This window comes from Streptomyces sp. NPDC037288 (assembly GCF_055603265.1).
The window spans coordinates 1-113,748 of sequence record NZ_JBVJVY010000025.1 but is presented as its reverse complement, the minus strand read 5'-3'; the positions used below and the strand labels follow the sequence as shown (position 1 = coordinate 113,748).

The window sequence follows — 113,748 nt, the reverse complement described above, 5'->3', positions numbered from 1 at the left end:
CCAGCTCGCCCGTCACCCGGCCGCCGAGCCCGGTGCGCCGTACGTCGGCCCGTACGGCGACGGCTTCGACGTACCCCGTGCGCAGCCAGCGTCCCCGATGCCGGATGCGCCGCATCACGACGGATCCGTGCGCGGCGAGCCCGGTGTCGTCGTGGACCAGGACATGCAGGCCGCCGCACCCGTGATCCCAGTCGTCGTCGGAGAAGTCCCCGTCGAACGCCTCGTCCAACAGGGTGCGGGCGGCGGCGAGTTCGGCGGGTTCGAGGTCGGCGGTGTGGGCGAGACGCAGTCGGACGGTCATGGGTCCTACTATCGCCCGCCCCACCCCGCGATCGCCTCCCGGAAGCCGTCCGGGCCCTCCGCCCACGGCAGGTGCCCGGCGGCCGGCAGGCTCACCCGGCAAACGCGGGGCAGGGCCTCGGCGAGGGAGTCGACGGCGGTGCGGGGGCGGATGTCGCGAGCACCGTCGATGATCAGGACGGGTGTGTCGAGGGAACTCGACGGACCACTGCAGGACGGCCCGCTCCCGCTCCTCGTCCCCCGTGTGTGCCGTCCGCCCGGTCAGCTCCCGCCAGCGGGTGAGGCGTTCGGGTGATCGCCGAGCCGGTCGAGAAGGTTCGCCTCGTAGGCGGGGTGCCGGTCGGTGTCCGGGCCGATGCCGGTACCGGAGACGTAGATCAGTCCGCTCACCCGCTCCGGATCCGCCAGCGCATGGCTCAACGCGAGCTGGGCGCCCCAGGAATGGCCGAGCAGGGACATCCGCTCCAGCCCGAAGTGCCGCCGCACGGCGTCCGGACCGGCCACGAACCGCTCACTCGTCCAGGGCCCGTCGCAGGGCTCCGAGCGCCCGCATCCCCGCTGACCACACCGGACGACCGGGGTCCGGTGTGGCCGACGGGAGGGGAGGAATGGAGACGGGCCGGGAGGCCTGCTCGGTGGCAGGCCTCCCGGCCCGTGTTCAGGGGGCTGGGGGTCAGCCCATGTGCGGGTAGGTGTAGTCGGTCGGCGCGACCAGGGTCTCCTTGATGGCGCGGGTCAGGGTCCAGCGCAGGAGGTTCTGCGGGGCACCGGCCTTGTCGTTGGTGCCGGAGGCACGGCCACCGCCGAAGGGCTGCTGGCCGACGACGGCGCCGGTCGACTTGTCGTTGATGTAGAAGTTGCCCGCGGCGAAGCGGAGCTTCTCCATCGTGTAGGCAGCGGCGGCGCGGTCGTTGGAGATCACGGAGCCGGTCAGGGCGTAGTCCGACACCGACTCCATCTGCTCCAGCATCTCGTCGTACTTGTCGTCCTCGTAGACATGGACGCCGAGGACCGGGCCGAAGTACTCCGTGCGGAAGACCTCGTTCTCCGGGTCGGTGGAGACGATCACCGTCGGGCGGACGAAGTAGCCGACCGAGTCGTCGTAGCTGCCGCCCGCGATGATCTCGCAGGTCGGGTCGGACTTCGCGCGGTCGATCGCGGCCTTGTTCTTGGCGAAGGCGCGGTCGTCGATCACGGCACCGATGAAGTTCGACAGGTCGGTGACGTCACCCATGGTCAGGTAGTCGACCTCGGCCGCGAACTCCTCCTTGAAGCCCGAGTTCCAGATGGAGGCCGGAATGTAGGCGCGGGAGGTGGCGCTGCACTTCTGGCCCTGGTACTCGAAGGCACCGCGGGTCAGGGCGGTCTTCAGCACCGCGCGGTCGGCCGACGGGTGGGCGACCAGGAAGTCCTTGCCGCCGGTCTCGCCGACCAGACGCGGGTACGAGCGGTACTTCTCGATGTTGGCACCGACCGTCTTCCACAGGTACTGGAAGGTCCTGGTCGAGCCGGTGAAGTGGATGCCGGCGAGGTCGCGGTGGGCCAGAGCGACCTCGGAGACCTCGATGCCGTCACCGGTGACGAGGTTGATGACGCCCTTGGGCAGACCGGCCTCCTCCAGCAGCTGCATCAGGAGGACGGCGGCGTGGGTCTGGGTCGGGGACGGCTTCCAGACCACCACGTTGCCCATCAGCGCGGGGGCGGTCGGCAGGTTGCCCGCGATGGCGCTGAAGTTGAACGGCGTGATCGCGTAGACGAAGCCCTCCAGCGGGCGGTGGTCCAGGCGGTTCCACACGCCCGGGGAGTTCGCCGGGGGCTGCTCGGCGAGGATCTGGCGGGCGTAGTGGACGTTGAACCGCCAGAAGTCGACCAGCTCACAGGGCGTGTCGATCTCCGCCTGCTGGGCCGTCTTCGACTGGCCCAGCATGGTGGAGGCGGCGATCGTCTCGCGCCACGGGCCGGCCAGCAGCTCGGCGGCGCGCAGGATGATCGCGGCGCGGTCGTCGAAGGACATCGCGCGCCAGGCCGGCGCGGCGGCGAGGGCCGCGTCGATGGCGTCCTGCGCGTCCTGCCGGGTGGCGTGGCGCAGGGTCCCGATGACGGCCTTGTGGTTGTGCGGCTGCACCACCTGGAACGGCTCGCCGCCGCCCATCCGCTTCTCGCCGCCGATGGTCATCGGCAGATCGATCGGGTTCTCGGCCAGCTCCTTGAGGTTGGCCTCCAGACGGGCGCGCTCGGGCGAGCCGGGGGCGTAGCCGTGCACCGGCTCGTTGACGGGGGTGGGGACCTGGGTCACAGCGTCCATGAGATCCGAACTCCTTGTACGTGAGCGGGTGTTGGGGCGTTGGCGGGCTCAGCCCTTGCTGACCATCGAGCGGAGGAAGAACCGCAGGTTGGCGGGCTTCTCCGCGAGACGGCGCATGAAGTAGCCGTACCAGTCGGTGCCGTAGGCGGTGTAGACGCGCATGCGGTGGCCCTCGGCGGCCAGCCGCAGGTGCTCGTCGCTGCGGATGCCGTACAGCATCTGGAACTCGTACTCGTCGAGCTTGCGGCCGGCCTTGTGGGCCAGCTCCTGGGCGATGGCGATCAGACGCGGGTCGTGCGACCCGATCATCGGGTACCCCTCGCCCTCCATCAGCGTCTTCAGGATACGGACGTACGCCTTGTCGATCTCGTGCTTCTGCTGGTAGGCGACCTCGGCGGGCTCCTTGTAGGCGCCCTTGACCAGGCGGACGCGGCTGCCGGCGGCGGCGAGGCGGCGGGCGTCGGCCTCGGTGCGGAAGAGGTAGGCCTGGATGACGCATCCGGTCTGCGGGAAGTCCTTCCGCAGCTCCTCGTGGATGGCGAACATCGAGTCGAGGGTGGTGTGGTCCTCGGCGTCCAGCGTCACGGTCGTACCGATGGCGGCGGCGGCCACGACGACCGGGCGGACGTTGGCGAGGGCCAGCTCATGGCCGTTTTCGAGCGCCTGGCCGAACATGGACAGCTTGACGGACATCTCGACCTTCTCGCCGAGCTCCAGCTCCTTGAGGTGGTCGATCAGCGCCAGGTAGGCGTCCCGGGCGGCGGTGGCCTGCTCGGGGGTGGTGATGTCCTCGCCGACGACGTCCATCGTCAGCTCCAGGCCCTTGGCCGTCAGGTCCTTGATGATCGGCACGATGTCGGCCACGGTCTCGCCGGGGATGAAGCGGTCGACGACCTGCTTGGTCACCGGGGCCGCAGAGACCAGGCGTCGCATCCGGTCGCTGCGCGACGCGGCGAGAATCACGGGACCCAGCACGGGGCACCTCCACAGACAAGCACCGAATACGGCCGTCACCCGACGATTCGGGTACGGCGCGGAGAACCACCGTGAAACCTAAGGATCTCTCCGATCGTGAGCCATCGACAGCTGTCACGCATCCGTCCACCGGATCTCAGACAGATGTATGAAGGCAGCCGGAGAATGAGGGAGAATGCCCGAGTGGCGGCGGATTTCAAGGCTTTCAAGGGTGACTACCAGGAGCTGGTGGACGAGATCTCGGAGCTGCTGGGCGTCCCGGCGACCCTGGAGAACCGCGACTTCGAGCTGATCGTCTTCGGCGCGTACGACAGCGAGGGCGACCTGGATCCCTCCGCGCTGGACCCCGTGCGGACCCGCTCGATCCTGACCCGGCGCTCCACGGCCACGGTCCGGACGTGGTTCGAGGGCTTCGGCATCACCCGCGCGACCGGCCCGGTGCGGATCCCGGCGAGCCCGGAGGCCGGGGTGTACCGCGGCCGGATCTGCCTCCCCGTTCGCCATCGGGGTGTCGTCCTCGGTTATGTGTGGCTGCTGGAGAGCGACCCGGGACCGACGGACGCGCAGCTGGCCGCCGCGATGCAGGTGGCCGGCCGGATCGGCGCGCTGCTCGCGGACGAGGCGGAGGCCGGGGCCGGGCTGAGCCGGGAGCTGCGGGCGGTGCTCACCGCGGAAGGCGGGTGGCAACGGGACATGGCGGTGGCGGAGCTGCGCACGGCGCTCGGCGCCCGCGCGGACGGCCCCGTCACCCTGGTGTGCGTGGCGCCCTGGCCGTCGGCCGACCCGGACGACGCCCCGGCCGCCCGTACGATCCCGCACGCGACGGCGCTGTGCACGCTGCCGTGGGGGGCGTCCGGGCAGAGTCTCGCGTTGCTGATCCGGCTGCGGACCCCGGAGACGAGCACGCCCGCGCTGGCGGCTGCCGCGAGGGTGCTGAAGGAGGCCGAAGGGGCTCGGCGGGCGCCGGGAGGCACGGGGCGCGGGGCCGGGGCTTGGACTGGGACTGGGACTGGGGCCGGAACGGCCGGAGCCGGAACCAGGGCGGCCGGAGCTGCCGCCGAGGGGTTGTCCGGGCCCGCCCGGGCCGTCGCGGGGTCGACCGGCCCGGCCCGGGCCGTCGCGGGCGCCGGGTGCGCCGCCGGGGTCGGCGAACCCCGCGTCGGTCTCGGTGATCTGGGGACGGTGTGGCAGGAGGCCGCCGCGGCGGCGCGCGCCGCGCTGGCCGAGCCACGGTTCGGGCCGGTCGCCCAGTGGGCGCACATCGGGCCGTACCGGCTGCTGACATCCCTGCCGCCGCAGGCCGCGCACGATCCCGTGGTCGGCCCGCTCCTCGTCCCCGCCCACCGGGAACTGGCCCGCACCGCCGAGGTCTACCTCGACTGCGCGGGCCAGGCGGGCCGCACCGCCGCGGAGCTGGGCATCCACCGCCAGACCCTGTACTACCGCCTCTCCCGGGTGGAACAGCTGACCGGCCTCGACCTGGACGACGGCGAGGACCGGCTGCTGCTGCACATGGCGCTGAAACGGGCCCGGCTGTAGCCGGCCGGGGTGTCACGGGCGGCTGTTGAGGGCGGCGAGGGCCTCGGAGAGGGTGGTCGCGGTGGGCGGGCCGTCGGACCAGCGGGCGGCGATGTGACCGTCCGGGCGGACGAGCAGGGCGCCGCGCGGGCCCAGGCCGCAGACCCTGGCCGGCTCCTGGGACAGGTGGGAAGGGCGGCAGCCCCCCGTGTTTCTCGACCAGCAGGGCCCGCACACCCCACCTTTCCAGCAGCGCCCGGGCGGTGAGGCCGACGGGACCCCCGCCGACGATCAGCACGGTCTCCTCGGCCTCGGCTACGGCCGTGCCGAGCCGGGTTCCGCGAGCGGGATCCGGCACATGGGGCCAATCTCCGGTACCCGTCGAGCGACCGCAATCCGGGCACTCCGGGACCGCCGGCACACGACCGGCGGGTGCGGGACGGGCGGATCAGCCCTCGTCGAGTCCGTTGATCACCCGCCGCAGCCCCTGCGTCAACTGCTCGGCGGTGGTCGCCGAGTCCGGGTCGAAGAGCCACTGGACCATGAGGCCGTTGAGCAGCGTCTGGTAGAGGCGGCCCTCGGTCTCGACCACCTCCGGGTCGAGGTCCGCCTCCGGGACACCGTTGAACATGGCGGCGAGCCCCGCGCGGCCCTCCTTCTGCGCCTCGGCCAGGAGCTTGCGCACCTCCTCCAGCCGCTCGTCCTGGAACATCAACTCAAAGCTGAGCAGCCAGATCGCCCGCGATTCGGGCACGGTGCGGATGATGCTCGTCCACACCTCCTGGAAGCGCTCCAGTGACCCCGCAGGCTGCGTCACCGTCCCGCCGAGCCCCGGGTCGAACCGCTCCCCCACTCCTTCGATCAGCGAGATGTAGGCCTGCACCAGCAGCGCGTCCTTCGAGCCGTAGTGGTAGCCGATCGACGCCAGGTTGGTGCCCGACTCCCTGACGACGTCCCGCGCGGTCGTGCGCAGGAACCCCTTCTCCAGCAGGCAGCGCTTGGCGCCTTCGAGCAGATCCTCACGGTGTCCCATGCGCACCACACTACCCCGATCCATACAGCCGTCCTAGACACATGACTTATACATTCGTTCTAGACAAGCGTTTAAGACGCCCGTACAGTCACTGCCATGACGACGAACCCGACGAGCACCACCCCCTCCGGCCGCGCCGACAGCGCCGCCCCCGCCCGCGCCGGACGACGCGAGTGGACCGCTCTCTCCGTGCTGATGCTGCCGCTCCTGCTGGTCTCGATGGACGTCTCGGTCCTGTACTTCGCGACCCCCGCCATCAGTGCCGACCTGCACCCGAGCGGCACCCAGCAGCTGTGGATCTTCGACGTCTACGGCTTCGTCCTGGCCGGCCTGCTGATGACGATGGGCTCCCTCGGCGACCGCATCGGCCGCCGCAAGCTCCTCCTCATGGGCGCCGCCGCCTTCGGCACCGCCTCGCTCCTGGCGGCCTACGCGAACAGCGCCGAGACGCTGATCGCGGCCCGCGCGATCCTCGGCATCGGCGGCGCGACCCTGATGCCGTCCACGATGGCGCTGGTGCGCACGATGTTCACCGACCCCGGCCAGCGGGCGAAGGCGGTCGGCCTGTGGTCCGGCGTGATGACCGGCGGTATCGCGCTCGGCTCGGTGATGAGCGGCATCCTGGTCGAGCACTTCTGGTGGGGCTCGGTCTTCCTGGTCAACCTGCCCGCGATGCTCCTGCTCCTGCTCCTCGGCCCGGTGCTGCTGCCGGAGTCGAAGGACCCGAACCCGGGCCGTTTCGACTGGCCGAGCGTCCCGCTGTCGATGGCCGCCGTGCTCCCGGTGATCTACGGCCTGAAGGAGATCCCCTCCGAGGGCTGGCACCCGCTGTACGTCGTCTCCCTCACCGTCGGCCTGCTCTTCGCGGCCCTGTTCGTCCACCGGCAGCGCACGGCCGCCTCGCCGCTGATCCCGCCGGCCCTGCTGAAGGGCCGCGGCTTCGCCCCGGCGCTGGTCCTGAACCTCGTCGCCGCCCTCGCCATGATGGGCTCGGCCATCTTCACCACGCAGTACCTGCAGGCGGTCCTCGGCAAGAGCCCCCTGGCGGCGGCCCTGTGGAGCCTGCTGCCCTCGGTGTTCATCGGCTTCGCCGGCCCGGTCACCGCACAGCTCGTCCAGCGCGGCGTCAACCGGGGGTACGTGGTCGCCGGCGGCTTCGCGGCCATGGCGGCCGGATACTCGATGCTGGCCCTCATCGGCATCGACTCACTGTGGCTGGTGCTGGCCGGGGCCGGCGTCCTCGCCTGCGGGATGGTCGCGATCACGTCCCAGCTGGTCGACCTGGCCATGAGCAGCGCGCCGGTGGAGCGGGCGGGCACGGCCTCCTCCCTGCTGGAGACCGGCACCGAGTTCGGCGGCGCGCTCGGCATGGCGGTCCTCGGCTCCATCGGTACGGCGATCTACCGCCGCGAGATGCCGTCCACCGCTCCGGCCGGGGCCCGGGAGACCCTGGGCGACGCCCTCGCCACGGCCGCCCACCTGCCCGGCCCGGCCGCCGAGTCCCTCCTCACCACGGCTCGGGAGGCGTTCACCAGCGGATTCCAGGGCGCGGCGATCGCCGGCGCGGTCGTGGTGGCACTGGCGGCGGTGGGAGCGGCGGTGAGCCTGCGGACGATCGAGACCAGGGACGAGGAGTAGGGCACGGAAAAACGCCGGGCGGGCTGACGAAAGTCAGCCCGCCCGGCGTTTCGATGATGCGTCAGACGAGGTTCACCGAGCGGGCGGACGTCGCACCGATCTCGGAAGCCACCTCGGCCAGCACGCCGGCGGTCACCGTGTCGTCGACGGTGAGCACCGCCAGTGCCTCGCCGCCCACCGCCGCACGAGCGACCTGCATGCCGGCGATGTTGATGCCCGCCTCGCCGAGGATGCGGCCGACGGTGCCGACGACACCAGGACGGTCCTCGTAGCGCAGGACGACCATGTGGTCGGCGAGCGCGAGGTCGACGTCGTAGTCGCCGACCGCGACGATCTTCTGGATGTGCTTCGGGCCGGCCAGCGTGCCGGAGACCGACACCTCCTCGCCGTCCGCGAGCGTACCGCGCACGGTGACCACGTTGCGGTGCTCGGCCGACTCGGAGCTGGTGGTCAGCCGGACCTCGACGCCACGCTCCTGCGCGAACAGCGGCGCGTTGACGTACGACACCGTCTCGTCGACGACGTCCTCGAAGACACCCTTGAGCGCGGACAGCTCCAGCACCTTCACGTCGTGCTGGGTGATCTCGCCGTAGACCTCGACGTCGAGGCGGTGCGCGACCTCGCCGGCGAGCGCGGTGAAGATACGGCCGAGGCGCTCGGCGAGCGGCAGGCCGGGCTTGACGTCCTCGGCGATGACACCGCCCTGGACGTTCACCGCGTCGGGCACCAGCTCACCGGCGAGGGCGAGACGGACGGACTTGGCGACCGCGATACCCGCCTTCTCCTGGGCCTCGTCGGTGGAGGCGCCGAGGTGCGGGGTGCACACGACCTGGTCCAGCTCGAACAGCGGCGAGTCGGTGCACGGCTCCTTGGCGTACACGTCGAGGCCGGCGCCGGCGACCCGGCCCTCCTTCAGCGCCGCGTACAGCGCCGCCTCGTCGACGATGCCGCCGCGCGCGGCGTTGACGATGCGCACGCTCGGCTTGACCTTGCGCAGCGCCTCGTCGCCGATGAGGCCGAGGGTCTCGGGGGTCTTGGGCAGGTGGACGGTGATGAAGTCGGAGACCTCCAGCAGCTCGTCCAGGGACAGCACCTTCACGCCCATCTGCGCGGCCCGGGCGGGCTGCACGTAGGGGTCGTAGGCGACGACCTTCATGCCGAAGGCGGACATGCGCTGGGCGACCAGGGCGCCGATGCGGCCGAGGCCGACGACGCCGAGGGTCTTCTCGGCCAGCTCGACACCGGTGTACTTGCTGCGCTTCCACTCGCCGTTCTTCAGCGCGGCGTTGGCCTGCGGGATGTTGCGGGCGCTGGCGAGGATCAGACCGCAGGCCAGCTCGGCGGCGGTCACGATGTTGGAGGTCGGGGCGTTGACGACCATCACGCCGGCCTTGGTGGCGGCGGAGACGTCGACGTTGTCCAGGCCGACGCCGGCGCGGGCGACGACCTTGAGCTTCTTCGCCGCGGCGATGGCCTCGGCGTCGACCTTGGTGGCGGAACGGATCAGGATCGCGTCGACATCGGCGATGGCGGGGAGCAGTTCGGCTCGGTCGGCTCCGTTGGTGTGCCGGATCTCGAAGTCCGGGCCGAGTGCGTCCACGGTCGCGGGCGACAGCTCTTCAGCGATGAGTACGACAGGTTTCGAGCTCACGTGAGGTCCTCACAAGTCCAGAGCATGCGGACGGCCGTCCCGACGGCCGCAGGCGGAGGAGGGGCTAGCCGCGGAAGACGCACGACGCTGTGGGCCTGACGCGTATGTTGTTCAGCAGTCTAGTGGCGCCGAGGTCGTCGTTTTGCGCCACCGCGGAAGTATCACCCGGACGAGAAACTACATTTTGTAGCGCTGCCGGCGGTTGTGGAGCAGGGGGCCGGAGCAGTGTGCCCCGACCCCCTGACATGAGGCTTACGCCTCCTCGTTCACCCAGCTCATCAGCTTGCGCAGCTGCTTGCCGGTGGTCTCCAGCAGGTGCTCGGAGTCCTGCTGCTTGTACTCGTTGTACTTCTTCAGGCCGCCGTGGTACTCGTCCATCCAGTTGGTGGCGAAGGTGCCGTCCTGGATCTCGGCGAGGACCTTCTTCATCTCGGCCTTGGTGGCGTCGGTGATGATGCGCGGGCCGGTGACGTAGTCGCCCCACTCGGCGGTCTCGGAGATGGACCAGCGCATCTTCTCCAGGCCGCCCTCGTACATGAGGTCCACGATCAGCTTCAGCTCGTGCAGGCACTCGAAGTAGGCGATCTCCGGCTGGTAGCCGGCCTCGGTCAGGGTCTCGAAGCCCGCCTTGACCAGCGCGGCCGTACCACCGCAGAGGACGGCCTGCTCGCCGAACAGGTCGGTCTCGGTCTCCTCGGTGAAGGTCGTCTTGATGACGCCGGCGCGGGTGCCGCCGATGCCCTTCGCGTACGACAGGGCCAGCGCGAAGGCGGCTCCGGAGGCGTCCTGCTCGACGGCGGCGATGCACGGAACGCCGCGGCCCTCCTCGTACTGACGGCGGACCAGGTGGCCCGGGCCCTTCGGGGCGACCATGCAGACGTCCACGCCGGCCGGGGGCTTGATGAAGCCGAAGCGGATGTTGAAGCCGTGGCCGAAGAACAGCGCGTCGCCGTCCTTCAGGTTCGGGGCGATGGACTCCTCGTAGACCTGGGCCTGGATCGGGTCCGGGACCAGGATCATGATGACGTCGGCCTCCGCGGCGGCCTCCGCGGGGGTCACCACGCGCAGCCCCTGCTCCTCGGCCTTGGCCTTGGACTTCGAGCCCTCGTGCAGACCGACACGCACGTCGACACCGGAGTCACGCAGCGACAGCGCGTGGGCGTGACCCTGGCTGCCGTAGCCGATGACCGCGACCTTGCGGCCCTGGATGATGGACAGGTCGGCGTCAGCGTCGTAGAACAGCTCGGCCACTTTGGGTTCTCTCCTTGGTGTGCAGGTTGTGCGTCCCACCGTATGCCGGTGAGGGGAGGGGAAGTTTCTCAATCTCGGCATCCGGGCGGACGGGTCGTCGCCGACCGCCCGGTTTCAGCCTCGCGCGGTGCGCTCGGGTTCAGCTTTACGCGGTTCGGTCGAGCGCGCGAAGCGAGCGGTCGGTGATCGAACGGGCGCCTCGGCCGATCGCGATGGTGCCGGACTGCACCAGCTCCTTGATGCCGAACGGCTCGAGCATCTTGAGCATGGCGGACAGCTTGTCACCCGACCCGGTGGCCTCGATCGTGACGGCCTCCGGGGAGACGTCGACGGTCTTGGCGCGGAACAGCTGGACGATCTCCACGATCTGCGAGCGGGTCTCGTTGTCGGCGCGCACCTTCACGAGGACGAGTTCCCGCTGGACGGCCTGTCCGGGCTCCAGCTCCACGATCTTCAGCACGTTGACGAGCTTGTTGAGCTGCTTGGTCACCTGCTCCAGCGGCAGGTCCTCGACGTTCACCACGATGGTGATGCGGGAGATGTCGGGGTGCTCGGTGACGCCGACCGCGAGCGAGTCGATGTTGAAGCCGCGCCGCGAGAACAGGGCGGCGATGCGGGCCAGGATGCCCGGAGTGTTCTCCACCAGGACGGAGAGCGTGTGCTTGGACATGGTCTTTTACGTCTCTCTCGCTCAGTCGTCTTCGTTGTCGCCGAAGTCGGGGCGGACGTCCCGGGCGGCCATGATCTCGTCGTTGGAGGTGCCGGCGGCGACCATCGGCCACACCATCGCGTCCTCGTGGACGATGAAGTCGACGACGACCGGGCGGTCGTTGATGGAGTTCGCCTCTTCGATGACCTTGTCCAGGTCCTCCGGGCGCTCGCAGCGCAGGCCGACGCAGCCCATCGCCTCGGACAGCTTCACGAAGTCCGGCACGCGCGTGCCCTTGGCCTCCGGGTTGACGTCGTCGGGACCGCTGTGCAGCACCGTGTTGGAGTAGCGCTGGTTGTAGAAGAGGGTCTGCCACTGGCGGACCATGCCCAGGGCGCCGTTGTTGATGATGGCGACCTTGATCGGGATGTTGTTCAGCGCGCAGGTGGTCAGTTCCTGGTTGGTCATCTGGAAGCAGCCGTCACCGTCGATCGCCCAGACGGTCTGCTGCGGCTGTCCGGCCTTGGCGCCCATGGCCGCCGGGACCGCGTAGCCCATCGTTCCGGCGCCGCCGGAGTTGAGCCAGGTGGCCGGCTTCTCGTACTGGATGAAGTGCGCGGACCACATCTGGTGCTGGCCGACGCCCGCCGCGAAGATCGTGCCCTCCGGGGCGAGCTGCCCGATCCGCTCGATGACCTGCTGCGGGGACAGCGAGCCGTCCTCGGGCTGGTCGTAACCGAGCGGGTAGGTCTCACGCCAGCGGTTCAGGTCGCTCCACCAGGCGGTGTAGTCGCCCTTGTGGCCCTCGCTGTGCTCCTTCTGCACCGCCTGGACCAGGTCGGCGATGACCTCGCGGGCATCCCCGACGATCGGCACGTCCGCGGCGCGGTTCTTGCCGATCTCCGCCGGGTCGATGTCGGCGTGGACGATCTTGGCGTAGGGAGCGAAGCTGTCCAGCTTGCCGGTGACGCGGTCGTCGAAGCGGGCGCCGAGGGCGACGATCAGGTCGGCCTTCTGCAGCGCGGTGACGGCGGCGACCGCACCGTGCATGCCCGGCATTCCCACGTGCAGCGGGTGGCTGTCGGGGAACGCGCCGAGCGCCATCAGGGTGGTGGTGACGGGCGCTCCGGTGAGTTCGGCGAGGACCTTCAGCTCGGCCGTGGCCTGCGCCTTGAGGACACCGCCGCCGACGTAGAGGACGGGCCGCTTGGCGGAGGTGATCAGCTTGGCGGCCTCGCGGATCTGCTTGGCGTGCGGCTTGGTCACCGGGCGGTAGCCGGGCAGGTCCATGGTGGGCGGCCACGAGAAGGTCGTCTTCGCCTGCAGGGCGTCCTTGGCGATGTCGACCAGGACGGGGCCCGGGCGGCCGGTGGAGGCGATGTGGAAGGCCTGCGCGATGATCCGCGGGATGTCCTCGGCCTTGGTGACGAGGAAGTTGTGCTTGGTGATCGGCATGGTGATGCCGACGATGTCCGCCTCCTGGAAGGCGTCCGTGCCGATCGACTTCGAGGCGACCTGGCCGGTGATCGCGACCAGCGGGACGGAGTCCATGTGCGCGTCGGCGATCGGCGTGACCAGGTTGGTGGCACCGGGGCCGCTCGTCGCCATGCAGACGCCGACCTTGCCGGTGGCCTGCGCGTAGCCGGTGGCCGCGTGGCCGGCGCCCTGCTCGTGGCGGACCAGCACGTGACGGACCCGGGTGGAGTCCATCAGGGGGTCGTACGCCGGGAGGATCGCACCGCCGGGAATGCCGAATACCGTGTCCGCGCCGACCTCCTCGAGGGAGCGGATGAGGGACTGCGCACCCGTGACGTGCTCGACGGGGGCGGACTGCTGTCCTCCGGATCGGGGCCGCGGCTGCGGATGGGCCCCGGTGGCCTGCTCGGTCATCGGCATTCTCTTCTCGATGCTGAGGGTTTTTGCGAGGTTTGTACGGAGTTCACGCGGTGCACGAGCGGCACTCGTGCAACAAAAAACCCCTCGTGCCGCAAGGCAAGCGAGGGGAGCGCGCCGGTGAGGTCGCTGGGCATTCCGGATCGTCCTCCGGTGGGTCCCAGCTCAGCCGACGCGCTGTCCAAGTACGAGAATTCGGGTGCGCATGGCACTGACCCTCCCCCCGGCACGCACCACGTGTCAAGTGGGTGGGATGGGCGTCTCATTATGTGAGCGACAGGCACGGCCACCTCCCAGGACGGCGGGCACACTCCCTGTGTACACCCCCGCGCCCTTCTCCGTGGCCCGTTCACCCACGGGGGGCACCGGTCGGCGTCGAGGCCACGACCGCGCTCAGCCCATCGGGCCTGCGCGCGACCGCTGCCCCGTCACCGACACGCCCCTGCGGCTCTCGCAGGCCGCCCGCGAACGCCGGCTCGGCCGGTGCGTGGGGCACCGGATAGTGGCCGGATCCGAGCGCCCGGCGCAGCCGGTACTCGTCCAGCGGCCCCGCGAACGCCATACCCTGCCCGTGCGTACAGCCCATCGCGCGGAGCGCCACGACCTGCTCCGGCAGGTCCACACCCTCGGCCACGGACTGCAGCCCGAGATCGCCGGCGATCCGCAGCAGACCGCTGGTGATCTTGTGCAGCCGCGCGGACTCCACGACGCCCTCGACCAGACTGCGGTCGAGTTTCAGCACGTCCACGGGGAGCCTTCTGAGCGCCGTGATGGCCGCGTGGCCGCTGCCGAAGCCGTCCAGCGCGATCCGCACCCCGAGACGGCTGAGGGCGGTCAGCCGGCGCTCCAGCTCGTCCAGGCAGATACGCGGATCGGTGTCGGACAACTCCAGCACCAGCGCGCCGGGCGGCAGTCCGTGCCGGGTCAGCAGCGCCTCCACGGAGCCGAGCGGCATCGAGCGGTCCAGCAGCCGCAGCGCGCTCATCCGGACGGCCACCGGTACGACGAGCCCGGTCGCGGCCCGCTCGGCGGCCTGCTCGACGGCCTCCTGCAGGATCCAGCGGTCCAGCTCGGCGGTCTTGTCGCCGTCCTCGGCCACCCGCAGGAACTCGGCCGGGGTGAACAGCACCCCCTGCGAGGAGCGCCAGCGCGCCTGCGCGGAGACCGCCGTGATCCGGCCGCCCTCCAGGCACACCACCGGCTGGTGCAGCAGTGCGAACTCGCCGTCGTGCAGGGCGGCCCGCAGCCGGGTGGCCAGCTCCGCCTTGCGTACGACGTCCTGCTGCATCTGCGGCTTGTACAGCTCGACCCGGCCCTTTCCGGCCGCTTTCGCGCGGTACATCGCGAGGTCGGCGTTGCGCAGCAGTTCGCCCGCACCGAGGCCCGGTTCGGCGAAGGCGACGCCGATGGAGGCGTTGACCCGCACGTCCTGGCCGTCGATCGCGTACGGCTGGGAGAGGGTCACCCTGAGGCGGTCGGCGAGCTCCAGGATGTTCCGCTCCCGGGCGGCGCGGTCACGGGTGCCGTCCCCGACGATCAGGGCCGCGAACTCGTCGCCGCCCAGCCGGGACGCGGTGTCCCCCTGCCGGACCGCGTCCTGGAGCCGGCGGGCGGCCTGGACGAGCAGTTCGTCCCCGGCCTGGTGCCCGATGGTGTCGTTGACGGCCTTGAAGCCGTCGAGGTCGATGAAGAGCACGGCCGTGTTGCGCAGGGCGGCACCCCGGTCGGTGGCACGGCGGCCGGACAGGGCCTGCTGCACGCGCCGGGTGAACAGTGCGCGGTTGGGCAGGTCGGTCAGCGGGTCGTGCTCGGCGTTGTGCTGCAACTGGGCCTGCAGGCGCACTCTTTCGGTCACGTCCCGGCTGTTGAAGATCAGCCCGCCGTGGTGCCGGTTGACCGTCGACTCCACGTTGAGCCAGCCGCCGTCGCCGGACCTGAAGCGGCACTCGATGCGGGTGGTGGGTTCCTCCAGCGGGCTCGCGGCGAGGAAGCGGCGCACCTCGTGCACCACGCAGCCCAGGTCCTCCGGGTGGATGAGACCGGCCAGCTCGCTGCCCACCAGTTCCTCGGCGGGCCGGCCGTAGACCCCGGCGGCGGCCGGGGAGACGTACCGCAGGACGCCGCTGGGCGCGGCGATCATGATGACGTCGCTGGAGCCCTGCACCAGGGAGCGGAAGTGGTTCTCCTTCTGGGCCAGCTCCTGGGTGAGGGTGATGTTGTCCAGCAGCATGATGCCCTGCCGGATGACCAGCGCGAGCACGACGGCACCCGCGGTGATCAGCACCACGTGGTCGGGTCGGCGCCCGTTGAGGACGTTGTACAGGATGCCCAGGGTGCACACGGCGGCGGCGAGGTACGGGGTGAGGGCGGCGAGGGAACCGGTCAGCGGCCGGCCTGCCGGATACCGGCTGTGCTCACCTCCCGGGGTGGGCGCGGGCAGGGGGTGGGGGACCGTGCCGCGCTGTCCGGGCAGGTGCTCGTGGACCACGCGCGTGTGCCCGTCCGGTACCTGCGTCTCCTGAGCGCCCTTGCGGCGGGGCGCGGCCCAGGGGGCGTAGGCGAGCAGCAGCGAACCGGCGAACCAGCCGGCGTCCAGCAGCTGCCCGGAGCGGTAGCTGCTGTGCAGCAGCGGTGAGGTGAACAGCGCGTCGCACATCACGGTCACCGCGAGCGCGCCGATCGCCGTGTTCACGGCGGTGCGGTTGCCCGGGGTGCGGCGGAAGTGCAGCGCGAGCACCATGCTGACGAGCGCGATGTCGAGCAGCGGGTACGCCAGCGACAGCGCGGTGTGCGCCACGCTCGGTCCGTCGAACCGGGCCGCCTGGGCGAGCGCGAGGCTCCATGACAGCGTGAGCAGCGAGCCACCGATCAACCAGGCGTCCAGCGCCAGACAGATCCAGCCGGCCTTGGTCACCGGCCGTTTGGCGAGCACCAGCAGGCCCACGATGGCGGGCGGCGCGAAGCACAGGAAGAACAGGTCGGCGTAGCTGGGGCTGGGCACAGGCTGTCCGAGGACGACCTCGTACCACCCCCAGACCGCGTTGCCGAGGGCCGCCATCGTCGAGGAGAGCGAGAACAGCAGCCAGGCCGAACGGAAGCGGACACGCGGACTGCGGGCGTACAGGAAGCACGAGACGGCGGCGGCGCCCGCCGCCGCGCTCAGCCCGAAGTCGCCCATGACCAGCGCGACTTCGTCCGTGCCCCAGTCGAACGCGGCCCCGAGGGCGTAGGCCGCGCACACCAGGGCCAGGACGAGCTGCTCCATCGCGCGCGTGCCCTCGCCGACGGCCGGCCGGCGGCCCGGCGGCGCCTGCCGCGGTTGGGGGGCGCGCACCGCTGCGTCCAGGGCGGTCGTCACGGAGGGCGGCGCACTCACCGGGGCCTCCCGGTCCGCGCAGCTCCCGCGTCCCGACGGTTCCGGTGCGGGTGCGCATGCCTCCGGCGCCCGGTGTGCCTGCGCTGATGGCTGTGGTGGCTGGTGTGGTGGCCGCGTCTGCGCGTGGCCGTGCGCCAGGCTCGCCGTCGGCGGCTCCGCCGCGTCGGATCGTTCGTCCATAGGCCGTGCATCGCCCGTCGCCCCCCTCACGAATCTGAACTGTCCATCCCCGGCGCCGAACGGTCGGCGGCGCAGCCCCTGTCGGGACGATACACCAGGATCGTCACTCAGGGACATAGCTTCTCTACGCTCCGTGACGACCAGCGGGGATGCCGGTACGGGCCGCGTCCGAAGGGTTGCGGAGGGTGCCGGAAGCGGTGCTACGACCCCGTCGTAAGGATCACGTTGCGCAGCGGCTCGTGGTTCACGAACCGGGTCAGCTGGTCGCTGAGCAGCCGCTTCGCGCGTGGCAGGAAGGCCGAGGAGGGGCCGCCCACGTGCGGGCTGATGAGCACGCCGGGGGCCTGCCAGAGCGGGTGCCCGGGCGGCAGCGGCTCGGGATCGGTGACATCCAGGGCGGCGGTGATACGGCCGCTCTCCAGCTCCGCGAGCAGCGCCTTGGTGTCGACGACGGGACCCCGGGCGACGTTCACGAGCAGCGCCCCGTCCTTCATCCCCGCCAGGAACTGGGCGTTGACCAGCCCCCGTGTCTCCTCCGTCAAGGGCGTGGAGAGGATCACGACATCGGCGTGTGGGAGCAGTTGCGGCAATTCGGTGAGCGGGTGCACCGGACCGCGCGCCGTGGTGCGCGGGGAGCGCGCCACGCGCGCCACCCGCGCGAGCTCGAAGGGCGCGAGCCGGTCCTCGATGGCGGCGCCGATGGCGCCGTAGCCGACGATCAGGACGGACTTGTCGGCGAGCGCCGGGTGGAACGCGCTCTGCCAGCGCTCCTGCTGCTGGGCGCGGACGAAGCCGGGGATGCCGCGCAGGGAGGCGAGGGTCAGGGTGAGCGCGAGCTCGGCGGTGCTCGCCTCGTGCACGCCGCGCGCGTTGCACAGCCGCACGCCCGGCCGGATGACCGGCAGCCGCGCGGTGACGTCGTCGACGCCGGCCGTCAGTGTCTGGATGACCTGCACGTTGGTCAGAAGCTCCAGCGGACGCACCTTGACCGGCCACGGCTTCATGTAGGGCACCACGTACAGGACACAGTCCGCCGGGTCGCCGGGAAAGGGCTGGTCACCGTCCTCGCCCCCGTCCCAGAACAGGTACCGGAGCCCCTCGGGAAGCCCCTCGATCTCCTCCGGCGCCAGGGGAAGCCACACGTCAGCAGTCATGCCAAGGAGGCTATGTCAGGCACGCGCGCGTGCAGAGGTTAGGTTGGGGGCCGGGCAGAGGGAGGTTCGCGAGCAGGTGGAGCGCAGGACGATCGGCGCGGGGGCGCTCGGGGTGGGGGCCGTCGGACTCGGGTGCATGCCGATGAGCTGGGCGTACAGCGGGTCGCGGCAGCGGGGCGACGCGTCGCTCCGAACCGTGCACCGGGCACTGGACCTGGGCTCGAACCTCCTCGACACAGCTGACATGTACGGCCCGTTCACCAATGAGCTGCTGCTGGGCCGGGTACTCAAGGAGAGGCGCGCGGACGCCTTCGTGTCCACGAAGGCGGGGCTGCTGGTGGGCGAGCAGCACATCGTGGCCAACGGCCGCCCCGGGTACGTGAAGCGGGCCTGCGACGCCTCGCTGCGGCGCCTGCAGACGGACGTGATCGACCTCTACCAGTTGCACCGCGCCGACCCAGAGGTCCCCGTCGAGGAGACCTGGGGTGCGATGGCGGACCTCGTCCGGGCGGGCAAGGTGCGGGCACTGGGTCTGTGCGCGGTGGGCGCGCGCGGTGGCCGCCGCTCGGGGGCCGGGCTGTACGACGTCACGCTGCGCCAGCTGCAGCGGGTGCAGCAGGTCTTCCCGGTGACCGCGGTGGAGGCGGAGCTGTCGGTGTGGTCGCCGGAGGCGCTGCGGGCGCTGCTGCCGTGGTGCGAGGCGCGGGGTGTGGGTTTCCTCGCGGCGATGCCGCTGGGCAACGGCTTCCTGACCGGCACGCTGAGGCCGGGCGAGGGCTTCGAACCGGACGACCTGCGCGCTCGCCACCCCCGTTTCACGGCGGAGATGATGGCGGCCAACCAGCCGATCGTCGCGGGCCTGCGCCGCATCGCCCACCGCCACGGTGAGCACGTCACCCCGGCCCAGGTCGCCCTGGCCTGGGTCCTGGCCCAGGGCCGCCACGTGATCGCCCTGCCGGGCACGAAGCAGGAACGCTGGGCCACGCAGAACGCGGCGGCGTCCGACCTGCACCTGACCGAGCAGGACCTGACGGAGGTGTCCCGCCTGCCGGCGGCCCGGGGGTCGTGGGACTGAGGGGGACGGTGGCGGCGGGGAGGCGGGGCGGCGGCTGCTCGGACCCGGGTGGCAGCTGATCGGATCCGGGGATGCCGGTCGCGTTCGGTGCCGGGATGGGGAACCCTGGCGGGGTGGGCGGTGTGTGAGAGGTAGCACCTGCTGCCGGGTCACCGCGTCGAAGGGACCATGATCGTGCAACGTAGAGCTGTTCCGGCCGTGTTGGCCGTAGCCGCCCTCCTGCTGACGGCCGGCTGCTCCTCCGACGGAGGGGGATCACCGAGCGGCGCCGGACGGACGTCCACGGGTACGGCCTCGGGCACACTCCCCTCCGGCCGGGCCACCGAGCCGGCCCCGCCGGCCAAGGGCTCGGTGAAGGTACTGCGCACCGTGGCCGAGGGACTGAAGTCGCCATGGGGGCTGGCCCCGTTGCCCGACGGCGGTCTGCTGGTCTCCTCCCGCGACGACGGGACGCTCATCCGGATCGACGAGAAGACGGGCCGCAAGACCGAACTGGGCAAGGTCTCCGGTGTCTCCCCGGCCGGCGAGGGCGGTCTGCTCGGCATCGCCCTCTCCCCGGGCTACTCCTCGGACCACATGATCTACGCCTACTTCACCTCCGCCTCGGACAACCGCATCGTCCGCATGCTGTACGACGAGCGAAAGCCGGCCGGTGAGCAACTGGGCGCTCCGGACACGGTGTTCAAGGGCATCCCCAAGGGCTACATCCACAACGGCGGCCGGATCGCCTTCGGCCCGGACGGCATGCTGTACGCGGGCACCGGTGAGAGCGGCGAGCGGGGTCTGGCCCAGGACAAGAAGTCCCTGGGCGGCAAGATCCTGCGCCTGACCCCGGAGGGCGAACCGGCTCCGGGCAACCCGTTCCCCGGCTCCCCGGTGTACTCGTACGGCCACCGCAACGTCCAGGGCCTGGCCTGGGACGCCAAACAGCGCCTGTTCGCCTCGGAGTTCGGCCAGGACACCTGGGACGAGCTGAACGCGATCAAGCCGGGCGGGAACTACGGCTGGCCGAAGGCCGAGGGCAGATCCTCCGATGCCGCGCTCCAGAACCCGACAGCCCAGTGGCACACCGACGACGCCTCCCCCAGCGGCATCGCCCATGTGCGGGGCGTGATCTGGATGGCCGGTCTGAAGGGGCAGCGCCTGTGGCGCATCCCGCTGCGGGGTACGGAGGCCTCGGCGGCACCGCAGGCCTTCCTCACCGGGACGTACGGCCGGCTGCGGACGGTGGTCGCGGCGGGCGGCGACAAGGTGTGGCTGGTGACGAGCAACACGGACGGCCGCGGACGGCCGAAGAAGGGGGACGACCGGGTGCTGGAGGCTCAGGTGAGATAGCGCTCGGCGCCCGCCGGACCGCTCACGCCTCTTCGCGCCCCTGTTCCGGTCCGTCTTCGGGCTCGGCTTCGGGTCCCGCTTCCGGTCGGCATCCCGCCTCCGGCCTCCCCTCCGGTCCCGCCGCGGCCGGCGGCGGGTCCGGCAGTCGTATGACGGCCTTCCCCGACGCCAGGTCGATGGGGCCTCGGCCGGGATCGTTGTCGCCGACGTCCTCGCGGGTCAGCTCGAGCCGGTTCTGTTCGTCCCGGGTGTGTTTGCGGCCCGGCGCGAACAGTTCCTCGAAGGCGTTGAACACGGCTTCTCCCCCGCTTTCTCCCCATCACGGCTTTTCTCCAGCCTAGGTCTCAGCCCGGCGGTCCGGCAGTGAGCGTCTCCGCCGGGAACAAGCGCAGCCGATGTGCCACCGCGGCAGCCTCTCCCCGGCCGGAGACGCCGAGCTTGCTCAGGATGTTGGAGACGTGGACGCTCGCGGTCTTCGGGGAGATGAACAGCTCCTCGGCGATCTGGCGGTTGGTACGGCCGGCCGAGACCAGCCGGAGGACGTCCCGCTCCCGGCTGGTGAGTCCGAGGGCCGCGGCCGGGTCGGCGGGGCCGAGGGCCTGCCGCGGGGTGCGGGTCAGGGTGAGGCGGGCGCGCTGGGCGAGCCGGGTGACGGCGTCGGCGAGCGACCGGGCGTCGAGGTGGGCGGCGACCGCCCCGGCCAGCCGGAGCAGTTCGCCCGCGCGGTCGCGTTCGTCGTCGCCGCCGTCGGCGAGAAGGGCTCCGGCGAGGCGGAGGCGGACCCGGGCGAGTTCGTAGGGGCGGTCCAGGCACTCGAAGGCGGTGACCACTGGCGACCAGTCGTCGGCGGTGTCGGCGCCCTGGGCCCGGCGCAGTTCGGCGCGGGTCCACTGTTCGTAGGCCTGCCAGAGCGGGGCACCGGCGGTGAGTGTGCGTACGGCTTCGTGGAGGCGGTCGAGGATCTCGGCGCGGCCGGGCTGGGCGGCGGGCAGGGTGCGGGCTTCGGCCTCCGCGGTGGCGGCGGCCCGCAGCAGCATCCAGCCGTAATGGTGGCAGCCGGGCGGGAACCCGGCGTCGACGGCCTGGAGCAGTTCGGCGCGGGCGTCGGCGAGGCGGCCCTCCTCGGCGGCGACGACGAGGGAGACCCGGGCCAGGGGCAGGAGGTGCTGGGGCATGGGGTCGTGGGTGCCGTAGTGGGCGCGGGCGGCGGCGAGTTGCCGGCCCGCCTCGGAGAGGTCGCCACGGGCCAGGGCGAGGTCCGCCAGGCGCAGGGCGCCGGCGCCGCGGGGTTTGGCGCCGTGAGCGCCGCGGGGTTTGCCGCCGGGGACGCCGCGGGTCGCGTGTGCGGCGGCCTCGGCGGCCTCCGCCCACTGGCCGAGCGAGTACAGCGCCTCGGACAGGTTGCCCCATATCCAGGCCTCGGAGTCCAGCAGGCCGTAACGACGGGCGAAGTCGATGCCTTCGCGCTGGAGTGCGGCGGCCTCCCGCTCGCGGCCGAGGCTCTGCAGCTCGCACGGCAGGTTCACATAGGCGCGGCCGGTGACATAGTGCACTCCCTCCGCGAGGGTGTCCCGCAGCACCTGCCGCATCTCCGCCAGGCCGGTCTCGGGATCGCCCGCGTCCACCTTGAGGCCGCCGAGGGTGAGACGGGCGTGCAGTTCGATGTCGCGGGCGCCGACCATGCGCGCGTACTCCACGGCGCGCTCGGCGGCGGCGAAGGCCTCGGGCCCGGGCCGGTGCGCCATGGACCAGCTGGCGACGAGGGCCAGCACCTCGGCGTGCACCTCGGACGGGGGCAGGCCGCGCACCAGGTCCTGGGCGGTGGCCAGTTCCTGCCAGCCGTCGCCGCGGGCCTGGGACTGGACGAGCCGGGAGCGCTGTACCCAGAACCAGGCGGCGCGCAGGGGGTCCGGCTCGTCCTCCAGGAGGCGCAGCGCCCGCTTGATGATCTTCAGGGCGCGTTCGCGTTCGCCGCCGAAGTGGCCCGCGACGGCGGCCTCGGCCATCAGGTCGAGGTAGCGCAGTGGAGTGGTGGCGGGGTCGCAGCCGCACGGAGGGTAGACCTCGGTGTAGTCGACCGGGCGCAGGGCGGAGCGCACTTCCTCGGGGGCGCTGTCCCACAGCTCCATCGCCCGTTCCAGGAGCCCGAGTTGTTCGGTGTAGGCGTGCCGGCGGCGGGCCACGACGGACGCGTCCAGGACGGCGGGCAGGGCCTTGGCGGCGTCGTGGGCGTGGTACCAGTAGCTGGCCAGGCGCATCACGCGCGCGTCGGCCGGGACGAGCGTGGGGTCGGCCTCCAGGGCCTCGGCGTAGCGGCGGTTGAGCCGGGAGCGTTCGCCGGGCAGCAGATCGTCGGCGACGGCCTCGCGGACCAGGGAGTGCCGGAAGCGGTAGCCGTCGCCGGTCCGCGTGGCGGTGAGGATGTTGGCGCCGACGGCGGCTCGCAACGCCTCGATGAGGTCGTCCTCGCCGAGCTGGGCGACGGCGGCGATCAGCCGGTACTCCACGGTGGAGCCGCCCTCGGCGACGACCCGGATGACCCGCTGGGCGCTGTCGGGCAGTGTCTCGACCCGGACCAGGAGCAGGTCGCGCAGGGAGTCGGTGAGGCCGGTGCCGCAGCCGTCGCAGCCGGCGACGGCGAGTTCCTCGACGAAGAAGGCGTTGCCGTCGGAGCGTTCGAAGATCTCGTCCACCTGGGCGGCGTCGGGTTCGGCGGCGAGGATGCCGGCGATCTGGCGGCCGACCTCCTCGCGGGTGAAGCGGGCGAGTTCGATGCGGCGGACGGTGCGCAGCCGGTCGAGTTCGGCGAGCAGGGGGCGGAGCGGGTGGCGGCGGTGGATGTCGTCGGAGCGGTAGCTGGCGAGGACCAGGAGCCGGCCGGCGCGCAGGGTGCGGAACAGGTAGGCGAGGAGGTGGCGGGTGGAGGCGTCGGCCCAGTGCAGGTCCTCCAGGACGAGCACGACCGGCTGGGCGGCGGCGATCCGTTCGAGCAGCCGGGCGGTGAGTTCGAACAGGCGGGACGTGCCCTGCTCGTCGTGGCGGCCGGCGCCGGCCTCGCCCAGGTCGGGCAGGAGGCGGGCCAGTTCCTCCTCCTGGCCGCGCGCGGCGGCGGTGAACTCCTCGGGCAGGGCGTCGCACAGGGCGCGCAGCGCGGTGGAGAAGGGGGCGAACGGCAGCCCGTCGGCGCCCATCTCCACACAGCCGCCGACGGCGACGACCGCGTGCCGGCCGGCGGCCGTGCCGAACTCCTCGACGAGGCGGGTCTTGCCGACCCCCGCCTCGCCGCCGAGCAGCAGCGCCTGCGGCTCGCCGGCGCGGGCGCGGGCGAGCGCGTCGTTCAGGGTGTCCAGCTCTTCGGTGCGGCCGACGAACACGGGACTGACGGACCTGGTCTCCACGGGCCCGAGCATCGCACGAGGCGTGGACGGCCGGGCACCGGTTTTCCACAGTTCCGGTGCGATCGTCGTACCGGTGGTCGAGAGGGTCGTAGCAACGGACGGAAGGGTCGTACGACTGGGATGGGCAGTCGTACGACCCTGGTCCGGAAGGTCCGGAGGGCAGCCGACCCCCGTACGGCCACCCTCCGTCCCGGCCCGGTCCGTCGGTCCGGTGTTCACGCGGTGCGCGGGATCCGGGGCCGGCGGAGGCGGTCGCTATGGGACTCGGTGGCGGCGCCGGCGTGGCCGGCCGAGTCCTCGTGGCGGGCGGCGCGGTGCATCCGGACGACCTTGCGGGCCAGGCGCTCCTGCTCGGCCTCGCGGATCAGCTGGGCGGAGCGCATCTTGTGGTACTCGAACTCGATCACGGCGGGTCCTTCGAGGAGATTCGGTGTCGTGCGTCGCGTTCTGCGATGCCTCCACCTTCGTCTGCCAGGGGGGTGCGCCACATCGGGAGAGTTCCGCATCTTCGGGCAGCGTACGGACCGGCACGCGCGCGTAAGGGGCCTTAGGGAGTCCATAAGGTGCGCATGGACTTCCTAAGGCCCCTGGGAGCTGCGCTTTTGTCAGCCGGTCGAGGGCAGGGCGAGCAGGGCGTCGGTGTACTTCAGAACCGCCAGCAGCAGGCCGACGACGCCGAGCGAGACACCCGCCCAGGCCACCGACCTGATCCACGGGGCCTGCGGCCGGCCGGGGGCGCCGAAGGCGGGCCGGGCGAGCACGGCCACGCCGGTGAGCAGCGCGGCCAGCGCGAACAGGCCGGCCCACAGGGCGGTGCTGTGCCAGGCGTTGCCGTAGACCGCCTTGATCTGGGTGGCGACGCTCGCGGTGGAGGACGTCCGCAGCTGGCCGATGAGCTGCTCGCGGGCGCCGGCGACGGTCCCGATCCAGCCGCCGCTGAGCGAGACGAGGCCCAGCGCGGCGGAGACGACGGCCCCGGCGCCCTGGCCGACCCCCGAGGGCGCCTTGTCCGGTGCGGGTTCCCGCCCCTCGACGGTCTCCTCCTCGACGGTCTCCTCCTCGACGGCGTCCGCCTGAGCGGACCCCTCCTCGAGAGCCTCCGCCTGAGCGGCTTCCTCCTCGGTGGTGGCGGCCTCCACCGCCGTGTCGTCGCCCTGCGCCTCGGTGCCGGCCTCGGCGCCTTCCTCTGTCTTCGTAGCCATGCCCGGCACCGTACGGACCCTGTCTGAGAGGTCCCTTAATGATCGTCGTGTGCGGTACACGCGCGTGCCGCACGCCATTCGGGGGCCAGCACCGACCAGATCTCGGTGCTGGCGCGCACGCCCCGGTGCGGGTAGTTCTCGCGGAGCACGCCCTCGCGGGTCATGCCGAGCCGCCGGGCGACGTTGATGCTGGGCTCGTTGGCGGAGGACACATGCCACTCCACGCGGTGCATGCCGCGTTCCTCGACGGCCCAGTCCAGCAGCACCCGCATGCTCCGCGTGACCAGTCCGCGCCCGGCCGCCGCCGGCTCCAGCCAGCAGCCGGCCTCGCACACCCCGCTCGGGGTGTCCCACACGCGGAACAGCACGCCGCCGACCAGCTTGCCGTCCAGCCAGATGCCGTGCAGGCTGCCGGCGTCGACGGCGCGCTTGTCGGCGTACGACTTCAGCCAGCCGCGGGCGCCGTCCAGGTCGGACACGGCGTCCGGCAGCCCGATGTGCCGGCCGATGAACTCCCGTCCCCGGTCGATGTTGGCGAGGACCTCGTCGGCGTGCCAGACCTCCAGGGGCCGCAGCGAGGCTCCGTCGTCACCCAGGGATATCGCGTACATCGCGCCGCTCGTCCTTCCGCAGTTCTTCGACCGGGACCTTGCCGAGCCTCTCATGTGCGGCACGGCACTCGGGCGGTTCGATGCTGATGCGGGGCAGCAGGCGCTCCAGCCGGGCGGGCAGCCACCAGTTGGCGGCGCCGAGCAGATGCATCAGCGCGGGGACGAGCAGGGTGCGCAGCACGAAGGCGTCCAGGGCGACGGCGGAGGCCAGCGCGATGCCGAACATGGCGATCACGCGGTCGCCGCTGAGCACGAAGGCGAGGAAGACCGAGATCATGATGATGGCGGCCGAGTTGATGACCCGGCTGGTCTCGGCGAGGCCGACGCGGACGGCGCGCCGGTTGTCGCCGGTCTCCAGCCACTCCTCGTACATCCGGCTGACCAGGAAGACCTGGTAGTCCATGGAGAGCCCGAAGAGGACGGACACCATGATCACGGGGAGGAACGGCTCGATGGGCCCGGCGCGGCCGAGGCCGAGCAGTTCGCTGCCCCAGCCCCACTGGAACACGGCCACGACGATGCCGAACGCGGCGGCCACGGCGGCGATGTTCATCACGGCGGCCTTCAGCGGGATGCCGAGCGAACGGAACACGACGAGCAGCAGCAGACAGCCGAGCCCGATGACCGCGCCGACGAACAGCGGAAGTCTGCCGACGATCACATCCGCGAAGTCGTCGTAGCCTGCGGTGACCCCGCCGACCTGGATGTCGAGGGAGGTGCCGGTCTCCGCGCGGGGCAGCACCTCGGTGCGCAGCCGGTCCACGAGGTCGCTGGTGTCCTGCGACTGCGGGGCGGAGCCGGGGACCACGGTGAGGTAGGCGGTGGTGCCGCCGGTGGCGTAGGTGACCGGGGTGACGGAGGCGACGCCCCGGGTGGCGCGCAGGGACTCGTCGAGGTTGTCCAGGGCGAGCTTGTCGGCGCCGCCGTCCACCCGGGTCACCAGGGTGAGCGGTCCGTTCACGCCGGGTCCGAATCCGTCGGCGAGCAGGTCGTAGGCCTTGCGGGTGGTGGAGGTGCGGGGGTCGTTGCCCTGGTCGGAGGTGCCGAGGTGGAGGGAGAGGGTCGGCAGGGCGAGCAGCGCGACGACGGCGACGGCCAGCGAGCCGAGCAGCTTGGGCCGGCGCTCGACGAGTGCGGACCAGCGGGCGGCGAGACCGGTGGGCAGCTCCGGGCGGGGCCCGCGCTCGGCGAGCCGGCTCCGCTCGCGGCGGCTGAGGGCCCGGGGGCCGATGTACGACAGCAGGGCGGGCAGCAGGGTGACCGAGGCCGCGACGGTGAGCACCACCGTCAACGAGGCGGCCACGGCGACCCCGTCGAGGAAGCCCAGCCGCAGGGTCAGCATCCCCAGCAGGGCTATGCACACCGTCGCACCCGCGAAGACGACGGCGCGTCCGGTGGTGGCCACGGCGTTCACGGCGGCCTCGGTGACGCTCAGACCGCGTTTCAGTCCGCGCCGCTGCCGGGTCACGATGAACAGCGCGTAGTCGATGCCGACGCCGAGGCCGATCAGCATGCCGAGCATGGGCGCGAAGTCGGCGACCGTCATGGCGTGTCCGAGCAGCCCGATGCCGGCGTAGGCGGTGCCGACACCGACCAGCGCGGTGGCGATGGGCAGTGCCGAGGCGGCGAGCGAACCGAAGGCGAGGAACAGCACGACGGCCGCGACGAGCACGCCGACCACCTCGGCGGTGTGCTCGCGCGGGGACGCGGTGAGCCCGATCGCGCTGCCGCCCAGCTCCACCTGGAGTCCGTCGCCCTGGGCGGCCTTGGCGGTGCGCACCACGGCCCGCGCCTCGGACGCGCCGACGTGGTCGGCCGGCTCGGTGAAGGTGACGGTGGCGTAGGCCGTGTGGCCGTCGGCGCTGATCCGGTGCGCGCCCTGGCCGCCGTACGGGCCGGTCACCGAGGCGATGCCGGGCAGCGAGGCGATCCGGTCCAGGGTCTGGGTCATGGTCTGCTCGACGCCGGCGGCACGGACGGTACCGGTGACGGTGTGCCAGACAACGGTGTCGCTGTCCCCGCCCAGCCCTGGGAAACCGTCCTCGATCAGCTGCGCCGCGCGGCCGGACTCGGTACCGGGGACCTCGTAGTCGTTCGAGTACGCCGAACCGGTCACGGCCGCGGCCGCGGTGACCCCGCCGAAGGCGAGGAGCCACAGCAGCACGGCGGCCAGCCGATGCCGGACACACCAACGGGCGAGGTCTGCCACGGACGTGCTCCCAGATGACGATGTGTGGATCTTTGGCCGGGAACGATCGTCCATGTGGTGAACAGCCCGCAAAGAACGCGTGAGCAATCGCAGGACACTCTTGCAGGCGAAAGTGATCGTTTGCCGTGATCGTGGGCTTGTTCACGAGAGTGCGAGGGACGTCACACGACACTTCGGCGAACTCTGTCGCCCCGGGCAACACTTCGGGAAATCGGATGCAGTGGTGCGCGGAGAAGCTCCGCGCGGACGAGGGGCGCGCGCTGGGATTCGTACGGGTCGTGGGGCGCCCACCCAGGGGTACGGCCCCGGAGGGCATGCCTTCCGGGGCCGTACCGAGCGACGGGGCTCAGCCCTCGCTCACGCCCAGCTTCTGAAGGATCAGTTCCTTGACGCGGGCCGCGTCGGCCTGACCCCGGGTCGCCTTCATGACCGCGCCGACCAGGGCACCGGCCGCGGCCACCTTGCCACCGCGGATCTTGTCCGCGATGCCCGGGTTGCCGGCGATGGCCTCGTCCACGGCGGCGGTCAGCGCCCCCTCGTCGGAGACGACCTTCAGACCGCGCTTGTCGACGACCTCGTCCGGGGTGCCCTCTCCGGCGAGGACGCCCTCGATGACCTGGCGGGCCAGCTTGTCGTTCAGGTCACCCTTCGCGACGAGCTCGGTGACCCGGGCCACCTGCTGCGGAGTGATCGCCAGCTCGTCCAGCGCCTTGCCGGACTCGTTGGCGCTGCGCGCCAGTTCGCCCATCCACCACTTGCGGGCGGAGGCCGCGTCGGCACCGGCGTCGATCGTGGCAACGATCGGGTCCAGCGCACCGGCGTTGAGGATCGCCTGCATGTCGGTGGCGGAGATGCCCCACTCGGCGAGCAGCCGGGTGCGGCGGGCCAGCGGCATCTCCGGCAGGGCCGCGCGGATCTCCTCGACCCACGCGCGCGAGGGCGCGACGGGCACCAGGTCGGGCTCCGGGAAGTACCGGTAGTCCTCGGCCTCCTCCTTCACGCGGCCCGAGGTCGTGGACCCGGTGTCCTCGTGGAAGTGGCGGGTCTCCTGGACGATCGTGCCGCCGCCGGAGAGCACGGCCGCGTGGCGCATGATCTCGTAGCGGGCCGCACGCTCCACCGACCGCAGCGAGTTGACGTTCTTGGTCTCGCTCCGCGTGCCGAACTTGTCGGCGCCCTTGGGCATCAGCGACAGGTTCACGTCGCAGCGCATCTGGCCCATCTCCATGCGGGCCTCGGACACGCCGAGGGCACGGATGAGCTCGCGCAGCTCGCGGACGTACGCCTTCGCCACCTCGGGGGCGCGCTCGCCGGCGCCGACGATCGGCTTGGTGACGATCTCGATGAGCGGGATGCCCGCGCGGTTGTAGTCCAGCAGGGAGTGGGACGCGCCGTGGATACGGCCGGTGGCGCCGCCGACGTGGGTCGACTTGCCGGTGTCCTCCTCCATGTGGGCGCGCTCGATCTCCACGCGGAAGGTCTCGCCGTCCTCCAGCTGCACATCGAGGTAGCCGTTGAAGGCGATCGGCTCGTCGTACTGGGAGGTCTGGAAGTTCTTCGGCATGTCCGGATAGAAGTAGTTCTTCCGGGCGAACCGGCACCATTCGGCGATCTCGCAGTTCAGCGCGAGGCCGATCTTGATGGCTGACTCGACGCCGGTCGCGTTGACGACCGGGAGCGCGCCGGGCAGACCGAGGCAGACCGGGCAGGTCTGGCTGTTCGGGTCGGCGCCGAGCGAGGTCGAGCAGCCGCAGAACATCTTGGTCTTGGTGCCGAGTTCGACATGGACCTCGAGGCCCATGACGGGGTCGTACGACGCGAGTGCGTCCTCGTACGACACCAGGTCGGTCGTGGTGGTCACGGTGAAACTTCCCTCTCAGCCCAGCAGGACGTCGTCGTCGCCCAGCCGCTTCAGCTCGCGGTACAGGATGGCGAGGCCGGTGACGATCGCGACCGCGGAGACGGTGGCGTCGATCAGCCGCAGCGTGTCCTGCTCGGCGCGGGCCTTCTTGATCTGCTTGGCGACACCGAGCGCGCCGAACGCGGTGGTGGCCATCGACAGGTACGTACCGGACTTGGACTTCTTGAAGTCCTTGGCCTTGGACAGCTTGCTCACAGCGACGGAGCCTCCTCCAGGAGCGGGTGCCCCCACTTTTCCACGAAGGCGGCCTCGACGGCGGCGCCCACCTTGTACAGGCGCTCGTCCTTCATCACCGGGGCGATGATCTGCAGGCCGACCGGGAGGTTGTCCTCCGGGGCGAGACCGCAGGGCAGGGACATGGCCGCGTTGCCCGCCAGGTTGGTCGGGATGGTGCACAGGTCCGCGAGGTACATCGCCATCGGGTCGTCGGCGCGCTCGCCGATCGCGAAGGCGGTGGTCGGGGTGGTCGGGGAGACGATCACGTCGACCTGCTCGAAGGCCTTGTCGAAGTCCTGCTTGATCAGCGTGCGGACCTTCTGCGCGGAGCCGTAGTACGCGTCGTAGTAGCCGGAGCTCAGCGCGTAGGTGCCCAGCATGATGCGGCGCTTGACCTCGGGGCCGAAGCCGGCCTCGCGGGTCAGGGAGGTGACCTCCTCCGCCGAGTGGCCGCCGTCGTCGCCGGTGCGCAGGCCGTAGCGCAGGCCGTCGAAGCGGGCGAGGTTGGAGGAGCACTCGGACGGCGCGATCAGGTAGTACGCCGACAGCGCGAGGTCGAAGGACGGGCAGTCCAGCTCGACGATCTCGGCGCCCAGTTCCTTCAGCAGCTCGACCGACTCGTCGAAGCGCTGGATGACACCGGCCTGATAGCCCTCGCCGCGGAACTGCTTGACCACGCCGACGCGCATGCCCGCCACGCTGCCGTTGCGGGCGGCCTCGACGACCGGCGGGACCGGGGCGTCGATGGAGGTGGAGTCGAGCGGGTCGTGTCCGGCGATGACCTCGTGCAGCAGGGCCGCGTCCAGGACCGTACGGGCGCAGGGGCCGCCCTGGTCCAGGGAGGACGAGAACGCCACCATGCCGAAGCGGGAGACCGCGCCGTACGTCGGCTTCACGCCGACCGTGCCGGTGACGGCGGCCGGCTGGCGGATGGAGCCGCCGGTGTCGGTGCCGATGGCGAGCGGGGCCTGGAAGGAGGCGAGCGCGGCGGAGGAACCGCCGCCGGAGCCGCCGGGGATCTTGGTGAGGTCCCAGGGGTTGCCGGTCGGGCCGTAGGCGCTGTTCTCGGTCGACGACCCCATGGCGAACTCGTCCATGTTGGTCTTGCCGAGGATGACGACGTCGGCGGCCTTGAGCTTCTTGGTCAGGGTCGCGTCGTACGGCGGGATCCAGCCCTCGAGGATCTTCGAACCGACGGTCGTGGGCACGCCCTCGGTGGTGAAGATGTCCTTGAGTGCGAGCGGGACGCCGGCCAGCGGGCCGAGCTTCTCGCCGCGGGCCCGCTTCTCGTCCACGGCACGGGCCTGGGCGAGGGCGCCCTCGCGGTCGACGTGCAGGAAGGCGTGCACCTTCTCGTCGACCGCCTCGATGCGGGCGAGGTGGGCCTCGGTGACCTCGACGGCCGTGAGCTCGCCGGAGGCGATCTTCGCGGCGATCTGCGCGGCCGTGAGCTTGATGATGTTGCTGTCCGTCATGGTGGTCACTCCTCCCCCAGGATCTGCGGCACCTTGAAACGCTGCTGCTCCTGGGCGGGGGCGCCGGAGAGCGCCTGCTCGGGGGTGAGCGAGGGACGGACCTCGTCCGGCCGCATGACGTTCGTCAGCGGGAGCGGGTGCGAGGTCGGCGGTACGTCTTGGTCGGCGACCTCGCTGACGCGGGCGACCGCGCCGATGATGTCGTCCAGCTGTCCCGCGAAGTGGTCGAGTTCTTCGGGCTTCAGCTCCAGACGCGCCAGCCGGGCGAGGTGGGCGACCTCCTCGCGCGTGATGCCAGGCATGCAGCGATCCTCTGGGGTGAGTGTGTGTGGTTTGGGGCCAATCCTATGGGGCGGCGCCCCGTGGCCGTGAAACGGTTTCCCGTGGGCCCGCCGTCAGCGGTGCCGCCCGTCCCAGGCGTCGCTCTTGAGGAAGTGGTTGTCGTACAGCTCCTGGACCTCCAGGAGGCTCTCCGGGGAGACCTCGCCGAGGCGGATCCGCTGCAGGTGGCGGAAGTACTCGAAGCGCTCGACGCCCGGGGCGATGACGATCAGGATGTCGGCCGGGCTGCCGGGTGCGGCGGCGAAGGCATGCGGCCGGTCCGGCGGGACGACGACCAGGTCACCACGCTGGGCCGTGACCACGTCGTCACCGGACAGCAGCTCGGCCTCGCCGTCGAGCAGGAAGAACATCTCGGCGGAGTTGTGGTGCACGTGCGGGCGGGCGCCGTCCGCGCCCTCGGCGAGGGTGACCCGGACGGTGGACAGCGCGCCCCCGCTGGCGCTGCTGTCGGCGAGCAGCCTGACGGTGGTGGGCGCCTGACCGACCACCTCGGCCTCCGCGTCCCGGACGAGGACGGTGTCGTCGAACTTCGGCACGAACAGCGACATGGCGGAACTCCCCCTGTGAGTGTCGTCAGACCGCGAAGAGCAGTCCGGCACTGATCAGTACAACGATCGCGGTGGCGAAGTGGATCCCGAACGCGACGGCCTTCGTGCCGCCGTCGCGCTCCGGCGAATGCCAGCAGGGCCAGGCCCAGCAGCCCGAAGGTGCCGTCGGCGCTTGGCCCTGCTGATCGGACACTTCGCGGCGGCTGAGCGCAACGGGTGAAGCCGAGGGCGGGATCAGCGCCCCGTCAGGCGGGAAGACTACTCGGCCGCGGGCAACGCGGCGCGGGGCCGTTGCCACCCGCGGGACCCCCGCGCCCGCAACCACGCCGTCGTCTCCTCGGGCGGCATCGCCGCAGCGACCAGCCACCCCTGCACCGCGTCACACCCCAGATCCCGCAGCCGCTCCCACGTCTCGTCGTCCTCGACCCCCTCGGCGACGACGAGCAACCCCAGGGAGTGCGCCAGATCCACCGTGCACCGCACGATCTCCGCGTCCTCCGTGTCGACCGCCAACCGCGCCACGAACGAACGGTCGATCTTCAGCTCGCTCACCGGCAGCCGCCGCAGATTCACCAGCGACGAATACCCGGTGCCGAAGTCGTCCAGCGACATCTTCACGCCGTGCCCGGTCAGCCCGGCGAGGGTGTCCGCGGCCCGCTGCGGGTCCTCCAGCAGCACGTGCTCGGTTATCTCCAGCTGCAAGGCCCCCGCAGGGACCCCGTGCCGGGCGAGCCGCGCCGCGACCGACCCCGCGAAACCGGGCGTGTGGACATCCCGCGGGGAGACGTTGACGGCGACCGGGACCCGCAGCCCCTGCGCGCGCCACTTGGCGACCTGCCCGAGCGCGGTCTCCAGGACGTACTCCGTCAGATGGGGCATCAGGCCGGAGGACTCGGCGATCGCTATGAACTCGTCCGGCGGCACCTTCCCCCGCTCCGGATGCACCCAGCGGACCAGCGCCTCCAGACCGGCGACCTGACCGTCGAAGCGGACCTTGGGCTGGTAGTGCAGCTGTACCTCGTGCGCGTCCAGCGCCCGGCGCAGATCGCCCAGCAGACCGAGCCGGTCCGGGGTGTTGGAGTCCCGCTTGGACTCGTACACCTCCACACCCGTACGGTCCCTTTTCGCCTGGTACATCGCCACGTCCGCCCGCCGCAACAGCCCTTCGGCGTCCATGGCGTGGTCGGGGAAGACGGCGACGCCCGCGCTGGCCTCCAGGACGAGGGTGAGCCCGTCGAGGTCCAGCGGGGAGCTGAGCCCGGCGACCAGGCCGCGGGCCACGCGCGTGGCCGACGTGGTGGAGTCGGCGACGGGCAGTAACACGGCGAACTCGTCACCGCCGAGCCGCGCGGCCTCCGCTCCCCGTGGCAGGGCGAGCCGCAGCCGGTCGGCTATCTGCAGCAGCAGCCGGTCGCCGGCGAGATGGCCCAGGGTGTCGTTCACCGATCGGAACCGGTCGAGGTCGATCAGCATGAGGGCGGAACGGGCGCCGATGCGTTCGGCGTCGTCGAGAGCCGTCCAGATCCGCTCCAGCAGCCACTGCCGGTTGGGCAGCCCGGTCAGCGGGTCGCGCAGTTGCTCCTCGGCACGCGCGCGGGCCATCCACAGGCTGGAGTCGAGGGCGATGAGGGGGATGGCGAACAGCGGGAGCAGGATCGGCTGGGCTTCGGCGACGACGCACAGCAGCGGTGCGATGCCGAGCAGTGCGACGGCGACCAGGCCCTGTCTGACCAGGGCGGTGCGGGCCACGGTGGGCACCTTGCCGCTGCGCGGGGCGTACAGGTACCACTGCAGGCCGCGGCTGACCGCGAGGTAGGCGACCGCGACGAGGACCACCTCGGGGGCGGTGGCGATGCTCCAGGTGTCCGGCCGCCAGGGCGTCTCGACACTCGGGACCCGGCCGAACGCGCCGAGCAGCAGGGCGCCGGCGGCGATGCCGAGGAGGTCCACCGCGCCGTGCAGGACGCCCTGCCGCCAGCGGTGGCACCGGGCGACGCCGACCAGGACGACGACGGTGAGGCTGACCAGGCCGGCGGGCACCCAGCCGTAGAGCAGCAGGACGGCGAGGGTGAGGGCAGCGCCGGAGCCGGTGCCGCCCCACCAGCGGGCGCGGCCCAGCATGACGAGATGGCCGACGATGACGCCGGTGAGCAGGGCCAGCGACCAGCCGGCCGTGCCGCACGGGAAGAGGGCGTGGTGGCCGCTGAAGGCGCGGTAGAAGCCGGCGCCGAGGACGAACGCGGCGGCGGCCACGACGGCCGCCGGCAGCGCGGGCCAGGACAGGTGCCGTTCGGAGTCGGTGTCGGTGTCGGTCAGGCCGGAGGCGGGCTCGATGGCCAGGGGTATGGGCGGGTGGGCGTCGGTGGCGGTGCCCGGTCCGGCCGCGCGGGCCCGACCGCCCGAACGCCCGTGGGCCCGCCCCGTCCACCGGGTCCCCCGCCAGGCGCCCGCGCGACGGCGCAGGCGCAGCCGTGAGTCGGGGGCGACACTCTCGGTCGGTTCCATTCCCGTCCCTCTCACAGCCGGCGGTGCCCACGCCACGCGGCCCGGTGTCCGACACCCATCAGCGGCTCCGCGTTGAAGAAACCTTCCGCGCACCCGCAGAACGCACGGGGATGCCCCAACCGCAGCTGGGCACGGCAGGTGCACACCTCAACAGTAGGCCGCGGAAGGCTTCCACGGGCACCGGTCGTCGACGGTCGCCCGAATGCGCCCGGGCCACCCGTATGCAACTGATATGCGCCGAACGGGTGGCCTTCAACCGCTACTCCCCGGTCGGAAGCGCGACTTCGGCCGCCGCGTCCGGACCCTGCTCCAAGAGGACACCGAAACCGTCCTCGTTCAGAACCGGAACCTTCAGCTGCATGGCCTTGTCGTACTTCGATCCCGGGTTGTCCCCCACGACGACGAACGAGGTCTTCTTCGACACCGATCCGGTCACCTTGGCGCCCCGGCTCTGCAGCGCCTCCTTGGCGCCGTCCCGGGTGAAGTTCTCCAGGGTGCCGGTGACGACGACCGTGAGCCCCTCCAGCGGGCGCGGCCCCTCCTCCTCACCGGTCGACTCGTCCTCCAGCGGGACTCCGGCGGCCTTCCACTTGCGGACGATCTCGCGGTGCCACTCCTCGGCGAACCACTCCTTGAGCGCCGCGGCGATGGTCGGGCCGACGCCGTCGGTGGTCGCCAGCTCCTCCTCGGTGGCCTGTTCGATGCGCTCGACGGAACGGAACTCGCGGGCGAGGGCCTGGGCCGCGACCGGTCCGACGTGCCGGATGGACAGGCCGTTCAGGAAGCGGGCCAGCGGGCGGGACTTGGCCGCCTCGATGTTCTCCAGCAGTGCGAGGGTGTTCTTCTTCGGCTCGCCCTTCTGGTTGGCGAAGACCGTGACGACCTTCTCCTCGCCCGTCTTGGGGTCCCGCTTGGGCAGACCGCTGTCGGGGTCCAGGACATAGGCCTTGATGGGCAGCAGCTTCTCCACCGTCAGGTCGAACAGGTCGCCCTCGTCCACCAGCGGCGGCTCGGCCGGCTCCAGCGGGCGGGTGAGCGCGGCGGCGGCCACCGCGCCGAAGTGCTCGATGTCCAGGCACTCACGGCCCGCGAGGTAGGACACGCGCTCGCGCAACTGGGCCGGGCAGGTACGGGCGTTGGGGCAGCGGAGGTCGATGTCGCCCTCCTTCATGGGCCTGAGCGGTGTGCCGCACTCGGGGCACTCGCCCGGCATCACGAACTCCCGCTCGCTGCCGTCCCGCAGGTCGACCACCGGGCCGAGGATCTCCGGGATGACGTCACCGGCCTTGCGCAGGACGACCGTGTCCCCGATGAGGACGCCCTTGGCCTTGACGACCTCCTGGTTGTGCAGGGTGGCGAACTCCACCTCGCTGCCGGCGACCGTGACCGGCTCTACCTGCGCGTACGGAGTGACGCGGCCGGTGCGGCCGACGCCCACCTTGATGTCGACGAGCTTGGTGTTGACCTCTTCCGGCGCGTACTTGTAGGCGATCGCCCAGCGCGGCGCCCGTGCGGTGGAGCCGAGGCGGCCCTGGAGCCGGATCTCGTCCAGCTTGACGACGACACCGTCGATCTCGTGCTCCACGGAGTGGCGGTTCTCGCCGTAGTGGGCGATGAACTCGCGGACGCCGTCGAGGTCGTCGACCACGCGGTTGTGCGGGGAGGTGGGCAGGCCCCAGGTCTTCAGCAGGTCGTAGGCCTGGGAGAGACGGGTCATGCCCGAGAAGCCCTCCAGGGCGCCGATGCCGTGGACGACCATGTGCAGCGGGCGGGTGGCGGTGACCCGCGGGTCCTTCTGGCGCAGGGAACCGGCGGCGGCGTTGCGAGGGTTGGCGAACGGCTTGTCACCGGCCGCGACCAGGCGTTCGTTCAGTTCGAGGAATCTCTCCATCGGGAAGTAGACCTCGCCGCGGATCTCCACGAGGTCCGGGATGTCGTCGCCCTCGAGGCGGTCCGGGATCTCCGCGATCGTGCGGACGTTCGGCGTGATGTCCTCGCCGGTGCGGCCGTCGCCGCGGGTCGCCGCGCGGGTGAGCCGGCCGTTCTCGTAGGTGAGGTTGACCGCGAGACCGTCGACCTTGAGCTCGCACAGGAAGTGGTAGCCCTGGTCGCCGAGTTCGCGCGCGATGCGCTCGGCCCAGGCGGCCAGCTCGTCGTCGTTGAAGGTGTTGTCGAGGGACAGCATCCGCTGGCGGTGCTCGACCGCGGTGAACTCCGTGGCGTACGCCCCCGCGACCTTCTGGGTCGGTGAGTCCGGGGTGCGCAGCTCCGGATACTCCTCCTCCAGGGCTTCCAGAGTCTTCAGGAGCTTGTCGAAGTCCGCGTCGCTGACGACGGGAGCGTCCTTCACGTAGTACCGGAAGCGGTGCTCCTCGATCTGCTCAGCGAGCTGCGCGTGCTTGTCACGTGCCTCGGCGGGCACTGCCGTCTCCGCCTGCTGCTTGTCGCCGGCCACCGTGTCGTCCTCCCGTTACTCTGGGTTGTCCGCGAGGGATCTCGCCGCCTGGACGCAGTGGGCGAGCGCCTGGCGTGCGTAGGCGGGGGAAGCTCCCGCCAGACCGCACGCCGGGGTGACGGTGACCGCCTCCGCGAGCAGCCCCGGGTGCAGACCCAGCCTGCGCCACAGCGTCCTGACACCCATGACGCTACCGGCAGGGTCTGACAATGGCCCTTGAGTGCCGCTCACGACACCGGTGAACAGCCGGGTGCCGCCCTCGACGGCTTCCCCGATCGTGTCGTCGTCACGTTCGGTGAGCAGGGCGAAGTCGAAGGAGACCGCGGCCGCGCCGGCCCGCCGCAGCAGCGCGAAGGGCACGTCGGGGGCACAGGAGTGCACGACCACGGGACCGCCGTCATGGACCCCGACGACGTCGCGCAGGGTGGCCTCCACGACCTGCCGGTCCACGGCCCGGTGCGTGCGGTAGCCGCTGGCGGTGCGGACCTGGCCGCGCAGGACGGCGGTGAGGGAGGGCTCGTCGAGCTGGAGGACCAGCCGGGCGCCGGGGACGCGGCGCCGCACCTCCGCGAGGTGCAGGCGCAGCCCCTCGGCGAGCGAGGCGGCGAGGTCACGGCAGGCACCGGCGTCGGAGAGCGCGGCCTCGCCGTTCCTCAGCTCCAGCGCGGCGGCGAGCGTCCACGGCCCGACCGCCTGCACCTTCAGGTCGCCCTCGTAGCCCTGGGTGAACTCCTCCAGGGCGTCCAGGTCCTCCACCAGCCAGGAGCGCGCCCGCTTGGTGTCCCGGCCCGGCCGGTCCCCGATCCGCCAGCCGCTGGGCTCCACGCGCGCGTACAGCTCGACGAGCATCCCCGCGGTACGGCCGATCATGTCGGCGCCGGGCCCGCGCGCGGGCAGCTCGGGCAGGAAAGGAAAGTCCTCGAAGCTGCCGGTGACGGTCCTGGCGGCCTCGCGGGCGTCGTCACCGGGCATGGACCCGACACCGGTGGCCCCCGCGAACCTGAACTGGCTGTTTTCGCTCACCAGGGAAGCCTACGGAACACCTCGGCCGGGGTCAGCGTCCCGGTCGCACCGTCAGGTCGTTGACCTCCGCGTCCCTCGGCAGGTCCAGGGCCATGAGGATCGTCGTGGCGACCGACTCGGCGTCGATCCACTTCGAGGCGTCGTACTCCTTGCCCTCCTGCTGGTGGACCTTGGCCTGCATGGGACTGGCCGTGCGGCCGGGGTAGACCGAGGTGACCCGGACGCCGTTCGCGTGCTCCTCCTGGCGCAGGGAGTCGGCGAGGGCCTTCAGGCCGTGCTTGGAGGCGGCGTACGCGGACCAGCCGGCGTGGGCGCTGAGACCGGCGCCGGAGTTGACGAAGATCACATGGCCGCGGGCGGCGCGCAGCTGGGGCAGGAAGTGCCGGGTCAGCTCGGCGGGGGAGATCAGGTTGACGTTGAGCTGGTGGCGCCAGGACTTGGGGGTCAGGTCGACGACCTCGCCCAGGTCGACGACTCCGGCGATGTGCAGCAGGGAGTCCACGCGGTCCGGGAGTGTCTGGTGGGAGAACGCCCAGGACAGCTTGTCCGGGTCCGCGAGGTCGCCGGCCAGGGTGCGGGCGCCGGGGAACTCGGCCGCCAGTTCCTTCGCGCGGCCCGCGTCGCGCGCGTGCAGGACGAGTTCGTCCCCGCGCGCGTGCAGACGGCGGGCGACGGCCGCGCCGATGCCGGACCCGGCCCCGGTGATCACATGAGTAGCCATGTCCGCCATGCTCGCATCAGCGCTGGCCCTGCTGCTCCTGCAGGTAGGCCAGCGCGCCGACCGGCTCCTCGGCGAAGAAGACCAGCTCGGACAGCGGGCGCGGCAGGAAGCCCTCGTCCTCCATACGGCGGAACTGCTGCTTCAGGCCGTCGTAGAAGCCCGCGGTGTTCAGCAGGACGACCGGCTTCTCGGTGCGGCCGTGCTTCTTCAGCTCCAGGATCTCGGTGGCCTCGTCCAGCGTGCCGGTGCCGCCCACCATGATCACCACGGCGTCGGCCTTCTCCAGCAGCAGCTTCTTGCGTTCCGCGAGGTCGGCGGCGATGACCATCTCGTCGGCGCCGGGCCGCGCCCTGTTCGCGAGGAACTCCACGGACACGCCCAGCAGCCTGCCGCCCGCCTCGTGCACCCCGTCGGCGACGACCTTCATCAGACCGACGTTGGAGCCGCCCCACACCAGGGTGTGACCGGCCTTGCCGATCAGTTCCGCGAACTCGCGCGCGGGCCGTGTGTACCGCTCGTCGAGGTCGGCGGCGGACAGGAAGACGCAGATGTTCATGGCCCCCACCGTACGACCCCGGCCGTACGGCTCCCCGACGGGAGGGGCCCTGCCCCACGGTCCGCGTCGAGCGCGGGAAGAAGCGCGGGTCCGCCGGTGCTGTCCCACTATGAGCCAAGGACACACGATCACCATCGAACAGGGCGAGCGGCACGTGCGCGTGGTGCACGGCGACCAGGTGCTCGCGGAGACCGACCGGCCGCTGGTGCTGCGCGAGACGGGCTGTCCGGTGCGGTACTACATCCCCGCCGACGACGTACGCGTCGGTCTGCTGACGCCCTCCGACACGCACACCGTGTGCCCCTTCAAGGGCACGGCGTCCTACTGGTCGCTGCCGGACGCCCCCGATCTGGTCTGGGCCTACCCGGACCCGAAGCCGGATGTCGCCGCGATCAAGGATCACTTCTGCTTCTACGAAACCGACGTGTCGTGACCGATGAGTCGATGCCGGTGCGGCAGTCTGCAGGGGCATGGACAAGAAGACGACCTCCCGTGACGGCACGTCCCTCGCGTACGAAGTGACCGGCCAGGGGCCGACGGTGATCCTGGTGAGCGGCGCCATGTCCACCGGGGGCACCGTGGCGCCCCTGGCCCAGCGGCTCGCGGGCCGCTGCACGGCCGTCGTGTACGACCGCCGGGGCCGCGGGGAGAGCGGTGACACCAAGCCGTACGCCGTCGAGCGCGAGGTCGAGGACCTGGCCGCGCTGATCGACGCGGTGGGCGGCGAGGCGGCGCTGTTCGGGGTCTCCTCGGGCGGCGCGCTGGTGCTTCGGGCGGTGGCGAGCGGGTTGCCGGCCGTCCGGGCCGCCGTCTACGAGGTGCCGTACGCCGACTTCCTGCAGGGCGGCGCCGAGCGGGAGGCCACGTACAAGGAGCAGCTGAACAAGGCGCTCGCGGACGGCCGGCGCGGGGACGCGGTGGAGCTGTTCCTGCGGCTGACGGGCCTCGGCGAGGAGGTCATCCAGGGGGCCCGGCAGTCGCCGATGTGGGCCGGGATGGAGGCCGTCGCGCCGAGTCTCGCGTACGACGACGCGGTCATGGGCGACGGCCTGCTTCCCCGGGACCGGATCGCGGCGATCTCCGTGCCGGTGCTGGTCGTCGCGGGCGGGGCGAGCCCGGAGTGGATGCGCGAGGCGTCCCGGGAGGTCGCCGGAGCGGTGCCCGAGGGCAGGTACCGCGAGCTGGAGGGCCAGACCCACATGGTGGAGCCGGACGTGCTGGGGCCGGTGCTGGCCGATTTCCTGACGGAGTAGCGGCGGCTACACCGCCGGGCTACACCGCTGCGGCCGTCGCGCGCGTGGTCGTCGCGATCGTCGCCGACCCCACCACGCGCGTGCCGTCGTACAGGACGATCGCCTGGCCGGGGGCGACGCCGCGGACCGGCTCGGTGAAGGTCACGCGCAGCTCGCCGCCGACCGGTTCCGCGGTGACCTCGGTCTCGCCGCCGTGGGCGCGCAGCTGGGCGGTGTAGACGCCGGGGCCGGTGGGGGCGGTGCCGCACCAGCGGGGCTTGATCGCGGTGAGGGCGGTGACGTCCAGGGCGGCGGCGGGGCCGACGGTGACCGTGTTGGTGACCGGGGAGATGTCGAGGACGTAGCGGGGCTTGCCGTCGGGAGCCGGGGTGCCGATGCGCAGGCCCTTGCGCTGGCCGATGGTGAAGCCGTACGCCCCCTCGTGTGTGCCGAGCCGGGCGCCGGACTCGTCGACGATGTCGCCCTCCGCCCTGCCGAGGCGCTTGGCGAGGAAGCCCTGGGTGTCACCGTCGGCGATGAAGCAGATGTCGTGCGAGTCGGGCTTCTTGGCCACGGCCAGGCCCCGGCGCTCGGCCTCCGCGCGGATCTCCTCCTTGGTGGTGACCGTGTCGCCGAGCGGGAACATCGCGTGGGCGAGCTGCTTCTCGTCCAGCACACCGAGGACGTACGACTGGTCCTTCGCCATGTCGGAGGCGCGGTGCAGCTCGCGGGAGCCGTCCTCGCGGACGATGACCTGGGCGTAGTGACCGGTGCAGACCGCGTCGAAGCCGAGGGCGAGGGCCTTGTCGAGCAGCGCGGCGAACTTGATCTTCTCGTTGCAGCGCAGGCACGGGTTCGGGGTGCGGCCGGCCTCGTACTCGGCGATGAAGTCCTCGACGACGTCCTCGCGGAAGCGGTCGGCGAGGTCCCAGACGTAGAAGGGGATACCGATGACGTCGGCCGCGCGGCGGGCGTCCCGCGAGTCCTCGATGGTGCAACAGCCCCGCGCGCCGGTCCGGAAGGACTGCGGGTTCGCGGAGAGCGCGAGGTGGACGCCGGTGACGTCGTGGCCGGCGTCCGCGGCACGCGCGGCGGCGACGGCGGAGTCGACTCCACCGGACATGGCGGCGAGGACGCGGAGGGGGCGCTGCGGGGTCTCAGTCATAGCCCTTCCAGGGTACGGGGCGGCGGGAACCGGGGGCGCCGGATATCCGTTGACCATCACAGGGGCGCGGAACGGGGCGTGGGACGGTGCGGAGGGGGAGGGCATGAGCGACGCGGATCGGCGGCTGGGGCGGCGGGCCCTGCTCGTCGGCGGGGCGGCGGCCGCCGTGGGCACGGCCGTGCTGGCCCGCGAGGAGCTGTCGCACCTGTGGTGGCGGCTGCCGGGGGTGGAGAAGCCCCGGGTTGCGGGGGCCGTGGACTTCCGCGGCGCGCGCTGGGTGCCGGCCTCCTCGGCCAACTACCGGCGGGCGGACCGGCCGGACGACTATTCCGTGGACCGGGTCGTCATCCATGTCACACAGGGTGGCTACGCGAGCGCGGTGAAGGTCTTCCAGGACCCGGCGCACGGTGCGGCGGCGCACTACATCGTGCGCAAGGACGGCCGGATCACCCAGCTGATACGGGAACTGGACGTGGCCTTCCACACGGGCAACCGCGCGTACAACGAGCGCAGTGTCGGCATCGAGCACGAGGGCTTCGTGGACGACGCCTCCTCCTTCACGGACGCCATGTACGCGTCCTCGGCGCGGCTGACGGCGGCGATATGCGGTCGGTACGGCATACCCGTGGACCGCGAGCACATCATCGGGCACGTGGAAGTGCCGGGGACGGACCACACCGATCCGGGGCCGCACTGGGACTGGGAGAGATATCTGGAAAAAATCAAGGTTTAGGCCTTTTTTGTCCGGTAGGTGCGGTTCTATCCTGAGTACCAGACCTACGGGACGAGTGAGGGAGTCCAAGCGGAGTAGCCGACTTCAGCGAGAGATACATGATCTCTTCAACGAGAGGTACACCGTCTCCGCTGGTGCCGACATCGACGCTCGGGCTGAGAGGCCAGAAGGTCGCAAGGACTGGACCTGACGGCGACCCCCATCACCTGATCCGGACAATGCCGGCGAAGGGAACCCGCCTCGTAGGTCGCTTTCGTGTCCCGGCGCCCCCGGCGCCCGCTCGCTCGCGTCTCAGCTGAGTCCGGCCGCCCGCGCCCGCTCCACCGCCGGACCGATCGCCTTCGCGACCGCCTCGACGTCCGCCCCCGTGGAGGTGTGGCCGAGGGAGAAACGCAGGGTGCCGCGGGCCAGGTCCGGGTCGGTGCCGGTGGCGAGCAGCACATGGCTGGGCTGGGCGACGCCCGCGGTGCAGGCGGAACCGGTCGAGCACTCGATGCCCTGAGCGTCCAGCAGGAGCAGCAGGGAGTCGCCCTCGCAGCCGGGGAAGGTGAAGTGCGCGTTGGCCGGCAGGCGGCCCCCGGGCGCCGGGTCGCCGCCGAGGATCGCGTCCGGTACGGCCGTACGGACGGCGTCGATCAGCTGGTCCCGCAGGGCGCCGATCTCACGGGCGAACCACTCGCGGCGCTCGGTGGCGAGCCGGCCGGCGACGGCGAAGGAGGCGACGGCGGGGACGTCGAGGGTGCCGGAGCGGACATGCCGCTCCTGGCCGCCGCCGTGCAGGACGGGTACGGGGGTGTGGTCACGCCCGAGCAGCAGCGCGCCGATGCCGTACGGGCCGCCGATCTTGTGGCCGGAGACGGTCATCGCGGCCAGGCCGGAGGCGGCGAAGTCGACCGGGACCTGGCCGAGGGCCTGGACGGCGTCGGCGTGCATCGGGATGCCGAACTCCGCTGCGACCTCGGCGAGTTCGCGGACCGGCAGGATGGTGCCGATCTCGTTGTTGGCCCACATCACGGTGACCAGGGCGACGTCGTGGGGGTTGCGGGCGACGGCCTCGCGCAGGGCGTCGGGGTGGACGCGGCCATAGGTGTCGACGGGGAGGTACTCGACCGTCGCGCCCTCGTGTTCACCGAGCCAGTGGACGGCGTCGAGGACGGCGTGGTGCTCGACGGGGCTGGCCAGGACGCGGGTGCGGGTCGGGTCGGCGGCGCGGCGCGACCAGTAAAGGCCCTTGACGGCGAGGTTGTCCGCCTCGGTGCCGCCCGAGGTGAAGACGACCTCGCTGGGGCGGGCGCCGAGCGCTTCCGCGAGGGTTTCGCGGGATTCCTCGACCGTGCGGCGTGCCTGGCGGCCGGATGCGTGGAGGGAGGAGGCGTTGCCCGTGATGCTCAACTGGGCGGTCAGGGCCTCTGCCGCCTCCGGGAGCATGGGGGTCGTCGCGGCGTGGTCGAGGTAAGCCATGGTGCCCTGATTCTACGGCCCCGTTGCGGCGGCCCCGTTGCAGCTTGCCTTGGCCGCGAGGTTGTCCTGGGGCGGGGCGCCCTGCGTCGGCCGCACCCGGGCTCGGTGGCGCGGTGCCCGGCACTGTGTCGGCCGTGCCCACCCGTTCCGCCCTGCGGAACGACTGCCCACGGCGGGGACGGCGGGACGGCGGGAGCGCTCGGCCTCTGCGGGAACGGCGGGAGCACTCTGCGGTTGTCCCGGCGGCGAACGGTGGTGGTGGTGTGTGCCGGCCGGGTGCCCCGTCGTCCTCGGGGCCGGGGCTCGGTGCCGGGTGGGGTCACAGGCTCCAGGAGAGCGTGTGGGACAGCTGCATCGAGATCACCAGGACCGCCAGGTCGGCGACGCCCAGGGTGAGGCCCAGCCAGGCTCGGCCGCGGCGGGTCGTGCCGCGCCAGAGGGACACGGCGGCCAGGACGATGGCGACCGGGCCGAGGAAGATGTTGAGGACGAGCAGGCCGAGAAGGCCGAGGATGAAGGACGCCACGGCCATGCCGTCGGCGTCGCGGGCGGCCGGCCGGGTGTCGTCGCGGCGCGTGACCGGTGCGGTGAGTTGCATGGTGCTCAGCTCCTGGAAGTCGTGGCGGACGGTCAGTTGGCCGGCGTACGGCGCCGGCGGCCGTGGCGCTCGCGGATCGCGAAGACGCCGAGCCACACGGCGATGACGGCGGCGACGACGGCGGTGACGGTCAGCGGCGCGTGGGCGACGGTGCCCAGCACGACACCGAGCAGCATGAGTGCGGCGACGAGGAACAGCATGGGATTGGATCCCCCTCCGGGATACCTCGTATCGGGCCGGTGTGAAGCTTCGGTGAACAGTTGTAGTAACAGTTGTTCACTGACTTCTACTCTAGCGCGTTCCACGGCTTTCCAATTCCGGAGAACAGTTGTTAACTGGATGACATGAGTCACACCCTCGGTATCCGGCAGGCCCAGAAGCAGAAGACCCGGCAGGCGTTCCTCGACGCGGCGCTCGCGCTGCTGGAGGAGCAGAGCCTGAGCAGCCTGGGCCTGCGCGAGGTCACCCGGGCCGTCGGCGTCGCTCCGACCGCCTTCTACCGGCACTTCCGCTCGACCGCCGACCTGGGGGTGGCGCTGGTCGACGAGGCGCTGGGCAGCCTGCACCCGATGGTGCGGACGACGGTGTCCACGGCGGGCGACAGCGAGGAACGCATCACACGCGCCATCGAGTTGATCGCCCGTCACGTGGACGCGTACCCCGCACACGTCCGGTTTATCGCCCGGGAACGACATGGCGGGGTACAGCCGGTGCGGGAGGCCATCCGGGCCCAACTGGTCCGGTTCGCCGAGGAGGTGAAGGCCGAGCTGGCCAAGGACTCCCAGGCCGCGGGCTGGAACGACGACGACCTGCTGATGCTCGCGCATCTCTACGTCGACCAGATGCTCATCACCGCCTCCCTGTTCCTGGAGGCACTGGAACGCCCGGCGGAGGAGCGGGAGCGCGTCACACAGCTCGCCATCCGGCAGCTGCGGCTCATCAGCATCGGCCGCAGCCACTGGACGGACTGAGAGAACGAACGAAGGGAACGGGCTGGGGGAACGGACTCGGCACGCCCGTGGGCCTACCGCCAGGCCTCCCGCTGGGCGTACCGGTAGTCCTCGCGGTCAGCCTCGCGGTCGATGCTCCGGGCGGCGCCCCGGACGGCACTCCGCTCGGGCGGTGGCCCTCGGTGCCGCCCGTGGGCATGCCGGACGGCGCCTGACAGCCCTCCTGCCGACCGGTATTGCCGCTGCACTCAACCGGCGCCGCCTTGGGGGTACTTGAGCCCGTCCAGTCCGTCGGCAGTCAGTTCCGGGTCGGCCCCTTCCTGGTACAGGGCCGTGACAGAACGGACCGCCGCCAGCAGTTCGGCGCGGGCCTCGGGCGGGTCCAGCAGCTCCACCTGGTCGGAGAACCCGAGGAGTTGGCGCACCGCGCGCAGCACCGGGTAGGTCAGCCGGGCGGTGACCCAGTCGCTCTCGCCGTCGTCGTCGGGCGGGGCGGTCAGCTCGGCGGCCGTCATCCGCTGGAACATGTCGAGCCGCTCGCGCCGGACGCGGACGGTGACCTCGATCCCGCCCTGCCGTTCCTCCACCTGGCGCCGCAGCGCCTCCCAGGCATCGGCCAGTTCGATCCCGGGCCGGCGCCGTACGGGCTCGTCCAGCGGGCGGGCCGAACGGATCCGGTCGGCCCGGAACAGCCGCGGCGCCCCGCGCCGGTCGGCGACCAGGTACCAGACTCCGGCCTTGGCGACCAGGCCGTACGGGTCCACGGTGTACGTCCGCGGCTCCCGCTCCCCGCTGTGCCGGTAACGCAATTTCAGGCGCCGGTCGGAGAACACCGCGTCCTGGAGCACCTCGAGGTCGACGGACTGCTGGGGACCGCTCTTCCAGCGGGTGGCATCGACCAGGATGCGGCGGCTGGTCACCTCGGCGGCGGGCCGGTGCGGCGCCGGCAGCGCGGCCATCACCTTGCGCAGGGCCGAGCCGAGGGCCGCGTCGAGCCCGAGCGCGGCATGCGCGCCCTGTGCGGCCAGGATGAACAGGGCGCGGGACTCGTCGGCGGTCAGTCCGGTGACGTCGGTGCGGTAACCGGCGAGGAGTTCGATGCCGCCGTGCCGGCCGCGTTCGGCGTACACCGGGACGCCGGAGGCCGACAGGGCCTCGATGTCCCGGTAGATGGTGCGGACCGACACCTCCAGCCGGTCGGCGAGTTCGTGCGCGGGGACCCGGCCCCGGGTCTGCAGGAGCAGCAGGATCGACAACAGCCGGTCGGACTTCACGCGCCCAGAATCCCGCCCGGACGGTTTCCCGCGCAAATGTTGACGGCAGGTGTCAGGTTATCGCGCCATCCTCTGCGTACCGACCTACCGAGAGGCAGACCATGACCACCGGGACCACCAGCGAGTTCATCGACCCGCGCCCCTTCTACGTCCGCGCCACGGACCAGGCGGCGGCCCTGATCAAGACCGTACGGCCGGACCAGCTCGACGGCCCCCGCACCCTGTACGGAGTTCGACGTACGGGCCCTGCTGAGCCACGTCGTCGGCGGCACCCGGAGGATCGCCGTGGTCGGCGAAGGCGGCGACGGACTCGCCGTGCGACCCGTCGCCGACGGCGTAGAGGACGACGGCTGGGCGGCGGCATACGACGAGGTGCGCGTCCGCGTGCTGAAGGCCTGGGAGAGCGACGAGCGGATGACGGCCGCGGTCCGCGTGCCGTGGGGCGAGGTACCGGGCCATGCGGCGCTGTCCGGGTACGTGATGGAGATCGTGACGCACACCTGGGACCTCGCCGAGGCCGTCGGGCATCCCCACCGGCTCGACCCGGAACTGGCCCGGTTCGCGCTCGCCACCGCCCGCCGGGTGCTGCCGGACTCCCGCCCCCGCGACGAGGACACCCCCTTCGACAGCCGCCGCCCGGCACCCGAAGACGCCGACCCCTACGAGCAGCTCGCCGCCTGGCTCGGCCGCACCCCCCTCACCCGAGCCTGACCCGCGCCACGCGGCCGAACCGGCAACCACGGCCGGACCGGAACCTCGGCCACCCCGCCGGCCGGAGGGTTGCGCTCAGCCGAGTCCGACCCGGGCCAGCTGGCGGGACTGGGTGACCAGGTTGTCCTCGCTGTCCCAGACCTCGGCGTCCTCCTCCAGGAAGCCACCGGCCAGGTTGCGGGTGGTGATGGACACCCGCAGCGGGCCGGGGGCCGGGCGGCGGCGGACGTGGACGGTGAGTTCGACCGTGGGCACCCAGCCCTTCAGTCCGAGCTCGAAGGCGGTGGGCGGCAGGGCGTCCACCGCCAACAGCAGCGACAGCGGGTCGGCGTCACGGCCGTCGGCCAGGCCGAACCAGGCGCGCATCTCCCCCTTGCCGGAGGGCGCGCCCAGCGCCCAGCCCAGGGTCGACGGGTCCAGCTTGAGCATCAGACGGTCGGCGATCGCCGAGCCGCCCTCGACCGGAGCAGGTCCGTCCTCGGGGCCGAAGCACTGGTCGAGGGGCGGGATCGCGGGCGGCACGGCGGTCGTACGGACGTCGTCGGGAAGGGCGGCGAGGTCGCCGTAGGAGGCGAGGACGCGGATGCGTTCGACCTCGTTGCCCTCGTCGTCGTACTGGAGGAGGGAGGCCTGACCCGTGGAGAGGGTGCGGCCCGCGCGGACCGTTTGCGTGCGGATGACCGCCGGGCCGGGCCGGGACGCGGTCAGGTAGTGCGCGGAGACGGTGAAGGGGTCGGGGTGCGCAAGGGTGTCCGCGAGGGCCCGGCCGAGTACAGCCAGCAGGTAGCCGCCGTTCACGGCGTTGAAGATGGTCCAGCCGGCCGAGAGGTCGATGTCGTAGACACCGGGCTCGCGCCGGGTGACCGCCGTGTCGCGGTCGAACTCGCTGTCGCCGATCACGGCCCGGGTGGCGGGGGCGGAAGCTACTTCTGGCATGGGTGAACGGTACAACAGGAAACTACTAAGCGGTAGCTTTTTGCCCCCGACGAACGGGGCGTCGCACGCCCGTGATCCCTCCGCCGGGTGAGGTTCCGGCAATTTCTCGGTAAGTGTGCCGACTCGTCCACAACCTCAGAGCCCTGATTCCCATCTATGGGGGCATGAGCCTCACCGGGACTCCGTTCCTCTACACGACCATCGCGTTGGCCGTGGTTGCACTGATACTGCCGCTCGTGTTGTGGTCACGAGTGCGCGGGCCGAAGCCCCTGCGCGCCGCGGCCCGCGTGCTGATGCTGCTGTTCGCCCAGGGCACCGCCGTCACGCTGATCTTCGTTCTGGTCAACAACCAGAACAACCTGTACGACAACTGGGCCGACCTGCTCGGCACCGGCAACCACGTCCAGCAGGCCCGGGACCTGGGCCGGGACGGCACCGGCGGCATAGCGGTGAAACGGTTGCCCAAGGTCAAGCAGACCTTCACCGCGGCCTCCGGGACCGGCATGCACACGGCGGGCGGAGTCCGCGTCACCCAGCTCAAGGGCCGGGTCTCGGGTGTGAACGCCGAGGTCTACGTCTGGCTGCCGCCGCAGTACAACGACCCGGCCTACCGCCACAAGAAGTTCCCGGTGGTGGAGGTGCTGCCGGGCTACCCCGGTTCGGCGAAGGCCTGGTTCGGTTCCATGAAGGCGCACGAGCAGCTCCTGCCGATGATGCAGAGCGGCCAGGTGGCGCCCTTCATCATGGTCGCCCCGCGCACCAACCTGCTGGCCGGCGTGGACACCGGCTGCGCGAACATCCCCGGCCAGGTCAACGCCGACACCTGGCTCAGCATCGACGTGCCGAAGATGGTCATGGACAACTTCCGTGCCCAGCCGGCACCGCAGGGCTGGGCCGTGGCCGGGTACTCGGCGGGCGCCCACTGCGCGGTCAAGCTGGCCGTGGCGCACCCGGACCGGTACCGGGCCGGGGTCAGCCTGTCCGGCTACAACGACCCGATCGGCGAGCGCAACTCCCTCGCCTCGCAGAACCCCACCCTGCGCGCCCAGAACAACCCGTATCTGATCCTGAAGAAGGCGGCCGTGCCGCCGCGGATCGCGCTCTACGTCTCGGGCGAGTCCCGCGACGGCTACGAGGCGGGCGTGGCGCTGGAGTCCGTCGCCAAGGCGCCGACGACCGTGCACGTGGTGTTCCTGCCGCGCAGCGCGGGCGGCCACAACATGGCGCTGTGGCGGCCCCAGGTCGGCGCGGTGTTCCGCTGGCTGACCCTGCAGATGGGCCAGAACCACGCCAAGGGCCAGGACCAGTCCCTGGGTGCAACCACGGGTTCCCTTGACGGGAACGCCGCCGGTACCACCGGCACTACTCCTCAGTCACCGTCGACCGGCGGTTCCACGCGCGCGGAGCTCGCCAGTGGAACCGCATCGCGAGCAGGCGCAACACAAAAGCGGTGACGGCCGCGAGCCCACTGGTGAGGGGGGTCAGGGCGTCGTAGTGGAGACACAGCACCACCATGGTGGAGCCCACGATCGCTGGGACCGCGTACAGATCGCGGTCCCAGCGCAGCAGTGAGGGCACCTCGTTGGCGAGCACATCGCGCAGCACACCGCCGCCGACCGCGGTGGCGAGCCCGAGCGTCGCCGACGCGGTCAGGTTGAGGCCGTAGCTGTACGCCTTCGTCGTCCCGCTGACGCAGAACAGGCCGAGGCCGGCCGCGTCGAAGACCAGCACCGCCGACTGGATGCGTTCCACGTGCGGGTGCAGGAAGAAGACGACCAACGCGGCGAACAGCGGGGTGATGAAGTACCCGAGGTCGCTGAAGGCGGCCGGGGGTACGGCTCCGATGACCAGGTCGCGGAACAGCCCTCCGCCCAGCGCGGTGGCCTCGGCGAGCACGGCGATGCCGAACACGTCGAAGTTCTTCCTGACGGCCAGCAGGGCGCCGGAGATCGCGAACACGAAGATGCCGATGACATCGAGCGTGTGCTGGACGGAGGGACTGAAGAGTTGCTGGAGCTGCACCTCTGTATTCTCACCTGTCGGCGGGTGTGAACCTTACAAAGCCAGGCTCACAGGGCAGGTCTCCCTGTGGTGGACAGCCAGGTGTCGAACAGGTCGCCCAGCTTCTGCCCGCTGACGCGCTCGGCGAGGCGGATGAAGCCGGCGGTGTCCGCGTTGCCGTACCGGTGGAGCCTGGTCCAGGCGGGCAGCAGCCGGAAGAAGGCCTTGTCGCCGATGCGTTCGCGCAGTGCCTGGAGCGTCATCGCGCCGCGCTGGTAGACGGCTGAGGAGAACATCGTGTCGCGCTGCGGGTCGGAGACCTTGATCTGCCAGAAGCCGGAGTCGGCCGGCCGGGCGTCGTAGGCGGCGAGGAACGAGTCGTGGGCCGAGCGGGTGCCCTGGTGCTCCGCCCACAGCCACTGGGCGTAGGTGGCGAAGCCCTCGTTGAGCCAGATGTCCTTCCACCGCGCCACGCTCACCGAGTCGCCGAACCACTGGTGGGCCAGTTCGTGCACGATGGTCGTCTCGCTGCGCACGGCCGAGTAGGCGGGCTTGCTCTGCACCTCCAGCGAGAACCCGGCCTCCGGCATGTCGTCGACGACGGCGCCGGTCTCCTCGAACGGGTACGGCCCGAAGACGCGCGACCAGTAGTCGGTGGCGGCGGCGGTGACGGCGTACACGTCGACGTTGTTGCTGTTCTTCAGGACGGGGTCGATCGCGACGTAGAGCGGGATGCCGCCGGGGGTGCGGCCGGTGCGCACGTCGAACTTCCCGATGGTGGCGGTGGCGAGGTAGGTCGCCATCGGCTTCGACTCGCGCCAGTGGGTGTACGTCGAGCCGCCCTTGTCGTACGTCGACAGGAGCCGGCCGTTGGAGACGCCGGTCAGGCCCTTCGGCGCCTTGATCCGGATGTCGTAGGTGGCCTTGTCGGAGGGGTGGTCGCTGGACGGGAACCAGGTGGACGCGGCGTTGGGCTCGCAGGCGACGAAGACCCCGTCGGCGGTTTTCATCCAGCCGTACTTGGAGCCGAACACGATGGGCCCGCTGAGGGGCTGGGGTATGCCGCCGTAGGTGACGGTGACCTTGAAGGTGCGCCCGCGCTGCAGGCTCCGGCGCGGCGTGACGGTCACCTCGTCGCCGTCCCGTGTGAACCGGGCCCGTCTGCCGTTCACTTCGACCCCGGTGATCTGCAGCTGCTGCAGGTCCAGGTCGAAGGAGGAGAGGTTCCGGGTGGCTCGGGCGGTGAGGGTGGTACGGCCGTCCAGGCGGCCGGTGCCGGGGGCGTAGGCGACGTCGAGGTCGTAGTGCAGCGCGTCGAAGCCGCCGTTGCCGAGCCGTGGGAAGTAGGCGTCGCCGATGCCGGGGGCGCCCGGGGTGGGGGCGGGGGAAGCGCCGATGACGAGGAAGGAGGCCGCCGCTGTCGCGACCGCCCCCAGGCGTGCCGAACGGGAGAGTGCCATGGTCGTCCCTTTCGAGCGTGTACCGATCAGTGGTCGGACACGGACGACTCTGCACTCTCCCGTTCAGGCATGTACATGACTTTGCCCAGTTGTCATGCGCTACTTGTCGGTTGACTCCTGGGAGCCGCTCTCCTCAGCGCTCTCCGCCGAGGCGCTGTCCTCCGCGGCGCTGTCCTCCTTCGCGGCGCTCTCCTCCGCGGCGCTCTCCTCCGAGGTCTCCTCGGCCAGTTCCGCCGCCACCGCCGCCGACGTCTGCGCCGACTCCGCGAGGACCTCGTCGGCGACCAGCTCCGCCGCCTCCTTCGCGGCGGTCAGCAGCACCGTGTCCTGCGGGGCCTGGTCCTCGAAGTTCTCCGGGTGGTGACAGGCGACGCGCTGACCGGGCTTCAGCTCCTTGAGCGCCGGCTCGGTGGTCCGGCAGATCTCCGTCGCCTTCCAGCACCGGGTGTGGAAGCGGCAGCCCGAGGGCGGCGCGATCGGCGAGGGCACGTCGCCCTTGAGCAGGATGCGCTCGCTCTTCGTGTTCCTGCGCGCCGGGTCCGGGATCGGCACCGCCGACATCAGCGCCTTGGTGTACGGGTGCATCGGCGCCTTGTACAGCGAGTCCCGGTCGGCCAGCTCGACGATCTTGCCGAGGTACATCACCGCGATGCGGTCCGAGACGTGGCGGACGACCGAGAGGTCGTGCGCGATGATCACGTACGTCAGGCCGAGCTCCTGCTGGAGGTCGTCCATGAGGTTCACGACCTGCGCCTGGATCGACACGTCCAGCGCGGAGACCGGCTCGTCCGCGACGACCAGCTTCGGCTTCAGGGCGAGCGCGCGGGCGATGCCGATGCGCTGGCGCTGACCGCCGGAGAACTCGTGCGGATAGCGGTTGTAGTGCTCGGGGTTGAGACCGACCACCGACAGCAGCCGCTGCACTTCCTTCTTGATGCCGCCCTCGGGCTCGACGCCCTGGAGCCGGAAGGGGGCCCCGACGATCGTGCCGATGGTGTGGCGCGGGTTCAGCGACGAGTACGGGTCCTGGAAGATCATCTGCACGTCGCGGCGCATGGGACGCATGCCGCTGACGCCGAGGTGCGTGATGTCCTTGCCCTCGAACTCGACGGTGCCGGCGGTCGGTTCGAGCAGCCGGGTGATCAGCCGGCCCATCGTCGACTTGCCGCAGCCCGACTCGCCCACCACACCGAGGGTTTCGCCGGAGCGGACCTCGAAGTCGATCCCGTCGACCGCGCGCACGGCGCCGACCTGCCGCTGGAAGAGGCCCTTCCTGATGGGGAAGTGCTTCTGCAGCCCGGTCACCTTGAGCAGGATCTCGCCGGGGGCAGCGTCCTTGGTGAGCGTGGCCGTACCGGCGGACTTCTCTTCCGCGCCGTCGCTCTGTGCAGGGATGCTCCCTGCTTTGTCCTCTGCGTTCTCACTCACAGCTTCGGCGCAATCTCTTCGGTCCAGATCCGTTCCCGCTGCTCCTGCGACATGTGGCAGGCGGCCCAGTGCTTGTCACCGACCTCGGTCAGCTCGGGGCGGACCGTGCGGGTCAGGTTGTCCTTCGGGAGGTCCGCGTACGGGCAGCGCGGGTTGAAGGCGCAGCCGGACGGGATGTTGATCAGCGAGGGCGGGGAGCCCTTGACCGGGATCAGGCGCTCCTGCTGCTCGCGGTCCAGGCGCGGCATCGAGCCGAGCAGACCCCAGGTGTAGGGGTGGCGGGGCTCGTAGAACACCTTGTCCGCCGGGCCGCGCTCGACGCAGCGGCCGCCGTACATCACCAGGATGTCGTCGGCGAGTTCGGCGACGACGCCCAGGTCGTGCGTGATGACGATGACCGCGGAGCCGAACTCCTTCTGCAGGTCGCGGATCAGATCCAGGATCTGCGCCTGGACCGTCACGTCGAGCGCGGTGGTCGGCTCGTCCGCGATGAGCAGCTCGGGGTTGTTCACCAGCGACATGGCGATCATGGCGCGCTGGCGCATACCGCCGGAGAACTCGTGCGGGTAGTTGTCCACCCGCTTGTCCGGCTGCGGGATGCCCACGCGGTCGAGCATCTCGACCGCACGACGCTTGGCGGTCTTCTTGTCGACGTCGTGGTGGGTGCGGTACGCCTCCACGATCTGCGCGCCGATCGTGTAATAGGGGTGCAGCGCCGACAGCGGGTCCTGGAAGATCATCGCCATCTCCCGGCCGCGCAGCTTGCGCACGTGGTCGGGGTCGGCGGACAGCAGCTCGGTCCCGTTCAGCCAGATCTCGCCGGATATCTGCGCCTTGCGCTTGCCGTACTGGCCGGCGGTGTGCAGGCCCATGATGCCGAGCGAGGTCACCGACTTGCCGGAACCCGACTCGCCCACGATGCCGAGGGTCTTGCCCTTCTCCAGCTTGAAGCTGAGCCCGTCGACGGACTTCACGAGGCCGTCGTCGGTCGGGAAGTGCACCTTCAGGTCGCGCACTTCCAGGAAGGAGGTCGACGCGGGCGAGGAGCTGGTGGGCTCGCCCACGGCCGCTCCGGTCTTGCTGAGTTCGGTCATGCGAGCCTCACTCGGGGGTCGATCACGGCGTACAGGATGTCCACCGCGAGGTTGGCGATGAGCACCGCGAGGGAGGTGATCAGGGTCACGCCCAGGATGATGGGCAGGTCCTGGTTCTTGATGGCGGTCAGCACGGCCTGGCCGAGGCCGGGGAGGCTGAACGTGGTCTCGGTGAGGATCGCGCCGCCGATGAGGGCGCCGAGGTCCATGCCGAGCATGGTCAGGATCGGCGTCATCGTGGAGCGCATGGCGTGCTTGCCGATGACGACCGGCTCCGTGAGGCCCTTGGCTCGGGCGGTACGGATGTAGTCCTCGCCGAGGATCTCCAGCATGGTGGCCCGGGTGATACGGGCGTACATCGCCGCGTAGAGGAAGGCGAGGGTGACCCAGGGCAGGATCATGCTCCCGAAGTAACCGGAGAAGCTGTCGCTGATCGAGACGTACTTGCCGTCGAACCACTTCAGCCCGAAGACGAAGATCGCCGAAGCGAGCAGACCCGTGAAGTAGATCGGCAGCGAGACACCGCTGAGGGCGACGACCATCGCGCCGCGGTCCCAGATGCTGCCCCGCTTGAGGGCGGAGAGCACACCCGCCGCGACACCGAAGACCAGCCACAGCACGGCGGCGCCGAGCGCGAGACCCAGGGTCACCGGGAAGCGGTCGGTCAGCACCGGCCAGACGGCCTGCTCGCTGCGGAAGGAGTAGCCGAAGCACGGCGCGGCGCAGTGGGTGACGTCACCGCCGGCCGAGTAGGTGCGGCCCGCGAAGATGCCCTTGAAGAAGTCCCAGACCTGGACGTAGATCGGGTCGCCCAGACCCAGCTTCTCGCGCACCGCCTCGACGGCGTGCGGGTCTGCCTGCTTGCCCACGAAGCTCGTGGCGATGTCCACGCCCGCCCACTTGGGGACGAGGAAGAAGATGCTGAAGACCACCAGGATGATGACCACCAGCATCACTGCGGCGGCGAACAGCCGCCTGATGAGGTAAGCGAGCACAGCTAACGGCCCGCCGCGGACCGCGGGCCCCCGGAGATCTTCCGGTGGGCCCGCGGCTCGCCGCGCCGGCCTTCACCTGCCTTTCGTGCCGTACGGCGGGTGTGCCGGGTTTACTTCGTGGACTTCAGGCCGAGGTTGACGAAGTCGTAGTAACCGCTGTACGCGTTCGTCGTGTACACGTTGGCCAGACGCGAGGAGCGGATGTTCAGCAGCCGCTCGAAGGTGAAGGGCAGGTAGTACGCGCCCTCCGAGACCTTGTGGTTGATCTCCGTGGCGAGCTGGGTCTTCTTCGAGTTGTCCAGCGTGGTGGTGTACTGGTCGAAGAGACCGTCGATCGCCTTGTCCTTGATCAGGGCGTAGTTGTTGTTACCGCTCTGCAGGATGTACTTGCTGCTCCACAGCGGGATGCCGTAGCCCTGGACGGTCGGGAAGTCCGGACCCCAGCCCATGATGATGATGCCGAGCTTCTTCTTCGCCACGTTCGCGGGGGCGCCGATGATGCCCGGGGACTGCGAGCCGTCGTACTGGTAGATGTCGGCGTTGATGCCGACCTTCTTCAGCGCGGCCTGCAGGGACTCGGCGGTGGCCACTTCCTGCGACTTGTTGTTGCGGACCGCGATGGTGGTGGAGAAGCCGCCCGCCTTGCCGCAGGCCTTCAGCTCCTGCTTGGCCAGGGCGACGTTGCCGTTCTTGTTCTTGGTCGCGATCTCGTACGGGTCGTACTTCTGGCCCTCGCCACCGGCGACCGACGGCGGGAGCATGTTGGTGCCGATGTCACCACCGGCGATGGGGCCACCGCGGGCGGTCTGCAGCGACACGTGGTCGGCGGCGTAGATCACGGCCTTGCGGCAGTGGACGTTGTCGAACGGCTTGACGCTCTGCGGGAAGACCGCGTAGCGGATGAAGCCGGAGACCGGGTTGTCCAGGTTGTCCTTGTGCTGCTTCAGGGCGATCTGGCGGCCCTGCGGGCCCAGGCCGGTCTGGCTGGCGTCCAGGTCGTAGTCGCCGTTGATCAGCTGCTGGTCCGAGTTGACCTGGTTGGTGGAGATGTCCAGCGTGATCTTGTCCGGGTACGCCTTGCGGACCGGGTCCGAGGACGCCTTCCACTGGTCGTTGCGGACCAGGACCAGGTTCTTGCCCGGGGCGTACGACTCGAACTTGTACGGACCCGAGGAGAACGGGTGCAGGCCGTACTTGGACTTGGTGTCCTTGTCCTGGCGGACCGGGGAGCCCGTGGTCATCGCCAGCGTCTGGAGGAAGTCCGAGTTGGGCGCCGGCAGGTGGAAGACGATCGTCTTCGCGTCCGGCGTCTCGATCGCCTTCAGGCCCAGGTGGTCCTTCGCGGTGTCCTTGTACGGACCCTTGTACGTGTTCTTCGGGTCCAGCATCTGCTGGAGGTAGATCGGACCGCCGGACAGGACGTCCTGCGCCCAGACGCGCTCGATGCCGTACTTGATGTCCTGGGAGGTGATCGGCTTGCCGTCCTCCCAGGTGACGCCGTCACGCAGCGTGAAGGTGTACTTCTTGCCGCCGTCCGAGACCTTGCCCATGTCCGTGGCGAGGTCCGGGGTGAGCGTCGCGCCCTCGGCACCCGGCGCGGTCTTGTACGTGACCAGCTGGCGGCTGTAGTAGCGCGAGAAGTCCCACATGAACCCGTAGTAGCCGCGCGTGGTGTCCCACGAGTCGGCGTCCTGCGTGCTCACGAACTTCAGCGTGCCGCCCTTCTTGACCTGGTCGGCCTGGGCGACCTTGTTGACCGCCGCGTTGAAGCCGGCCGCGCCGTCCTTCGAGCCGCCGCCATTGCCTCCGCCGCACGCCGCCGTGGTCAGCAGCCCGGCGACCACTGCGGCAGCGGCAAGGGCCTGCTTGCGCCGCCCTGAGGTGCGTTGGGTGTTCACGATCTCGGATCCTCCGGATTTGATGAGAGACCCCGTGGAAGAGCTCACGGGACGCTTGGGGTACGGCACTTCAGCGGGAAGCCTTCGGGTCGAGCGCGTCCCGCACGCCGTCGCCGAAGAGGTTGAAGGCCAGAACCGTGATGAAGATCGCCACGCCAGGGATCACCATGTACATGGGGTCCGAGTCGTAGTAGTCGATCGCGCTCGAGAGCATCTGTCCCCAGGAGGAGGTGGGCGGCTTGACGCCCACGCCCAGGAAGCTGAGCGCCGCTTCGGTGAGGATGTTCGTGGGGATCATCATCGTCGTGTACACGATGATGGGCGCGACGAGGTTGGGCAGCAGTTCCTTGAAGAGGATGTAGAACCGCCCGGCGCCGAGCGAGCGGGCCGCCTCGACGTACTCGCGTTCACGCAGCGAGAGCGTCTGACCGCGCACCACGCGGCCGATGTACGGCCAGCCGAAGAAGCCGATGACCAGGATCATCACGAACACACGCACGCCCGTGCCGCTGAGCCCCAGCATCTGGTTGGGCATGACGGAGACCAGCGCGATGATGAACAGCAGCTGCGGGAAGGCGAGGAGGCCGTCCATGACCCGGCTGATGACCGAGTCCACCCAGCCGCCGAAGAAGCCCGCCAGGATGCCGAGGATGGTCCCGAGGATGACGGCGACCACGGCGGACAGGAAGCCGACGAGCAGCGAGATCCGGGCGCCGTAGAGGATGCGGGCGAAGATGTCGCGGCCGTTGACCGGTTCGACACCGAGCAGGTGGTCGCCGCCGATGCCGCCCATCGAGCCCTTGGGGGTGCTGAACAGCGGGTCGATCAGGCCCTGGTGGTAGGCGTCCGGGTCCTGGCCGACGAGGTTCGTGATCACCGGTGCGAGCAGCGCGATCACGATGAGGAGGAGCACGACTATGCCGCCCGTCAGGGCCAGTTTGTCCCGCTTGAGGCGTTCCCAGGCGATCCGGCCCAGGGAGCGGCCCTGAACGGCCTTCGCGTCGGTGGCCGCGACCGCCGCTTCCTCTGCCGCACCCGGGGCCGCTTCCGCGGTCGGCTCGTGCAATGGTGCCGTCATCAGGCTGGGACCCCTCTCAACCGGCGGTAGCCGGCCCGCACTTGCCGCTGGTAGCGGCATCAAACAGTCCGTCGTACACAGGGGCGAACCCCTTGAAGGGGGAGTCTTCAACGCTTGCGCGATCAGCCGCCAGCCTTGACAGGGAATGGATGCGCAACCGTGATGCAAGCAGGCGTTTCCTGTTATGCGGACAGGAAGTTACGGCGAACGGACGGGGCCCGCCGGGACGGCCGCGTGCGCAAAACGGGACATACGAGCGATGAGCCCAGGTCAGAAACTGCCGTGCACCGGTGGATAGCCGTATCCGGCGGCGGGCGCCTGCTGCTGTGGGGAGGCCTGGAGCTGGGGCTGCGGCGCGGCGTGGGCCTCGCGGTCGTAGAACGGGCGGGCGCTGGCCCGCATCCACATCACGACCGGGTCGTACTCGTCGGTCATCGCGACCGTCGACACCGGCAGGCCCTCCGGGACCGCGCCGACGGACTGCTGCATCATCGCGCGCACCGAGTCGACCGCGGCCGGCGAGGTGTCGTACACGTCCAGGCCGATGGCGAGGTACGGCGCGCCGAGCGCCGGCTGCACCCAGGCGCGGCGCAGGGAGCGCAGGGCCGGGGTGCGGTGGGCGTTCTGCGCGAGCAGGGCGTAGAACTGCGGGACCTCGATGCCGGGTTCGGTCAGCCGGAGAGGCCCGGCGGGCTGGCGGTCCAGGCCCGTGGCGATGCGGCGCAGATCCAGCCAGGGGATGCCGACACCGCCGCCCGGGGCGTGCGGGTTGAGCCAGAGGCCGTAGTGGTCCGGGTAGAGGGTGCGGGCCACGTCGAGTCCGTCGACGACCTCGTACGACCGGTTCCAGCCGCTGACCGAGAGCTCCTGCGCGGAGGTGACGCACGGGGCGTACTGGAAGCCGTCGACCTCCATGTTTCCGTACTGGGCGTCCGGGGAGCCGGCCTGGCCGTGCCACAGGAGCATCCAGATCTGACCGGAGGACGGGGCGGCGAGGGCGCGCAGCAGTGCCTCGTAGGCGTCGTAGCGTCCGGGCGTGACCTGGCGCAGCATGTGCTCGACGCTGCCGCTGTGGCTCGCGCTCACCTGTCGTGCCCTTCTCTTTTCTTGCCCCGTGTGTGGAGACAGCTTATGCGCCCACCGGGGTGCGGCCTCGGGATCGTGCGCGGGTGCGGGGTTGCGGTGGGTCACCCGCGCAGTTCCCCGCGCCCCTGAGGTCCGCTGCGCCCCTGCCTGCTGATCAGTGACCGTACTGATAGAAGGGGCGGACGTTGTCCTTCAGCCAGCCCGCCACCGGGTCGTCCGTCACGTCCAGGAGGACGAGGTTGACCGGCCACCTGACCGGGACTTTGCCGAGGGCTCGGCCCAGGGCCTGCAGGGGGAGGGTGCGCAGGTCGCCCTCCCACTGGGAGAGTTCGACGCCGACGAACATCACCGGGTCGTCCGTCTCTATGGCGGCCAGGCAGCGGCGGGCGGCGAGGACCACGCCGGTCTCGGCGAACTCGGCGGACGCGGCGGAGAGGAAGTCGACCGGGTCGTCCTGCCAGTCGGGTTCGAAGAGGCGGACCCGGCCGCCGGTGCCGGGGCCGTCGAGCGGGGTGCGGCCGGTCCGGCACAGCTCGGCCACCGCCTCGGGCGGGAGCGGGATGCCGACCAGGGCGTCGGGGTTCACGGCCATGCCGACCTGCGGGGGCAGACCGCGGGCGAACTCCACGGCGGGGGCGATGGTGTACGACATGTGGGAGCCGGCCGCCTGGCGCAGCTGTTCCTCGGAGCTGAACACCGGGACGTACACCTGGCCGCCGATGTCCAGCGTGGGCAGGTCCAGCGGGCCGCTGTCGGGGCCGCCGCCGCCCGGCAGCGGGATCCACAGCAGGCTGCGGCCCAGGACCTCGATGATCCGGCCGGCCGCGGCGGGTATGCCGAGGGAGGCCGAGAGCACCTCCTCGAGCTCGTTGCCGGGCCAGCCGCCGTGCGGCTGGGGGTGCGCCTGTGCCGGGAAGTCCGCGGGAATGTCTGCCGGGAAGTCCATCTGCCTACCGCCTGCTGGAAGCCACTGCTGTGACCAAGAAGGCTAGCGGGTGGCTGTGATAGTCCCTCACCCTGTGCACGTCGTCCTCCTCGTCCGGTGCGTGCGATCTCGTCCGCTGCATGCGATGTCATCCGGTGAACGCGATCTCATCCGGTGAAGGCGATCCGCCGCAGGGTGTCCGCCGCCCCGCGGTCCAGCAGCACCGCGGATCCGCAGCCCGCGGGCAGCTCGCCCCGCTCGACCGTGTCGAGCAGCCGGGCGGTCGTACGGCGGTGACGGCGGAAGGCGTGGCGGGAGACGCCCCGGCCGCGGGACCGCTGCCCCTCGCGGGCGGTACCGGGCGCGACGTCGAGCAGGAGCAGATGGAGGGTGCCGCCGCGGCGGCGCGCCTCGCGGGCGAGCCAGGCGCGCACCCAGGGCTGGGTGCCGCAGTCGTGGACGACGAGCCCCTCCCCGGTGCGCAGGGCGCGGCGCAGGCCGGTGTAGTGGGCGAGGCGGACCAGCGGGCGGTAGAGGGCGTACGGGAGCGCGCGGGGCAGGCGGGCGGCGAAGCGGTCGCGCACGTCCTGGGAGTCGATGCGGCGGCCGGCGACCGCGCGCCGCATCAGGGTGGACTTGCCGCTGCCGGGCAGGCCGGTGATCACCGCCAGGTCCCCGGGGCCGAAGAGCAGCGCGTGCGGGCCGCGGCCGGCGCGGTCGCGCAGGTCGCGGACGACGGGGGCCGGGGCGGGACGCCGCCTCGGCACCGCGATGCCTGTGGTGGCGGTGGCATACACCGCGGTCCTGTTCACCGTGATCTTCCTCCCCTGTCGGCCCGGTAATGCTCATGCCCGCTATACGTAAAGAGAAGGTAATGAACGGCGGTGGTGGAGAGGTCCGCGTCCTGCCACAGGTCGGTTACAAAAGCCGGCTCGCCGTGCAATGATGTGGCCGCCAACTGCATACCGGCCGCTTGAATCCGCGCGGGAGAGTTCCTGGCAGCACTGCTGCCGGGGCGCCGAAGGAGCAAGTCCCTCCCTTGAATCTCTCAGGCCCCGTTACCGCGCGGGCGAGGCACATCTGAAAAGCGGGCCGCTGCGACAGTGGCTCCACCCAAGGTGCAAGCCGTGATCGTCCCTGTGGCGGTCCTGGCGAACCTCTCAGGTTCCGATGACAGATGGGGAGGAACGTTCCTCGCCTGTCTGCTTTCCTGGGAGACGACCGTCCGATGAGCAGTACCGAACCCCTTGAGCCGCGTCATACCGCGCTGGACGCGCTGCATCGCTCGCTCGGTGCGACCATGACCGACTTCGCCGGCTGGGACATGCCCCTGCGCTACGGCTCCGAGCGCGACGAGCACATCGCCGTGCGCACGAAGGCGGGCCTCTTCGACCTCTCCCACATGGGCGAGATCACCGTCACCGGCACCGGTGCGGCGGCCCTCCTCAACTACGCGCTGGTCGGCAACATCGCCTCCGTGGGCGTGGGCCGTGCCCGCTACACCATGATCTGCCGGGCCGACGGCGGCATCCTGGACGACCTGATCGTCTACCGGCTCGCCGAGACCGAGTACATGGTCGTCGCCAACGCCTCCAACGCCCAGGTGGTGCTGGACGCCCTCACCGAGCGTTCCGCCGGCTTCGACGCCGAGGTGCGCGACGACCGGGACGCGTACGCGCTGATCGCCGTGCAGGGCCCGGAGTCCCCCGGCATCCTGAAGTCCCTCACCGACGCCGACCTCGACGGCCTGAAGTACTACGCCGGCCTGCCCGGCACCGTCGCCGGCGTCCCTGCGCTGATCGCCCGCACCGGCTACACCGGCGAGGACGGCTTCGAGCTGTTCGTGAAGCCGGAGCACGCCGTGGAGCTGTGGCAGGCGCTGACCAAGGCCGGCGAGGGCGCCGGTCTGGTCCCCTGCGGCCTGTCCTGCCGGGACACCCTGCGCCTGGAGGCGGGCATGCCGTTGTACGGGCACGAGCTGACCACCGCGCTCACCCCCTTCGACGCCGGGCTCGGCCGGGTGGTGAAGTTCGAGAAGGAGGGCGACTTCGTCGGGCGCGAGGCGCTTGAGCAGGCCGCCGCCAGAGCTCAGGAGAACCCGCCGCGGGTCCTCGTCGGGCTGATCGCCGAAGGCCGGCGCGTGCCGCGCGCCGGGTACGCCGTCGTCGCGGGCGGTCAGGTGATCGGCGAGGTCACCTCCGGCGCCCCCTCCCCCACCCTGGGCAAGCCGATCGCCATGGCCTACGTCGACGCGGCGCACGCGGCACCGGGCACCGCGGGCGTCGGTGTGGACATCCGGGGCAGCCACGAGCCGTACGAGGTCGTGGCGCTGCCGTTCTACAGGCGCCAGAAGTAGACACTGGGCGCGGTCACCGTGTGACCCCGCGCACGTTTCCGCTGCTCACCAGCGGTTTCAGCAGTCCCCCCTTCATCAGCACTCCCGCGCGTACAGGAGAATTCAGGCCATGAGCAACCCCCAGCAGCTGCGCTACAGCAAGGAGCACGAGTGGCTGTCGGCCGCCGAGGACGGCGTCTCGACGGTCGGCATCACCGAGTTCGCGGCCAACGCGCTCGGCGATGTGGTCTACGCCCAGCTCCCCGACGTCGGCTCCACGGTGACCGCGGGCGAGACCTGCGGTGAGCTGGAGTCGACCAAGTCGGTCTCCGACCTGTACTCGCCGGTCACCGGTGAGGTCACCGAGATCAACGAGGACGTCGTCAACGACCCGTCGCTGGTGAACTCCGCCCCCTTCGAGGGCGGCTGGCTGTTCAAGGTGCGCGTCACGGAGGAGCCGGCCGACCTGCTCTCCGCCGACGAGTACACCGCCCAGAACGCAGGCTGAGGAGTCGTAGCCCGATGACCGTCCTGAACACGTCCCTGCACGAGCTGGACCCGGAGATCGCCGCCGCGGTCGACGCCGAGCTCGGCCGCCAGCAGTCCACGCTGGAGATGATCGCCTCCGAGAACTTCGCGCCGCTCGCGGTGATGGAGGCGCAGGGCTCGGTGCTGACCAACAAGTACGCCGAGGGCTACCCGGGCCGCCGGTACTACGGCGGCTGCGAGCACGTCGACGTCGCCGAGCAGATCGCCATCGACCGGATCAAGGAGCTGTTCGGCGCCGAGTACGCCAACGTCCAGCCCCACTCCGGCGCCTCCGCCAACCAGGCGGCCCTGTTCGCGCTGGCCCAGCCCGGGGACACCATCCTCGGCCTGGACCTGGCGCACGGCGGCCACCTGACCCACGGCATGCGCCTGAACTTCTCCGGCAAGCAGTTCGACGTGGTCGCCTACCACGTGGACGCCGCCACCGGCCTGGTCGACATGGCCGAGGTCGAGCGGCTGGCCAAGGAGCACCGCCCGAAGGTGATCATCGCGGGCTGGTCGGCGTACCCGCGTGAGCTGGACTTCGCCGAGTTCCGGCGGATCGCCGATGAGGCCGGCGCCTACCTGTGGGTCGACATGGCGCACTTCGCGGGCCTGGTCGCGGCCGGTCTGCACGCCAACCCGGTGCCGTACGCCGACGTGGTCACCTCCACCACGCACAAGACGCTGGGCGGTCCGCGCGGCGGCATCATCCTCGCCCGCGGCAAGGACTTCGCGAAGAAGCTGAACTCGTCCGTGTTCCCGGGCTTCCAGGGCGGTCCCCTGGAGCACGTGATCGCGGCGAAGGCGGTCTCCTTCAAGGTCGCCGCCTCGGAGGAGTTCAAGGAGCGCCAGCGTCGTACCGTGGAGGGTGCCCGGATCCTCGCCGAGCGCCTGACGGCGGCGGACGCCCGTGAGGCCGGCGTGAACGTCCTGACCGGCGGCACGGACGTGCACCTGATCCTGGTCGACCTGCGCGCGTCCGAGCTGGACGGGCAGCAGGCCGAGGACCGTCTCCACGAGGTCGGCATCACGGTCAACCGCAACGCCGTCCCGAACGACCCGCGCCCCCCGATGGTGACGTCGGGCCTGCGGATCGGTACGCCGGCCCTGGCGACCCGCGGCTTCACGGCCGAGGACTTCGCCGAGGTCGCGGACGTGATCGCCGAGGCGCTGATGGCGCCTTCTCCCTTCGGGGAGGCCGACGCGGAGGCCCTCAAGGCGCGCGTGAAGGCGCTCGCCGACAAGCACCCGCTGTACCCGGGCCTGAACAAGTAGGTCCGGACAAGTAAGTCCCCGGTGGGGCACTCGGAGGTGAGTGCCCGAGGGTGCCCCACCACCCCTGTACTGCTTTCTTGAGGAGTGACCGTGGCCATCTCGGTCTTCGACCTGTTCTCGATCGGCATCGGCCCGTCCAGCTCCCACACGGTCGGCCCGATGCGTGCGGCGCGCATGTTCGCCCGCCGCCTGCGCAACGAGGGCCTGCTGGGCTCGGTGGACTCCGTGCGATGCGAGCTCTACGGCTCCCTCGGCGCCACCGGCCACGGTCACGGCACGCCCAAGGCGGTCCTGCTCGGCCTGGAGGGCGCCTCGCCCCGCACGGTGGACGTGGAGACGGCGGAGGAGCGGGTGGAGCGGATCAGGACCGCGGGCCGTATCTCGCTCCTCGGCGAGCACGAGATCCCCTTCTCCTTCGACGACGACCTGATCCTGCACCGCCGCAAGGCCCTGCCGTACCACGCCAACGGCATGACGATATGGGCGTACGACACCTCGGGCGCGGAACTGCTCTCCAAGACGTACTACTCGGTCGGCGGCGGCTTCGTCGTGGACGAGGACGCGGTCGGCGCGGACCGCATCGTGCTGGACGACACGGTCCTGAAGTACCCCTTCCGCACGGGCGACGAGCTGCTGCGCCTGACGAGCGACACCGGCCTGTCGATCTCCTCCCTGATGCTGGAGAACGAGCGCGCCTGGCGCACCGAGGAGGAGATCCGGGCGGGCCTGCTGGAGATCTGGCGGGTGATGCGCGAGTGCGTCCAGCGCGGCATGTCCCGTGAGGGCATCCTGCCCGGCGGCCTGAAGGTCCGCCGCCGCGCGGCCGTCTCGGCCCGCCAACTGCGCGCGGAGGGCGACCCGTTGGCGCACGCGATGGAGTGGATCACGCTCTACGCGATGGCGGTGAACGAGGAGAACGCGGCGGGCGGCCGCGTGGTGACGGCCCCCACGAACGGCGCGGCCGGCATCATCCCGGCGGTCCTGCACTACTACATCAACTTCGTGCCGGGCGCCGACGAGGACGGCGTCGTCCGCTTCCTCCTGGCCGCCGGCGCGATCGGCATGCTCTTCAAGGAGAACGCCTCCATCTCCGGCGCCGAGGTCGGCTGCCAGGGCGAGGTCGGCTCCGCCTGCTCCATGGCCGCCGGCGCCCTCGCCGAGGTCCTCGGCGGCTCCCCGGAGCAGGTCGAGAACGCGGCCGAGATCGGCATGGAACACAACCTCGGCCTGACCTGCGACCCGGTCGGCGGCCTGGTCCAGATCCCGTGTATCGAGCGCAACGGCATGGCCGCGGTGAAGGCGGTCACCGCCGCCAAGATGGCCATGCGCGGCGACGGCTCCCACAAGGTGTCCCTCGACAAGGTCATCAAGACCATGAAGGACACCGGCGCGGACATGTCCGTGAAGTACAAGGAGACGGCGCGGGGCGGGCTCGCGGTGAACATCATCGAGTGCTGAGGAGGTAGGCCCTGACCAGCGCGTTCGTGTCGTTCGGCGCGGTCAGGGCCTTCGTGCCGCGGGCAGCCGCGGCGGCGGCGCTTCGGCCATCGTGCGGACAGCCGCGGCGTGAGCGCGCGGACTGAGACGACGAGGACTGAAGCTCGCTGCGTCGCCGACGCCCACCGTCAGTGGCTGCCCACGTCATCGCCCTTGTGAGCGGGTTGGCCGTCGGCCCCGGAACGGGGGGAGGCCCCGGGCGTGGAGCGGCTGCCTCGTCGATCGTGGTCCGGCTCCCGTGCCGGCCCCGTGGGCCGTCCCACCGGACGCAGGGCGATCACCAGTACAGCCGCTCCGAAGAGCGCGGCGAGCATGATCCAGACCGCGCCGACGTGCATGGCGTGGACGAACGCATCATCGGCGGCGTGCGCGAGAGCGGGCCGGTGGATCGCGGTGGCTACCTGCCGGGCCTGTTCGGCGGACACCCGCGCCCGGTCCTGCGCCGGCCCGGGTACGTCGCTCAGTGAGGGTTCGATCGTGTGCCGGTACACGATCGACATGATCGTGCCGCCCACTGCGATGCCGATCACGCTGCCGGTCTGCCGCACGGTGTTGGTGACGGCCGACCCGGCACCGGCCCGCTCCAACGGCAGGGAGCTGATCAATGCTGCCGTCACCGGGCCGATCACCATGCCGACGGAGAGGCCCTGGACCAACAACAGGATCTCGATCCAGACGAGCGGCGTGTGCAGTCCGAGCAACCCGTACGCGCCCATGGTCAGCGCCGCCACGGTGAGCGCCGGTGCGGCGACAGGGCGCAGCGACCAGCGGCGAACCAGACGCGCACCGAGAGACGCCCCCAGGGCCGCGCCGAGCGCGGTCGGGAGACCGGCCGAGCCCGCCTCCATCGGCGAAAAGCCGCGTGCGCCCTGCAGGTAGAACGCGTGATAGAAGGTGACGGCGGCCACGGCGAACAGGAGCAGTCCGAGCGCCGCGTTGCCGCCACCGAAGGTACGTTGCGCGAGCAGTCGGGGATCGAAGCTCGGCATCCTGGTCCGCAGTTCGACGAGTACGAAGGCGGCCAGCAGGGCCAGTCCGACGGCTATCGGCGCCCAGACATCCGTACGACTCCAGGCGGCCACCTGCCCCGCACGGATCAGCCCGTAGGCCAGCGCCGCGAGCCCGCTGATCGACAGCAACATCCCCGCCGGGTCCAGAGCCCGCGGGACGGGGCTGCGGAAATTCGGGACCAGCAGGGTGATCCCGGCCAACGCCACTACCACGACCGGGACGTTGACCAGAAAGACCGAGCCCCACCAGAAGTGGTCCAGAAGCAGCCCTGCCAACAGGGGGCCTGCAGCCATTCCGACACCGGCGGATGTCGAGGAAATGGCGATCGCGGTGGCCCGCGCGGGGCCGGTGAAGGTCCACATGAGGATGGCCAGGTTGGCGGGCATGATCAGCGCACTGCCCGCTCCCATCGCCGCTCGAGCGGCAATCAGCTGGCCTGCGTCGCTTGCGTACGCCGCCCACACCGAGGAACCGGCGAAGACCACCAGTCCGGTGGCGAGCACGGTCCGGTGACCGAAGCGATCACCCAGTGCGCCTGCGGTGAACATCAAGGTGGCGAAGGCCAGGGTGTACGAGCCTGTGGCCCATTGAAGCTCGGCCGGGCCGGCGGCCAGTCCACGGGCCGGGTCCGCGAGGGTCTCCAAGGCGGTGCTCAGGACGGTGTTGTCCAGCCAGATCAGCAGCGAGCACGACATGAGAACGGCAAGGATCAACTGCTGCCTGGACTTCGGCAGCGTCGGGGGTGTGGTCATGAATATCCTCGGATGCGATCGGCAAAAAGGACCTGACCGCTGGACGGTAGGCAATCGTCACACCCTTGTCAATTTATGAATACCCGTAACAGGCCGCCGTTTTCGGTGAGTTGGCGGGGTCATATCGCCCCGCCCTTTGTCAATTCCTGAGTGCCCGTGAAAAAACTGTTTCAGCGAGTCGCCGGGCCATATTTTCACGCCGCTGTCAATTTCTGACAGCCGAAATGCTGCGGCGGGCGCCATGGAGTGATGCGTCCGTCAGGTCCGGGCCAGCAGCAGGTCCTCCCCACTTGACGGGCGCAGGCCGTCGGCGCGGCCGGCGAAGTAGCGCTCGGCGTGCGAGGCGCCCGAGACGTGCCGGACGTCCGCGAAGCCGGCCTCCCGAGCCAGGTCCAGCATCGCGCGCGGGGTGTAGAAGCTGACGAAGGGGGTGCCGGACGCCCGGGCGCCCGCCTCGCTCGCCTTGAGGCCGGCGCGGTCGCGCTCGTCCACGAGTTCTTCCGGCAGCAGGAAGGTCATGGCGAGGGTCGTGCCCGGTGCCAGCCCGGCGACCTGGCGCAGGGTGGCGGTGGTGGCCTCCTCGGTGAGGTACATGGTGACGCCGGTGGAGGCGATGACCGCCGGGCGGCCGGGGTCGAAGCCCGCCGCGGTGAGGTGCTGCAGCCAGGAGCCGCCGCTCGCCTCGAAGTCCACCGGCACCAGGTGCAGCGGGGCCGGGACGCCGAGGCCCAGTTCGGCCAGGCGGCGGCGCTTCCAGGTCTGCGGGCCCGGCTGGTCGATCTCGAAGACGCGCAGGCGGGAGGCGGTCTTCGGGGCGCGCTGGGCGAAGGTGTCCAGACCGGCACCCAGGATGACGTACTGGTCGACCCCGCGTTCGGCCTGCTCGGCGACCAGGTCCTCGATGAAGCGGGCGCGGGCCACCATGGCCGCGCGGAACCCCCCGGTGGCACCGGGATCCATGTCCGGGCGGCTGCGCCAGTCCGGGCCGGGGTCCGCGAGCCGCAGGCCGATCTCGTCCTCGAACACGTGCGGCGGCGGGTCGGTCTGGACGTGCAGCGCCCGCCACAGGGCGCACCGCACCGCGGTGTTGTCCGGCGCCTCGGTCCGGTCGCCGGTCACGGCTGGTCCTTCCGGGGGGCCTGGAGGCTCCACAGCCGGCCGTCGGGGTCGCGGACCGTCATCATCCGCGTCCCGAAGTGGGTGTCCTCGAACGGTGTGACCACCTCGACGGCGGGGTCGGCGCGGAACGCGTCCGCGTCCGGCACCTTCAGCACGATCTGCGTCCGCGGCTCCCGGCCTTCGGGGACCTCGGCGATGAAGACACAGGGGCCGTCGCCGTTGCGGAACTGACCGGAGTTGTGGTCGGTCGCGAACTCCAGCTCGTATCCCAGGGCTTGGAAGAACCTGGCCGCCCTGCCCCAGTTGTGGGTCTCCAGGAACACGGCTTCGATGCCTTCGGTCGCCATGTCAGGTCTCCTTCTCGGTCGAGGGCTGTTCCTGTCGATGGGCGTCGCCGAGGTAGGCCCGCAGCGCGTCTGCGACCAGTGCCGACAAGGACATGCCCGACTCGATGGCGCGGTACTTGACCTGCTTGATCAGCCCGATCGGCAGGTACACGTTGAACTGCTTGACTTCCTCATCACCCACGATCGCAAGGCTAGCATGCTAGCAATCTAGCCGCCAGACGTGCCGTGCCCCGGCGCACCGCAGAGGGGCTGATGTTCCTCCAGGGGCTACCGCGCAGTAACCGCTCGCTCATACGCTGCGGCCAACTCGACACATCCGAAGGGGAGTTGGCTATGGGCGCAGTGAGACGGGTCGCGGCACTCGCGGGGGCGGCCGCGCTGCTGGCGACGGGGCCGGGCAACGCGCACGCGGCGGCGCCGAAGTTCTCCGGGACGACGGCCATCGGCACGCACAACGCCTACGAAAAGGCCAAGTACGCCTACTTCGCCCAGGCGTTGGACTCCGGCGCCTCGCTCCTGGAGCTGGACGTGTACGTGGACAGCCTCACTCACCGCTGGCGGGTCAGCCACAGCAACCCGCTGGGCAACGACAACAACTGCGAGGCCGCGAAGACCCCGGGCGAGCTGTACGGCAAGAGCCGCAACCAGGACCTCGGCAGCTGCCTGGACAACATGGCCGCCTGGAACCAGCTCCACCCCGACCACCCGCCGATCGTCATCAAGGTCGAGATGAAGGTCGGCTTCAACAACAACGCGGGGATGGGTCCGGACGAGTTCGACACGCTCGTCTCCCAGAAGCTCGGCAGCAGCGTCTACAAGCCGGCCGATCTGCTCGGCGGGACGTACCCCTCCCTCGACGCGGCCGCCAGGGCGGACGCCTGGCCCTCCCGCGACTCCCTCAAGGGCAAGTTCCTCTTCGAACTGATCCCGGGCACGGTGGAGCAGTCCAACCCGTTCGACCACTACTGGACGGACCAGGAGTACGGCGACCATCTGCGCGACCTCTACGCGGCCGGGAACATCTCACAGGCCGAGGCCTTCCCCGCGGTGCTGGGCGCGGCGGCCGGCGACCCCCGGGCAAGCCGCTGGACCTCCGACACCTCCATCCGGCCCTGGTTCGTGTTCTTCGACGGTGACGCGGCCACGTACGTCAACAGCGGCTACGACACCTCGTTCTACTCGACGAACCACTACATCTCGATCATGACGGACGCCGCGGGAGTCTCGCCGGCCATCTCCTCCACCAACCCGACGGACGCCGAAGTCGCCGCCCGGCTGGCCCTGCTGGCCAAGGACCACGCGAGCCTCATCACCTCCGACTGGTCGGCGAAGCCGGCCGCGGTCCTCGGTTCGGTGGCCGACCGGAGCTGACGTTCGAGCCCGTGGGGCGGATCGGGTGTGCCCTCGCGGGGCATCACTCAACCAGCACCTCCTTTCCCCCACCGGCACTTCAAGGAGTCCCCACATGCTCCGCGGCATCGACGTCAGCGCGTATCAGTCGTCCCCGTACGACACGAGCGGCCTCTCCTTCGCCTTCATCAAGGCGACGGAGGGCCGTTCGTACGTCAACCCCCGCGCCACCGCCCAGGCGAAGACCGCCCGCGACGCCGGACTGGTCGTGGGCTTCTACCACTTCCTGTGGCCGGGCAACCTCACCGCCCAGGCGGAGCACTTCGTGACCGCCGCCCCGTCGAAGGCGGGCGACATCCTCGCCGTCGACTGGGAGACCACCGGCGACGGCACCCACGCGAGCAACGCGGAGAAGGACGCCTTCATCAGGAAGGTGAAGGCCCTGCGGCCCACTCACCGGGTCGTCCTCTACTGCAACCGCGACTTCTGGCTGAACATCGACGACACGTCCTATGCCGGCGACGGCCTCTGGATCGCCGACTACGTCACCGCCGGCCACCCCCGCATCAAGGCGAAGTGGCGTTTCCACCAGTACAGCAGCAGCCCCCACGACAAGGACGTGGCGAACTTCGCCAGCAAGGCCGCACTGAGGGAGTGGGCCGCGCCGTAAGGCCGGACGGTCAGCCCCGGAAGGCCGCCGGGCGCTCCGGGGAGGCCTCGGCGAGGGCCTTCCGCACCCCCTCCACGCCGGCCCGGAGGCCGTACACGGGGGTGTCGGGCTGCTGGCGCCAGGAGTCGTCGATGCCGCCCGCGTCGACCGTGTCGAAGCCGAGTTCGTCGATGAGGGCGCGGACGGTTCGCTTGGCCTGCTCGTCGTCGCCGGCGACCGGGAGGGCGATGCGCTCGGGGTCGCCCGCGGGGCGGGGGCGGTCCAGGATGTCCTGGGCGTAGGTGCCGTTGAAGGCCTTGATCACCGGGTGGCCGAGGTGGCGTTCGGTCCAGCGGCTCTCGGTCAGGCCCCCGTCCTCGATGGCGGCGATACGGCCGTCGCGCTGCTGCGGGTAGTAGTTGCCGGTGTCGATCACCGCCACGCCCTCGGCGGCGCCGTCCAGCAGCCCGGAGGGGAGGTCCGGGACCGCCTTGAGGGGTACGGTGACGACCACGACCCGGGCACCCTTGGCCGCGTCCGCGGCCGTCACCGCGGTCGCGCCGGTCTCCTCGGCCAGTTCCCTGAGCGTCTCGGGGCCACGGGAGTTGGCCACGGAGACCTCGTGGCCGAGGGCGGTGAGCCGCCGGGTGAGGTTGCCGCCGATGTTCCCCGCGCCGATGATGCCGATCTTCATGACACACCCTCCGAGGTGTTCGATGCATGTGCATGCGTCTGTCGTAGGGCGACAACCCCGGAGGGTGGCGGGCTATTCCGCCGGCCGTGACGAACGGGCCCGGATCCGGTCCAGGCCGTCGAAGACCTCGGTGATCACCGGGCGGAGGGTGCCGTCCCGCACGACCGCCCCGCCGAGCTCGGCGAAACCGGAGCCGCCGATCGCGTCCAGGACGATGCCCACCGCCCCCGGGCGGCGTGACGGACCCGGACACACCCGCCATGGTCGACCTCAGCGACATCGACGCCGTGCGGGAGACCGTCGAGTACTGCAACCGGCTGCCCGTGCACCCGCGCCACCCGTACGCCGGCGAGCTGGTCCACACGGCCTTCTCCGGCACCCACCAGGACGCGATCAGCAAGGGGCTCGCCCACCATGCCCGGCGGGCGGCCGAGTCGGGGGTGCCCGAGCGGCAGGCGCCGTGGGCCGTGCCGTATCTGCCGATCGACCCGGCCGACGTGGGGCGGTCGTACGAGGCGGTGATCCGCGTCAACTCCCAGTCGGGCAAGGGCGGGGTGGCGTATCTGCTGCGCACGTACGCGGGACTGGACCTGCTGCTGGGGCGGCGGCTCGGCCGGGTGGACCTGCCAGGTCGGCAAGTGCTTCGGCCTCCCGCTGACGCTGGAGCGGCACGACGGGCGCTGGGTCGTCAGGATCCTGCGGACATGACAAAGGGGGGCCCGCCCCACCGGGAGGCCCCCCTTTGCGCACGTCACTTGTTGAGGTAGGCCCAGAACTCGTCGAAGGACAGGACCTTGTCGCCGTTGAGGTCCCGCTGCCTGATGATGGCCTCGGCGACCGTCTCCGTGACGTTCCAGTCACCCTCCTGGGCCAGGGCGGACTTGAACTCGGCCGCGGTGATGAACCCGTCACCGTCCGCGTCGATCCGCTGGAACTGCTTGCGTGCTTCCTCGATGTCCGCCACCGATCCGCCCCTTTTGGTCGTGTTTCTCATGCCGTGCTGGCGTACTGACGCTGGTCAGATTAACGGCCCGGCCAGACCTTCAGCGCCGCGGCCACCCGGCCGGACTCCTCCTGGCCCCTCGGGGGCTCCTGCTCACCCTTGGAAAACATCGCCGGGCGGGGGTGGGATCGGCCGTGTCCAGCCCGTGGGGCGGAGGCTCGAGGCTTCTCAGCCGTCAGTGCCAGGGCCGGTAGTGCGGATTGCTCTCGCAGTCGCTCATGATCTCGACCTTGGTCTTCTTGTCGACCGGGCAGACACCGATGACGTACTGCCGGGCGATCCCGCCGGGGAAGGCGACCTCGACCTGGTCCGCCCACTTGTGGGTGTCGCCGATGGTCTTGTTGACGTCGATCCCGCCCGGGGCGTCGATGTAGTAGTTGTAGCCCGACTTGTACCAGGTCTTGTACAGATCGTGGTCGTACGTCGTCGACACGTACGGCGAGGGCTGGTTGACCAGGACGTACTGTTCGATGTCGTACTGGCCGCCCACGACGTCCTTGGGGTGGAAGCCCTGCTCGAAGACGGTCGCGGGGCCGCGGCTGTCGCTGCGGTAGAGCGTGCCGCAGGTGTCGCGCCAGGCGGGCGTCGGGGTGATCCGGTCGAGGTCCACGTTCCGGTCGGCGGCGGCCTTGAGCCGGTCCTCGAACCGCGGGCACGAGGACGCGGCCTTGGCGGGAACGGCGGCCGGGTGCGGTGTCGCCGGGGCGGTGGCGGCGGTGGTGGCGAGGACGGCGCCGAGGGACAGGACGGCGGCGGCGACACGGCGCCGCAGACGGGTGAAGATCATGCCCAACACGATGTCGGCCGCCCGGCCGCGGCACATGGACCATCACCCGAAAGGCGGCGTGTCCGACTGACCCCGGTTCAGCGGAAGATGCCGGTGTGCCCCAGCGAGTAGCGGCCCGGCTGCGGGTAGACCGCGAGGCCGTGCGGGCCGCTGCCGACCCTGATCCGGGCCAGTTCCCTGCCGGTGCGGGTGTCGATGGCGTACACCTCGGAGTCGTAGCGGCCGGACAGCCACAGGATCTTGCCGTCGGCGGAGACGCCGCCCATGTCGGGGCTGCCGCCGCCGGGCAGGTGCCACTTCCCGGTGAGCCGCTTCCGGGTGAAGTCGTAGACGGAGATGGTGCCCTCGCCGCGGTTGGAGACGTACATCTCGCGGGAGTCGCGGCTGACGTAGAGCCCGTGGGCGCCCTTGCCGGTGTAGAGGAAGCGGGGCCGGGTGAACTTGTCGCCGTCGAGGATCCACAGGCCGTTGGCCATCATGTCGGCGATGTAGAACAGCTTGCCGTCCGGGGAGATCTTGACGTCCTGCGGCATCGCTCCGTGGAACGGCAGCTTCTCCTGCTCGACGACCTTCATCCGCGCGGTGTCGACCTTGAGGACCTCGCCGCTGAACTCGCAGGAGACGATGAAGTAGCGCCCGTCCGGGGAGAAGTCGGCGTGGTTGACGCCGTAGCAGCTGACCGGCACGGCCTTGACGGTCTTCATGGTGTGGGCGTCGCGGAAGACCAGCTGCCGGTCCATGGAGGCCATGACGACGGCGTACTTGCCGTCGGGCGTGAAGTAGAGGTTGTACGGGTCGTGCACGTCGACGGGCTTTCCGGCCCTGCCGGTCCTCGGGTCGATCGGGGTGAGGCTGTTGCCGAGGTCGTTGTTGACCCACAGGGTCTTCAGGTCCCAGGACGGTACGACGTGCTGGGGCTGCCGGCCGACCGGGATCGTGTCGATGACCTTGTAGGTCTTCGGGTCGATGACGGTGACGGTGTCGGACTGGGTGTTGGGGACGTACACGCGGGACGGGAAGTCCCTGACGACCGGCGAGAGCCGGCCCGGGCGGTCGGCGGAGTAGAGGTCCTTGGGGTCCTCGACCGGCGGCATCCCGGGGAGCACGTTCACCCGCGGCTGGTTCACCCGGGGCTGGACCGGGGCCTTGCTGCCGATGGCCTCGTTCGCGTGCTGCGAGGAGCCGGAATCGCACGCGGACAACAGCGTCAGGGCGGTGAGGGCGGCACCGGCGGCCAGCAGGCGGGCGGCTTTCATGGTTCGCATCAGCTCAGCAGCTCCGTGGTGGTGACCGCGCGCAGGTCGCGGCGGCCGAGTTCGTGGAGGAGGTCGGGCAGGGCGGCGACCGTGTCCGGGTACCCGAAGTGCAGGCTGACCACCGACCCGCTGCGCACTTCGGCGAGAACGTTCCGGGTGACAGCGGCGGCGCCGGGGCGGGTGTAGTCGAGCGAGTCGACGTCGTACGACAGCACATGGGGGTAGCCGGCCGCGCGGGCGAGCCGGGCGACCAGCGGGGAGGCGGTCGGCGAGCGGGACGGGCGGAACCAGGTGCCAACGGAACCGGTGAGCCGCTTCAGCCGGTCCGCGCAGTCGGTGATCTCCTTGCGGGCGTCCGCCTCGGCCAAGGCGTTGACGGCGATGTGCCGCTGGGTGTGGTTGCCGAGGTCGTGACCGCCGTCGAGGATCCGGCGGGCGACGTCGGGGTGTTCGTCCAGCCAGGTGCCGACGGCGAGCACGGTGAGCCGGGCGCCGTACCGCTCGGCCGTGCCGAGCAGGGAGTGGGCGATGCCGGGGTCGCCCTGGCCGTGGAAGGTGAGGGCCACCTGGGGGCGGGTGCGCGGGCCGTGGGTGATCTGGGCGGGCTGCCCGGGGTAGGCGCGCGGGGCGGGGGCCGCCTTGGCGCTGGCCGCGGGCCGGGCGGCGGACGGGGACGCGGGAGGGGACGCGGCGGTCGGGGTGGGGGACGGGGCGGCCTGGCCCGCACCGCAACCGGCGGCGAGCGCGCCGCCGGCGACGAGCCCGGCGCCCGCGCGCAGCACCTCGCGTCGGTTGGTGGTGGTCACCCGCACCATTTAAGGGGCGACAGGTAAGAAAACCTCCGATTGGCCCGAAAGAGGGACGATTTCGGGTCGTCTTCGGGCCGCCGTCGCCTGATCGGTGCTATCGGCCGGCGATTTCCGCCTGCGCTAGCGGTCGGCGACCCGCATCTCGAACCAGGTCGTCTTGCCGCGCGGCAGCAGGTCCACGCCCCAGCGGTCGGAGAGCTTGTCCACGAGGAACAGTCCACGGCCGCTGACGTCCAGTTCCTGGACCGGCATCAGACAGGGCAGGCCGCGCGAGGGATCGCGGACCTCGATGCGGATCCAGCCGGTGCGCCGTCGCATCCGCAGGCCGAACACCCGGGCCCCGGTGTGCCGTACGGCGTTGCCGACCAGTTCCGACACGAGCAGGACGGCGTCCTCCGCCAGCTTGGGGGTCAGCCGCCAGGTGCGCAGGATGACGACCTGGGCGAGCCTGCGGGCGGTGGCCGCGGACTCCGGGCGGGACGGCAGCGGTACTTCCGCCTCCGTCGGGTTGCCGAACAGTTCGAGCGCCTTGAGCGCCTGTTCGTCCTCGACCGCGGGCGACCAGCGTGCTGCCGCCGCACGGCTGTGTCCCCGCGGCTGTTCGATGCCCTCCAGCCCCGCCATGCCCCCATCATGGCGGCCCAGAGCCGTCTTGGGGGCCGTTCCAGAGGAATACGCCCCCCGTGCGCCCCCGCTCTCCGCCCGTCGACCGACATATGCCGACGGCATGTTTCTCGCCAGTACAGCCCGACTGACCTGCGAAGACGACTCACTCCCGGGCAAGCGACAAGCTCCCTCGACCGAGCAGTCTTAAGGCTGCCTTAAGGCTCCCATAAACCGCCCCATCGAGGGACCCGGATGAGACGAGGCGTCAATTACAAGGGGCGGCACAGGAGTTACGGGGAAGTTCACACCGCTGAAGGTCGGCGGAGTTCACAGGAACTTCGCCTTGCCCGGCCCCTCCTCCACGAAGCTGCGCATGCCGCGCTCGCGGTCCTCGGTGGCGAACAGGCCCGCGAACCAGTTGCGTTCGACGGCGAGGCCGGTGTCGATGTCGGTCTCCAGGCCGGTGTCCACCGACTCCTTCGCCGCGCGCAGGGCGATCGCCGGGCCCTGCGCGAGCCTGGCGGCCCAGGCGTGCGCCTGTTCGTACACCTCGGCGGCGGGGACGACCCGGTCCACCAGGCCGATCGCCAGGGCCTCGTCGGCCTTGACCTGGCGGCCCGTGAAGATGAGGTCCTTGGCCCTGGACGGGCCGACCAGCCGGGGCAGCCGCTGGGTGCCGCCGGCGCCCGGGATCAGACCGAGCAGGATCTCGGGCTGGCCGAGCTTGGCGTTGTCGGCGGCGATGCGGTAGTCGGCGCACAGGGCCAGTTCGCAGCCGCCGCCGAGGGCGTAGCCGGTGATGGCGGCGACGACGGGCTTGGGGATGCGGGCCACGGCCGTGAAGGAGTCCTGCAGGGCGCGGGCGCGCAGGACCATCGCGGTGTGGTCCATGTCCTGCATCTCCTTGATGTCCGCGCCCGCCGCGAACACCCGCTCGCCGCCGTAGATCACCACGGCGCGCACGTCGTCGCGGCGCGTGGCCTCCTCGGCGAGCTCCTTCAGCCGGTCCTGGGTGGCGACGTCCAGCGCGTTCATCGGCGGCCGGTCCAGACGCAGGGTTCCGACGCCTTCGGCGACTTCGAGATTCACGGTCATGCAGGCAGGTTAACGGGGATTAACGGCAACGGGCCCGGTGCCGTACCTCACAGCACCGGGCCCTGCGTGTCCGGGGACTACTTCGTCCAGTCCGCCCACGACATGTTCCACCCGTTGAGCCCGTTGGCCGGGTCCACCGTGCGGTCGTGGGAGTTCTTCACGATCACCACGTCGCCGACGAGCGAGTGGTTGAACATCCAGGCGGCCGGGACGGAGCCGTCGTAGCCGCCGCGCACGTCGCGCAGGCCGACACAGCCGTGGCTGGCGTTGTAGTTGCCGAAGGCGTCGCCGCCCCAGTAGTTGCCGTGCAGGAAGGTGCCGGAGGTGGTCAGGCGCATGGCGTGCGGGACGTCCTTGATGTCGTACTCGCCGCCGTAGCCGACGGTCTCGCCGTTCATGCGGGTCACGCTGAGCTTCTCGCTGACGACCATCTGGCCGTTCCAGGTCTCGTAGCCGGGCTTGCCGGTGGTGACCGGGATGGTCTTGATGACCTTGCCGTCCTGGGTGACCTTCATCGTGTGCTTCCTGGCGTCCACGACGGAGACCTGGTTGCGGCCGATGGTGAACCTGACGGTCCTGTGCTGCTTGCCGTAGACGCCGTCGCGGCCCTCGACCCCGTCCAGGTCGAGGTCGACGGTGACCTTGGTGCCTTCCTTCCAGTACTTCTCGGGCCGGAAGTCCAGGCGGTCGTTGCCGAACCAGTGGCCCTCGACGTCGACGGCCGGCTCGGTCTTGATCCTGATGGCCTTCTCGACCGCGCCGGGGTGGGTGATGCCCCGGGTGAAGTTGACGGAGAACGGCATGCCGACGCCGACGGTGGAGCCGTCCTCGGGGGTGAAGGAACCGAGGAAGGTGTTCTTCGGGGTCAGGGTGGTGAAGGAGGAGTCCTCGGCGGCCTCGCGGCCCTCGGGGTCCTTGGCGACCGCGTGCACGGTGTACTTGGTGGAGGCGGCCAGATGGGTCGACGGCGTCCAGGACGCGCCCCCGCCGGTGAGGGTGCCGCCGACCGCCCGGCCCTTGGCGTCCTTGACGGTGACCTCGGTCAGCTTGCCCTTGGCGACGTCCACCTTGAGCGCGCCGCTCGTATCGACGCCGGTGGTACCGGACTTCGGCGATATGGTGACGGCGGCGGTGGACTGCTGCCCCGCCTGCCGGGTGCCGCCGTTGGCGCCCTTGCCCGAGCCCTTGTCCCCGCCCCCGCCGCACGCGGCGAGGGAGAGCACCAGGGCGCCGGCTATGAGAGCCAGCCCCTTACGGCCTCGCCGCCCCGCCACCGACGCCCCCGATACAGGCCGCACGTTCAACGCGTTCTCCCCTCGCCGGACCTGGTCAGGCCCGCCCCACCACACTCGTGCGCGCATATTAACCGCCCGGATTTGAGCGGGGTGTCAGCCGAATGTCACCGTTGCGTCGCAACTTGCGCCTGTCACCGCCGCCCGAACCCCGGCCCCTCACCCGGTCACTTCACCGCGCTGCCCGCCTTCCACTCCTGCCAGGGCATGTTCCAGCCGCCGAGGCCGTTGTCGGGAGCGACCGTCCTGTCCTTGCTGTTGACGACCTCGACGACGTCACCGATGAGGCTGCGGTCGAAGAACCAGCCCGCGGGGGTGTCCGAACTGCCGCCCTTGACGTCCCTCAGGCCCACGCAGCCGTGGCTGATGTTGACGACGCCGGGGGCGTCCGGGTTCCAGTAGTTGCCGTGCAGGAAGGTGCCGGAGTCGGTGAGCCGCATGGCGTGCGGGACGTCGGGGATGTCGTACTCGGCGCCGAGGCCGACCGTGCGGCTGCTCATGCGGGTGACCTCCAGCATGTCCATCACCACCATCTTGCCGTTGTACGTGGGGTGTGTCGGGGCACCCGCGGTGATCGGCACGGTGGCGAGCAGCCGGCCGTCCCGGCGTACCTCCATGGTGTGCTCCTCCGCGTCCACCCTGGAGACCTGGCTGCGGCCGACGGTGAAGGAGAAGGTCTTGTCCTGCAAGCCGTAGACGCCGGGCGCTCCCTGGACGTCCCGCAGGTTCAGGTCGACGGTGACCTCGGTGCCGGGTTTCCAGTACTGCTCGGGGCGGAAGTCCAGGCGGCTCCTGCCGAACCAGTGCGGGCGGATATCGACGGCGGGGCGGGCGCTGACCCGGACGGCGCGTTCGACGGCGGCACGGTTGGCGATCTCCCGGCTGAAGCTGAGGGAGACGATCATGCCGGTGCCGACCGTGGCGCGGTTCTCGGGGGTGACGTAGCCGATGAACCGTTCATCGGGGACAAGGGTGGTGAAGGTGGTGTGCCGGGCCGAGCGGCGACCGCCCGCGTCCCGCGCCACCACGTCGACGGTGTACTTGGCGGCGAGCGCCAGCCGGTCCTGGTCCGGCCGCCAGGTCATGCCGTCCTCGCTGATGCGCCCGGGAACCCGGAAGTCCTGGGCGTCCTGCGATCTCACGACGGTCACCTTCTCCAGGCGCCCGGCGGGCACCCGCACCCGCAGCCGCTGGTCGGGGCGGACGGCCTTGCTGTCGTCGTCGGGGGTGACATGGATGACGTCCTCGGGTGCGGGGGGTTTGCCGAGCGCTCCGCCCAGCCCGAGCGGGCCGGAGCCCCCGGGGGAGCAGCCTGCCAGCAGTGCCGCCGATGTCACCATGGCGGCCAGCGCGACCCACGCGCGCCGCGCGCGTCCTTGTACGTGCCTCACGCGGGACTCAACGACCGGGCACGCTCCGGGGAAACGTGAGTGCGACCCACGCACTGGGCAGAACAGAGGGAAGGACGACACGCTGGGGAGCCACCGCGCCCGCGCCGGAGGGGGCGCCTTCTTGGATCAGATCGGCTGAAAGGGACCACGAAGCGCGATCCAGGGGGCGCCCCCGACCGTCGGGGCGCAGCCGTACCGGGCGGCCGAGGGTGCTGCGGGGCAGCCTCGGCTCTTCGGCACGGCCGGTTGCACCGCCCCGGGGCGAGCCACTGAAAGAGGGGCCGACAGGTGACGAGCGCAGCCGAGCAGCGGGCACCGGCCGGGGAGCCGGCCGCCGGGACCGGGCAGCAGCCGGCCGTGGTGAACGGCGCCCGGCGCGCCGCGGTGCCGGCCCCCGTGGTGTGGCCGGGCGCCCCGACGCCGCTGGGCGCACGGTTCCGGGTCGGCCCGGACGGGGTCGCGGGCACCAACTTCGCGCTGTGGGCGGGCGGGGCCGAGGCGGTCCGGGTCTGCCTGTTCGACGAGCGGGGGCGGGAGACCCAGGTCGCGCTGACCGAACTGACGCACGAGATCTGGCACGGCTTCGTCCCGGGCGTGATGCCGGGTCAGCGCTACGGCTACCGGGTGGACGGCCGCTGGGACCCGTGGACCGGCGCCCGCTGGAACCCGGCCAAGCTGCTGCTGGACCCGTACGCGCGGGCCGTGGACGGGGAGTTCGGGCTGCCGCCGGAGGTGTACGGGCACGTGCGGGACTGGCCCGAGCAGTACGTCGCCGACACCGTGCGGGACGACCGGGACTCGGCGCCGTACGTCCCGAAGGGGGTCGTCGTCGACGATGACGACGACTGGGAGGACGACCGCCGGCCGAAGACCCCGTGGGCCGACTCCGTCATCTACGAGCTGCACGTGCGCGGCTTCACGAAGCTGCACCCGGACATCCCGGAGGACCTGCGCGGCACCTACGCGGGCCTGGCGCACCCGGCGGCGATCGCGCACCTGGTGAGACTGGGCGTGACGGCCGTCGAACTGCTCCCGGTGCACCAGTTCGCGCACGAGGACCACCTGCTGCGCCGGGGCCTGCGCAACTACTGGGGCTACAACTCCATCGGCTACTTCGCCCCGCACGCCGCCTACGCGGCCTCCGGTACGACGGGTCAGCAGGTCGGCGAGTTCAAGCGGATGGTGCGCGCGCTGCACGCGGCCGGCATCGAGGTCATCCTCGACGTGGTCTACAACCACACGGCGGAGGCGGGCGAACTGGGCCCGACCCTGTCCCTGAAGGGCATCGACAACCGCGGCTACTACCGCCTGCAGGACGACACCCGCCGGTACGCCGACTACACCGGCTGCGGCAACACCCTGCATGTCGTCCAGCCCCAGGTGCTGCGCCTGATCACCGACTCGCTGCGCTACTGGGTGACCGAGATGGGCGTGGACGGCTTCCGTTTCGACCTCGCGGCGGCGCTGGCCCGCTCGATGCACGACGTCGACATGCTCTCCCCGTTCCTGGCCGTCATCGCCCAGGACCCGGTGCTGCGCCGGGTGAAGCTGATCGCCGAGCCCTGGGACATCGGCTCGGGCGGCTACCAGGTGGGCGCCTTCCCTCCCCTGTGGACCGAGTGGAACGACCGCTACCGCAACGCGGTCCGGGACTTCTGGCGGCACGCCCTGCCGGACGTCCGTGAGATGGGTTACCGGCTGTCCGGCTCCAGCGACCTGTACGCCTGGGGCGGCCGCCGCCCGTACGCCTCGGTCAACTTCGTCACCGCGCACGACGGGTTCACCCTGCGCGACCTGGTGTCGTACGGGCGCAAGCACAACGAGGCCAACGGCGAGGGCAACCGCGACGGCACCGACGACAACCGCTCCTGGAACTGCGGGGCGGAGGGCGAGACGGACGACGAACGGGTACGGGCCCTGCGCCGCCGTCAGCTGCGCAACCTCCTCACCACGCTGCTGCTGTCCACCGGCGTGCCCATGCTGGTGGCCGGCGACGAACTCGGGCGCACCCAGCGCGGCAACAACAACGCCTACTGCCAGGACAACGAGATCGGCTGGCTGGACTGGTCCCTGCTGGACGACCCGGCCTGGCGGCCCCTGTTCGAGCTGACCTCCCGGCTGATCGCCCTGCGCCACCGGCACCCGGTGCTGCGCCGCCGTGCCTTCTTCTCCGGCCGCGCCCACTCGGCGGACGGGCTGCGCGACCTGGCCTGGTTCACCTCGCGGGGCGCGGAGATGACCGAGGGCGACTGGTACGCCCCCGCGGCCACGCTCGGCATGTACCTCTCCGGCCGGGACATCCCGGGCCGGGACGAGCGGGGCGCACCGGTCACGGACGACAGCTTCCTCGCGATCCTGCACGCGGGCGACGGCCCGACGGGCTTCGTCCTGCCGGGGCCGCCGTGGGCCGAGCGGTACGAGGTGGTCGTGGACACCTCACGGGAGGACCAGTCGCAGGCCCCGGGTACGGTCCACCCGGCGGGCGCGGAGGTCACCGTGCCGGAGCGGGCGGTGCTGCTGCTGAGGGTGGTCTGAGCCTGTGTGAGAGCTGCGCGTGACACGGATCACTCTCGCCGAGTGCAGCGTTCCCGGGGGTTCAGGGCCTTTCTCCCGGTGTAGACAGCCGGCGAGAACGGGGACCGTGAGGATGGAGCAGACTCGGGCCGGTGAGTACGACGCGTTCGTGGCGGCCCGCTGGTCGGTGTTGTTCCACCTGGCCCGTCTGCTCACCGGAGGGGATCGGCACCGGGCCGAGGACCTGTTGCAGGAGTCCTTGGTCAAGCTGTGGTTCGTCTGGCCGAAGGTCGCCGACGAGGCGCCGGAGGCGTATGTGCGCAAGGTGCTGGCGCGCGCCGCGGCCCGCTCGGCCCGGCGGCGCTGGTGGGGCGAGCGGCCCGTGGAGGAGCTGCCCGAGGTGGCGGCGGCCGGCGACGTGTCCGCGACGGTCGCCGAGCGCTCCCGGCTGGAGGCGGCGCTCGCGCAGCTGAGCCCGCAGCAGCGTGCCTCCGTGGTCCTGCGCTACTACCAGGACCTGCCCGACCGGCAGGTCGCGGAGATTCTGGGCTGCCCGGTGGGCACCGCCCGGTCCCATGCCGCGCGCGGGGTGGCCCGGCTGCGCCGGCTGCTGGGCGACGTCATCGAACAGGTGGGGTGAGGGGGACCCGTGAAGCACTTGGACGACACCGAGCACATGGATCACTTCGAGCGGCAGCTGGCCCGGCTGATGCACAGCACGCCGGAACCGGTGTGCTACGAACCCCGGCACCGTGAGGCGCTGCGCGCGGGCGTGCGGACGCGGCGCCGGGTGCGTGCGGTGCGCCGGGCGGCCGGTTCCGTGCTGGCGGTGGCCGGGCTCGGCCTCGGTCTGTTCCTGTGGCCGCACGGCCACACCGACGACCGGCCCAGCGCCCCCCGCCCCCGGCCGGCGACCAGCCCGACACCCGTCCCGGCCATCTCGCCGACCACGTCCCCGAGCACGTCGGAGCCGCCGAGCGGGCCGCCGTCGTCGTTCGCGACGGACTCCGCTCCCCCGGACCCGACCTCGACGACGTCCAGCCCGCCCGGTGCGGACGGGAGTTCCGCCACGGCCACACACGAGCCGCCGCCCGCCACGCCCACCGCGCCGGACACCGCCACCACCACACCACCGGTCTCCACGACGGTGAGCGCACCGGCCGGGCCCTCGGACGACCCCTCGTCGGTGATCAGCCCCTCCGGCTGACCCGCACCTTCCCTCCGCCCCGCGTGCCTTCGGCATGCCCGACGAACAGCAACAAACGGGGAATAACATGATGAAACTGCGAACGGGCCGACTGCCGGCCATGACATCCGCGCCCGGGCGCGCCCCGCTGCCGAAGCAGGTGCCGACGCGGTCCGGGGAGCCCGTCCTGGACCTGGCCGTACCGGTGTACAACGAGGAGAAGGACCTGGAGCCGAACGTCCGGCGGCTGCACGCGCATCTCGGGGACACCTTCCCCTACCCGTTCCGGATCACCATCGCCGACAACGCGAGCACCGACGGCACCCCGCACATCGCCGCCCGGCTCGCCGAGGAACTGCCCGAGGTGGTCTCGCTGCGGCTGCCGGTCAAGGGCCGTGGCCGGGCACTCAGGGAGGCCTGGTCGGGGTCGCGGGCGCCCGTGCTGGCATACCTCGACGTGGACCTGTCCACCGGGCTCGCGGCGCTGCTGCCGCTGGTCGCGCCGCTGATATCCGGCCACTCCGACCTGGCCATCGGTACCCGGCTCGCGCCGGGGGCGCGGGTGGTCCGCGGGCCCAAGCGCGAGGTCATCTCCCGCTGTTACAACATGCTGCTGCGCTGCACGCTCGCCGTCGGCTTCTCCGACGCGCAGTGCGGCTTCAAGGCGGTGCGCCGTGAGGCCGCCGAGCGGCTGCTGCCACTGGTGCGGGACGGGGAGTGGTTCTTCGACACCGAGCTGCTGGTGCTGGCCGAGCGGGCGGGCCTGAGGATCCACGAGGTCCCGGTGGACTGGGTCGACGATCCCGACAGCAGCGTCGACATCGTCGCCACCGCGCTGGCCGACCTGCGCGGGATCGCAAGGATGCGGCGGACGCCGGCCCTCCGCCGCCCCCGGACCGGGCCGGCCGCCTCATGACGGGCACGCTGCCCCGGGCTCCGGCCCCCGCCGCACGGCCCGCCTCCATCGCCCGGCTGCGGGCCGCCGCCCGCCGGCACGGCCCCGTGCTCGCCCTGTTCGGTGCGCTGAAGCTGGCCGGTTTCTGCTCCTTCATGTACCTGCTGTCCTCCGCCGGGGACTACCGCACCAAGGACCCCCGGTTCGGTGGCGGGGCACACGCCTGGGACGTGCTGGCCACCTGGGACGGCTGGTGGTACCGGCAGATCGCCCTGCACGGCTACGACCCGAAGCTCGTCCACGTCCCCGGCGCCACCGGAATGATCACTCTGGAGGGCAACTCGGCGGCGTTCTTCCCGCTGTATCCGGCGCTGATGCGGATGGTCATGGCCGTCACCGGGCTCGGCTCGTACGGCGCGGGCCTGCTGGTGTCCATCCTCGCCTCGTTCGCCGCCGCCCTCGGCGTCTACGCGGTCACCGAGCGGTTCGGCGGGCGGCGGGCCGGGTTCGCCGCGGCCGGGCTGTGGGCGGTGTGGCCGGGCTCGGGCGTGGAGTGGGCCGTCTACTCCGACTCCCTCTATGTGGCCCTGGCCGCCTGGACCTGTTACGCCGTCATGACCCGCCGCTGGCTGACCGCCGGTGTCCTCTGTTTCGCGGCGGGCCTGAACCGGCCCACGGCCGCCGCACTGATCGCCGGGCTGGGCGTCGCCGCGCTGCTCGCGCTGCGCCGCCGCGAGGAGGACACCCTGCGCCCGCTGCTCGCGGCGGCCCTAGCCCCGCTCGGGTTGTTCGGCTACCTCCTGTGGGTCGGCAACCGCATGGGCGATCTGACCGGCTACTTCAGGCTGCAGTCGGGCGCCTGGGCGCACAGCTTCGACTACGGCAGGCAGACCCTGGACGTGCTGACGTCCGTACCAGTGGGCAAGTTCGACTATCTCTTCGCGTATCCGTTCGCGGACGTCATCGCGGTCGGCGTCATCCTGCTCGCCTGCGCGCTGCTGCCGCTGCTGCCGCGGCTGCGCCCGCCGGCGGTGCTGGTCGTGTACACCGTCCTCACCCTCGCGCTGGTCCTCGGCAGTCAGCAGATCGTCGCCAACATCTCCCGGTACCTGCTGCCCTGCTTCCCGCTGTTCCTGCCGCCCGCGGTGGCGATGCGCCGGCTGAGCCTGCCCGTGCAGTGCACCCTGCTCGGCATCGCGGCACTCGCCTCCGGGTCGTACGCCGGGTACGCGCTCTTCGAGCTGGGGGTACCGTGATCCCGCCTGCCCCGACCCGGACGAGGGCGACGCCGAGTAACAAGGACCTGCGCTAGTTGTATTGCCCTGAGAGGTTGGGGACGCGGCTGGCGGGCGGTTTGCCTGCGAGCGCGGTGTGTCCGCGGTGGTGATTGTAGGTGTGCAGCCAGCTGGGGAAGGCGTTGCGTCGTTCGGTCTCTGAGCGGTAGGGGCGGGCGTATGCCCACTCCTCCAGCAGGGTGCGGTTGAAGCGTTCGACCTTGCCGTTCGTCTGGGGCCGGTAGGGCCGGGTCCGTTTGTGGGCGATCCCGGCCACGGCGAGGGCATCACTCCAGTCTCGGGAGCGGTAGCAGGCTCCGTTGTCGGTCAGGACCCTTTCGACGGTGATCCCGCAGGCGTCGAAGAACGCCTGGGCCCGGGTCCAGAAGGCCGTGGCGGTTTCCTTCTTCTCGTCGGTGAGGATCTCGCTGTAGGCCAGGCGGGAATGGTCGTCGACGGCGGTGTGCAGGTAGCTGTAGCCGGCGTTCGAGCGGGTCTTGCGGCCGGCCTGCCGGCCCAGGGTTTTGTGGCCGCCGCCGTCGGGGATGTTGCCGAGCTTCTTGATGTCGACGTGGACCAGGTCGCCGGGCCTGTCGCGTTCATAGCGGCGTATGGCACGGCCGGTGGCCCGGTCCAGGTGGGCGAGGCGGGCCAAGCCGTAGCGGGTCAGCACGCGATGCACGGTCGAGGGCACCAGCCGCAGCAGGCCCGCGATGCGGGCTGGTCCCCAGCGACGCAGGAGGCGGACCTTGATGATCCGCCGCTCGGTGCGGGTCGGGGTGCGGCGCGGGCTGGTGCGGGGACGGCTGGAGCGGTCGGTCATGCCTGCCTCGCCGAGGCGGCGGTAGCGGCCGGCCCAGCGCTGGGCCGTAGTCGCCGAGACCTGGAAGCGTTCGGCGGCCCGGCGCAGTGGCCAGTTGTCCTCGACCACGCAGCGGGCCAGACGCAGACGGCCGGTCTCGGTCAGAGGTGCATTACGGTGTGGCACGAGGGCCTTTCTGTTGCTGGTGCAGATGTCGCAATCCACACCAGGCCAGAAGGCCCTCACCCATTTCAAGATCGATCAGCCGTGAACCCTGTCACCGTCCACAACCTCCCCGGACAGAACAGCTAGTGCACGACCGTCCTGACCGAGCGGGCCGTGGAGCACGTCGGCCGCAGGCATCTCGCCCGACCGGACCGCGACCCTGCCTGCCCGCTCGACGGCACGGGCCTCGTCGGCTACCTCCTGCGCGGTGAGCGGCTCCCCGAACGGGACCTGTTCTGGCGGGTGCGGGCGAACCGCGCGCTGTGCCGCGGGGACTGGAAGCACCACCAGGACGCCAACGGCACCGACCGCCTCCACAACCTCGCCGAGGACCTGCGCGAACAGGCCGACCTGGCCCCGGACCGCCCGGAGTCGCCGGCCGAACCGAAGGGAGCGTGGGAGAGGATCGCGGCGGACCTGCCGCCCTGTCCTCCCCCACGCTGAGTGACCGCTCAGCTCAGGCCGAGGCTGGAGAGCGCGGTCGTCCAGTCGGTCATGACGGCGTTCTGGGCGTCGGTGAGGCTGACGTCACCGGCGCAGACGGCCTTCTTGAGCTTGTTCTCGACGGTGTCCTTGTCCGAGGAGGCCTCGTCGCCGTAGTGCGGCTCGGGCCAGAGGTTCTCCTCGCTCCTCGGGGCGCCGCCGAGTTCGAGCGGGACGAAGTGGTCCTCCTCGTAGTCCGAGGGGTTGGTGTCGGAGTAGCCGTACTCGACGATCTGCTTCTTCTTCAGCGCGGTGGTGTAGGAGCTGGGCGGCCGTACGGTCGCGGTCCAGCCGGAGACGCAGATGGTGGAGTCGATGGTGTCCTGGGTGACGTCGGGGTTGAGGGCCCCGGGCGTGCAGGAGGGGTCGGGCAGGGGGAGGTAGTCCTGGCTGCAGCCGGCGGCGTGGGCGGTGCCGGTGGTGACGGTGAGGCCCGCGGCGGCGAGGGCGAGGGTGGAGAGGGCGGTCACCAGGGGGCGCGGTATTCGGGACATGTGGGGGTCTCCCGGTGCGGTGCCCGGCAGAGATTCCGGGCGGTCGTGAGCATGACAGCACCGGTGTCATCTATGCGAGTAGACCCCTTTGCCCGACCGAGGGCACCTTTGGTTGAACGTTTATCCGCTGGAGAGCGGCGGGAGACGAGGTGTTGACGCGGCCTTGACACGGCGTCCATGACGGGCCGGCGAGGGCCCGGAGGGCGACCCGGCAGAGGGCATGACGGCTCGTGAACCACCCACCATAGCCCGCGTGAACGCTCGCTGAACCGGAGCCCCCGGACCGGTTCAGGCCAGGCTGTCCCGCCATGCCTTGTGGAGGTCCGCGAACCGGCCCGTCCCGGCGACGAGTTCGCCGGGACGGCCGTCCTCGACGATCCGGCCGTGCTCCATCACCAGGACCCGGTCCGCGATCTCCACGGTGGACAGCCGGTGCGCGATCACCACCGCCGTACGGCCCCGCAGCACCGTCGCCATGGCCCGCTGCACGGCCCGCTCCCCCGGGACGTCCAGGGAACTGGTCGCCTCGTCCAGGATCAGCACCGCCGGGTCGGCGAGCAGCGCCCGGGCGAAGGCGACCAGCTGGCGCTGCCCGGCGGAGATACGCCCGCCGCGCTTGCGCACGTCCGTGTCGTAGCCGTCGGGCAGCGCGCTGACGAACTCGTGCGCGCCGATCGCCTTCGCCGCCCGCTCGATCTCCTCGCGGGTGGCGTCGGGCCGGCCGATGGCGATGTTGTCCGCGACCGTGCCGGAGAACAGGAACGCCTCCTGGGTCACCATGACCACCCCGCGCCGCAGTTCGGGCACGGGCAGCTCGCGCAGATCCACCCCGTCCAGCAGCACACGGCCGTCGGAGGGGTCGTAGAAGCGGGCCAGGAGCTTGGCGAGGGTGGACTTGCCCGCGCCCGTGGAACCGACCACGGCGACCGTCTGCCCGGCGGGCAGGGTCAGATCGAAGCGGGGCAGCACCTCGCCGCCCGTGCGGTAGGCGAAGCGGACGCCGTCGAAGACGACCTCACGTCCCGGCAAGCCGCACTTCAGGGGCGGGAGTTCGCGCGGCTGTGCCGGCTCCGGCACGGACGGGGTCTGCGCCAGCAGCCCGGCGATCTTCTCCAGGGAGGCCGCCGCGGACTGGTAGGAGTTGAGGAACATCCCCAGCCGGTCGATCGGGTCGTACAGGCGGCGCAGATAGAGGACGGAGGCCGCCAGCACGCCCAGTTCCAGCGAGCCGGTCGCCACCCGGTAGGCGCCCCACAGCACGATCCCCGCGACCGCCGTGTTGGCCACCAGCCGCGAGCCGACCACATAGCGGGCCATCTCCAGCAGGGCGTCCCCGTTCGTCCGCTCGTGCCGCCGGTTCAGCACGGCGAACTCGGCGTCGTTCGCGGCCTCGCGGCGGAAGGCGCGCACCGGACGGATGCCGTTCATCGTCTCCACGAACTTCACGATCACCGCAGCGATCGCCGTGGACCGCGCCCGGTACACCCGGCCCGCCCGCCGCTGGTAGAGCCGGACGAGCAGGTACAGCGGCACCAAGGAGGCCACCGCTACCGCACCCAGGCCGAGGTCCAGCCACAGCAGCGTCGCCGAGATGTAGACGAAGGACAGCACGACGGTCACCAGCTCCTGCAGCCCGTCGTTCAGCAGCTCGCGCAGCGACTCGACGTCCGTCGTGGAGCGGGAGATCAGCCGGCCCGACGTGTAGCGCTCGTGGAAGTCGATGCTCAGTGCCTGCGCGTGCCGGAAGATCCGGCCCCGCAGATCGAGCAGCACGTCCTGGCTGACCCGGGCGGAGGCCTCGATGAACGCGCACTGCAGCAAGCCGGACAGCAGCGCGCACAGCAGATAGCCGACGGCCACGGCGACCAGCGGGCCGTGGCGGTGGTCCCGGAACGCCGGTACGGCGGTGTCGATGGCGTACGCCACCAGCAGCGGGCCCGCCTGCGCCACGGCCTGCTGCAGCAGCAGAAGGAGGGTGGTGAGGGCGGCCCTGCCCTTCAGGGGCGCGAGCAGGGAGCGCAGCAGGACGGCCGTGGCACCGGGCGGGGCGGGCAGCACGTCCCGGTCGAAGACGTCGCCGGGCTCGCTGCCGCCCCCGGCGCCGGGCGGGCCGGGGAGTTCGCCGTCCTCGGCCGTGGGGGTGGAGGCGGTCGTGGTGGTCAACGTGGGTCCTCCTCGTGCCCGGACATCAGATGCGCGTACTCGGCGTTGCTGTGCAGCAGTTCCTGGTGGGTGCCGACGGCGGCGATCTTGCCGTCCGCGAGCAGGGCGACCCGGTCGGCGAGCAGCACCGTCGACGGGCGGTGGGCCACGATCAGCGCGGTGGTGTCGGCGAGGACCTGCCGCAGCGCGGCCTCCACGGCCGCCTCCGTGTGCACGTCCAGGGCGGACAGCGGGTCGTCCAGCACCAGGAACTCCGGTCTGCCGACCACCGCCCGGGCCAGCGCGAGGCGTTGGCGCTGGCCGCCGGAGAGGCTGAGGCCGTGCTCGCCCACGCGGGTGTCGGTGCCCTGCGGGAGGGCGTGCGCGAAGTCGGCCTGCGCCACGGCGAGCGCGCGGTCGAGGTCCGCCCTTCCCGCGCCGTCCGCTGCGCCCATCAGCACGTTCTCGCCGACGCTCGTGGAGAACAGGGTGGGTTCCTCGAAGGCCACGGCGACCTTCGCGCGCAGTTCCTCGCGGGGGATGGCGGTGATGTCGACGCCGTTCAGGGTGATACGGCCGGAGGTGACCTCGTGCAGACGGGGGACGAGGGCGGTGAGGGTGGTCTTGCCGCTGCCGGTGGCACCGACCAGGGCCATGGACTCGCCGGGGCGGACGTGGAGGTCTATGTGGGTGAGGAGGGGTGGGGAGTCGGGGGGCGCGTCGGGGTAGCGGAACTGGACGTTCTCGAACAGAAGTCCCTTCGTGGCCGCGGCGGCACGGGTGGGCGCGGCGGCACCCCGCCGGCGCGGGTCAGCGTCCCCACCTCCGGCCGGCGACTCCTCCGGCACCTCGTCCAGCACCTCGAAGTACCGCTCCGTCGCCGTCGCCGCCTCCTGGCTCATCGCCAGCAGGAACCCGATCGAGTCCACCGGCCACCGCAGAGCGAGCGCCGTACTCAGAAAGGCCACCAGTGTGCCCGCCGACAGGTCACCGTCGGCCACCCGGACCGCGCCCAGCACCAGCGCCGCCCCGATAGCCAGCTCCGGCAGCGTCACCATGACACCCCAGATGGCGGCCAGCAGCCGCGCCTTGCGCAGCTCCGTGCCGCGCAGGGTGACCGACAGCTCGCGGAACGCCCGCGCCTGGCTGCGGTGCCGGCCGAAGCCCTTGATGATGCGGATGCCGAGCACGCTCTCCTCGACCACCGTCGTCAGGTCACCGACCTGGTCCTGCGCCCGCCGGGCCACCTCGGCGTACCGCCGCTCGAAGACCGCGCAGGTCCACATCACGGGTATCGCGGGACCGAGGATGACCAGGCCCAGCACCCAGTCCTGCATCAGCATGATCACCACGCCGACGAGGATCGTGACGCCGTTGACCAGCAGGAACGTCAGCGGGAAGGCGAGGAACTGACGCAGCAGCATCAGGTCCGTCGTGGCCCGCGACAGCAGCTGGCCGGAGGCCCAGCGGTCGTGGAAGGCGACGGGCAGCCGCTGCAGATGCCGGTAGAGCCCCGCCCGCATCTCCGCCTCGACGTGCGACAGCGGCCGGGCCACCAGCCAGCGCCGGACGCCGAACAGGACCGCCTCGGCGATGCCGAGGAGGAGCAGCCACAGCGCACCGAGCCAGACTCCCGCCGGGTCCCGGTCGGCGACCGGCCCGTCCACCATCCACTTGAGGACGAGCGGGATCACCAGCCCGGCGCAGGAGGCGACGATCGCGACGAACGCGGCCGTGCCCAACCGCGCCCGCACGGGGCGGACGTACGGCCACAGACGCAGCAGCGTGCGTACGGCGGAACGGTCGGTCTCGGTGGTTGCACGTGTCGTGGGCATCACCGCGAGCGTACGGACCGGCACTGACATCGCCCACTGGGTTTCGGCCGGACCCCGGTCCGCCCTCGCTCCTACGACCTGCGTGTTCGACCCCTCGCACACGGATTGCGCGCAAGGGTCGTAGGCGGGCGTCAACCGATCGGACGATGCCGCTTCGAGCGGGCCGGCCGATGTGGCGGACCCCGCCCGACCGGGATTCTCAGGGCATGCCATCAGTCATCGAAGTCACCGATCTCCGAAAGTCGTACGGCGGCCGGGCCGTCGTCGACGGTGTCTCCTTCGCCGTCGAGGAGGGCGAGATCTTCGGGATCCTCGGCCCGAACGGCGCCGGCAAGACCACCACCGTGGAGTGTGTCGAGGGCCTGCGGGTGCCCGACGCCGGCCGGATCCGGGTCGCCGGGTACGACCCCGTCGCCGGCCATGACGAGGTCGCCGGGATCCTCGGCGCCCAGCTCCAGCAGAGCGAGCTGCAGCCCAAGCTGACCGTGCGCGAGGCGCTGGAGCTGTACGCCTCCTTCCACCCGGACGCGGCCGACTGGCGGCCACTCGCCGAACGCCTCGGTCTCGCCCCGAGGCTCGGCACCCGGTTCGCCAAGCTGTCCGGCGGGCAGCGGCAGCGGCTCTTCATCGCGCTGGCGCTGATCGGGAACCCGCGGGTGGTGGTGCTGGACGAGCTGACCACCGGCCTGGATCCGCGCGCCCGCCGCGACACCTGGCAGCTCATCGAGGACGTCCGCGCGAGCGGGGTCACCGTGCTGCTCGTCACCCACTTCATGGAGGAGGCGCAGCGGCTCTGCGACCGCATCGCGGTGATCGACAAGGGACGGGTCGCGGCGCTGGACACCCCGGCCGGGCTCATCCGCCGGTCGGCGGGCGCCACCGTCATCAGCTTCACCCCGTCGGCCCCGCTGGACGACCACGACCTCACCACTCTCCCGGCCATCGCCTCGGTCGAGCGCAAGGACGGCCGGATCACGCTCTCCGGCACCGACGAGACCGTGAACGCGGTCATCACCCTGCTCGCCCGCCACCGCGTCACCGCCCACCAGTTGCGCGTCACCGACGCCACCCTCGACGACGCGTTCCTCGACCTGACCAAGGAGGCCGCGGCATGAACACCGCTGTCCTGCGCACCGAGTTCCGGCTGTTCCGCCGGGAACCCGGCGCCGTGTTCTGGATCTTCCTGTTCCCGACCCTGCTGCTGGTGATCCTCGGCTCGATCCCGTCGTTCCGGGAGGCCGACACGTCGCTCGGCGGGCTGCGGCCGGTCGACGCCTACGTGCCCATCGCCGTACTGATCGCCCTGATCATGTCCGGTGTGCAGTCGCTGCCCCAGGCCCTGACCGGCCACCGGGAGCGGGGCATCCTGCGCCGGATGCGGCTCACCCCCGTACGGCCCTCGGCTCTGCTGTCCGCGCAGATGGTCGTGCAGGGCACGGTGGCGCTGGCCTCGGCCCTGCTCGCGCTCGCCGTCGGCCGCCTCGCCTTCGGCGTGACGCTGCCCGAGCAGCCGGCCGGGTACCTGCTGGCGCTGCTCCTCGCGACGGCGGCGGCCCTCGCCCTCGGCTCCGTCGTCTCGGCGCTGTCCCGCACCACGAGGATCGCGAGCGCGATCGGCTCGGCGGTGTTCTTCCCGATGATGTTCTGCGCGGGCGTCTGGCTGCCGGTGCAGCAGATGCCGCACACGCTGGCCCGTGTGGTGCAGCTGACCCCGTTCGGCGCGGCGGCCCGCGCCCTGGGCGAGGCGGCGGCCGGGGACTGGCCCGGCTGGGACCACCTGGGCGTGCTCGCCGGCTGGACGGTGCTGCTGACGGCGGGGGCGGCGCGCTGGTTCCGCTGGGAGTGAGCGGGCCGTGCCGGAGACTGGGAGCATGACGAACACCCCGCTCCAGCAGTACCGGGCCTCGTTCGACACGTGGGGGCCCTGGGCGCTGCTGGCCGTCGGTGCCGTCGCGACGGCGCTCTCCGCCCGCGCGGTCGGCATGGACCGGCCCGGTATGGTCGTCTGCGCCGTCCTCGTGCCCGCGGCTGTCCTACTGCAGCTGTACTGGGGACGGGTGAGGCGGAAGCGGCCGGACCCGAGCCGGACCGGTGTCTGCCTCTACCTGCTGCGCTGGGCCATCGCCTTCGTACTGACCTGGGCCAACCCGTTCTTCGCCTTCTACGCGGTGACCGGTTACTACACCGCGACCCGGGACCTGCCGGACCGGCTGGTCCTGCCCGGTCTCTTCCTGACCGCCGTCACCATGTCCGGCAGCGAGATCGGCGGCTGGCCGCCACACGGGCTGTTCCTGTGGGTCGGCTTCTTCCTCGTCCTGGCCGTCAACATGGGCATGGTCAGCGTGTTCACCCGGTACGCCCTGCAGGAGCAGGCCCGTTCCATGGTCCAGGCCGAGACCATCGGCGAACTGGAGCGCACCAACATGGCGTTGCAGCAGGCCCTGGACGAGAACGCGGCTCTGCACGCCCAACTCCTGGTCCAGGCGCGGGAGGCGGGCGTCGCCGACGAGCGCCGCCGGCTGGCCGCCGAGATCCACGACACCATCGCCCAGGGCCTGACCGGGATCATCGCCCAGCTCCAGGTCGTGGCGAACGCCCCCGACCTGACCACCGCCCGCACCCACCTGGAGCGTGCCTCCGCGCTCGCCCGGCACAGCCTCGGCGAGGCCCGCCGCTCGGTGCACAACCTCGCCCCGGTCGCCCTGGCCGCCGACGGGCTGCCGGAGGCGCTGAAGAAGACGGTCGCCGAATGGGGTGAACGCACCGGAGTACGCGCCGAGTTCACCGTCACCGGCACCACCGAGCAGCTGCACGACGAGGTCTCGGCGACGCTGCTGCGCATCGCACAGGAGGCCCTGTCCAACGCGGCCCGGCACGCCCGCCCGGCCAGGGTCGGGGTGACCCTGTCCTTCATGGGTGACGAGGTCACGCTGGACATCCGCGACGACGGCACCTGCTTCGACCCGGCCGCCGTACCGGAGCGCACCCGCGGCGGCGGCTTCGGCCTGGACGGCATGCGGGCCCGCGCCGAACGCATCGCGGGCTCGCTCACGGTCGAGTCGGAGCCGGGGAACGGCACGGCGGTGTCGGCTCGCGTACCGTTGGTACGCGATGACCGCTGAAACCCCTGTCTCCCTGCTGATCGTCGACGACCACCCGGTCGTCCGCGACGGCCTGCGCGGCATGTTCGAGTCCGCCCCCGGCTTCACCGTGCTCGGCGAGGCCGCGAACGGCCTGGAGGCGGTCGACCGGGCCGCGGCCCTGGACCCGGACGTCGTCCTGATGGACCTGCGGATGCCCGGCGGCTCCGGCGTGGACGCCATCCGCGAGCTGTCCCGGCGCGGCACCCGGGCCCGGGTTCTCGTACTCACCACCTACGACACCGACTCCGACACCCTGCCCGCGATCGAGGCGGGAGCGACCGGCTACCTCCTCAAGGACGCCCCGCGCGACGAACTCTTCACCGCGGTCCGGGCCGCCGCCGAGGGCCGTACGGTCCTCTCGCCGGCGGTCGCCTCCCGTCTGGTCCACGCGGTCCGCACCCCCCGCCGGCCCGGCGCCGAGCCCCTCTCCGCGCGCGAACGCGAGGTGCTGACCCTGGTCGCCAAGGGCACGTCGAACCGCGAGATCGCCCGCGAGCTGTTCATCAGCGAGGCCACGGTCAAGACCCACCTCACCCACCTGTACGCCAAGCTCGGCGTCAACGACCGCGCGGCGGCGGTGGCGGTGGGGTACGACCGGGGGATCCTGGGCTAGGCCGTGCCCGCGTCCGGCGTACGGACCGGAGGAGGTCCGGTGCAGCCCCGTTAACCGATGGAGCGGGCGTCCCCGCCCCCGACAGGTTCGGCGTTTCCCAGCGGGGCGCGCCGATCGGGGGACGGAGTGGTGGGTCCCTCCGGCGCCGGGAAGACGACGCTGAGCCGGCTGCTCGCGGGTGTCGACCGGCCCGGCACCGGCCCGGTGACGGTGGGCGGGGCGCCGGTCGCCGGTCGCCGAACTGGAGCCGGAGCTGCTGCGCCGCCAGGTGGTCCTGGTGACACAGGAGCACCATGTGTTCCTCGGCACGGTCCGGGACAACCTCCTGATCGCGGAACCGGAGGCCACGGACACCGACCTGTGGGCGGCGCTCGCGGCGGCCGGCGCCGAGGACTGGGTGCGTGAGCTGCCGGACGGCCTCGACCCCCGGCTGGGCACGGGCGGCCGCCCACCGACGGCTCCCAGGCCCGGCAACTCGCCCCGGCCCGTGTGGTGCTCGCCGACCCGCACACCCTGATCCTGGACGAGACCACCGCCCTGCTGGACCCCACGACGGCCCGGCACGCCGAACGCGCGCTCGCCGCCGTCCTCCAGGGCCGTACGGTCATCACCATCGCGCACCGGCCTGCACACGGCCCACGACGCCGACCGGGTGGCGGTCATGGAGAACGACCTCCTGACGAACCGGGCACCCACGAGGACCTGGTGGCCGCCGACGGCGCCTACGCGGCGCTGTGGCGCACCTGGCACGGGGACACCGCCGGGCAGCCCGGGGCGCCGGGCCCCTGCCCCGGTGACCGGTCCGCATAACGAACATGAACATCCGGTCAACGAACCATTTCCGGCCAAGTTTGTGACGCAGTCCTGACAGGTGCGCTGATCCCCTGTCACTCTTCCCTGGCCGACTCACAGCAACCCCACAGCTTCATCTGCTCCGCGTGAGCCGGCCTGCACGTGGTTCCGCGTAACGCCCTGTTCTGCCCGGACGTCCCAACCCACCGTCCGGTCTCCCCTGGCCGCGCGACCCGCGGTCACGCAGAAGGAGTCAGTGTGAGCAGCAGTTCCTCTCGCAGACGCACCTCCCACACAGCACCGCGCCCCACGGCCCACCGCCGCACCGCCACCGTCGCCCTCGCCGGTGTCGCCGCCCTGATCGCCGCCGCCGTCCAGTCCGGCGCGGCCAGCGCCGCACCGGCGAAGCCCCAGCCCGGCAAGGTGAATCCGGCCCACGTGGCCGTCAAGCTCACGCCCTCGCAGCGCGCCGAGCTGATACGCCAGGCCGACTCGGCCCAGGCCGCCACCGCCCGGAACCTCGGCCTCGGCGCCCAGGAGAAGCTGGTCGCCCGGGACGTCGTCAAGGACGCCGACGGCACCCTGCACACCCGCTACGAGCGCACCTACGCCGGCCTTCCGGTGCTCGGCGGCGACCTGGTCGTGGAGTCCAGGTCGGGCAAGACCATGGACGTCGTCAAGGCCACCGGCGCCACGCTGAAGGTCGCCGGTCTCACCCCGGCCGTGTCGAAGGCCGCGGCCCAGAAGCAGGCCGTACAGCGGGCCAAGGCCCTCGGCGGCAGCAGGTCGGCGGCGGACTCCGTGCGCAAGGTGATCTGGGCGGCGAGCGGCAGGCCCGTCCTGGCCTACGAGACGGTCGTCGGCGGTTTCCAGGACGACGGCACCCCCAACCAGCTGCACGTCATCAGCGACGCCGCCACCGGCAAGAAGCTCTACGAGTACCAGGGCATCGAGAACGCGACCGGCACCGGCAACACCCAGTACAGCGGCACGGTCTCGCTGACGACGACCCAGTCGGGCTCGACGTACACGCTCAACGACGGCGACCGCGGCAACCACAAGACGTACAACCTGAACCACGGCTCGTCCGGCACCGGCACCCTGTTCTCGCAGGCCGGCAACACGTGGGGCAACGGCACCACGTCCAACGCGGCCACCGCGGGCGCGGACGCCCACTACGGCGCGGCGGAGACCTGGGACTTCTACAAGAACACGTTCGGCCGCAGCGGCATCAAGAACAACGGCGTGGGCGCGTACTCGCGCGTCCACTACGGCAACTCGTACGTCAACGCCTTCTGGGACGACAGCTGCTTCTGCATGACCTACGGCGACGGCTCGGGCAACGCCGACCCGCTGACCGCCCTCGACGTCGCCGGGCACGAGATGAGCCACGGCGTCACCTCCAACACCGCGGGCCTCGACTACAGCGACGAGTCCGGCGGCCTGAACGAGGCGACCAGCGACATCATGGGCACCGGCGTGGAGTTCTACGCCAACAACTCGACCGACAAGGGCGACTACCTCATCGGCGAGAAGATCAACATCAACGGCGACGGCACCCCGCTGCGCTACATGGACAAGCCCAGCAAGGACGGCGCGTCCAAGGACAACTGGTACTCGGGCCTCGGCGACCTGGACGTGCACTACTCGTCCGGCCCGGCGAACCACTTCTTCTACCTGCTCAGCGAGGGCAGCGGCGCCAAGGTGATCAACGGCGTGAGCTACAACTCGCCGACCGCGGACGGGCTTCCGGTCACCGGCATCGGCCGGGACAAGGCGCTGCAGATCTGGTACCGGGCGCTGACCACCAAGTGGACGTCCACCACCGACTACGCGGGCGCCCGCACCGGCACCCTCGCGGCGGCCGGTGAGCTGTACGGCACCTCCAGCGCCGAGTACAAGGCGGTGCAGGACGCCTGGGCGGGCGTCGCGGTCGGCTCCCGCTCCGGTGGCGGCGGAGGCGGCGGTACGTCGTACGAGAGCAACACCCCGGTGTCCATCCCGGACAACGGGCCGGCCGTCACCTCGAACATCACGGTCTCCGGCAGGAGCGGAAACGCGCCGGGCAACCTTCAGGTGAGCGTCGACATCACGCACACCTGGCGGGGTGACCTGGTGATCGACCTCGTCGGCCCGTCGGGCACCGCGTACCGCCTGAAGAACTTCAGCTCCTCGGACTCGGCGGACAACGTGAAGGAGACGTACACGGTCAACGCCTCCGCGGAACCGGCCAACGGCACCTGGAAATTGAGGGTGCAGGATCAGGCCACCTATGACACCGGAACGGTCAACGGGTGGAAGCTGACGTTCCCGTAAACCGAGCGCCACAGGCCCGGGAACTGGGGGTCGTCCGAAGGTGAGACACCTTCGGGCGGCCCCCGTTAACACACCTGAAACGTTTATCGGACAGTCACCTTTAGGCCAACATCACTTCAGGGCCCTGACATGTACGCGCCCTAATGCCACTCTTCCTTCACCCGCCGCAGAGCTTCACCACACCGTTCCGGCCAGTAACCCCACGCTGACCGGACTCCCCACACGAAGGAGCTTGCGTGACCCCCCGCTACGCGCGTCACAAGCGCACCACTCTGGCCATCGCCACCGCCGTCGCCGCCGGAGCCCTCGTCACCACCGGTCTGGCCACGGGCGCGTCCGCCCAGACCCCGGCAGGCACCACGGCCGCCAAGCCGCCGGCCGCAGCGCCGACCGCGCTCACCGCCGCCGCCCGCACCTCCCTGATACAGAAGGCGCAGGCCGGCGCTGCCGAGACCGCGCAGCACATCGGCCTCGGCGCCAAGGAGAAGCTGGTCGTCAAGGACGTGGTGAAGGATGTGGACGGCACCGTTCACACCCGCTACGAGCGCACCTACGCGGGCCTGCCGGTGCTCGGCGGCGACCTCGTCGTGCACACCGCCAAGTCGGGCAGGACCGAAGGCGTCACCAGAGCCAACAAGGCCGCCATCAAGGTGGCCTCGCTCAAGCCGCAGGTCACCGCCGCCAAGGCCGAGAAGCAGGCGGTGTCCGCCGCCCAGACCCTCGGCTCGGCCAAGTCCACCGCCAACGGCGCCCGCAAGGTGATCTGGGCCGGCTCCGGCAAGCCCGTCCTCGCCTACGAGACGGTCGTCGGCGGCCTGCAGGACGATGGCACCCCGAACCAGCTGCACGTCATCACCGACGCCGCCACCGGCAAGAAGCTCTTCCAGTACCAGGGCATCGAGAACGCGACCGGCACCGGCAAGACGCTGTACTCCGGGACCGTCAGCCTCAACACCACGCAGTCGGGCTCGTCGTACAACCTGACCGACAGCACCCGGGGCGGGCACAAGACCTACAACCTGGCCCGCAAGACGTCCGGCAAGGGCACCCTGGTGGCCAGCTCGACCAACACCTTCGGCACCGGCACCGCCTCCAGCTCCTCCTCCGACCAGACCGCGGCCGCCGACGCCGCCTACGGCGCGGCGGAGACCTGGGACTTCTACAAGGCCACCTTCGGCCGCAGCGGCATCAAGAACGACGGTGTCGGCGCCTACTCCCGCGTCCACTACGGCAGCTCGTACGTCAACGCCTTCTGGGACGACAGCTGCTTCTGCATGACCTACGGCGACGGCGAGGGCAACACCGACCCGCTGACCGCCCTCGACGTCGCCGGGCACGAGATGAGCCACGGCGTCACCGCCAACACCGCCGGCCTGGACTACTCCGGCGAGTCCGGCGGCCTGAACGAGGCCACCTCGGACATCTTCGGCACGGGCGTGGAGTTCTACGCCAACAACTCGACCGACAAGGGCGACTACCTCATCGGCGAGAAGATCAACATCAACGGCGACGGCACCCCGCTGCGCTACATGGACAAGCCCAGCAAGGACGGCGGCTCGGCGGACTACTGGTCCTCCTCGGTCGGTGACCTGGACGTGCACTACTCGTCCGGTGTGGCGAACCACTTCTTCTACCTGCTGTCGGAGGGCAGCGGCTCGAAGACGATCAACGGGGTGACCTACAACTCCCCGACGAAGAACGGCTCGGCGATCACCGGCATCGGCCGCGCCAAGGCGCTGCAGATCTGGTACAAGGCGCTGACCGAGTACATGACCTCCACGACCGACTACTCGGACGCCCGCGCGGCGACTCTGAGCGCGGCGTCGGACCTGTACGGCGCCAGCAGCACCGAGTACAAGACGGTGGCGGCGACCTGGACCGCGGTCAACGTCACCCGCTGACCGAGCGACGGACGGGCGGGCCCGGGAGGAAGGCACTCCCGGGTCCGCCCTACCCTTGTGACCCATGTCCTCGGCGCCCTTCACCTACGAGCCGGTCGGCGCGACCCGCGACGACCTGACGTACTGCCCGCCCGGCTTCCACCCCCTGCACGTGCGCACCCGCCTCGGCGAGGGCGAAAAGCTCTTCCAGCGGGCCGCCGAGGCGGTCCTCACCTGGGAGATGCACCGCGCCCTGGGCGTGGGCATCGACGCGGGCGCCGAGCGCGCCGCCCCCGGCGTCGACGTCACGGTCACCCTGGCCGCCCTGATCAGGGCCCCCTGCCGCATCGTCTGGACGGTGGAGGAACCCCGCCGCGCAGGCTGGGCCTACGGCACCCTGGAAGGCCACCCCGAATGCGGCGAGGAGGTGTTCGTGGTCGACCGCACGGGTGACGGCACGGTCTGGCTCACGATCGCGGCCTTCAGCAAGGCGGCCAAGTGGTACGCAAGGGCGGGCGGCCCGGCGACCCGGGGGTTGCAGCACGCGTACGCCCGCCGGTGCGGGGCGGTGCTGCGGAGGCTGTGCGAGGGCCTGTCCGAGGTATGAGAAGCATGATCCGGAGGTCACTCCTCGTCCCCCTGACGACGGCCCTCGCCGCCGTCCTGCTCGCCGCCCGCGTCACCTGGGACTCCGACACCTTCCGGCACTGCCGCTACCTCGGCCCCTCCCCCCGCATGTACGTCACCTCGTGGGCCGGCCTCGCCTGCGCCGTCGGCGCCGTGCTGCTGTTCGCGGCCCTGCCCCGCGGCGAACGCCGGGGCCTGGCGGCGGCGTCCGCGGTGGCCGGCGTACTGCTGGCGCTACTGCTGCTGGCGAGCGTCTACTGGCTGTACGCCCCGGACCCGTCGGGCGGGGACGACTGCTCGGGGCTGCACCTGCTCGTGCCGTAGCGCCGGCGTACGTGTGCAGGGCGGGCGTACCGGGGTCGGAATCCGGCCGACCTGTTCGCCGTCTCCCCTTTTCGCGTTGTGATGCCCAATGCGCTGATGTGATGATCCGGCACATGACCGAACAGGGGGGCGGCGCCGACTCGGCGGCGCGAATACCGAGGTCACGGCTCTACGACTACGTGGACCCGGCCCGCACCGACCAGCGGGACGCAGCCGGACCGAAGGCATCTGAGCGCACCGGTTTGCCCGATCATGCAGCAACGTTCACCGGCAGTGCGGACGAAGCCGAGCGCAGGCGCCGGGAGTTCGCGGTGTTACTGGGCATGTTCCGCCGCACGGCGGTACTGGTGCCGGTGGACGACGACGCCGCGCCCCTGACGGGCGACCACGGCGGCATCCGCTGGATCTACGCATTCTCCCACGAAACGGCCCTGTCCCGCTTCGCGCTCGCGCGTGGCGAGGGCGACCGGGAGTGGGCGTACCAGAGGTGGCTGGGAGCCCGGTTGCTGGACGCCGGTGTGCCGGCCGTAGGGGTGCCGTGCGGTGTGGCCCTGGATGTGGGCAGCGACGGCGAAGGCGTGCTCTTTCCGCCAGTGGTGGGGATCGTGCCGGACGCGGCGGCCGTTGACCGGGCCGTCGAGGAGACGAACGGGGAGACACCGCGATGAGCGGGGACGAGAGCGGCGGCAAGGACATCAAGGCCGCGGGGCTGGCCCTGATCGCGCAGGGCATCACCCAGACGCTGGGCGAGTTGAAGGACCTGGGCATGGTCGGCGAGGCAGGAGCCGGGCGGGGCTTCTCGCAGCTGGAGCTGTCCGGGATGGATCTCGGCCACGAGGAGCTGACGTCGAAGTTCACGTCGTTCTGCGAGCGCTGGGAGTGGGGCGTCCGCGGCCTGGTGGCGGAGGGCAACGCCTTCGCCGCGGAGGTGGGACTGTCCGCGGGCACGCTGTACGAGACGGACCAGTACGTCGGCGGCACCCTGAGGGTCGGCGCCAACTCACTGGTGGGCAATCCGCACGCCTCCGAGGCAGACGTCGAGAAGATGAGCTGGGGCCAGTGGGCCGACAGCACCACCGACGCCTACATGCACCCGGACTACAGCAAGAAGTCCTTCCAAGAGGCGGGGGAGAACATCAAGCAGGGCTGGATGGACGCCTCCCGCGACCTCGTGACCTCGCAGGCGGGGGCCAACCTGGGCCTGATGCCCAGCGGCATGCCGGACGAGGAGCGCAAGAAGTTCCTGGACGGAGCTTTCGGCCCTTCCCCCGAGGCCCGCGCCAAGGCCGCCGAGCAGCAGGGCGGTGAGGGCTGATGGGCATGGGCCTGGGGGACGTGACCAACGCTTTCCTGGACGAGGGCGAGCATCTCTACGACTCCGGCAAGAAGCTGGTCGGCAAGGGAATCGAGAAGGGCTCCGATCTCGCCGGCGACGTCTTGGACCACGTCGGAGCCCACGATGCCGCGGACGTCGTCAGGTTCACGGGCGACTACGTCGGCTCCGAGCTGGGCGCGACCCCGGGAGAGAAGCAGCTCGGCGACAGCGACCTGGCCCCGGACCTGATCCACGGCTCCCCGGCGGCCATCCGGGCCTCCGCCACACACCTGAAGGACTTCCACACCGCCTTCGACAACGTCGGCGAGGGCATGCGGAAGCTGGACTCCTCGTCCTGGCAGGGCGAGGCGGCCGAGGCCTTCCGCAAGAAGTTCGCCGTGCACCCGGTGAAGTGGCTGCAGGCGGCGGACGCCTGCCGCACCGCTGCCACGGCTCTGGACGCCTACGCCGAGACCGTCGAATGGGCGCTGAAACAGGCCACGCACGCCATCGACCTGTACAAGAAGGGCACCAACGCCTCCAAGGAGGCCGCGGACGCCTACAACAAGAAGGTCGACACCTACAACGCGGCCGTGAAATCGGGCGACGATCCCGGCCCGCGCCCGGGTAAGTTCCACGACCCGGGCACAGCCGACATCCAGCACGCCCGGGAACTCCTCCACGAAGCCCGCAAACAGCGCAACACGGCAGCCGAGGGCGCCGCCAGGGCCGTGGACAAGGCCCTCGCCCACGCCCCCGCCGAACCACCCGCGCTCACCCGGCTGAAGGCGGACGCCATGGACGGCGCAAGCGCCCTCAACACGGAGGCCCTCCATTTCGTGGGCGGCGTCGTCAAGGGCACCGCCGGTCTGATCAGCTTCGTCCGCGGTCTGGACCCCGCCGACCCCTACAACCTCACCCACCCCGCCGAGTACCTGCAGAACGTCAACATGACGATCACGGGCCTGATCTCCACCGGCACACATCCCGACCGGGCCCTGAAGAACATGTGGACCGAATTCCGGAAGGACCCGTCCGAGTTCGGCGGCCGTGCGATCCCCCAGGTGTTCCTGGGCGACGGCGCCGGACTGGAGATGGGGCTGGCGCGGGACGCGGCGGATGCGAGCCTGGTGCGCCAGGCGGCGGAGGGGGCCGCCGGGCGGGAGGCGCGGGCGGGGGCGGAGGACGCGGCCGGGAAGACCGCTCGGGACGAGGTCAACGAGGACCCGCCTCAGCACTCACACGACGAGAGCAGCACGGAGAGCGGCGGCACCGACCCGGTCAACCTGGCCACCGGCAAGATGTACCTGCCGCAGACGGACGTCTCGCTCCCCGGCGTACTGCCTCTGGTGCTCGGGCGTCGGGTCGAGTCCGGCTATCACCTGGGCCGCTGGTTCGGCCCGTCCTGGTCCTCAACCCTGGACCAGCGCCTGGAGATCGACGCGGAGGGAGTCGTCTACGTCACGGAGGACGGCCTGCTCCTGTCGTACCCCCACCCCGCACCCGGCGTGCCCACCTTGGCGAGCCACGGCCCGCGCCTGCCGCTGGACCGGGTGGACGGCGGCTACACCGTCACCGACCCCCGATCCGGCCGGGTGTGGCACTTCACCGACCGAGGGCCCGGCCTTGCGGTCCTGGAGCAGTTGGACGACCGCAACGGCAACTGGATCACCTTCGAGTACGACGCGGACGGCACCCCACTCGGCGTCCACACGAGCGCGGGCCAAGGCGTCCGCATCACCACGGACGCAGGGCGCGTCACGGCGTACCACCTGACCGCGACCGGCGAAGAGCTGAAACGCTTCGCCTACGCCGACGGCCACCTCACCGAGGTCATCAACTCCTCCGGCGTGCCTCTGCGCTTCACCTACGACGACCGGGGCCGGATCACGTCCTGGACGGACACCAACGACCGCAGCTACACATACGAGTACGACGACCAGGACCGCTGCATCGCGGAGGGCGGCTCGGCGGGCCACATGGCCCTGCGCTTCACATACGAGGACGCCGACCCGACAACGGGCCTGCGCACCACGACCGCGACGACGGACGAGGGCCACACTCACCGCTACCTGGTCAACAAGACATGGCAGGTGGTGGCGGAGACAAACCCCCTGGGTGCGACCACGCGCTACGTCCGCGACCGCTACAACCGCCTGCTCTCCACGACGGACCCGCTGGGCCACACGACGACGTTCTCCTACGACGACGCGGGCAACCTCACGTCAGTCGTCCGCCCGGACGGCCGAGGGTCGAGGGCGGAGTACAACGCCCTGGGCCTGCCGGTGAAGGTGGTGAACCCGGACGGCACGGTGATCCGCCAGACGTACGACGAGCGGGGCAACCGCACATCGGTGACGGACCCGGCGGGCCAGACGACCCGATTCACGTACACCCAGGCCGGCCACCTGACGTCGGTGACGGACCCGCTGGGCCACACGACGAGGGTGGTCTGCGACCGCGCGGGCCTCCCCCTGGAGGTCACGGACCCGCTGGGAGCGGTGACCCGCTACGAACGAGACGCCCTCGGCCGCCCCACCGCGACCACGGACCCGACCGGCGCGGCAACCCGGCTGGAATGGTCGATCGAGGGACACCTGGCCCGCCGAACGGCCCCCGACGGCACGACGGAGACGTGGACGTACGACGGCGAGGGCAACTGCACCGGCCACACCGACCCCCTGGGCGGAGTCTCCCGCTTCGAATACACCCACTTCGACCTGCTGGCGGCACGCACCGGCCCGGACGGCGTCCGCTACGAGTTCACCCACGACAGGGAACTCCGCCTGACCGAGGTCACCAACCCGCAGGGCCTGACGTGGACGTACGAGTACGACCCGGCCGGCCGCCTGGTGAAGGAGACGGACTTCGACGACCGCACGCTGACGTACGAGTACGACGCCGCTGGTCGCCTTGCCAGCCGCCGGAACGCGCTCGGCGAGATCGTCTCCTTCGAGCGGAACGAACTCGGTCAGGTGCTCCGCAAGGACGCGGCAGGCCAGGTCACGAGCTACGCATACGACTTCACGGACCAGCTGGCCCAGGCGACGGGCCCCGACGGTACAACGCTTACGTTGCTGCGAGACCGCCACGGCCGCCTGCACTCGGAGGCGGTCAACGGCCGTGCGGTCACGTACACATACGACACCTTGGGCCGCCGCACCGGCCGCACCACCCCGACAGGCGCAACGACCACGTGGTCGTACGACCCGGCAGGCCGCCGCACGGGCATGGTGGCCTCAGGCCGATCCATCGACTTCACCTACGACGAAGCAGGCCGGGAATTGTCCCGCCACATCGGCGAGATGATCTCCCTGGAGCACACCTTCGACGCGTTGGGCCGCCTGGCCACCCAGTCGGTGACCGGTGCGGAGGGCCGCACGGTCCAGCACAGGGCGTACACCTACCGAGCCGACGGCAACGTGATCGGCATCGCCGACCACCTCTCCGGCACCCGTCGCTTCGACCTGGACGCGACAGGCCGGGTGACAGCGGTGCACGCAGCGAACTGGACGGAGCGCTACGCCTACGACGAGGCGGGCAACCAGACCCAGGCGGCGTGGCCGTCGGACCACCCGGGCACGGAGGCGACCGGAACCCGCGCGTACACGGGCACCCGCATCACCCGAGCCGGCAACGTCCGCTACGAACACGACGCCCTGGGCCGCATCACCCTCCGCCAGAAGACCCGCCTGTCGAGAAAGCCGGACACCTGGCGCTACGAATGGGACACCGAGGACCGCCTGACCTCGGTGACCACCCCGGACGGCACCCGCTGGCGCTATACCTACGACCCCCTGGGCCGCCGCACGGCGAAGCTCCGCCTGGCCGAGGACGGCGAAACGGTCCTGGAGCGGGTGGACTTCACCTGGGACGGCACCACCCTCTGCGAACAGACCACAACCTCATCCGCCCTCCCCAACCCGGTCACCCTCACCTGGGACCACCAGGGCTTGCGCCCCCTGTCACAAACAGAGCGCATTACTGCGGCGGATGCCTCACAGGAGGAGATCGACTCCCGCTTCTTCGCCATCGTCACCGACCTGATCGGCACGCCGAACGAACTCATAGACGAACAGGGAGAGATAGCCTGGCGCACCCGAAGCACCCTGTGGGGAACAACGGCGTGGACAACGGACAGCACCACGTACACACCCCTACGTTTCCCAGGCCAGTACTACGACCCCGAAACCGGCCTCCACTACAACTACTTCCGTCATTACGACCCCGAAACTGCCCGCTACCTCACGCCCGACCCGCTGGGGCTCGCACCTGCACTTAACCCCGCCACCTACATCTACAACCCCGCGGTTTCGACAGACCACCTGGGACTCGCCCCTGACGAATGCCCAGACCAGACAAACGGAAGCCAGTGGTACCCGGATGAGAACTATGAACCGAACGCAATCAGGGATCGCACAACCGGAAATGCGGACCGTAAGGCTTGGTTCGAAACTCCGCGAGACGTCCACGACCTAGTGGACAGACTGATCAACGATCCCAACTATCCGCAGCGGAAGACAGCAACTCGCGATGGCAGGAGAGTACCGGACTTCTATCAGGGTGGTAATTCACGCGCAGGGGCACGATGGGCTGGTTCTCCCATCTACGACAACGGAGATCCCCTGAGTCAACTACGCGTAATGGTCGACAGCGATGGAAATATCGCCTACTTCGGCCGACGCAAGGATGGTTCGCACAACTATGATCAGGTCATCCCGTACCCTTGGGCCACGAGGCTGATCCCTTAACCAGCCAAACCGCCACTACAAACTCAAGGCGATTTTCATGAAGGAAACAGAACTGACCAATAGCCTTGCCGCGGCAGGCCTGACGTACCTAGGCATGATGGCCCCTTCCGCCCCCCTCATCCCTCCACGACTTGCATCTTTTGCAAACTCGACCGCAGCGGACGGGCAAGAGTGGGCCGCAAGCATCGAGAACGACGCCCCAGATTTCCAAGAACGGGTAAATCATGAGTGGTACATGCTCTGTGCCCATCAAGGCTTCTTCACCCTGGGAGACCCGCAGTTCCTCATCGCTGTCCGCGACGTAGAGAACAAGCGCCCTGACACCTCGTGGTGGGCACGTGTAGCGCTGCAATCCGAGTGGGATCTCGCCGGGTCCGGGGCCAGGGCAGGAGTTACAGGATGCGGCTGGGGGCATCCGGAGTTTGTGATGCTTTCCGTCAATGGAAAAGTAATCGTTCGAGGGTCGCAAGGGCAGGAGTGGACGGACATCGTCTGCTTGCGCGAAGCCCATCGCATCCCATCATTCAGAGAAATGGGCATTAAACTAACAAAGGACAGATCAATCCACGAAGCGACACGTCATGCTGTGGACCGCTGGCTGAACAACACATCCTCCGAATGACCTAGCACGCTGCCCACAGTCAAGCGAGTAAGGTCTGAACGGAAACCTCAGCGAGACCGGTCAGGCACTTGACCACATTTACCGGCCATTGTAGGCGCCGCTCGTTCGGCGGTAACCGGTAGGTAGTCAGGGCCGAGGACCAGCGGATGTGACGAGTGACGGCAGCGACCACCTTTGGAGGTGGCTCACCAGCCGGACCGCCCATTTACTGGCCCTATTGAAACGCCCTCCCAGCTCGCCACAACGCCTACCAATCCCCGGCCACCACCTTTCCGGCCGCTCGCTCGCTTCTTGGCCGGGTTGGAGTGAGGTGTGTCAAAGGCGGCCCGGAGGGCGATCAGCGTCAGGCGACGCGGGCCGAGAAGCGGGCGGCCCGACGGCCACCTGCTCACTCCGCGGCGAACAGCTCCGCTGCCTTGCTGGCGTGTACGGCTCGCTGGGCCCAGACCTCCAACTGCTCCAGGTCCGTGCAGGCCAGCACGCGCTCACGGACGGCATCGGGCACGGACATTCCGCGCCACTCCAGGATGCGAAGCGTCATCTCCTGGCACTCTTGAATACGCCCCTGCTCGAGGCCTTGTTCTCGGCCTTCCTCGCGTACCTGCTCGGCGAGCGGGTGTCGCCAGAAGTACTGGATCGCCGTCATCAGGTCCCTCCACATCTGCTTCGCCTGGGGGTCGGCCAGGCAGGAGTCGACGAACTGCACGAAGACTGCGGCACTGTCGGGGTCGATGGTCCGCAGGGCGGCGGCCAGGGATTCCAGTATGGCCGGAGCCTGCGGGCCACGCCCAAACTGACCCGCAGCGAGCTTGAGTTGCGCATCCAGCACCGGAAGGAGCGCCAGGAGTTCACCGTTCCGTACGAGGCGGTGATCCACGAGGCGGCACTTCGGATCAGAGTCAGTGACCGCGCGACGTCAAGGGCTCAGCTCACCCGACTGCTCGAACTCTCCGAGGCGGACCACATCACCGTGCGCGTCATCCCCTTGGACCTGGACGGCTTCGCGAGAGCAGCAAGCACGATGACGTACGTGGGTGGCCCGCTGCCCAAGCTGGACACTGTGGTCCGCGACGCACTGCACGGCTCGGCCTTCATCGATTCCGAGGCTCAGCTCAACACCTACCGAACGAGTTTCCGTAAGGTGGAGGCCGCGTCACTCGACCCCGAGCAATCGCGTGAACTCATCCACAGGCTGGCAAAGGACCTATGAGGTTCCCCATGGACAATTGGCGGAAGTCGTCCTACTCGGGCCCGGGCGACGGCAACGAGTGCGTGGAGATAGCCACCACCCCCACCCACACAGCCATCCGCGACTCCAAGGACCCGGCCGCCGGCACCCTCACCGTCCCGGCCGGATCCTTCGCCCTCTTCGTCGAGGCTCTGAAGAAGACCCCGTAGCACGTTCGCCGCAGGCCCTACCGCAACAGAACCCCCGCCCCCTCCACCACGTCCTCCGAAGGCACCGCCACCAGCCCCATCTCGGCGCTCGACGCCAGGAACCGGTGCGCGGGCAGGATGCGGACCGTGTAGCCGTAGGGCCCGGTGCGGTCCAGGGACAGGGGGCCCTCGTACAGCAGGCGGCCCTCCAGGTCGGGGGCTCCGGTCGGCTTCAGGGGGACGACCGTCGCATCCGCGATGCGGTCCTCCGCGTCCACCCGGCCGGACACCGCCTGCACCTCGACGTCGTCCGGGGCCAGGTCGCCCAGGCCGACCCGGACCCGCAGGCCCACCGTCGTGCCCAACTCCGCGGTGGCGCTCGTCGCGGTCGTCTCCACGTGGTCCACGCTCACGCCGGGCCAGGCCGCCCGGACCCGGGCCTTCCAGACGGCCAGGTCACTCGCCGTGTCCGGGGTCAGCGCGCGGTGCGCCTGCGCCGCGGGGGCGTAGAGGCGGTCGACGTACTCGCGGACCATGCGGCCGGCCAGCACCTTGGGCCCGAGCAGGCTCAGGGTCTGGCGGACCATCTGGATCCAGCGGTCGGGCAGGCCGGCGCGTCCGCGCTCGTAGAAGCGGGGGGTGATCCGCTGCTCCAGCAAGTCGTACAGCGCCGCCGCCTCGATGTCGTCGCGGCGGTCCGGGTCCGTGCCCGCGCCGTCCGCCGTCGGGACGGCCCAGCCGAAGTCCGGCTGGAACCATTCGTCCCACCAGCCGTCCAGGACGGAGAGGTTCAGGCAGCCGTTCAGGGCGGCCTTCATGCCCGAAGTGCCGCAGGCCTCCAGGGGGCGGAGGGGGTTGTTCAGCCAGATGTCGCAGCCGGGGTAGAGCTTCTGCGCCATCGCCATGCCGTAGTCGGGGAGGAAGACGATGCGGTGGCGGACCCGCGGGTCGTCGGCGAAGCGGACCAGCTCCTGGACCAGGCGCTTGCCGCTGTCGTCCGCCGGGTGCGCCTTGCCCGCGACCACGATCTGCACCGGCCGGTCCGCATGCAGGAGCAGCTCCATCAGGCGGTCGCGGTCGCGGAGCATCAACGTCAGGCGTTTGTACGACGGGACGCGCCGCGCGAAACCGATGGTCAGGACGTCCGGGTCCAACACCCCCTCGATCCAGCCCAACTCCGCGTCCGCCGCGCCCCGTTGGCGCCATGACACCCGCAGCCGCTCCCGGACCTCCTGCACCAACTGCTCGCGCAGCGTGCGGCGCAGTTCCCAGATCTCCTGGTCCGGGATGTCGGCGACGGAGTCCCAGCGGTCGGTGCCGCCGACGGTCAGCGCGTCCTCGGCCCGCTCCGAACCGGCCTGCCGGGCGCCGAGCCGCAGCACCTCCGGGGCGACCCAGGTCGGCGCGTGCACGCCGTTGGTCACGGAGGTGATCGGCACCTCGTCAGGGTCGAATCCCGGCCACAGGCCCGCGAACATCTCCCTGCTGACCTGTCCGTGCAGCAGCGAGACCCCGTTGGCCCGCTGGGCCAGCCGCAGACCCATGACGGCCATGTTGAAGAGGTTGGGCTCGCCGCCGGGGTACGTCTCCATGCCCAGGCGCAGCACGCGGTGCACCTCGATGCCGGGAAGCTCGGCGTCCGGCCCGAAGTGCCGGGCCACCAGCTCCCGGTCGAAGCGGTCGATACCGGCCGGGACGGGGGTGTGGGTGGTGAAGACCGTGCCGCCGCGCACCGCCTCCAGCGAGGAGTCGAAGTCCAGTCCGGCCGCGCACAGTTCGGCGATGCGCTCCAGGCCCAGGAAGCCCGCGTGGCCCTCGTTGGTGTGGAACACCTCCGGCGCCGGGTGGCCGGTGAGGCGGCAGTACGTCCGTACCGCCCGGACACCCCCTATGCCGAGCAGCATCTCCTGCAGCAGCCGGTGCTCGCTGCCGCCGCCGTAGAGCCGGTCGGTCACCCCGCGTTCGCCGAGGTCGTTGTCCTCCACATCCGAGTCGAGCAGCAACAGCGGCACCCTGCCGACCTGGGCCAGCCAGATCCGCGCGTGCAGCGCCTTGCCGCCGGGCAGCGCGAGCGAGATCTGCGCCGGAGCTGCGTCGGTCTCCTTCAGCTGGGTGAGGGGCAGTTCGTTGGGGTCGAGCACCGGGTAGTGCTCCTGCTGCCAGCCGTCCCGGGACAGGGTCTGCCGGAAGTACCCGTGCCGGTACAGCAACCCGACCCCGATCAGGGGCACGCCGAGATCGCTGGCCGCCTTCAGATGGTCCCCTGCCAGGATGCCGAGCCCGCCGGAGTACTGGGGCAGCGCGGCCGTGATGCCGAACTCGGGGGAGAAATAGGCCACCGCGGCGGGCAGGCCGTCGGCCTGTGTCTGGTACCAGCGGTCGCCGGTCAGATAGTCGTCGAGGTCGTCTGCGACCGCGCCGAGGCGGCGCAGAAACCGCCGGTCCCCGGCCAGTTCGGCCAGCCGCGCCGGTCGTACCCGGCCCAGTGTCCGCACCGGGTCGCCCCCGGCCGCGGCCCAGGCCTCGGGGTCGACGGACTGGAACAGATCGCGCGTCTCCGCATGCCAGGACCAGCGCAGATTGCGCGCCAGGTCGCTCAGCGGCCGGAGGGGTTCGGGGAGAACGGGACGGACGGTGAACCGACGGATCGCCTTCACATGCCACCTCGGGCGCGTCACGGGGTGAGACGCACCGCGCTGTACGTCTCGTCGTCAGTCTCGACGGTAGTGGTTACCCGGCCGTCGGTGGGGACGCGCCCGGTGGGGGTGTCGGGGCGTGCGGAAGCGGTCACCGGGCACCCGGAAGAAGGAGGCCGGTCTTGTGGGTGGACATACGCGTGAGTAGTTAACAAAGTATCCGGATTGCCCACCCGAACAGGGTGGGAAGGCTCCTCCGGTACCTACCCCACAGGCGTCACCCAGCACCTCCGCAGGACCCACCTCCCCACATCCATCCGCCCACACCCACGTTGACGCGGACAGGAGCGGTCATGCCCGCCATGCACCATTCGTCAGCACCCCCGAACAGCAACAAGGCCACGGCAGCGGCAAAGGCAACGGCGAAGAAGGCCTCGAAGAAGGCAACGGGTAAGAAAGCGGTGAAAGCCGCGGAGGCGGTGGAGCCCGCCGCCGACGTGACCGGCCCGCCCGGCCCCGCCGACGCCCCGCCCGGCCCCACCGACGCCCCGCCCGGCCGCGCCGGCTCTCCGCCCGCCTCCGGGGGGACCACCCTCGGCCGTATCCCCGTCCTCGACGTACGCCCCGTGGTCCAGCAGGGGCGAAGGCCGGCCAAAGCGGTGACCGGTGAGTCGTTCGAGGTGTCCGCCACCGTCTTCCGGGAAGGACATGACGCCGTCGCGGCGAACGTGGTGCTGCGCGACCCGGCCGGCCGGCCGGGACCGTGGACGCCGATGCGCGAACTCGCCCCGGGCACCGACCGCTGGGGCGCCACCGTCACCGCGGGGGAACCCGGCCGCTGGACCTACACGGTGGAGGCCTGGTCCGACCCCCTCTCGACCTGGCGGCACACCGCCCAGATCAAGATCCCGGCCGGCATCGACACCGAGCTGGTCCTGGAGGAGGGTGCCCGGCTGTACGAGCGGGCGGCCACCGGAGTACCGGAGCGGCAAAGGCAACCGGTACTGGACGTCGTGGCGGCCCTGCGCGACGAGGACCGTCCGGCCGCCTGGCGTCTCGCGGCGGCGCTGTCCCCGGAGGTGGACGACGTGCTGTCCCGGCATCCGTTGCGGGAGATGGTCACCGCCTCTGATCCGATGCCGCTGCTGGTGGAGCGCGAACGC

At 70.9% G+C, this 113,748-nt stretch carries 98 protein-coding genes, 7 pseudogenes and 2 riboswitches (1 of these 107 only partly in view); of the genes and pseudogenes, 39 read left to right on the top strand and 66 right to left on the bottom strand.

Features of this window, described 5'->3' with window-relative positions; translation table 11 throughout:
* From ACZ7GZ_RS26310 to ACZ7GZ_RS26295, 4 genes are all read right to left on the bottom strand, one after another.
* Window positions 1-301, bottom strand: partial view of a GNAT family N-acetyltransferase gene (locus tag ACZ7GZ_RS26310; RefSeq protein ID WP_471027817.1) — the 5' portion only. The gene continues 239 nt to the left of window position 1, outside the view; only the first 301 of its 540 coding nucleotides appear in the window; its start codon is at window positions 299-301; the stop codon falls past the left edge of the window.
* Window positions 302-561: 260 nt separating this feature from the next.
* Complete coding sequence (locus ACZ7GZ_RS26305; RefSeq protein ID WP_471027844.1) at window positions 562-942, bottom strand: alpha/beta fold hydrolase; 381 nt, start codon at window positions 940-942, stop codon at window positions 562-564.
* 31 nt (window positions 943-973) lie between these two features.
* A complete protein-coding gene (pruA, locus tag ACZ7GZ_RS26300) occupies window positions 974-2,605 on the bottom strand; it encodes an L-glutamate gamma-semialdehyde dehydrogenase (RefSeq protein WP_471027816.1) in 1,632 nt (543 codons plus the stop codon).
* Window positions 2,606-2,653: 48 nt separating this feature from the next.
* On the bottom strand, window positions 2,654-3,580 hold the full coding sequence (locus ACZ7GZ_RS26295; RefSeq protein WP_471027815.1) for a proline dehydrogenase family protein: 927 nt from the start codon (window positions 3,578-3,580) through the stop codon (window positions 2,654-2,656).
* 165 nt (window positions 3,581-3,745) lie between these two features.
* Between ACZ7GZ_RS26295 and ACZ7GZ_RS26290 the strand changes: the two genes are divergently transcribed.
* Entirely contained in the window at window positions 3,746-5,119 is a 1,374-nt protein-coding gene (locus tag ACZ7GZ_RS26290; protein ID WP_471027813.1) for a PucR family transcriptional regulator, read from the top strand.
* A gap of 12 nt (window positions 5,120-5,131) precedes the next feature.
* On the opposite strand, the gene ACZ7GZ_RS26285 is transcribed toward ACZ7GZ_RS26290, so the two are convergent.
* The 3 genes and pseudogenes from ACZ7GZ_RS26285 to ACZ7GZ_RS26275 all read right to left on the bottom strand — a co-directional run bounded on the left by ACZ7GZ_RS26285 (window position 5,132) and on the right by ACZ7GZ_RS26275 (window position 6,131).
* On the bottom strand, window positions 5,132-5,335 hold the full coding sequence (locus ACZ7GZ_RS26285; RefSeq protein WP_471027812.1) for an aromatic-ring hydroxylase C-terminal domain-containing protein: 204 nt from the start codon (window positions 5,333-5,335) through the stop codon (window positions 5,132-5,134).
* 13 nt (window positions 5,336-5,348) lie between these two features.
* Window positions 5,349-5,396: pseudogene (locus tag ACZ7GZ_RS26280) on the bottom strand (hypothetical protein); the annotation flags it as partial.
* A 150-nt stretch (window positions 5,397-5,546) separates the two neighbouring features.
* Window positions 5,547-6,131: a TetR/AcrR family transcriptional regulator gene (locus ACZ7GZ_RS26275; protein ID WP_471027811.1), complete on the bottom strand. Its 585-nt coding sequence runs from the start codon at window positions 6,129-6,131 to the stop codon at window positions 5,547-5,549.
* Window positions 6,132-6,227: 96 nt separating this feature from the next.
* Between ACZ7GZ_RS26275 and ACZ7GZ_RS26270 the strand changes: the two genes are divergently transcribed.
* Window positions 6,228-7,769 carry an MFS transporter gene (locus ACZ7GZ_RS26270; protein WP_471027810.1) on the top strand — a complete coding sequence of 514 codons (1,542 nt, stop codon included), beginning with the start codon at window positions 6,228-6,230 and terminating at the stop codon, window positions 7,767-7,769.
* A 61-nt stretch (window positions 7,770-7,830) separates the two neighbouring features.
* On the opposite strand, the gene serA is transcribed toward ACZ7GZ_RS26270, so the two are convergent.
* From serA to ACZ7GZ_RS26240, 6 genes are all read right to left on the bottom strand, one after another.
* Window positions 7,831-9,420, bottom strand: a complete 1,590-nt coding sequence (serA, locus tag ACZ7GZ_RS26265; protein WP_471027809.1) for a phosphoglycerate dehydrogenase — start codon at window positions 9,418-9,420, stop codon at window positions 7,831-7,833.
* A gap of 252 nt (window positions 9,421-9,672) precedes the next feature.
* Window positions 9,673-10,671 (bottom strand): ketol-acid reductoisomerase, encoded by a 999-nt coding sequence (gene ilvC, locus ACZ7GZ_RS26260; RefSeq protein ID WP_471027808.1) that lies wholly within the window; start codon window positions 10,669-10,671, stop codon window positions 9,673-9,675.
* Window positions 10,672-10,816: 145 nt separating this feature from the next.
* Entirely contained in the window at window positions 10,817-11,341 is a 525-nt protein-coding gene (gene ilvN / locus ACZ7GZ_RS26255) for an acetolactate synthase small subunit (RefSeq protein WP_217461712.1), read from the bottom strand.
* 21 nt (window positions 11,342-11,362) lie between these two features.
* Entirely contained in the window at window positions 11,363-13,210 is a 1,848-nt protein-coding gene (locus tag ACZ7GZ_RS26250) for an acetolactate synthase large subunit (RefSeq protein ID WP_471027807.1), read from the bottom strand.
* A 352-nt stretch (window positions 13,211-13,562) separates the two neighbouring features.
* Window positions 13,563-16,589: an EAL domain-containing protein gene (locus ACZ7GZ_RS26245; RefSeq protein WP_471027806.1), complete on the bottom strand. Its 3,027-nt coding sequence runs from the start codon at window positions 16,587-16,589 to the stop codon at window positions 13,563-13,565.
* A 380-nt stretch (window positions 16,590-16,969) separates the two neighbouring features.
* Window positions 16,970-17,923 carry a 2-hydroxyacid dehydrogenase gene (locus ACZ7GZ_RS26240; RefSeq protein WP_471027805.1) on the bottom strand — a complete coding sequence of 318 codons (954 nt, stop codon included), beginning with the start codon at window positions 17,921-17,923 and terminating at the stop codon, window positions 16,970-16,972.
* Window positions 17,924-17,999: 76 nt separating this feature from the next.
* Here ACZ7GZ_RS26240 and ACZ7GZ_RS26235 point away from each other — a divergent pair, with 76 nt between their 5' ends.
* Window positions 18,000-18,998 (top strand): aldo/keto reductase, encoded by a 999-nt coding sequence (locus ACZ7GZ_RS26235; RefSeq protein ID WP_471027804.1) that lies wholly within the window; start codon window positions 18,000-18,002, stop codon window positions 18,996-18,998.
* A gap of 168 nt (window positions 18,999-19,166) precedes the next feature.
* Window positions 19,167-20,333 carry a PQQ-dependent sugar dehydrogenase gene (locus ACZ7GZ_RS26230; protein WP_471027803.1) on the top strand — a complete coding sequence of 389 codons (1,167 nt, stop codon included), beginning with the start codon at window positions 19,167-19,169 and terminating at the stop codon, window positions 20,331-20,333.
* A gap of 22 nt (window positions 20,334-20,355) precedes the next feature.
* On the opposite strand, the gene ACZ7GZ_RS26225 is transcribed toward ACZ7GZ_RS26230, so the two are convergent.
* From ACZ7GZ_RS26225 to ACZ7GZ_RS26145, 17 genes and pseudogenes are all read right to left on the bottom strand, one after another.
* The gene (locus ACZ7GZ_RS26225; RefSeq protein WP_471027802.1) at window positions 20,356-20,628 is read right to left on the bottom strand and encodes a DUF6191 domain-containing protein; all 273 of its coding nucleotides are present in this window, start codon (window positions 20,626-20,628) and stop codon (window positions 20,356-20,358) included.
* A gap of 49 nt (window positions 20,629-20,677) precedes the next feature.
* Window positions 20,678-23,743 (bottom strand): helix-turn-helix transcriptional regulator, encoded by a 3,066-nt coding sequence (locus ACZ7GZ_RS26220; RefSeq protein ID WP_471027801.1) that lies wholly within the window; start codon window positions 23,741-23,743, stop codon window positions 20,678-20,680.
* Between the two features lie 203 nt (window positions 23,744-23,946).
* Entirely contained in the window at window positions 23,947-24,138 is a 192-nt protein-coding gene (locus tag ACZ7GZ_RS26215) for a hypothetical protein (protein ID WP_471027799.1), read from the bottom strand.
* A gap of 198 nt (window positions 24,139-24,336) precedes the next feature.
* Window positions 24,337-24,933, bottom strand: coding sequence for a hypothetical protein (locus ACZ7GZ_RS26210; RefSeq protein ID WP_471027798.1), 597 nt, complete (start codon window positions 24,931-24,933; stop codon window positions 24,337-24,339).
* A 35-nt stretch (window positions 24,934-24,968) separates the two neighbouring features.
* The gene (locus ACZ7GZ_RS26205) at window positions 24,969-25,544 is read right to left on the bottom strand and encodes a GNAT family N-acetyltransferase (RefSeq protein ID WP_471027796.1); all 576 of its coding nucleotides are present in this window, start codon (window positions 25,542-25,544) and stop codon (window positions 24,969-24,971) included.
* Window positions 25,522-27,753 (bottom strand): MMPL family transporter, encoded by a 2,232-nt coding sequence (locus ACZ7GZ_RS26200; protein WP_471027795.1) that lies wholly within the window; start codon window positions 27,751-27,753, stop codon window positions 25,522-25,524. The genes ACZ7GZ_RS26205 and ACZ7GZ_RS26200 overlap by 23 nt, the downstream gene beginning before the upstream one ends.
* 346 nt (window positions 27,754-28,099) lie before the next feature.
* Window positions 28,100-29,614, bottom strand: coding sequence for an Asp-tRNA(Asn)/Glu-tRNA(Gln) amidotransferase subunit GatB (gene gatB, locus ACZ7GZ_RS26195; protein ID WP_471027794.1), 1,515 nt, complete (start codon window positions 29,612-29,614; stop codon window positions 28,100-28,102).
* Between the two features lie 15 nt (window positions 29,615-29,629).
* A complete protein-coding gene (locus ACZ7GZ_RS26190; protein ID WP_103782893.1) occupies window positions 29,630-29,869 on the bottom strand; it encodes a hypothetical protein in 240 nt (79 codons plus the stop codon).
* Entirely contained in the window at window positions 29,866-31,365 is a 1,500-nt protein-coding gene (gatA, locus tag ACZ7GZ_RS26185; protein WP_471027793.1) for an Asp-tRNA(Asn)/Glu-tRNA(Gln) amidotransferase subunit GatA, read from the bottom strand. Before gatA ends, ACZ7GZ_RS26190 begins: the two co-directional genes overlap by 4 nt.
* Before the next feature lie 5 nt (window positions 31,366-31,370).
* Window positions 31,371-31,667 (bottom strand): Asp-tRNA(Asn)/Glu-tRNA(Gln) amidotransferase subunit GatC, encoded by a 297-nt coding sequence (gene gatC / locus ACZ7GZ_RS26180; RefSeq protein ID WP_004925108.1) that lies wholly within the window; start codon window positions 31,665-31,667, stop codon window positions 31,371-31,373.
* A 93-nt stretch (window positions 31,668-31,760) separates the two neighbouring features.
* Entirely contained in the window at window positions 31,761-32,255 is a 495-nt protein-coding gene (locus ACZ7GZ_RS26175; RefSeq protein ID WP_471027791.1) for a cupin domain-containing protein, read from the bottom strand.
* A gap of 25 nt (window positions 32,256-32,280) precedes the next feature.
* Window positions 32,281-32,422: pseudogene (locus tag ACZ7GZ_RS26170) on the bottom strand (DUF4267 domain-containing protein); the annotation flags it as partial.
* Window positions 32,423-32,513: 91 nt separating this feature from the next.
* On the bottom strand, window positions 32,514-34,760 hold the full coding sequence (locus tag ACZ7GZ_RS26165) for a putative bifunctional diguanylate cyclase/phosphodiesterase (RefSeq protein ID WP_471027790.1): 2,247 nt from the start codon (window positions 34,758-34,760) through the stop codon (window positions 32,514-32,516).
* A 259-nt stretch (window positions 34,761-35,019) separates the two neighbouring features.
* Window positions 35,020-37,215, bottom strand: coding sequence for an NAD-dependent DNA ligase LigA (ligA, locus tag ACZ7GZ_RS26160; RefSeq protein WP_471027788.1), 2,196 nt, complete (start codon window positions 37,213-37,215; stop codon window positions 35,020-35,022).
* Between the two features lie 15 nt (window positions 37,216-37,230).
* Window positions 37,231-38,238 carry a methionine synthase gene (locus ACZ7GZ_RS26155; RefSeq protein WP_471027787.1) on the bottom strand — a complete coding sequence of 336 codons (1,008 nt, stop codon included), beginning with the start codon at window positions 38,236-38,238 and terminating at the stop codon, window positions 37,231-37,233.
* Between the two features lie 31 nt (window positions 38,239-38,269).
* Complete coding sequence (locus tag ACZ7GZ_RS26150; protein WP_471027786.1) at window positions 38,270-38,968, bottom strand: SDR family oxidoreductase; 699 nt, start codon at window positions 38,966-38,968, stop codon at window positions 38,270-38,272.
* Window positions 38,969-38,975: 7 nt separating this feature from the next.
* The gene (locus ACZ7GZ_RS26145; protein ID WP_471027785.1) at window positions 38,976-39,515 is read right to left on the bottom strand and encodes an LOG family protein; all 540 of its coding nucleotides are present in this window, start codon (window positions 39,513-39,515) and stop codon (window positions 38,976-38,978) included.
* Window positions 39,516-39,624: 109 nt separating this feature from the next.
* Between ACZ7GZ_RS26145 and ACZ7GZ_RS26140 the strand changes: the two genes are divergently transcribed.
* Both ACZ7GZ_RS26140 and ACZ7GZ_RS26135 read left to right on the top strand, forming a co-directional pair.
* Window positions 39,625-39,948, top strand: a complete 324-nt coding sequence (locus ACZ7GZ_RS26140; protein ID WP_471027784.1) for a DUF427 domain-containing protein — start codon at window positions 39,625-39,627, stop codon at window positions 39,946-39,948.
* A 37-nt stretch (window positions 39,949-39,985) separates the two neighbouring features.
* Window positions 39,986-40,768: an alpha/beta fold hydrolase gene (locus ACZ7GZ_RS26135; RefSeq protein WP_471027783.1), complete on the top strand. Its 783-nt coding sequence runs from the start codon at window positions 39,986-39,988 to the stop codon at window positions 40,766-40,768.
* Between the two features lie 19 nt (window positions 40,769-40,787).
* On the opposite strand, the gene mnmA is transcribed toward ACZ7GZ_RS26135, so the two are convergent.
* The gene (gene mnmA, locus ACZ7GZ_RS26130; protein ID WP_471027782.1) at window positions 40,788-41,912 is read right to left on the bottom strand and encodes a tRNA 2-thiouridine(34) synthase MnmA; all 1,125 of its coding nucleotides are present in this window, start codon (window positions 41,910-41,912) and stop codon (window positions 40,788-40,790) included.
* A gap of 103 nt (window positions 41,913-42,015) precedes the next feature.
* Between mnmA and ACZ7GZ_RS26125 the strand changes: the two genes are divergently transcribed.
* Window positions 42,016-42,645 carry an N-acetylmuramoyl-L-alanine amidase gene (locus tag ACZ7GZ_RS26125; RefSeq protein WP_471027781.1) on the top strand — a complete coding sequence of 210 codons (630 nt, stop codon included), beginning with the start codon at window positions 42,016-42,018 and terminating at the stop codon, window positions 42,643-42,645.
* Window positions 42,646-42,936: 291 nt separating this feature from the next.
* On the opposite strand, the gene ACZ7GZ_RS26120 is transcribed toward ACZ7GZ_RS26125, so the two are convergent.
* The 3 genes from ACZ7GZ_RS26120 to ACZ7GZ_RS26110 all read right to left on the bottom strand — a co-directional run bounded on the left by ACZ7GZ_RS26120 (window position 42,937) and on the right by ACZ7GZ_RS26110 (window position 44,904).
* Window positions 42,937-44,106, bottom strand: coding sequence for a cysteine desulfurase family protein (locus ACZ7GZ_RS26120; RefSeq protein WP_471027780.1), 1,170 nt, complete (start codon window positions 44,104-44,106; stop codon window positions 42,937-42,939).
* Window positions 44,107-44,425: 319 nt separating this feature from the next.
* Window positions 44,426-44,704, bottom strand: coding sequence for a DUF4190 domain-containing protein (locus ACZ7GZ_RS26115; protein ID WP_471027778.1), 279 nt, complete (start codon window positions 44,702-44,704; stop codon window positions 44,426-44,428).
* A 32-nt stretch (window positions 44,705-44,736) separates the two neighbouring features.
* Entirely contained in the window at window positions 44,737-44,904 is a 168-nt protein-coding gene (locus tag ACZ7GZ_RS26110; protein WP_023546589.1) for a hypothetical protein, read from the bottom strand.
* A 144-nt stretch (window positions 44,905-45,048) separates the two neighbouring features.
* Between ACZ7GZ_RS26110 and ACZ7GZ_RS26105 the strand changes: the two genes are divergently transcribed.
* On the top strand, window positions 45,049-45,675 hold the full coding sequence (locus ACZ7GZ_RS26105) for a TetR family transcriptional regulator (protein ID WP_471027777.1): 627 nt from the start codon (window positions 45,049-45,051) through the stop codon (window positions 45,673-45,675).
* A gap of 227 nt (window positions 45,676-45,902) precedes the next feature.
* Here ACZ7GZ_RS26105 and ACZ7GZ_RS26100 read toward each other — a convergent pair whose 3' ends face one another.
* Entirely contained in the window at window positions 45,903-46,928 is a 1,026-nt protein-coding gene (locus tag ACZ7GZ_RS26100) for a helix-turn-helix transcriptional regulator (RefSeq protein WP_471027775.1), read from the bottom strand.
* 101 nt (window positions 46,929-47,029) lie between these two features.
* Here ACZ7GZ_RS26100 and ACZ7GZ_RS26095 point away from each other — a divergent pair.
* Window positions 47,030-47,639 (top strand): annotated as a pseudogene (locus tag ACZ7GZ_RS26095) (TIGR03086 family metal-binding protein).
* Window positions 47,640-47,714: 75 nt separating this feature from the next.
* Here ACZ7GZ_RS26095 and ACZ7GZ_RS26090 read toward each other — a convergent pair.
* Window positions 47,715-48,575: a thioesterase family protein gene (locus ACZ7GZ_RS26090; protein ID WP_471027774.1), complete on the bottom strand. Its 861-nt coding sequence runs from the start codon at window positions 48,573-48,575 to the stop codon at window positions 47,715-47,717.
* A gap of 164 nt (window positions 48,576-48,739) precedes the next feature.
* On the opposite strand from ACZ7GZ_RS26090, the gene ACZ7GZ_RS26085 reads away from it, so the two are divergent.
* Window positions 48,740-50,029, top strand: coding sequence for an alpha/beta hydrolase (locus ACZ7GZ_RS26085; protein WP_471027772.1), 1,290 nt, complete (start codon window positions 48,740-48,742; stop codon window positions 50,027-50,029).
* Here ACZ7GZ_RS26085 and ACZ7GZ_RS26080 read toward each other — a convergent pair.
* From ACZ7GZ_RS26080 to ACZ7GZ_RS26035, 10 genes are all read right to left on the bottom strand, one after another.
* A complete protein-coding gene (locus ACZ7GZ_RS26080) occupies window positions 49,938-50,597 on the bottom strand; it encodes a trimeric intracellular cation channel family protein (protein WP_471027771.1) in 660 nt (219 codons plus the stop codon). The two genes, ACZ7GZ_RS26085 and ACZ7GZ_RS26080, sit on opposite strands and share 92 nt — an antisense overlap.
* 47 nt (window positions 50,598-50,644) lie before the next feature.
* Window positions 50,645-52,036, bottom strand: coding sequence for a M1 family metallopeptidase (locus ACZ7GZ_RS26075; protein WP_471027770.1), 1,392 nt, complete (start codon window positions 52,034-52,036; stop codon window positions 50,645-50,647).
* A 99-nt stretch (window positions 52,037-52,135) separates the two neighbouring features.
* On the bottom strand, window positions 52,136-53,464 hold the full coding sequence (locus tag ACZ7GZ_RS26070; protein WP_471027769.1) for an ABC transporter ATP-binding protein: 1,329 nt from the start codon (window positions 53,462-53,464) through the stop codon (window positions 52,136-52,138).
* Entirely contained in the window at window positions 53,461-54,558 is a 1,098-nt protein-coding gene (locus tag ACZ7GZ_RS26065; protein ID WP_471027767.1) for an ABC transporter ATP-binding protein, read from the bottom strand. The genes ACZ7GZ_RS26070 and ACZ7GZ_RS26065 overlap by 4 nt, the downstream gene beginning before the upstream one ends.
* Window positions 54,555-55,553, bottom strand: coding sequence for an ABC transporter permease (locus ACZ7GZ_RS26060; protein WP_471027765.1), 999 nt, complete (start codon window positions 55,551-55,553; stop codon window positions 54,555-54,557). Before ACZ7GZ_RS26060 ends, ACZ7GZ_RS26065 begins: the two co-directional genes overlap by 4 nt.
* 110 nt (window positions 55,554-55,663) lie before the next feature.
* Complete coding sequence (locus ACZ7GZ_RS26055; protein WP_471027764.1) at window positions 55,664-57,451, bottom strand: ABC transporter substrate-binding protein; 1,788 nt, start codon at window positions 57,449-57,451, stop codon at window positions 55,664-55,666.
* A gap of 70 nt (window positions 57,452-57,521) precedes the next feature.
* The gene (locus tag ACZ7GZ_RS26050; RefSeq protein ID WP_471027762.1) at window positions 57,522-58,529 is read right to left on the bottom strand and encodes an ABC transporter permease; all 1,008 of its coding nucleotides are present in this window, start codon (window positions 58,527-58,529) and stop codon (window positions 57,522-57,524) included.
* 270 nt (window positions 58,530-58,799) lie between these two features.
* Entirely contained in the window at window positions 58,800-59,582 is a 783-nt protein-coding gene (locus ACZ7GZ_RS26045; RefSeq protein ID WP_471027843.1) for an enhanced serine sensitivity protein SseB C-terminal domain-containing protein, read from the bottom strand.
* 187 nt (window positions 59,583-59,769) lie between these two features.
* Window positions 59,770-60,561 (bottom strand): enhanced serine sensitivity protein SseB, encoded by a 792-nt coding sequence (locus tag ACZ7GZ_RS26040; RefSeq protein WP_471027761.1) that lies wholly within the window; start codon window positions 60,559-60,561, stop codon window positions 59,770-59,772.
* Window positions 60,562-60,707: 146 nt separating this feature from the next.
* Window positions 60,708-61,352, bottom strand: a complete 645-nt coding sequence (locus tag ACZ7GZ_RS26035; protein WP_471027760.1) for an AAA family ATPase — start codon at window positions 61,350-61,352, stop codon at window positions 60,708-60,710.
* 162 nt (window positions 61,353-61,514) lie between these two features.
* Window positions 61,515-61,614, top strand: a riboswitch (glycine riboswitch).
* Window positions 61,615-61,727, top strand: a riboswitch (glycine riboswitch).
* A 41-nt stretch (window positions 61,728-61,768) separates the two neighbouring features.
* On the opposite strand from ACZ7GZ_RS26035, the gene gcvT reads away from it, so the two are divergent.
* The 4 genes from gcvT (at window position 61,769) to ACZ7GZ_RS26015 (ending at window position 66,139) form a co-directional block, all read left to right on the top strand.
* The gene (gene gcvT / locus ACZ7GZ_RS26030; RefSeq protein ID WP_471027759.1) at window positions 61,769-62,896 is read left to right on the top strand and encodes a glycine cleavage system aminomethyltransferase GcvT; all 1,128 of its coding nucleotides are present in this window, start codon (window positions 61,769-61,771) and stop codon (window positions 62,894-62,896) included.
* Between the two features lie 109 nt (window positions 62,897-63,005).
* Window positions 63,006-63,383 carry a glycine cleavage system protein GcvH gene (gcvH, locus tag ACZ7GZ_RS26025; RefSeq protein ID WP_471027757.1) on the top strand — a complete coding sequence of 126 codons (378 nt, stop codon included), beginning with the start codon at window positions 63,006-63,008 and terminating at the stop codon, window positions 63,381-63,383.
* Window positions 63,384-63,397: 14 nt separating this feature from the next.
* Complete coding sequence (gene glyA, locus ACZ7GZ_RS26020) at window positions 63,398-64,681, top strand: serine hydroxymethyltransferase (protein WP_471027756.1); 1,284 nt, start codon at window positions 63,398-63,400, stop codon at window positions 64,679-64,681.
* Window positions 64,682-64,771: 90 nt separating this feature from the next.
* Window positions 64,772-66,139 (top strand): L-serine ammonia-lyase, encoded by a 1,368-nt coding sequence (locus ACZ7GZ_RS26015; RefSeq protein ID WP_471027755.1) that lies wholly within the window; start codon window positions 64,772-64,774, stop codon window positions 66,137-66,139.
* A 167-nt stretch (window positions 66,140-66,306) separates the two neighbouring features.
* On the opposite strand, the gene ACZ7GZ_RS26010 is transcribed toward ACZ7GZ_RS26015, so the two are convergent.
* The 4 genes from ACZ7GZ_RS26010 to ACZ7GZ_RS25995 form a co-directional block, all read right to left on the bottom strand.
* Window positions 66,307-67,941, bottom strand: a complete 1,635-nt coding sequence (locus ACZ7GZ_RS26010; RefSeq protein WP_471027753.1) for an MFS transporter — start codon at window positions 67,939-67,941, stop codon at window positions 66,307-66,309.
* Window positions 67,942-68,199: 258 nt separating this feature from the next.
* Entirely contained in the window at window positions 68,200-69,060 is an 861-nt protein-coding gene (locus tag ACZ7GZ_RS26005; protein ID WP_471027752.1) for a class I SAM-dependent methyltransferase, read from the bottom strand.
* Window positions 69,057-69,407: a VOC family protein gene (locus tag ACZ7GZ_RS26000; RefSeq protein ID WP_471027751.1), complete on the bottom strand. Its 351-nt coding sequence runs from the start codon at window positions 69,405-69,407 to the stop codon at window positions 69,057-69,059. Before ACZ7GZ_RS26000 ends, ACZ7GZ_RS26005 begins: the two co-directional genes overlap by 4 nt.
* A gap of 1 nt (window position 69,408) precedes the next feature.
* Window positions 69,409-69,588, bottom strand: a complete 180-nt coding sequence (locus tag ACZ7GZ_RS25995; protein ID WP_471027750.1) for a ribbon-helix-helix domain-containing protein — start codon at window positions 69,586-69,588, stop codon at window positions 69,409-69,411.
* Between the two features lie 152 nt (window positions 69,589-69,740).
* Between ACZ7GZ_RS25995 and ACZ7GZ_RS25990 the strand changes: the two genes are divergently transcribed.
* Complete coding sequence (locus ACZ7GZ_RS25990; RefSeq protein ID WP_471027748.1) at window positions 69,741-70,778, top strand: phosphatidylinositol-specific phospholipase C domain-containing protein; 1,038 nt, start codon at window positions 69,741-69,743, stop codon at window positions 70,776-70,778.
* A 94-nt stretch (window positions 70,779-70,872) separates the two neighbouring features.
* Window positions 70,873-71,427, top strand: a complete 555-nt coding sequence (locus ACZ7GZ_RS25985; protein ID WP_471027746.1) for a glycoside hydrolase family 25 protein — start codon at window positions 70,873-70,875, stop codon at window positions 71,425-71,427.
* A gap of 10 nt (window positions 71,428-71,437) precedes the next feature.
* On the opposite strand, the gene ACZ7GZ_RS25980 is transcribed toward ACZ7GZ_RS25985, so the two are convergent.
* Window positions 71,438-72,100: an NADPH-dependent F420 reductase gene (locus tag ACZ7GZ_RS25980; RefSeq protein WP_471027745.1), complete on the bottom strand. Its 663-nt coding sequence runs from the start codon at window positions 72,098-72,100 to the stop codon at window positions 71,438-71,440.
* A gap of 72 nt (window positions 72,101-72,172) precedes the next feature.
* Complete coding sequence (locus ACZ7GZ_RS25975) at window positions 72,173-72,322, bottom strand: hypothetical protein (protein WP_471027744.1); 150 nt, start codon at window positions 72,320-72,322, stop codon at window positions 72,173-72,175.
* 38 nt (window positions 72,323-72,360) lie between these two features.
* On the opposite strand from ACZ7GZ_RS25975, the pseudogene ACZ7GZ_RS25970 reads away from it, so the two are divergent.
* A pseudogene (locus ACZ7GZ_RS25970) lies at window positions 72,361-72,693 on the top strand (2-isopropylmalate synthase); the annotation flags it as partial.
* A 158-nt stretch (window positions 72,694-72,851) separates the two neighbouring features.
* Here the strand turns inward: ACZ7GZ_RS25970 and ACZ7GZ_RS25965 are convergent.
* The 8 genes from ACZ7GZ_RS25965 to ACZ7GZ_RS25930 form a co-directional block, all read right to left on the bottom strand.
* Entirely contained in the window at window positions 72,852-73,064 is a 213-nt protein-coding gene (locus tag ACZ7GZ_RS25965) for an EF-hand domain-containing protein (RefSeq protein ID WP_116147008.1), read from the bottom strand.
* Window positions 73,065-73,278: 214 nt separating this feature from the next.
* Window positions 73,279-73,890, bottom strand: coding sequence for an ADP-ribosyltransferase (locus ACZ7GZ_RS25960; protein WP_471027742.1), 612 nt, complete (start codon window positions 73,888-73,890; stop codon window positions 73,279-73,281).
* 77 nt (window positions 73,891-73,967) lie between these two features.
* Complete coding sequence (locus ACZ7GZ_RS25955; RefSeq protein ID WP_471027741.1) at window positions 73,968-75,155, bottom strand: YVTN family beta-propeller repeat protein; 1,188 nt, start codon at window positions 75,153-75,155, stop codon at window positions 73,968-73,970.
* Entirely contained in the window at window positions 75,155-75,961 is an 807-nt protein-coding gene (locus tag ACZ7GZ_RS25950; RefSeq protein ID WP_471027740.1) for a polysaccharide deacetylase family protein, read from the bottom strand. Before ACZ7GZ_RS25950 ends, ACZ7GZ_RS25955 begins: the two co-directional genes overlap by 1 nt.
* A 114-nt stretch (window positions 75,962-76,075) precedes the next feature.
* Window positions 76,076-76,579, bottom strand: a complete 504-nt coding sequence (locus ACZ7GZ_RS25945; protein WP_471027738.1) for an ATP-binding protein — start codon at window positions 76,577-76,579, stop codon at window positions 76,076-76,078.
* Window positions 76,580-76,888: 309 nt separating this feature from the next.
* Window positions 76,889-77,656, bottom strand: coding sequence for an enoyl-CoA hydratase/isomerase family protein (locus tag ACZ7GZ_RS25940; RefSeq protein ID WP_471027737.1), 768 nt, complete (start codon window positions 77,654-77,656; stop codon window positions 76,889-76,891).
* A 77-nt stretch (window positions 77,657-77,733) separates the two neighbouring features.
* The gene (locus ACZ7GZ_RS25935) at window positions 77,734-78,960 is read right to left on the bottom strand and encodes a L,D-transpeptidase (protein ID WP_471027735.1); all 1,227 of its coding nucleotides are present in this window, start codon (window positions 78,958-78,960) and stop codon (window positions 77,734-77,736) included.
* 155 nt (window positions 78,961-79,115) lie between these two features.
* Window positions 79,116-80,339, bottom strand: coding sequence for a L,D-transpeptidase (locus ACZ7GZ_RS25930; protein WP_471027733.1), 1,224 nt, complete (start codon window positions 80,337-80,339; stop codon window positions 79,116-79,118).
* A gap of 288 nt (window positions 80,340-80,627) precedes the next feature.
* On the opposite strand from ACZ7GZ_RS25930, the gene glgX reads away from it, so the two are divergent.
* The 5 genes and pseudogenes from glgX (at window position 80,628) to ACZ7GZ_RS25905 (ending at window position 86,190) form a co-directional block, all read left to right on the top strand.
* Window positions 80,628-82,874 carry a glycogen debranching protein GlgX gene (gene glgX / locus ACZ7GZ_RS25925; protein WP_471027732.1) on the top strand — a complete coding sequence of 749 codons (2,247 nt, stop codon included), beginning with the start codon at window positions 80,628-80,630 and terminating at the stop codon, window positions 82,872-82,874.
* Between the two features lie 112 nt (window positions 82,875-82,986).
* Window positions 82,987-83,493 carry a SigE family RNA polymerase sigma factor gene (locus ACZ7GZ_RS25920; RefSeq protein ID WP_471027731.1) on the top strand — a complete coding sequence of 169 codons (507 nt, stop codon included), beginning with the start codon at window positions 82,987-82,989 and terminating at the stop codon, window positions 83,491-83,493.
* A gap of 9 nt (window positions 83,494-83,502) precedes the next feature.
* Window positions 83,503-84,060: a hypothetical protein gene (locus tag ACZ7GZ_RS25915; protein ID WP_471027730.1), complete on the top strand. Its 558-nt coding sequence runs from the start codon at window positions 83,503-83,505 to the stop codon at window positions 84,058-84,060.
* Window positions 84,061-84,160: 100 nt separating this feature from the next.
* Window positions 84,161-84,922 (top strand): annotated as a pseudogene (locus ACZ7GZ_RS25910) (dolichyl-phosphate beta-glucosyltransferase); the annotation flags it as partial.
* 29 nt (window positions 84,923-84,951) lie between these two features.
* Complete coding sequence (locus ACZ7GZ_RS25905; protein ID WP_471027729.1) at window positions 84,952-86,190, top strand: hypothetical protein; 1,239 nt, start codon at window positions 84,952-84,954, stop codon at window positions 86,188-86,190.
* Window positions 86,191-86,242: 52 nt separating this feature from the next.
* Here the strand turns inward: ACZ7GZ_RS25905 and ACZ7GZ_RS25900 are convergent, their stop codons facing one another.
* Entirely contained in the window at window positions 86,243-87,196 is a 954-nt protein-coding gene (locus tag ACZ7GZ_RS25900; protein WP_471027728.1) for an IS481 family transposase, read from the bottom strand.
* 180 nt (window positions 87,197-87,376) lie between these two features.
* Here ACZ7GZ_RS25900 and ACZ7GZ_RS25895 point away from each other — a divergent pair.
* Window positions 87,377-87,679: pseudogene (locus tag ACZ7GZ_RS25895) on the top strand (twin-arginine translocation pathway signal protein); the annotation flags it as partial.
* Between the two features lie 8 nt (window positions 87,680-87,687).
* Here ACZ7GZ_RS25895 and ACZ7GZ_RS25890 read toward each other — a convergent pair.
* The 3 genes from ACZ7GZ_RS25890 to ACZ7GZ_RS25880 form a co-directional block, all read right to left on the bottom strand.
* On the bottom strand, window positions 87,688-88,212 hold the full coding sequence (locus tag ACZ7GZ_RS25890) for a hypothetical protein (protein ID WP_471027727.1): 525 nt from the start codon (window positions 88,210-88,212) through the stop codon (window positions 87,688-87,690).
* 288 nt (window positions 88,213-88,500) lie between these two features.
* Window positions 88,501-90,375: an ABC transporter ATP-binding protein gene (locus tag ACZ7GZ_RS25885; protein WP_471027726.1), complete on the bottom strand. Its 1,875-nt coding sequence runs from the start codon at window positions 90,373-90,375 to the stop codon at window positions 88,501-88,503.
* Window positions 90,372-92,189, bottom strand: a complete 1,818-nt coding sequence (locus tag ACZ7GZ_RS25880) for an ABC transporter ATP-binding protein (RefSeq protein WP_471027725.1) — start codon at window positions 92,187-92,189, stop codon at window positions 90,372-90,374. Before ACZ7GZ_RS25880 ends, ACZ7GZ_RS25885 begins: the two co-directional genes overlap by 4 nt.
* Before the next feature lie 206 nt (window positions 92,190-92,395).
* Between ACZ7GZ_RS25880 and ACZ7GZ_RS25875 the strand changes: the two genes are divergently transcribed.
* The 13 genes and pseudogenes from ACZ7GZ_RS25875 (at window position 92,396) to ACZ7GZ_RS25815 (ending at window position 108,572) form a co-directional block, all read left to right on the top strand.
* Window positions 92,396-93,304, top strand: a complete 909-nt coding sequence (locus ACZ7GZ_RS25875) for an ABC transporter ATP-binding protein (protein WP_471027724.1) — start codon at window positions 92,396-92,398, stop codon at window positions 93,302-93,304.
* Entirely contained in the window at window positions 93,301-94,035 is a 735-nt protein-coding gene (locus ACZ7GZ_RS25870; protein WP_471027723.1) for an ABC transporter permease, read from the top strand. The genes ACZ7GZ_RS25875 and ACZ7GZ_RS25870 overlap by 4 nt, the downstream gene beginning before the upstream one ends.
* Window positions 94,036-94,060: 25 nt before the next feature.
* Window positions 94,061-95,311: a sensor histidine kinase gene (locus ACZ7GZ_RS25865; protein WP_471027722.1), complete on the top strand. Its 1,251-nt coding sequence runs from the start codon at window positions 94,061-94,063 to the stop codon at window positions 95,309-95,311.
* Entirely contained in the window at window positions 95,301-95,945 is a 645-nt protein-coding gene (locus ACZ7GZ_RS25860; RefSeq protein WP_471027721.1) for a response regulator, read from the top strand. Before ACZ7GZ_RS25865 ends, ACZ7GZ_RS25860 begins: the two co-directional genes overlap by 11 nt.
* 126 nt (window positions 95,946-96,071) lie before the next feature.
* A pseudogene (locus ACZ7GZ_RS25855) lies at window positions 96,072-96,755 on the top strand (ATP-binding cassette domain-containing protein); the annotation flags it as partial.
* Between the two features lie 240 nt (window positions 96,756-96,995).
* Window positions 96,996-99,053 carry a M4 family metallopeptidase gene (locus ACZ7GZ_RS25850; protein WP_471027720.1) on the top strand — a complete coding sequence of 686 codons (2,058 nt, stop codon included), beginning with the start codon at window positions 96,996-96,998 and terminating at the stop codon, window positions 99,051-99,053.
* Window positions 99,054-99,289: 236 nt separating this feature from the next.
* A complete protein-coding gene (locus ACZ7GZ_RS25845) occupies window positions 99,290-100,954 on the top strand; it encodes a M4 family metallopeptidase (RefSeq protein WP_471027719.1) in 1,665 nt (554 codons plus the stop codon).
* 64 nt (window positions 100,955-101,018) lie between these two features.
* Window positions 101,019-101,540, top strand: coding sequence for a DUF1990 domain-containing protein (locus tag ACZ7GZ_RS25840; RefSeq protein WP_471027718.1), 522 nt, complete (start codon window positions 101,019-101,021; stop codon window positions 101,538-101,540).
* Between the two features lie 5 nt (window positions 101,541-101,545).
* Window positions 101,546-101,884, top strand: coding sequence for a hypothetical protein (locus tag ACZ7GZ_RS25835; RefSeq protein WP_471027717.1), 339 nt, complete (start codon window positions 101,546-101,548; stop codon window positions 101,882-101,884).
* A 113-nt stretch (window positions 101,885-101,997) separates the two neighbouring features.
* Window positions 101,998-102,552 carry a hypothetical protein gene (locus ACZ7GZ_RS25830; protein WP_471027716.1) on the top strand — a complete coding sequence of 185 codons (555 nt, stop codon included), beginning with the start codon at window positions 101,998-102,000 and terminating at the stop codon, window positions 102,550-102,552.
* Window positions 102,549-103,199: a hypothetical protein gene (locus ACZ7GZ_RS25825; protein ID WP_471027714.1), complete on the top strand. Its 651-nt coding sequence runs from the start codon at window positions 102,549-102,551 to the stop codon at window positions 103,197-103,199. The genes ACZ7GZ_RS25830 and ACZ7GZ_RS25825 overlap by 4 nt, the downstream gene beginning before the upstream one ends.
* Before the next feature lie 5 nt (window positions 103,200-103,204).
* Window positions 103,205-107,950, top strand: a complete 4,746-nt coding sequence (locus ACZ7GZ_RS25820) for a putative T7SS-secreted protein (protein ID WP_471027841.1) — start codon at window positions 103,205-103,207, stop codon at window positions 107,948-107,950.
* 37 nt (window positions 107,951-107,987) lie between these two features.
* A complete protein-coding gene (locus tag ACZ7GZ_RS25815) occupies window positions 107,988-108,572 on the top strand; it encodes a hypothetical protein (protein ID WP_471027712.1) in 585 nt (194 codons plus the stop codon).
* Between the two features lie 388 nt (window positions 108,573-108,960).
* On the opposite strand, the gene ACZ7GZ_RS25810 is transcribed toward ACZ7GZ_RS25815, so the two are convergent.
* A complete protein-coding gene (locus ACZ7GZ_RS25810) occupies window positions 108,961-109,113 on the bottom strand; it encodes a hypothetical protein (RefSeq protein ID WP_471027711.1) in 153 nt (50 codons plus the stop codon).
* Window positions 109,114-109,125: 12 nt separating this feature from the next.
* Here ACZ7GZ_RS25810 and ACZ7GZ_RS25805 point away from each other — a divergent pair, with 12 nt between their 5' ends.
* Both ACZ7GZ_RS25805 and ACZ7GZ_RS25800 read left to right on the top strand, forming a co-directional pair.
* Window positions 109,126-109,782 carry a Scr1 family TA system antitoxin-like transcriptional regulator gene (locus tag ACZ7GZ_RS25805; protein ID WP_471027710.1) on the top strand — a complete coding sequence of 219 codons (657 nt, stop codon included), beginning with the start codon at window positions 109,126-109,128 and terminating at the stop codon, window positions 109,780-109,782.
* 8 nt (window positions 109,783-109,790) lie between these two features.
* A complete protein-coding gene (locus tag ACZ7GZ_RS25800; RefSeq protein WP_471027708.1) occupies window positions 109,791-109,970 on the top strand; it encodes a DUF397 domain-containing protein in 180 nt (59 codons plus the stop codon).
* Window positions 109,971-109,987: 17 nt separating this feature from the next.
* Here ACZ7GZ_RS25800 and ACZ7GZ_RS25795 read toward each other — a convergent pair whose 3' ends face one another.
* Window positions 109,988-112,606 carry a glycosyltransferase family 1 protein gene (locus ACZ7GZ_RS25795; RefSeq protein ID WP_471027706.1) on the bottom strand — a complete coding sequence of 873 codons (2,619 nt, stop codon included), beginning with the start codon at window positions 112,604-112,606 and terminating at the stop codon, window positions 109,988-109,990.
* A gap of 332 nt (window positions 112,607-112,938) precedes the next feature.
* Here ACZ7GZ_RS25795 and ACZ7GZ_RS25790 point away from each other — a divergent pair.
* Window positions 112,939-113,748, top strand: an 810-nt coding sequence (locus tag ACZ7GZ_RS25790; RefSeq protein ID WP_471027704.1) for a maltotransferase domain-containing protein, incomplete at its 3' end; no start/stop codon positions are given.

Bases quoted from the DNA above. Each gene is read 5' to 3' on its own strand.
- ACZ7GZ_RS26075 (WP_471027770.1), bottom strand. From the start codon at position 52,036: ATGGCACTCTCCCGTTCGGCACGCCTGGGGGCGGTCGCGACAGCGGCG.
- ACZ7GZ_RS26125 (WP_471027781.1), top strand. From the start codon at position 42,016: ATGAGCGACGCGGATCGGCGGCTGGGGCGGCGGGCCCTGCTCGTCGGC.
- ACZ7GZ_RS26065 (WP_471027767.1), bottom strand. From the start codon at position 54,558: ATGACCGAACTCAGCAAGACCGGAGCGGCCGTGGGCGAGCCCACCAGC.
- ACZ7GZ_RS26270 (WP_471027810.1), top strand. From the start codon at position 6,228: ATGACGACGAACCCGACGAGCACCACCCCCTCCGGCCGCGCCGACAGC.
- gatA (WP_471027793.1), bottom strand. From the start codon at position 31,365: ATGACGGACAGCAACATCATCAAGCTCACGGCCGCGCAGATCGCCGCG.
- ACZ7GZ_RS26050 (WP_471027762.1), bottom strand. From the start codon at position 58,529: ATGACGGCACCATTGCACGAGCCGACCGCGGAAGCGGCCCCGGGTGCG.
- ACZ7GZ_RS25820 (WP_471027841.1), top strand. From the start codon at position 103,205: ATGGGCCTGGGGGACGTGACCAACGCTTTCCTGGACGAGGGCGAGCAT.
- ACZ7GZ_RS25825 (WP_471027714.1), top strand. From the start codon at position 102,549: ATGAGCGGGGACGAGAGCGGCGGCAAGGACATCAAGGCCGCGGGGCTG.
- ACZ7GZ_RS25880 (WP_471027725.1), bottom strand. From the start codon at position 92,189: ATGCCCACGACACGTGCAACCACCGAGACCGACCGTTCCGCCGTACGC.
- ACZ7GZ_RS26275 (WP_471027811.1), bottom strand. From the start codon at position 6,131: ATGGGACACCGTGAGGATCTGCTCGAAGGCGCCAAGCGCTGCCTGCTG.
- ACZ7GZ_RS26010 (WP_471027753.1), bottom strand. From the start codon at position 67,941: ATGACCACACCCCCGACGCTGCCGAAGTCCAGGCAGCAGTTGATCCTT.
- ACZ7GZ_RS25890 (WP_471027727.1), bottom strand. From the start codon at position 88,212: ATGTCCCGAATACCGCGCCCCCTGGTGACCGCCCTCTCCACCCTCGCC.
- ACZ7GZ_RS25810 (WP_471027711.1), bottom strand. From the start codon at position 109,113: ATGACGCTTCGCATCCTGGAGTGGCGCGGAATGTCCGTGCCCGATGCC.
- ACZ7GZ_RS26240 (WP_471027805.1), bottom strand. From the start codon at position 17,923: ATGACTGCTGACGTGTGGCTTCCCCTGGCGCCGGAGGAGATCGAGGGG.
- ACZ7GZ_RS26150 (WP_471027786.1), bottom strand. From the start codon at position 38,968: ATGGCGGACATGGCTACTCATGTGATCACCGGGGCCGGGTCCGGCATC.
- ACZ7GZ_RS26120 (WP_471027780.1), bottom strand. From the start codon at position 44,106: ATGGCTTACCTCGACCACGCCGCGACGACCCCCATGCTCCCGGAGGCG.
- ACZ7GZ_RS25905 (WP_471027729.1), top strand. From the start codon at position 84,952: ATGACGGGCACGCTGCCCCGGGCTCCGGCCCCCGCCGCACGGCCCGCC.
- ACZ7GZ_RS26000 (WP_471027751.1), bottom strand. From the start codon at position 69,407: ATGGCGACCGAAGGCATCGAAGCCGTGTTCCTGGAGACCCACAACTGG.
- ACZ7GZ_RS26090 (WP_471027774.1), bottom strand. From the start codon at position 48,575: ATGCCAGAAGTAGCTTCCGCCCCCGCCACCCGGGCCGTGATCGGCGAC.
- ACZ7GZ_RS25865 (WP_471027722.1), top strand. From the start codon at position 94,061: ATGACGAACACCCCGCTCCAGCAGTACCGGGCCTCGTTCGACACGTGG.
- ACZ7GZ_RS25830 (WP_471027716.1), top strand. From the start codon at position 101,998: ATGACCGAACAGGGGGGCGGCGCCGACTCGGCGGCGCGAATACCGAGG.
- ACZ7GZ_RS25840 (WP_471027718.1), top strand. From the start codon at position 101,019: ATGTCCTCGGCGCCCTTCACCTACGAGCCGGTCGGCGCGACCCGCGAC.
- ACZ7GZ_RS26115 (WP_471027778.1), bottom strand. From the start codon at position 44,704: ATGCAACTCACCGCACCGGTCACGCGCCGCGACGACACCCGGCCGGCC.
- ACZ7GZ_RS25955 (WP_471027741.1), bottom strand. From the start codon at position 75,155: ATGCGAACCATGAAAGCCGCCCGCCTGCTGGCCGCCGGTGCCGCCCTC.
- ACZ7GZ_RS25800 (WP_471027708.1), top strand. From the start codon at position 109,791: ATGGACAATTGGCGGAAGTCGTCCTACTCGGGCCCGGGCGACGGCAAC.
- ACZ7GZ_RS26165 (WP_471027790.1), bottom strand. From the start codon at position 34,760: ATGGAACCGACCGAGAGTGTCGCCCCCGACTCACGGCTGCGCCTGCGC.
- ACZ7GZ_RS26230 (WP_471027803.1), top strand. From the start codon at position 19,167: ATGATCGTGCAACGTAGAGCTGTTCCGGCCGTGTTGGCCGTAGCCGCC.
- ACZ7GZ_RS26290 (WP_471027813.1), top strand. From the start codon at position 3,746: ATGAGGGAGAATGCCCGAGTGGCGGCGGATTTCAAGGCTTTCAAGGGT.
- gcvH (WP_471027757.1), top strand. From the start codon at position 63,006: ATGAGCAACCCCCAGCAGCTGCGCTACAGCAAGGAGCACGAGTGGCTG.
- ACZ7GZ_RS26210 (WP_471027798.1), bottom strand. From the start codon at position 24,933: ATGGCTACGAAGACAGAGGAAGGCGCCGAGGCCGGCACCGAGGCGCAG.
- gcvT (WP_471027759.1), top strand. From the start codon at position 61,769: ATGAGCAGTACCGAACCCCTTGAGCCGCGTCATACCGCGCTGGACGCG.
- ilvN (WP_217461712.1), bottom strand. From the start codon at position 11,341: ATGTCCAAGCACACGCTCTCCGTCCTGGTGGAGAACACTCCGGGCATC.
- ACZ7GZ_RS25835 (WP_471027717.1), top strand. From the start codon at position 101,546: ATGATCCGGAGGTCACTCCTCGTCCCCCTGACGACGGCCCTCGCCGCC.
- gatC (WP_004925108.1), bottom strand. From the start codon at position 31,667: ATGCCTGGCATCACGCGCGAGGAGGTCGCCCACCTCGCCCGGCTGGCG.
- mnmA (WP_471027782.1), bottom strand. From the start codon at position 41,912: ATGACTGAGACCCCGCAGCGCCCCCTCCGCGTCCTCGCCGCCATGTCC.
- ACZ7GZ_RS25870 (WP_471027723.1), top strand. From the start codon at position 93,301: ATGAACACCGCTGTCCTGCGCACCGAGTTCCGGCTGTTCCGCCGGGAA.
- ACZ7GZ_RS26105 (WP_471027777.1), top strand. From the start codon at position 45,049: ATGAGTCACACCCTCGGTATCCGGCAGGCCCAGAAGCAGAAGACCCGG.
- ACZ7GZ_RS25920 (WP_471027731.1), top strand. From the start codon at position 82,987: ATGGAGCAGACTCGGGCCGGTGAGTACGACGCGTTCGTGGCGGCCCGC.
- glyA (WP_471027756.1), top strand. From the start codon at position 63,398: ATGACCGTCCTGAACACGTCCCTGCACGAGCTGGACCCGGAGATCGCC.
- ACZ7GZ_RS26085 (WP_471027772.1), top strand. From the start codon at position 48,740: ATGAGCCTCACCGGGACTCCGTTCCTCTACACGACCATCGCGTTGGCC.
- ACZ7GZ_RS25945 (WP_471027738.1), bottom strand. From the start codon at position 76,579: ATGGCGGGGCTGGAGGGCATCGAACAGCCGCGGGGACACAGCCGTGCG.
- ACZ7GZ_RS25960 (WP_471027742.1), bottom strand. From the start codon at position 73,890: ATGATCTTCACCCGTCTGCGGCGCCGTGTCGCCGCCGCCGTCCTGTCC.
- ACZ7GZ_RS26110 (WP_023546589.1), bottom strand. From the start codon at position 44,904: ATGCTGTTCCTCGTCGCCGCACTCATGCTGCTCGGTGTCGTGCTGGGC.
- ACZ7GZ_RS26205 (WP_471027796.1), bottom strand. From the start codon at position 25,544: ATGTACGCGATATCCCTGGGTGACGACGGAGCCTCGCTGCGGCCCCTG.
- ACZ7GZ_RS26135 (WP_471027783.1), top strand. From the start codon at position 39,986: ATGGACAAGAAGACGACCTCCCGTGACGGCACGTCCCTCGCGTACGAA.
- ACZ7GZ_RS26250 (WP_471027807.1), bottom strand. From the start codon at position 13,210: ATGACCGAGCAGGCCACCGGGGCCCATCCGCAGCCGCGGCCCCGATCC.
- ACZ7GZ_RS26140 (WP_471027784.1), top strand. From the start codon at position 39,625: ATGAGCCAAGGACACACGATCACCATCGAACAGGGCGAGCGGCACGTG.
- ACZ7GZ_RS25950 (WP_471027740.1), bottom strand. From the start codon at position 75,961: ATGGTGCGGGTGACCACCACCAACCGACGCGAGGTGCTGCGCGCGGGC.
- ACZ7GZ_RS25860 (WP_471027721.1), top strand. From the start codon at position 95,301: ATGACCGCTGAAACCCCTGTCTCCCTGCTGATCGTCGACGACCACCCG.
- ACZ7GZ_RS26175 (WP_471027791.1), bottom strand. From the start codon at position 32,255: ATGTCGCTGTTCGTGCCGAAGTTCGACGACACCGTCCTCGTCCGGGAC.
- ACZ7GZ_RS25940 (WP_471027737.1), bottom strand. From the start codon at position 77,656: ATGACCGTGAATCTCGAAGTCGCCGAAGGCGTCGGAACCCTGCGTCTG.
- ACZ7GZ_RS26220 (WP_471027801.1), bottom strand. From the start codon at position 23,743: ATGCTCGGGCCCGTGGAGACCAGGTCCGTCAGTCCCGTGTTCGTCGGC.
- ACZ7GZ_RS26040 (WP_471027761.1), bottom strand. From the start codon at position 60,561: ATGGACTTCCCGGCAGACATTCCCGCGGACTTCCCGGCACAGGCGCAC.
- ACZ7GZ_RS25985 (WP_471027746.1), top strand. From the start codon at position 70,873: ATGCTCCGCGGCATCGACGTCAGCGCGTATCAGTCGTCCCCGTACGAC.
- ACZ7GZ_RS26145 (WP_471027785.1), bottom strand. From the start codon at position 39,515: ATGAACATCTGCGTCTTCCTGTCCGCCGCCGACCTCGACGAGCGGTAC.
- ACZ7GZ_RS25875 (WP_471027724.1), top strand. From the start codon at position 92,396: ATGCCATCAGTCATCGAAGTCACCGATCTCCGAAAGTCGTACGGCGGC.
- ACZ7GZ_RS25990 (WP_471027748.1), top strand. From the start codon at position 69,741: ATGGGCGCAGTGAGACGGGTCGCGGCACTCGCGGGGGCGGCCGCGCTG.
- pruA (WP_471027816.1), bottom strand. From the start codon at position 2,605: ATGGACGCTGTGACCCAGGTCCCCACCCCCGTCAACGAGCCGGTGCAC.
- ACZ7GZ_RS25980 (WP_471027745.1), bottom strand. From the start codon at position 72,100: ATGAAGATCGGCATCATCGGCGCGGGGAACATCGGCGGCAACCTCACC.
- ACZ7GZ_RS26045 (WP_471027843.1), bottom strand. From the start codon at position 59,582: ATGCTGCGCCAGGTCACGCCCGGACGCTACGACGCCTACGAGGCACTG.
- ACZ7GZ_RS25815 (WP_471027712.1), top strand. From the start codon at position 107,988: ATGAAGGAAACAGAACTGACCAATAGCCTTGCCGCGGCAGGCCTGACG.